Source organism: Pseudoalteromonas sp. GABNS16E (genome assembly GCF_028598715.1).
GTDB classification, from domain to species: Bacteria; Pseudomonadota; Gammaproteobacteria; order Enterobacterales; family Alteromonadaceae; genus Pseudoalteromonas; species Pseudoalteromonas atlantica.
In genome coordinates this window covers 1-99,668 of record NZ_JAQREZ010000011.1, presented here as the reverse complement: position 1 = coordinate 99,668, position 99,668 = coordinate 1, and the positions used below count along the sequence as shown (strand labels likewise).

General features: G+C 40.9%; 88 protein-coding genes, 2 tRNA genes and 1 pseudogene. 58 read left to right on the top strand and 33 right to left on the bottom strand.

Going from position 1 to position 99,668, the window contains the following annotated elements; all coding sequences use genetic code 11:
- Nucleotides 1-318 precede the first annotated feature (318 nt).
- The 3 genes from groL to PSI06_RS07035 all read right to left on the bottom strand — a co-directional run bounded on the left by groL (nt 319) and on the right by PSI06_RS07035 (nt 2,890).
- On the bottom strand, nt 319-1,968 hold the full coding sequence (gene groL / locus PSI06_RS07045; protein WP_004587677.1) for a chaperonin GroEL: 1,650 nt from the start codon (nt 1,966-1,968) through the stop codon (nt 319-321).
- 48 nt (nt 1,969-2,016) lie between these two features.
- Nucleotides 2,017-2,304, bottom strand: a complete 288-nt coding sequence (locus PSI06_RS07040) for a co-chaperone GroES (RefSeq protein ID WP_004587676.1) — start codon at nt 2,302-2,304, stop codon at nt 2,017-2,019.
- 109 nt (nt 2,305-2,413) lie between these two features.
- The gene (locus PSI06_RS07035) at nt 2,414-2,890 is read right to left on the bottom strand and encodes an FxsA family protein (protein WP_004587675.1); all 477 of its coding nucleotides are present in this window, start codon (nt 2,888-2,890) and stop codon (nt 2,414-2,416) included.
- Between the two features lie 188 nt (nt 2,891-3,078).
- Here PSI06_RS07035 and cutA point away from each other — a divergent pair, with 188 nt between their 5' ends.
- The 15 genes from cutA to PSI06_RS06960 all read left to right on the top strand — a co-directional run bounded on the left by cutA (nt 3,079) and on the right by PSI06_RS06960 (nt 18,779).
- On the top strand, nt 3,079-3,399 hold the full coding sequence (gene cutA, locus PSI06_RS07030; protein WP_029772613.1) for a divalent-cation tolerance protein CutA: 321 nt from the start codon (nt 3,079-3,081) through the stop codon (nt 3,397-3,399).
- Nucleotides 3,399-5,213 carry a protein-disulfide reductase DsbD gene (locus tag PSI06_RS07025; RefSeq protein WP_273603270.1) on the top strand — a complete coding sequence of 605 codons (1,815 nt, stop codon included), beginning with the start codon at nt 3,399-3,401 and terminating at the stop codon, nt 5,211-5,213. The genes cutA and PSI06_RS07025 overlap by 1 nt, the downstream gene beginning before the upstream one ends.
- Nucleotides 5,214-5,441: 228 nt before the next feature.
- Nucleotides 5,442-5,894, top strand: a complete 453-nt coding sequence (gene aroQ / locus PSI06_RS07020) for a type II 3-dehydroquinate dehydratase (protein ID WP_273603271.1) — start codon at nt 5,442-5,444, stop codon at nt 5,892-5,894.
- Between the two features lie 32 nt (nt 5,895-5,926).
- A complete protein-coding gene (gene accB, locus PSI06_RS07015) occupies nt 5,927-6,388 on the top strand; it encodes an acetyl-CoA carboxylase biotin carboxyl carrier protein (protein WP_004587671.1) in 462 nt (153 codons plus the stop codon).
- A gap of 25 nt (nt 6,389-6,413) precedes the next feature.
- Nucleotides 6,414-7,754, top strand: a complete 1,341-nt coding sequence (accC, locus tag PSI06_RS07010) for an acetyl-CoA carboxylase biotin carboxylase subunit (RefSeq protein WP_024031477.1) — start codon at nt 6,414-6,416, stop codon at nt 7,752-7,754.
- A gap of 125 nt (nt 7,755-7,879) precedes the next feature.
- Nucleotides 7,880-8,356: a tRNA (adenosine(37)-N6)-threonylcarbamoyltransferase complex ATPase subunit type 1 TsaE gene (gene tsaE / locus PSI06_RS07005; protein WP_004587669.1), complete on the top strand. Its 477-nt coding sequence runs from the start codon at nt 7,880-7,882 to the stop codon at nt 8,354-8,356.
- 170 nt (nt 8,357-8,526) lie between these two features.
- Nucleotides 8,527-9,870, top strand: coding sequence for an N-acetylmuramoyl-L-alanine amidase (locus PSI06_RS07000; protein WP_004587668.1), 1,344 nt, complete (start codon nt 8,527-8,529; stop codon nt 9,868-9,870).
- Nucleotides 9,871-9,904: 34 nt separating this feature from the next.
- Nucleotides 9,905-11,767, top strand: coding sequence for a DNA mismatch repair endonuclease MutL (mutL, locus tag PSI06_RS06995; protein WP_273603272.1), 1,863 nt, complete (start codon nt 9,905-9,907; stop codon nt 11,765-11,767).
- Nucleotides 11,768-11,777: 10 nt separating this feature from the next.
- Nucleotides 11,778-12,695 carry a tRNA (adenosine(37)-N6)-dimethylallyltransferase MiaA gene (gene miaA / locus PSI06_RS06990; protein ID WP_273603273.1) on the top strand — a complete coding sequence of 306 codons (918 nt, stop codon included), beginning with the start codon at nt 11,778-11,780 and terminating at the stop codon, nt 12,693-12,695.
- A gap of 77 nt (nt 12,696-12,772) precedes the next feature.
- The gene (gene hfq / locus PSI06_RS06985; RefSeq protein WP_004587665.1) at nt 12,773-13,036 is read left to right on the top strand and encodes an RNA chaperone Hfq; all 264 of its coding nucleotides are present in this window, start codon (nt 12,773-12,775) and stop codon (nt 13,034-13,036) included.
- Between the two features lie 15 nt (nt 13,037-13,051).
- Nucleotides 13,052-14,341: a ribosome rescue GTPase HflX gene (gene hflX / locus PSI06_RS06980; RefSeq protein WP_024031472.1), complete on the top strand. Its 1,290-nt coding sequence runs from the start codon at nt 13,052-13,054 to the stop codon at nt 14,339-14,341.
- Nucleotides 14,342-14,441: 100 nt separating this feature from the next.
- The gene (hflK, locus tag PSI06_RS06975) at nt 14,442-15,614 is read left to right on the top strand and encodes an FtsH protease activity modulator HflK (protein WP_004587663.1); all 1,173 of its coding nucleotides are present in this window, start codon (nt 14,442-14,444) and stop codon (nt 15,612-15,614) included.
- Between the two features lie 5 nt (nt 15,615-15,619).
- Nucleotides 15,620-16,498, top strand: coding sequence for a protease modulator HflC (gene hflC / locus PSI06_RS06970; protein ID WP_273603274.1), 879 nt, complete (start codon nt 15,620-15,622; stop codon nt 16,496-16,498).
- Nucleotides 16,499-16,714: 216 nt separating this feature from the next.
- On the top strand, nt 16,715-18,028 hold the full coding sequence (locus tag PSI06_RS06965) for an adenylosuccinate synthase (RefSeq protein WP_004587661.1): 1,314 nt from the start codon (nt 16,715-16,717) through the stop codon (nt 18,026-18,028).
- Nucleotides 18,029-18,140: 112 nt separating this feature from the next.
- Entirely contained in the window at nt 18,141-18,779 is a 639-nt protein-coding gene (locus tag PSI06_RS06960; RefSeq protein WP_248443967.1) for a tetratricopeptide repeat protein, read from the top strand.
- Nucleotides 18,780-18,860: 81 nt separating this feature from the next.
- On the opposite strand, the gene PSI06_RS06955 is transcribed toward PSI06_RS06960, so the two are convergent.
- A complete protein-coding gene (locus PSI06_RS06955) occupies nt 18,861-20,711 on the bottom strand; it encodes a cation:proton antiporter (RefSeq protein WP_024031470.1) in 1,851 nt (616 codons plus the stop codon).
- 851 nt (nt 20,712-21,562) lie between these two features.
- Here PSI06_RS06955 and proB point away from each other — a divergent pair.
- On the top strand, nt 21,563-22,669 hold the full coding sequence (gene proB, locus PSI06_RS06950; protein ID WP_004587658.1) for a glutamate 5-kinase: 1,107 nt from the start codon (nt 21,563-21,565) through the stop codon (nt 22,667-22,669).
- Nucleotides 22,666-23,913: a glutamate-5-semialdehyde dehydrogenase gene (locus PSI06_RS06945; protein WP_273603275.1), complete on the top strand. Its 1,248-nt coding sequence runs from the start codon at nt 22,666-22,668 to the stop codon at nt 23,911-23,913. Before proB ends, PSI06_RS06945 begins: the two co-directional genes overlap by 4 nt.
- Before the next feature lie 45 nt (nt 23,914-23,958).
- On the opposite strand, the gene PSI06_RS06940 is transcribed toward PSI06_RS06945, so the two are convergent.
- The 4 genes from PSI06_RS06940 to PSI06_RS06925 all read right to left on the bottom strand — a co-directional run bounded on the left by PSI06_RS06940 (nt 23,959) and on the right by PSI06_RS06925 (nt 30,952).
- Nucleotides 23,959-26,184, bottom strand: coding sequence for a two-component system response regulator (locus PSI06_RS06940; protein WP_273603276.1), 2,226 nt, complete (start codon nt 26,182-26,184; stop codon nt 23,959-23,961).
- Nucleotides 26,185-26,241: 57 nt separating this feature from the next.
- Nucleotides 26,242-29,460, bottom strand: a complete 3,219-nt coding sequence (locus PSI06_RS06935; RefSeq protein WP_273603277.1) for an ATP-binding protein — start codon at nt 29,458-29,460, stop codon at nt 26,242-26,244.
- Nucleotides 29,460-30,722, bottom strand: coding sequence for an ABC transporter substrate-binding protein (locus PSI06_RS06930; RefSeq protein ID WP_273603278.1), 1,263 nt, complete (start codon nt 30,720-30,722; stop codon nt 29,460-29,462). The genes PSI06_RS06935 and PSI06_RS06930 overlap by 1 nt, the downstream gene beginning before the upstream one ends.
- A 154-nt stretch (nt 30,723-30,876) precedes the next feature.
- Nucleotides 30,877-30,952 (bottom strand) — tRNA-Ala (locus PSI06_RS06925).
- Nucleotides 30,953-31,116: 164 nt separating this feature from the next.
- On the opposite strand from PSI06_RS06925, the gene PSI06_RS06920 reads away from it, so the two are divergent.
- Together PSI06_RS06920 and PSI06_RS06915 are read left to right on the top strand one after the other, a co-directional pair.
- Entirely contained in the window at nt 31,117-31,518 is a 402-nt protein-coding gene (locus PSI06_RS06920) for a hypothetical protein (RefSeq protein WP_273603279.1), read from the top strand.
- Between the two features lies 1 nt (nt 31,519).
- Nucleotides 31,520-32,020, top strand: coding sequence for a prolyl-tRNA synthetase associated domain-containing protein (locus PSI06_RS06915; RefSeq protein ID WP_004587652.1), 501 nt, complete (start codon nt 31,520-31,522; stop codon nt 32,018-32,020).
- On the opposite strand, the gene PSI06_RS06910 is transcribed toward PSI06_RS06915, so the two are convergent.
- Nucleotides 31,987-33,132, bottom strand: a complete 1,146-nt coding sequence (locus PSI06_RS06910) for an MFS transporter (protein ID WP_273603281.1) — start codon at nt 33,130-33,132, stop codon at nt 31,987-31,989. The two genes, PSI06_RS06915 and PSI06_RS06910, sit on opposite strands and share 34 nt — an antisense overlap.
- A gap of 199 nt (nt 33,133-33,331) precedes the next feature.
- Between PSI06_RS06910 and PSI06_RS06905 the strand changes: the two genes are divergently transcribed.
- The 4 genes from PSI06_RS06905 (at nt 33,332) to PSI06_RS06890 (ending at nt 36,490) form a co-directional block, all read left to right on the top strand.
- Complete coding sequence (locus tag PSI06_RS06905; protein ID WP_004587650.1) at nt 33,332-33,871, top strand: DUF2058 domain-containing protein; 540 nt, start codon at nt 33,332-33,334, stop codon at nt 33,869-33,871.
- Nucleotides 33,872-34,031: 160 nt separating this feature from the next.
- Entirely contained in the window at nt 34,032-34,355 is a 324-nt protein-coding gene (locus PSI06_RS06900; RefSeq protein ID WP_004587649.1) for a c-type cytochrome, read from the top strand.
- Nucleotides 34,356-34,521: 166 nt separating this feature from the next.
- Nucleotides 34,522-35,289 carry a class II aldolase/adducin family protein gene (locus tag PSI06_RS06895; RefSeq protein ID WP_024031462.1) on the top strand — a complete coding sequence of 256 codons (768 nt, stop codon included), beginning with the start codon at nt 34,522-34,524 and terminating at the stop codon, nt 35,287-35,289.
- A 25-nt stretch (nt 35,290-35,314) separates the two neighbouring features.
- Nucleotides 35,315-36,490: a mandelate racemase/muconate lactonizing enzyme family protein gene (locus tag PSI06_RS06890; RefSeq protein WP_004587647.1), complete on the top strand. Its 1,176-nt coding sequence runs from the start codon at nt 35,315-35,317 to the stop codon at nt 36,488-36,490.
- 139 nt (nt 36,491-36,629) lie between these two features.
- Here PSI06_RS06890 and PSI06_RS06885 read toward each other — a convergent pair whose 3' ends face one another.
- The 8 genes from PSI06_RS06885 to zapB all read right to left on the bottom strand — a co-directional run bounded on the left by PSI06_RS06885 (nt 36,630) and on the right by zapB (nt 42,342).
- Complete coding sequence (locus tag PSI06_RS06885; RefSeq protein WP_273603282.1) at nt 36,630-37,001, bottom strand: hypothetical protein; 372 nt, start codon at nt 36,999-37,001, stop codon at nt 36,630-36,632.
- A 46-nt stretch (nt 37,002-37,047) separates the two neighbouring features.
- The gene (locus PSI06_RS06880) at nt 37,048-37,890 is read right to left on the bottom strand and encodes an amidohydrolase family protein (RefSeq protein ID WP_273603283.1); all 843 of its coding nucleotides are present in this window, start codon (nt 37,888-37,890) and stop codon (nt 37,048-37,050) included.
- Nucleotides 37,891-37,900: 10 nt separating this feature from the next.
- Nucleotides 37,901-38,629: an SDR family NAD(P)-dependent oxidoreductase gene (locus PSI06_RS06875; RefSeq protein WP_273603284.1), complete on the bottom strand. Its 729-nt coding sequence runs from the start codon at nt 38,627-38,629 to the stop codon at nt 37,901-37,903.
- Between the two features lie 24 nt (nt 38,630-38,653).
- Complete coding sequence (locus PSI06_RS06870) at nt 38,654-39,142, bottom strand: FKBP-type peptidyl-prolyl cis-trans isomerase (RefSeq protein ID WP_024031457.1); 489 nt, start codon at nt 39,140-39,142, stop codon at nt 38,654-38,656.
- A gap of 67 nt (nt 39,143-39,209) precedes the next feature.
- Nucleotides 39,210-40,688, bottom strand: coding sequence for a LysM peptidoglycan-binding domain-containing protein (locus PSI06_RS06865; RefSeq protein WP_273603285.1), 1,479 nt, complete (start codon nt 40,686-40,688; stop codon nt 39,210-39,212).
- 36 nt (nt 40,689-40,724) lie between these two features.
- Nucleotides 40,725-41,747 (bottom strand): MBL fold metallo-hydrolase, encoded by a 1,023-nt coding sequence (locus PSI06_RS06860; RefSeq protein WP_273603286.1) that lies wholly within the window; start codon nt 41,745-41,747, stop codon nt 40,725-40,727.
- 62 nt (nt 41,748-41,809) lie between these two features.
- On the bottom strand, nt 41,810-42,112 hold the full coding sequence (locus tag PSI06_RS06855) for a cell division protein ZapA (RefSeq protein WP_004587640.1): 303 nt from the start codon (nt 42,110-42,112) through the stop codon (nt 41,810-41,812).
- Nucleotides 42,112-42,342 carry a cell division protein ZapB gene (gene zapB, locus PSI06_RS06850; RefSeq protein WP_024031454.1) on the bottom strand — a complete coding sequence of 77 codons (231 nt, stop codon included), beginning with the start codon at nt 42,340-42,342 and terminating at the stop codon, nt 42,112-42,114. Before zapB ends, PSI06_RS06855 begins: the two co-directional genes overlap by 1 nt.
- A gap of 238 nt (nt 42,343-42,580) precedes the next feature.
- Between zapB and PSI06_RS06845 the strand changes: the two genes are divergently transcribed.
- Nucleotides 42,581-43,420 (top strand): 23S rRNA (adenine(2030)-N(6))-methyltransferase RlmJ, encoded by an 840-nt coding sequence (locus tag PSI06_RS06845; RefSeq protein WP_055252599.1) that lies wholly within the window; start codon nt 42,581-42,583, stop codon nt 43,418-43,420.
- A gap of 43 nt (nt 43,421-43,463) precedes the next feature.
- On the opposite strand, the gene PSI06_RS06840 is transcribed toward PSI06_RS06845, so the two are convergent.
- The 3 genes from PSI06_RS06840 to PSI06_RS06830 form a co-directional block, all read right to left on the bottom strand.
- Nucleotides 43,464-44,279, bottom strand: coding sequence for an META domain-containing protein (locus PSI06_RS06840; protein WP_273603287.1), 816 nt, complete (start codon nt 44,277-44,279; stop codon nt 43,464-43,466).
- Between the two features lie 117 nt (nt 44,280-44,396).
- Complete coding sequence (locus tag PSI06_RS06835; RefSeq protein ID WP_273603288.1) at nt 44,397-44,963, bottom strand: PhnA domain-containing protein; 567 nt, start codon at nt 44,961-44,963, stop codon at nt 44,397-44,399.
- 69 nt (nt 44,964-45,032) lie between these two features.
- The gene (locus tag PSI06_RS06830; RefSeq protein ID WP_273603289.1) at nt 45,033-45,791 is read right to left on the bottom strand and encodes a substrate-binding periplasmic protein; all 759 of its coding nucleotides are present in this window, start codon (nt 45,789-45,791) and stop codon (nt 45,033-45,035) included.
- Between the two features lie 145 nt (nt 45,792-45,936).
- Here PSI06_RS06830 and PSI06_RS06825 point away from each other — a divergent pair, with 145 nt between their 5' ends.
- The 7 genes from PSI06_RS06825 (at nt 45,937) to PSI06_RS06795 (ending at nt 55,266) form a co-directional block, all read left to right on the top strand.
- Entirely contained in the window at nt 45,937-47,202 is a 1,266-nt protein-coding gene (locus tag PSI06_RS06825) for an EAL and HDOD domain-containing protein (RefSeq protein ID WP_273603290.1), read from the top strand.
- Between the two features lie 2 nt (nt 47,203-47,204).
- Nucleotides 47,205-47,813: a paraquat-inducible protein A gene (locus PSI06_RS06820; protein WP_273603291.1), complete on the top strand. Its 609-nt coding sequence runs from the start codon at nt 47,205-47,207 to the stop codon at nt 47,811-47,813.
- A 184-nt stretch (nt 47,814-47,997) separates the two neighbouring features.
- On the top strand, nt 47,998-48,273 hold the full coding sequence (locus PSI06_RS06815) for a hypothetical protein (protein WP_273603292.1): 276 nt from the start codon (nt 47,998-48,000) through the stop codon (nt 48,271-48,273).
- A 261-nt stretch (nt 48,274-48,534) separates the two neighbouring features.
- Entirely contained in the window at nt 48,535-49,857 is a 1,323-nt protein-coding gene (locus PSI06_RS06810) for a TolC family protein (protein ID WP_273603293.1), read from the top strand.
- Nucleotides 49,858-49,861: 4 nt separating this feature from the next.
- Nucleotides 49,862-51,397: an efflux RND transporter periplasmic adaptor subunit gene (locus PSI06_RS06805; protein WP_273603294.1), complete on the top strand. Its 1,536-nt coding sequence runs from the start codon at nt 49,862-49,864 to the stop codon at nt 51,395-51,397.
- Nucleotides 51,394-54,516, top strand: coding sequence for an efflux RND transporter permease subunit (locus tag PSI06_RS06800; RefSeq protein ID WP_273603295.1), 3,123 nt, complete (start codon nt 51,394-51,396; stop codon nt 54,514-54,516). The genes PSI06_RS06805 and PSI06_RS06800 overlap by 4 nt, the downstream gene beginning before the upstream one ends.
- Before the next feature lie 294 nt (nt 54,517-54,810).
- A complete protein-coding gene (locus PSI06_RS06795) occupies nt 54,811-55,266 on the top strand; it encodes a hypothetical protein (protein WP_004587628.1) in 456 nt (151 codons plus the stop codon).
- A gap of 193 nt (nt 55,267-55,459) precedes the next feature.
- On the opposite strand, the gene ppx is transcribed toward PSI06_RS06795, so the two are convergent.
- The 3 genes from ppx to PSI06_RS06780 all read right to left on the bottom strand — a co-directional run bounded on the left by ppx (nt 55,460) and on the right by PSI06_RS06780 (nt 59,712).
- Complete coding sequence (ppx, locus tag PSI06_RS06790; protein WP_273603296.1) at nt 55,460-56,947, bottom strand: exopolyphosphatase; 1,488 nt, start codon at nt 56,945-56,947, stop codon at nt 55,460-55,462.
- Nucleotides 56,940-59,027 carry a polyphosphate kinase 1 gene (gene ppk1 / locus PSI06_RS06785; RefSeq protein ID WP_004587626.1) on the bottom strand — a complete coding sequence of 696 codons (2,088 nt, stop codon included), beginning with the start codon at nt 59,025-59,027 and terminating at the stop codon, nt 56,940-56,942. Before ppk1 ends, ppx begins: the two co-directional genes overlap by 8 nt.
- A gap of 178 nt (nt 59,028-59,205) precedes the next feature.
- Nucleotides 59,206-59,712: a glycine cleavage system protein R gene (locus tag PSI06_RS06780; RefSeq protein WP_024031441.1), complete on the bottom strand. Its 507-nt coding sequence runs from the start codon at nt 59,710-59,712 to the stop codon at nt 59,206-59,208.
- Nucleotides 59,713-60,369: 657 nt separating this feature from the next.
- Between PSI06_RS06780 and PSI06_RS06775 the strand changes: the two genes are divergently transcribed.
- The 7 genes from PSI06_RS06775 (at nt 60,370) to PSI06_RS06745 (ending at nt 69,010) form a co-directional block, all read left to right on the top strand.
- Nucleotides 60,370-62,604 (top strand): ABC transporter permease subunit, encoded by a 2,235-nt coding sequence (locus PSI06_RS06775; protein WP_273603298.1) that lies wholly within the window; start codon nt 60,370-60,372, stop codon nt 62,602-62,604.
- Nucleotides 62,605-62,619: 15 nt separating this feature from the next.
- Nucleotides 62,620-64,269, top strand: a complete 1,650-nt coding sequence (gene pstA / locus PSI06_RS06770) for a phosphate ABC transporter permease PstA (RefSeq protein WP_138579517.1) — start codon at nt 62,620-62,622, stop codon at nt 64,267-64,269.
- A 26-nt stretch (nt 64,270-64,295) separates the two neighbouring features.
- Entirely contained in the window at nt 64,296-65,123 is an 828-nt protein-coding gene (gene pstB, locus PSI06_RS06765) for a phosphate ABC transporter ATP-binding protein PstB (protein WP_004587622.1), read from the top strand.
- 45 nt (nt 65,124-65,168) lie between these two features.
- Entirely contained in the window at nt 65,169-65,870 is a 702-nt protein-coding gene (gene phoU, locus PSI06_RS06760) for a phosphate signaling complex protein PhoU (RefSeq protein ID WP_004587621.1), read from the top strand.
- A 150-nt stretch (nt 65,871-66,020) separates the two neighbouring features.
- Complete coding sequence (locus tag PSI06_RS06755) at nt 66,021-66,698, top strand: TIGR00153 family protein (protein WP_004587620.1); 678 nt, start codon at nt 66,021-66,023, stop codon at nt 66,696-66,698.
- 40 nt (nt 66,699-66,738) lie between these two features.
- Complete coding sequence (locus PSI06_RS06750; protein WP_024031439.1) at nt 66,739-68,007, top strand: inorganic phosphate transporter; 1,269 nt, start codon at nt 66,739-66,741, stop codon at nt 68,005-68,007.
- 82 nt (nt 68,008-68,089) lie between these two features.
- A complete protein-coding gene (locus PSI06_RS06745) occupies nt 68,090-69,010 on the top strand; it encodes a hydrogen peroxide-inducible genes activator (RefSeq protein WP_004587618.1) in 921 nt (306 codons plus the stop codon).
- 118 nt (nt 69,011-69,128) lie between these two features.
- Here PSI06_RS06745 and PSI06_RS06740 read toward each other — a convergent pair whose 3' ends face one another.
- Both PSI06_RS06740 and PSI06_RS06735 read right to left on the bottom strand, forming a co-directional pair.
- Entirely contained in the window at nt 69,129-69,341 is a 213-nt protein-coding gene (locus PSI06_RS06740; protein WP_024031438.1) for a hypothetical protein, read from the bottom strand.
- 187 nt (nt 69,342-69,528) lie between these two features.
- Nucleotides 69,529-72,060: an EAL domain-containing protein gene (locus PSI06_RS06735; RefSeq protein ID WP_273603299.1), complete on the bottom strand. Its 2,532-nt coding sequence runs from the start codon at nt 72,058-72,060 to the stop codon at nt 69,529-69,531.
- Nucleotides 72,061-72,261: 201 nt separating this feature from the next.
- Here PSI06_RS06735 and queA point away from each other — a divergent pair, with 201 nt between their 5' ends.
- The 7 genes from queA (at nt 72,262) to PSI06_RS06700 (ending at nt 80,703) form a co-directional block, all read left to right on the top strand.
- On the top strand, nt 72,262-73,293 hold the full coding sequence (gene queA / locus PSI06_RS06730; protein WP_004587615.1) for a tRNA preQ1(34) S-adenosylmethionine ribosyltransferase-isomerase QueA: 1,032 nt from the start codon (nt 72,262-72,264) through the stop codon (nt 73,291-73,293).
- Between the two features lie 175 nt (nt 73,294-73,468).
- A complete protein-coding gene (gene tgt, locus PSI06_RS06725; RefSeq protein ID WP_004587614.1) occupies nt 73,469-74,593 on the top strand; it encodes a tRNA guanosine(34) transglycosylase Tgt in 1,125 nt (374 codons plus the stop codon).
- Between the two features lie 25 nt (nt 74,594-74,618).
- The gene (gene yajC / locus PSI06_RS06720; protein ID WP_004587613.1) at nt 74,619-74,954 is read left to right on the top strand and encodes a preprotein translocase subunit YajC; all 336 of its coding nucleotides are present in this window, start codon (nt 74,619-74,621) and stop codon (nt 74,952-74,954) included.
- Nucleotides 74,955-74,973: 19 nt separating this feature from the next.
- On the top strand, nt 74,974-76,833 hold the full coding sequence (secD, locus tag PSI06_RS06715; RefSeq protein WP_004587612.1) for a protein translocase subunit SecD: 1,860 nt from the start codon (nt 74,974-74,976) through the stop codon (nt 76,831-76,833).
- 9 nt (nt 76,834-76,842) lie between these two features.
- Nucleotides 76,843-77,790, top strand: coding sequence for a protein translocase subunit SecF (gene secF / locus PSI06_RS06710; RefSeq protein WP_273603300.1), 948 nt, complete (start codon nt 76,843-76,845; stop codon nt 77,788-77,790).
- A 296-nt stretch (nt 77,791-78,086) separates the two neighbouring features.
- Entirely contained in the window at nt 78,087-79,877 is a 1,791-nt protein-coding gene (locus PSI06_RS06705) for a GGDEF domain-containing protein (protein WP_054983266.1), read from the top strand.
- 16 nt (nt 79,878-79,893) lie between these two features.
- Entirely contained in the window at nt 79,894-80,703 is an 810-nt protein-coding gene (locus tag PSI06_RS06700) for a substrate-binding periplasmic protein (protein ID WP_004587609.1), read from the top strand.
- 53 nt (nt 80,704-80,756) lie between these two features.
- Here the strand turns inward: PSI06_RS06700 and suhB are convergent, their stop codons facing one another.
- Entirely contained in the window at nt 80,757-81,560 is an 804-nt protein-coding gene (gene suhB / locus PSI06_RS06695; RefSeq protein ID WP_273603301.1) for an inositol-1-monophosphatase, read from the bottom strand.
- A gap of 511 nt (nt 81,561-82,071) precedes the next feature.
- Here suhB and PSI06_RS06690 point away from each other — a divergent pair.
- Nucleotides 82,072-82,488: a VOC family protein gene (locus PSI06_RS06690; protein WP_004587607.1), complete on the top strand. Its 417-nt coding sequence runs from the start codon at nt 82,072-82,074 to the stop codon at nt 82,486-82,488.
- A gap of 68 nt (nt 82,489-82,556) precedes the next feature.
- On the opposite strand, the gene PSI06_RS06685 is transcribed toward PSI06_RS06690, so the two are convergent.
- Complete coding sequence (locus PSI06_RS06685) at nt 82,557-83,213, bottom strand: cell wall-active antibiotics response protein (RefSeq protein WP_264390658.1); 657 nt, start codon at nt 83,211-83,213, stop codon at nt 82,557-82,559.
- 317 nt (nt 83,214-83,530) lie between these two features.
- Between PSI06_RS06685 and PSI06_RS06680 the strand changes: the two genes are divergently transcribed.
- The 4 genes from PSI06_RS06680 to PSI06_RS06665 all read left to right on the top strand — a co-directional run bounded on the left by PSI06_RS06680 (nt 83,531) and on the right by PSI06_RS06665 (nt 85,898).
- Entirely contained in the window at nt 83,531-84,097 is a 567-nt protein-coding gene (locus tag PSI06_RS06680; RefSeq protein ID WP_004587605.1) for a BON domain-containing protein, read from the top strand.
- A gap of 65 nt (nt 84,098-84,162) precedes the next feature.
- Complete coding sequence (locus PSI06_RS06675) at nt 84,163-84,321, top strand: YqaE/Pmp3 family membrane protein (protein WP_004587604.1); 159 nt, start codon at nt 84,163-84,165, stop codon at nt 84,319-84,321.
- Nucleotides 84,322-84,590: 269 nt separating this feature from the next.
- Nucleotides 84,591-84,667 (top strand) — tRNA-Ile (locus tag PSI06_RS06670).
- Between the two features lie 265 nt (nt 84,668-84,932).
- On the top strand, nt 84,933-85,898 hold the full coding sequence (locus tag PSI06_RS06665) for an SAP domain-containing protein (RefSeq protein ID WP_273603302.1): 966 nt from the start codon (nt 84,933-84,935) through the stop codon (nt 85,896-85,898).
- A gap of 287 nt (nt 85,899-86,185) precedes the next feature.
- Here PSI06_RS06665 and PSI06_RS06660 read toward each other — a convergent pair whose 3' ends face one another.
- Entirely contained in the window at nt 86,186-87,007 is an 822-nt protein-coding gene (locus PSI06_RS06660; protein WP_273603303.1) for a DUF4437 domain-containing protein, read from the bottom strand.
- Nucleotides 87,008-87,151: 144 nt separating this feature from the next.
- Here PSI06_RS06660 and PSI06_RS06655 point away from each other — a divergent pair, with 144 nt between their 5' ends.
- The gene (locus PSI06_RS06655) at nt 87,152-88,105 is read left to right on the top strand and encodes a LysR family transcriptional regulator (protein ID WP_256851377.1); all 954 of its coding nucleotides are present in this window, start codon (nt 87,152-87,154) and stop codon (nt 88,103-88,105) included.
- 194 nt (nt 88,106-88,299) lie between these two features.
- Nucleotides 88,300-90,180: a methyl-accepting chemotaxis protein gene (locus PSI06_RS06650; protein ID WP_273603304.1), complete on the top strand. Its 1,881-nt coding sequence runs from the start codon at nt 88,300-88,302 to the stop codon at nt 90,178-90,180.
- Between the two features lie 109 nt (nt 90,181-90,289).
- Here the strand turns inward: PSI06_RS06650 and PSI06_RS06645 are convergent, their stop codons facing one another.
- Nucleotides 90,290-90,619 carry a 5-carboxymethyl-2-hydroxymuconate Delta-isomerase gene (locus PSI06_RS06645; protein WP_004588643.1) on the bottom strand — a complete coding sequence of 110 codons (330 nt, stop codon included), beginning with the start codon at nt 90,617-90,619 and terminating at the stop codon, nt 90,290-90,292.
- Between the two features lie 168 nt (nt 90,620-90,787).
- Between PSI06_RS06645 and PSI06_RS06640 the strand changes: the two genes are divergently transcribed.
- The 6 genes from PSI06_RS06640 (at nt 90,788) to PSI06_RS06615 (ending at nt 95,749) form a co-directional block, all read left to right on the top strand.
- Complete coding sequence (locus PSI06_RS06640; RefSeq protein WP_004588642.1) at nt 90,788-91,270, top strand: CreA family protein; 483 nt, start codon at nt 90,788-90,790, stop codon at nt 91,268-91,270.
- 9 nt (nt 91,271-91,279) lie between these two features.
- Nucleotides 91,280-92,053, top strand: coding sequence for a hypothetical protein (locus tag PSI06_RS06635; protein WP_273603305.1), 774 nt, complete (start codon nt 91,280-91,282; stop codon nt 92,051-92,053).
- 11 nt (nt 92,054-92,064) lie between these two features.
- A complete protein-coding gene (locus PSI06_RS06630) occupies nt 92,065-92,691 on the top strand; it encodes a LysE family translocator (protein ID WP_024031424.1) in 627 nt (208 codons plus the stop codon).
- Nucleotides 92,692-92,706: 15 nt separating this feature from the next.
- A complete protein-coding gene (locus PSI06_RS06625) occupies nt 92,707-93,201 on the top strand; it encodes a gamma-glutamylcyclotransferase family protein (RefSeq protein WP_004588639.1) in 495 nt (164 codons plus the stop codon).
- Between the two features lie 11 nt (nt 93,202-93,212).
- Entirely contained in the window at nt 93,213-94,754 is a 1,542-nt protein-coding gene (locus PSI06_RS06620) for a serine hydrolase (protein ID WP_273603306.1), read from the top strand.
- Between the two features lie 77 nt (nt 94,755-94,831).
- On the top strand, nt 94,832-95,749 hold the full coding sequence (locus PSI06_RS06615; protein ID WP_273603307.1) for a histone deacetylase family protein: 918 nt from the start codon (nt 94,832-94,834) through the stop codon (nt 95,747-95,749).
- Nucleotides 95,750-95,797: 48 nt separating this feature from the next.
- Here PSI06_RS06615 and PSI06_RS06610 read toward each other — a convergent pair whose 3' ends face one another.
- From PSI06_RS06610 to PSI06_RS06595, 4 genes and pseudogenes are all read right to left on the bottom strand, one after another.
- Nucleotides 95,798-96,091: a hypothetical protein gene (locus PSI06_RS06610; RefSeq protein ID WP_004588636.1), complete on the bottom strand. Its 294-nt coding sequence runs from the start codon at nt 96,089-96,091 to the stop codon at nt 95,798-95,800.
- Nucleotides 96,092-96,093: 2 nt separating this feature from the next.
- Nucleotides 96,094-96,903: a DUF2797 domain-containing protein gene (locus PSI06_RS06605; protein WP_055252638.1), complete on the bottom strand. Its 810-nt coding sequence runs from the start codon at nt 96,901-96,903 to the stop codon at nt 96,094-96,096.
- Nucleotides 96,904-96,931: 28 nt separating this feature from the next.
- On the bottom strand, nt 96,932-99,472 hold the full coding sequence (locus tag PSI06_RS06600) for an EAL domain-containing protein (RefSeq protein WP_273603308.1): 2,541 nt from the start codon (nt 99,470-99,472) through the stop codon (nt 96,932-96,934).
- 99 nt (nt 99,473-99,571) lie between these two features.
- A pseudogene (locus PSI06_RS06595) lies at nt 99,572-99,668 on the bottom strand (IS5/IS1182 family transposase); the annotation flags it as partial.

Below are 99,668 nucleotides of genomic sequence, written 5' to 3'. Positions count from 1 at the left end.
GGATCGGTAATTGAATTAAAGTGTTTCAGAAAAGTAGCGCTCATATTTTACGTGACCAAGGTGATTATTATGCCTTGATCTGATCACTACATATTCTATAAGTTCAATTTATAATGATCTTGCCGTGTGTTATAAGTGATACCAAAATAAAGAAGATGATTATTTCATTATTATTAAGCAAATCCTTTTACCTATAATCCAATAACTCATGGTATAGATGTGGAGATAAATTAAGCAATAACAATAGGCTCGTATTAAAAAGCAAAAACCCAGCCGAAGCTGGGTTTTTATATAAGCAAGGTGCTTAAAGGAGGATGATTACATCATGCCGCCCATGCCACCCATTCCGCCCATGCCACCCATATCAGGGGCACCAGCAGCTTCTTCTTTAGGGATTTCAGCAACCATTGCTTCGGTAGTGATCATTAGACCCGCAATCGAACCTGCAAATTGTAGTGCAGAGCGTGTTACTTTAGTTGGATCTAGGATACCCATTTCAAGCATGTCGTTGTATTCGCCAGAGGCTGCGTTGTAACCGTAGTTACCTTCGCCACCTTTAACAGCGTTTATTACTACTGACGCTTCGTCGCCTGCATTTGTTACGATTTGACGAAGTGGTGCTTCCATCGCACGAAGTGCAACTTTAATACCGTGGTTTTGGTCTTCGTTGTCGCCAAGTAGCTCAACTAGCTTGCTAGCAGCACGTACAAGAGCAACACCACCACCAGGTACTACGCCTTCTTCAACCGCTGCACGAGTTGCATGTAATGCATCTTCAACACGGTCTTTTTTCTCTTTCATTTCAATTTCAGTCGCTGCGCCTACTTTAATTACTGCAACACCGCCGGCAAGTTTAGCCATACGCTCTTGTAGTTTTTCTTTATCGTAGTCAGACGTTGCTTCTTCAATCTGTGCTTTAATTTGAGCAACACGGCCGTTAATGCCATCTTCTTCACCCGCACCATCAATGATAGTTGTATCATCTTTAGTGATTACTACACGCTTAGCAGTACCTAGGTCTTCGATAGTTGCTTTTTCAAGCTCTAAACCAATTTCTTCAGAGATAACAGTACCGCCAGTTAATACTGCGATATCTTGTAGCATTGCTTTACGACGGTCGCCAAAACCAGGGGCTTTAACTGCTGATACTTTAACAATACCGCGCATGTTGTTAACTACAAGCGTTGCAAGCGCTTCGCCTTCTAGGTCTTCAGCAATGATTAATAGTGGCTTGCTTGCTTTAGCAACGGCTTCTAATGTAGGTAGTAGCTCACGAATGTTAGATACTTTTTTATCTACAAGTAGAATGAACGGGTTGTCTAGCTCAACAGCGCCTTTTTCAGCGTTATTGATAAAGTACGGAGATAGGTAACCACGGTCAAACTGCATGCCTTCTACAACATCTAGTTCGTTCTCTAGTGATTGACCTTCTTCTACAGTAATAACACCTGTGTTACGGCCTACTTTTTCCATTGCTTGTGCAATGATGTCGCCAATTTCTTTATCAGAGTTAGCTGAAATAGTACCTACTTGTGCAATAGCTTTAGTATCAGCACATGGTACAGATAGCGCTTTAAGCTCTTCTACTGCAGCGATAATTGCTTTATCAATACCGCGCTTAAGATCCATTGGGTTCATACCCGCAGCAACCGCTTTAAGACCTTCGTTTACAATAGATTGCGCAAGTACAGTTGCGGTAGTAGTACCGTCACCCGCTGCATCATTTGCTTTAGATGCAACTTCTTTTACCATTTGTGCACCCATGTTTTCAAACTTGTCTTCAAGTTCGATTTCTTTTGCTACAGATACACCATCTTTAGTGATCACTGGAGAGCCAAATGATTTATCTAGTACTACGTTACGGCCTTTAGGACCTAAAGTCACTTTTACTGCGTTTGCTAGGATATTTACGCCTGTTAGCATTTTAGCGCGTGCGTCACCTGCAAAAAGTACTTCTTTTGCTGCCATCTTTAATTTCCTCTAAATTCTTAAATGTTTGTTAAACGAAAAGTAGGGTTAGCCTACAATGCCTAAAATGTTGTCTTCACGCATGATCAGGTACTCTTGACCTTCGATCTTTTCAGTTTTTTCAACATATGAGCCAAATAACACAGTGTCACCGGCTTTTACTTCTAAAGCTCTAACGTCACCGTTATCTAGAACGCGACCATTGCCAACAGCAATAACTTCTCCGCGAGTTGATTTTTCAGCTGCAGAGCCAGTTAATACAATACCGCCAGCAGACTTGGTTTCTTCTTCTAGACGCTTAACGATTACGCGATCTTGTAAAGGACGAATGTTCATTTTTTTAGTTCTCCTAACAGTTTCTGAACAGTACAGAAAAAAGCTTTTCTAATTTGCATTCATTAATGGGGGTAGAGTGTAAAATTCCAAGAGAAAAATCGATAAATTTTTAATCTTTTCTCTCATACTCGCCATCAATGGTAGTTGGTTTATTTACATGCTGTTGTTCTTGCTGCGAATGTGGGTGTTGTGTAAAGGCCGAAGAGCCTTGCTGTGCACCTGTGCTCATGCGTACCGTTGCCTGACTAGCAAGGCCTGCAGCAAGTTTATTGCGTATTGAGGGGGTTAATAATAGTAGGCCGAATACATCGGTCATAATGCCTGGGGTTAGCAATAAAACACCCGCAATGATCACGCAAATACCGGTAAATAATTCTTTAGCTGGCATTTGTCCTTGGGCCATTTGGCTTTGTGCATTTTGTAATGCACCCATACCTTGTTGTTTAACCATTCTGGCGCCCAAAATAGCCGTAACAATCACTAGGGCTATAGTCGCAAAACCACCAATTACATCGCTAACCTGTATTAGTAGCGCAATTTCGATGATAGGAATGATAATAAACAACACAAATAAAAATCTAAACATAGGGCTCTCTAAATAATGGCACTCAAAAGAGTGGATGAAATATAAGTGAGGGTGAAAGGGTCTATTTTCAAGGTTGAGCTTAAAGTGATTAATAATTGCTTAATATCTACAATTATTCATCGCCTACACATTACACTAGCTATCAGATACTATTGCATTAGTTCCCTATAAATTAGTAAAGGTTAATTATGACTACGCAATTTAAATTGATATTTACCACGTGCAAAGATGAGGCTGAAGCACGCACTTTAGCAAAAGCACTTGTAGCGCAAAAATTAGCGGCGTGTGTAAATATTTTACCAAATATGACCTCAGTTTATATGTGGGAAGGCGATGTTGCCCAAGAGATAGAAGCAAAGCTACTGATTAAAACAAAATCAGAAAAAATGAATGATGTTTTTGAAACCATCAAAAGTTTACACAGTTACGAAGTGCCCGAAATTCAAGTGGTTGATGTGGCCACTGGTAATTTGGCTTATTTTCATTGGATGGATGAGGTATTAAATTAATGCGGTTTTTCATTTTATTATTGGTTAGCTTGCTGGCGCTTCCGGCAAAGGCAAACACCAATAATGTGCTAGGTGATTTACTTGCCCCGCCACAGCAAACCTTTTTACCCGTAGACCAGGCGTTTGTATTTGATTTTGATCAGCAAGGTAGCACTTTATTTGTGGGATGGGATATAGCCCCTGACTATTACCTTTATAAAAAGAAAATAGAAATTATCGCCAAAGGCGCCAACATAAAGGTAGGCGATGCCGGTGCTGGCGAAATAATTGAAGACGAGTTTTTTGGCAAAACCGAAGTTTTTTTCAATAGTGTGAGTGTTATAAGTAAGCTCAGTAATGTTACAGAGGGTGCTGTTGTAAAGGTGCGCTATCAGGGCTGTGCCAAAGCAGGGCTGTGTTATCCGCCTGAGGTTATTAGTATTCCTTTAAGCGTTATTGCCTCAGAGCAAGCGCAAGGTAATAACTCATCTGCTGATGCCGCTGATACATTAAACGCATTAACTCCTTCTGTAGACTCAACACGTAGCCAAAGCAATACAACCACTCAAGATTTAAGTTTTACAGAGCGATTAGCAAGTCAAAGTTTAGTAACCAATTTACTCATATTTTTTGCTGTTGGGGTGGGGCTTGCGTTTACACCCTGTGTGTTCCCTATGTTTCCTATTTTATCGAGTTTAATTGCAGGGCAGCAAAACCTGTCTACTAAAAAAGCGTTTGCGTTGTCGTTTGTATATATACAAGGTATGGCGCTTACTTATGCTGCATTAGGATTAGTAGTGGCGGCCTTAGGCGGGCAAGTGCAGGGGTATTTACAACACCCTTATGTACTTATTAGTTTTAGTTTACTGTTTGTATTGCTCGCAATGTCGATGTTTGGCTGGTACGAAATTAAGTTACCCAGCGCCATGATGAGCAAGCTAACGCAAGTCAGTAATAACCAAAAAGGCGGCAATTACCTAGGTGTGTTTTTAATGGGGGTATTGTCGGGGTTAATTGCATCACCTTGTACCACAGCTCCGTTATCTGCTGCGCTATTATTTGTAGCGCAAAGTGGTGACTACCTTGTCGGTGGTTTAACCCTGTATGTATTAAGTTTAGGAATGGGCCTACCGCTTTTATTACTCGGTACTTCTGGTGGCAAATTGCTTCCTAAAGCAGGCGGTTGGATGGAGCAAGTTAAAACGTTATTTGGTTTTATTATGCTTGTTGTGCCACTTATTTTATTGGAGCGCATAATTAGCGCCGACATTATTTTACTTATGGCGGGTATTTTAGCACTGGCAACGGCTGTTTATTTACACTATTGGCAGAGTGCTCAGCCACAAAGCAAGCTTAAAACAGCGCTTTGGTTTAGTGCTACATTTTTAGTAGTTACTGGTTTTACATTAGCTAAAAACGTTATTTGGCCGCAGCAACAGGTTGAGCAGGTTAGTCAGCAAAGTAATGAGTTTAAACAAGTGGCTAATTTAACCGAGCTAAAAAACGCTGTTGCTGAAGCTAATCGGCAAGGCAAAATGGTGATGGTTGATTTATACGCCGATTGGTGTGTGGCATGTAAAGAGTTTGAGCATTACACATTTCCAGATGCCAAAGTACAGAGCGAGTTTAGTCACTATCAGTTAATTCAAATCGATTTAACGCAAAGTGATGACACCACCATTGAGCTAATGGAAGAGTTCACTGTGTTTGGTTTACCCAGTATTTTGTTTTTTAACACACAAGGGCAAGAGCTAAGTTCAGAGCGCGTTACAGGATTTTTAAACGCTGATGATTTTGCCACCCACCTAGCTGCAGTGCGCGCCAGCGCACAATAATAGTGCAATTTAGCCGCTTGGGCTTACCAAGTGGCTTGCCTTCAATTATGTCATATTTATTACACCTCCAGAGATTAGACCAGTATTTTGCTGCTATTTACATCGAACTGACTATAATAGCTGGCTAACGTGAGAATTTGTTGCAATTTTTGTTTTTTATACTTACTTTAGTGTACAAAATTAGCTCGCAACGGCTTAACTCATTACTTAGAGGATATATCGCGTATTATGGCTGCAAAATTTAAACTTTTAGTTATAAATGGTCCAAATTTAAACATGCTAGGAAAGCGTGAGCCAGAAAAGTACGGTTTGCACACTCTTGGTGAAATTATGAGCGAACTAACGACTGCCGCAGAGGGTCTAGATGTTCAGCTTACGCATTTTCAAAGTAATAGTGAGCAAGCCCTTATTGAAAGAATACACGATGCTTGGCAGGCAGTTGATTACATAATTATTAATCCTGCTGCATTTACGCATACTAGCGTCGCTTTACGTGATGCATTGTTAAGCGTTGATATTCCTTTTTTTGAGGTGCACTTAAGTAATGTGCATGCACGTGAAGCATTTCGTCATCATTCGTATTTTTCTGATGTGGCGCAAGGTGTGGTATGTGGATTAGGTGCAATGGGTTACCACGCAGCATTGAACGCTGCCGTGAGCCGGTTGCACAACTCGAATTAATTTAAACTAACAAACTTATAGGCGGGTCGTTCATGGATATTCGCAAGATCAAAAAGCTAATCGAATTAGTAGAAGAATCAGGTATTGCTGAGCTAGAAATCACTGAAGGTGAAGAATCAGTACGTATTAACCGTAACAACATGAGCGCAGGTCCTGCTTACGCTCAGTACGCACCACAGCAATTTGCTGCTCCAGCGCCTGCGGCACCAGCACAAGCTGCGCCAGCCGTTGAAGCTGATGCTACACCAGCAGCGCCTGCAGGCCATCAAGTTAAATCACCTATGGTTGGTTCATTTTACTCAGCAGCTTCTCCAGAAGCGCCAGCATACGTAGAAGTAGGTTCTCAAGTTAAAGTAGGTGATACTTTATGTATCGTTGAAGCAATGAAAATGATGAACCAAATTGAGTCAGATAAAGCGGGTACAGTTACAGCTATTTTAGTTGAAAATGGCGAACCAGTAGAATTTGATCAACCTCTATTCATCATTGAATAATTTAGTAACCTAAAGGCCAACTCTTATGTTAGATAAAGTAGTCATTGCAAACCGAGGTGAAATAGCACTTCGCGTATTGCGCGCCTGCAAAGAGCTTGGGATCAAAACGGTTGCTGTGCATTCAACGGCGGATCGCGATCTTAAGCACGTATTACTTGCAGATGAAACCATTTGTATCGGTAGACCTCCAGCCACTGAAAGTTACTTAGATATTCCGCGCATTATTGCGGCTGCTGAAGTAACAGACGCTGTAGCGATTCACCCAGGATATGGTTTTCTTTCAGAAAATGCAGATTTTGCTGACCAAGTTGAGCAAAGCGGTTTTGTATTTATTGGTCCAAAAGGCGACACTATTCGTCTTATGGGCGATAAAGTATCGGCAATCAATGCAATGCGCAAAGCCGGTGTACCATGTGTACCGGGTTCTGACGGTCCGGTATCGGATGACAAAGAACGCAACATGCAAATTGCAAAGCGCATTGGTTACCCGGTAATTATTAAAGCCGCTGGTGGCGGTGGTGGCCGTGGTATGCGTGTAGTACGTAGCGAAGCTGAATTAATTGATTCAATCGCACTTACTCAACAAGAAGCGAAACAGTTTTTTGGTAATAGCATGGTTTACATGGAAAAATTCCTTGAAAACCCTCGCCATATTGAAATTCAGGTACTTGCTGATGGACAAGGTAATGCTGTTCATTTAGGTGAGCGTGACTGTTCTATGCAACGTCGTCACCAAAAAGTAGTTGAAGAAGCGCCTGCTCCAGGTATAACGGCAGAAGTGCGTAAATTTATTGGTGAGCGCTGTACACGTGCATGTATCGAAATTGGTTACCGTGGTGCGGGTACGTTTGAGTTTTTATACGAAAACGGCGAATTTTACTTCATCGAAATGAACACCCGTATTCAAGTTGAGCACCCAGTGACTGAAATGGTAAGCGGTGTTGATTTAATTAAAGAACAGCTAAAAATTGCTGCTGGGCAACCGCTATCTTTCACGCAAGATGACGTTGTTATCCGCGGTCACGCAATTGAATGTCGTATTAACGCAGAAGACCCAGAAACGTTTATCCCGTCGCCGGGTAAAATTACACGTTTCCACCCTGCAGGTGGTTTAGGTATTCGTTGGGATAGCCATATTTATGCTGACTATACAGTACCTCCACATTACGATTCGATGATTGGTAAGCTTATTACTTACGGTGAAAACCGTGATGTGGCTATTGCCCGTGCTCGTAATGCGTTGAACGAATTAGTTATTGATGGCATCAAAACAAACACGCCATTACATAAGAAAATTCTTGCAGACGAAAACTTCCAAAGTGGTGGTACAAATATCCACTACCTTGAGAAAAAACTAGGGCTATAGAGCCCCAGTTAATTAAAACCGGCTTAGGCCGGTTTTTTTATGCCTAAAACGCCAATTTATCGCCTTCAAGAAATATTCTGGTATGATTAGCAAAGATGCGCTTTTAGTAAATTTTTGAGGTAACAATGACGCGTAGTTTTGAAGCTCACCTAAATGATGAAATAGCCACAGTAGCAATGGGTAACAAAGTGGCTGCTATTATAGAGCAAGGTGCAGTAATTTATTTACACGGTGATTTAGGCGCAGGTAAAACAACATTTACGCGTGGTGTAGTGCAAGGCTTTGGCCACACTGGTAAGGTAAAAAGCCCAACCTATACGTTGGTAGAGCCATACGAACTGACACGTGCTAATGTATATCATTTTGACCTATACCGGTTAGGCGATCCTGAAGAGCTTGAGTACATGGGTATAAGAGATTACTTTTCTGAGCAGGCTATTTGTATTGTTGAGTGGCCAGAAAAAGGGGGAGAATTTATACCTGTTCCCGATTTAGACATTACCTTAAGTTACGTTGGCGATGAGCGCAAAATTGTTATTAATAGTGCCAGCGAGCGCGGAATAGCAATTGTCGAAAAACTAACTAACCTAAACCCGAGTTAATATACTTACTAACACATTGAAATATAAAAGCATCAAAGTTACCTTTTTAGTTGGCGTACAAAATAGCAGCTTAAGGTAGATTTACTATCCAACGTTTAGGTTAATAAGCTAATAGCGGGTCAAGGCGCCCGCTCTCATAATAATAAATAGTTAAGGCAATGGTAGTTATAATGAATCGAGGTGTAGTTAAACTTTTTATTTGTTTCATAGTTTTCGCTGTGAGCTTACCGTTGTGGGCAAAAAATACCATAAATAGTGTACGCGTATGGCCCTCGCCAGATAGCACGCGGGTGGTATTTGATTTAGATGATAAGCCCGATTTTAGCTATTTTATGCTTAAAAACCCGAGTCGCTTAGTGGTCGACCTTGAAAACACCAAGGGGTTAAAAGTATTACCGAGTATTCCTTCTAAGCACAAAATTGTAAGCAAGCTGCGCTATTCAAAACCTAAAAATAAACAAAGTGTACGTTTTGTATTTGAGCTAACCGCGCCTATTAAGCCGGTTATTTTTGCGCTGGCACCTACTGGCCCGTACAAAAACAGGTTAGTTGTGGATTTATATAATAAAAGTGAACCTGCAGTAAGCTCTACACCTGCCCAAAAAGCAGCTAAAAAGCGCCAGTTAAGCCAAGAGCGAGACATTGTTATTGCAATTGATGCGGGCCATGGCGGAGAAGACCCTGGTTCTATTGGCCCCTCTGGTACGTATGAAAAAACCATTACCCTGCAAATAGCTAAACGTTTAGAGCGTATGATTGACGGCGAACGTGGCATGATTTCGCGCATGGTAAGAAGTGGCGACTACTTTGTTAAGCTTAATACCCGTACCAACCGAGCACGCCAGAAAAAAGCCGACTTTTTAGTGTCAATTCATGCTGATGCATTTACCAGCCCTGGGCCAAATGGTGCTTCGGTGTGGGTGTTATCGCTTGGTCGCGCTAATTCTGAGATTGGTAAATGGATAGAAGATAAAGAAAAACACTCAGAGCTTTTAGGTGGTGCAGCCGATGTAATTAAAGATGCTGCTAACGAAAAATACCTCGCGCAAGCGCTGCTCGATATGTCGATGGACCACTCAATGAAAACGGGGCTTAGTGTGGCCGAAGAAGTAGTAAAAGAGCTAAAAAAGGTCGCTAAATTACATAAAAAAGATCCACAACATGCAAGTCTTGCCGTATTAAAGTCGCCAGATATCCCTTCCATTTTGGTTGAGACAGGTTTTATTTCAAACCCCCGTGAAGAGCGCATGTTAAAAAGCGCTAATCATCAGGAACGCTTAGCTAAAGCGATGTTTACGTCTATAAAAAATTATTACTTAAAAAACCCACCTGATGATTCGTTATTTGCAAAGCTTAAATCGCAGTACCCAACTAAACATAAAGTTCGCCCAGGTGAATCGCTAAGTCTATTAGCGAGTCGGTATGGCGTATCGGTAGCCAAATTAAAGCAAGTTAATCAACTACGCTCAAACACCTTGTTTATAGGTCAAGAGCTGGACATACCGCAGAGTTGATGTTTATTAAACCTGTACACGTATTAGGGGCCTCATGAGTATTGAAATATTACCTGCACGATTAGCTAACCAAATAGCGGCAGGTGAAGTGGTTGAACGCCCGGCTTCAGTGGTTAAAGAACTGGTAGAAAATAGCTTAGATGCGGGCGCTACGCGTGTGCAAATAGACATAGAGCGGGGCGGTCACAAGCTTATTCGTATTCGTGATAATGGCTCAGGTATTGGCAAAAATGAGCTCACTTTAGCGCTTTCGCGCCATGCAACAAGTAAACTTAAATCACTCGATGATTTAGAAAATATTTGCTCTTTAGGCTTTAGAGGGGAAGCGCTTGCATCTATTAGTTCGGTATCGCGTTTAACGCTTAGCTCAAAGCCCAAAGCACAAGATGCCGCGTGGCAAGCGTTTGCACAGGGGCGCGATATGGACGTGCAAGTAAAGCCGGTAGCCCACCCAGATGGCACAACGATAGAAGTTAAAGATTTATTTTTTAACACCCCAGCAAGGCGCAAGTTTTTACGCACCGAAAAAACCGAATTTAGCCACATTGATGAGCTTATAAAGCGTATTGCACTGAGTCGTTTTGATGTGTCGATTACACTGACGCATAACCAAAAGGTGGTTAGGCAGTACCGTGCTAAAACCGATCCAAATCAAGCGATTACTCGGGTTGCGCAAGTTGCAGGTAAAGCCTTTGCTGAGCAAGGATTGCATATTCAATCTGGCGAAAGTGGTTTACAGCTACATGGCTGGGTATTGCCAGTGGGATCAGCTAATACCACGCAATATACATATGTAAATAATCGCATGATGCGCGATAAGCTAATTTTACATGCTATTCGTCAGGCGTTTGAAGAGGTAAGTGGAGCGCATGAACTCCCAGGTTTTGTTATTTATATTGATATTGACCCAAGGCAAGTGGATGTAAATGTTCATCCTGCAAAGCACGAGGTGCGTTTTCATCAAGGCCGGTTAGTGCACGACTTTATATTACAGGCGATTAAGCAAGTAGTTGTGCCTCTACAAGGCGAATTTGCAACTAATCAAGCGGCCATAGACGATTACCAATCCTCAGCGTTTATTGAGCAGCCAAGTCATGCGGCTAATAACCAGCCAGTTCAGCAGGGGTATGATTACCCTAAGTCACAGTTGCAGCCAATAGATTCACAAAACGGTGGTTTTACTAGTCGTGCCCCCTCTAATCGCGCAGGGTCAGGGAATGGCGCTGCGGGGTATGCTTCACCGTCTCAAAAACATGGTGCTAATCATCACGATGTAAATGCATTTTATCAAGGGGTGAGTGAGCAACAAGCCGCTCATTTTGAGCATAGTGTATTAGCGCAACCCGTTATTGATGAGAGCGCTGCACACGCATTAAAAAGTGTGCAGGTATTAAATGTAAATAAAGGCGTGTGTGTATTTACTCAGCAGCAGCAGTTATTTTGCTCACACTATAAGCATGCACTTGTTGATTACTGGCATGCACAAATAAAAGAGCTGGGTAATTTAGAGGGTAAAGCCTTGTTATTACCAGTAAGGGTTAACCTTGAAAAAGCTGACTGCGAACTAATAGCTCAGCAGCAATCGTGGTTTACTTTATTAGGCTTTGAGCTAGTTATTGAAAAACAGTTTGTGATGGTTAAAAAGCTACCCACGTGTTTATATCTACTTGAAGTATCAGCCGCGGTCGAGAGCTTGCTTGGCGCATGTAAAACACAGCTCAACGAGTTACAAGCGTGGCTCACATGGCAGCTTAGTTGTGTACCAGAACGCTTTTATGAAAGTAATGCATTTATTGAATTACAAATTAGCTTACAAAATAATCCGCAAACAATTGAACGTTTAAAAGAAAAAGCAGTTAAAATAGACCTAGAACACTATTTAACGCAATTAAATTAAGGTACCCGTGTTGAGCAATTTACCGGTCATATTTTTAATGGGCCCAACCGCAGCTGGTAAAACGGCGTTGGCAATTTCACTGTGTGAGCACTTAAATACAGAAATAATCAGCGTTGATTCAGCGTTAGTGTATAAAGGTATGGACATAGGTACGGCAAAGCCCGATGCAGAAGAACTTGCTCGTGCTCCGCATCATTTAATTGATTTACTCGATCCGAGCGAAACCTATTCGGTCGCCGATTTTAGACGTGATGCGATAAAAAAAATTGATGAATTCCATCAACAAGGTAAAGTACCAATATTAGTGGGTGGCACCATGATGTACTTTAAATCTTTAATTGATGGATTATCGCCACTGCCTGAAGCCTGCCCAGTAGTTAGAGCAGAGCTTGAAGCGCAAGCAAAACAATTTGGCTGGCCCCATTTACATCAAGAGCTGGGTAAAGTAGATCCGCAAGCGGCCGACAAGATAAGTGAAAATGATTCACAAAGAATAAATCGAGCTTTGGAAGTTTACCGTATTAGTGGTAAAACAATGACTGAATTGCAAAAGCAAAAGCAGCCAACGTTACCTTATACTTTTCATCAATTTGCGATTGCGCCTGATGATCGCAGTGAATTACATCAGCGAATTGAAAAAAGGTTTAAAATAATGATAGAACAGGGGTTTGAAAAAGAAGTTTCGACCCTATATCTACGTAAGGATTTACACCCCAATATGCCTTCTATTCGTTGTGTAGGTTATAGACAAATGTGGGATTATCTTGCGGGTGAAGTAGACCATGATGAGATGGTTTTTCGCGGCATTGCTGCAACGCGTCAACTGGCAAAACGTCAGCTAACGTGGTTACGGAGTTGGCCTGATGTTACATGGTTAACAACAGACGATGAAGAAAACTTGCATCGCGTAGTAAGTTCGCTAAGCTAGTAGTAGTTGCGAATTATTTAATTAAATAAGTTCAGCTACTTAAATTATAATAACACCTAGAACGAAGGAACAATAACATGGCAAAAGGCCAATCGTTACAAGACCCATTTTTGAATGCACTACGTCGTGAGCGCATTCCAGTATCAATCTTTTTGGTAAATGGCATAAAATTACAAGGTAAAATTCAGTCATTTGACCAATTTGTTATTTTACTTGAAAACACTGTAAACCAAATGGTGTATAAACACGCAATTTCAACAGTTGTACCTGCTCGTGCAGTCAACTTCCAAGGTGTTCAAGGGAGCGATGACACTGAAGAGCAAGAACCAGGAAATATTTAATTAGGAGCGTAATGCTTGTTTGACCGCTATGAATCCGGCGAACAGGCAGTCTTAGTTCATATCGACTTACCTAAAGATGGCGATCGTGAAGATCTTCATGAATTAGAGTTGTTGGTATCTTCTGCTGGTGTTAGTAGTTTGGCGGTTGTGCAAGGCAGCCGCCAAGCACCACATCCGAAACTATTCGTCGGTACCGGTAAAGCAGAAGAAATAGCTGAGATTGTCAAAATCCACAATGCAGATGTTGTCATCTTTAATCATCAATTAAGTCCGTCTCAAGAACGTAACTTAGAGCGCGTTTGCCAATGTCGTGTACTTGATAGAACAACACTTATTCTTGATATTTTTGCCCAAAGAGCCCGTACCCACGAAGGTAAGCTACAAGTAGAGCTTGCTCAGCTTAGGCATATGTCTACTCGATTAATCCGAGGGTGGACTCACCTTGAGCGCCAAAAAGGGGGAATAGGTTTACGAGGCCCAGGCGAAACACAGCTTGAAACCGATAGACGTTTATTGCGCGCGCGCATTAAAAATATTCGTGCCCGATTAGCCAAAGTGGCTGTACAACGCGAGCAGGGTAGACGTGCGCGTACGCGTAACGAAATTCCTACCGTGTCGCTTGTAGGGTATACCAATGCGGGTAAATCAACCCTGTTTAACCGTATAACAGACTCAGATGTATACGCAGCGGATCAGCTTTTTGCCACGCTTGACCCAACACTACGTAAACTTGATATAGGTGATGTTGGTTCGGTTATTTTGGCCGATACAGTGGGATTTATTCGCCACTTACCGCATGACTTAGTGGCAGCCTTTAAAGCAACACTAACAGAAACGCGTGAAGCCGACCTACAATTACATGTAATTGATGTGGCAGACCCGCGCAGACGCGAAAACATAGAGGAAGTACAGTCGGTTTTAAAAGAGATTGAAGCTGATGAAGTACCGCAATTATTAGTTTATAACAAAATTGATGCGCTTGATGATGTAAGCCCACGAATTGATCGGGATGACCAAGGACAGCCTATAAGAGTATGGTTATCTGCACAAACCGGCGAAGGGTGTGAGCTACTTAGCGAAGCAATAAGTGACCTGCTTGCTAAGAAAATGCTTAGTGGTACGTTATTACTTGCCCCTCAATATGGCCGGTTAAGAGCGTCTTTGTTTAGCTTAAGTGCAGTCCATGAAGAGCGCTTTGATGAACATGGTAACTGGTTGTTGGATGTACGTTTACCTATGGTTGAATGGAACCGATTAATTAAAGAGTTTGGTCCTGAAATTGAGGGTTTTATCAATCGCGATTAAAAATTGGCATATAAATGTCGGTTTTTGTATGAGAAACGCGGTAGATTTGATAGATTTAACACAATTTCCTAATTTATTTAGATAACAATGGAGTATAGCTATGGCCTGGAATGAACCGGGTAATAATGGCAATGACAAAGATCCGTGGAACAATAAAGGCGGACGTGATCAAGGCCCACCTGATTTAGACGAGGTGTTCCGTAAGTTTAGCAACAAGTTAGGCGGCATATTTGGCGGAAAAAAATCCGGCAATAATAGTGGCGGTGGACTTGGCGGAGCCGGTATTTCATTTATCCTCATTATCGCCGCAATTGTGTGGGCGTTAAGTGGTATTTATACGGTTAAAGAGGCCGAACGTGGTGTGGTACTGCAATTTGGTAAGTATGACCGTATTGCAGAGCCAGGCCTACGCTGGAAAATGACCTTTATTGAAACGGTTATTCCGGTAGATATTGAAGCTGTACGTTCATTATCTGCATCAGGGTTTATGCTAACGGAAGATGAAAACGTAGTAAGCGTTGAGTTTGAAGTGCAATACCGTGTTATTGACCCGTACCTTTACAAGTTTAGCGTAACTAATGCTGATAACAGCTTAGAAGAAGCGCTTGATAGCGCGTTACGTTACGTTGTTGGCCATGCAAAAATGGACCAAGTACTGACTAATGGCCGTGAAGTTGTTCGTCAAAATACGTGGGATGAGCTTAATAAAATCATCGAACCGTATAACTTAGGTTTAATTGTGACCGATGTGAACTTTAAAGATTCACGTCCACCAACTGAAGTAAAAGATGCATTTGATGACGCTATTGCCGCACAAGAAGATGAAGAGCGTTTCATCCGTGAAGCAGAAGCGTATGCACGTGAAATTGAACCGCGCGCGCGTGGTCAAGTAACACGTATGACGCAAGAAGCAGAAGGTTATCAAGAACGCATTACACTTGAAGCACAAGGTGAAGTGGCTCGTTTTGAAAAGCTATTACCTGAGTACCAAGCAGCTAAAGAAGTAACGCGCGAACGTTTATACATTGATGCTATGGAAGAGGTGCTTAGCAGCAGTTCTAAAGTCATTGTTGATGTTAAAGGCGGTAACAACATGATGTACTTACCACTTGATAAAATTATGGAAAAGCAAGGCACTGCAACACGTGTAGCTTTACCAAGCTCAAGTGATATTCAAGATTTACGCAATAAAGTAAACACATCACGAAATAGCACTGTGAATAGCGGTAATGACCGTTTTAACAGCGATCGCTTTAACAATAACGGGAGATAAGCGTAATGAAAAACTTTAGTTTAGTCATACTATTAGCTGCCATTATTATGTCTTTCTCTGCGGTATTTGTAGTACCAGAAGGGCAAAAAGCGATTGTGTTGCTATTTAGCAAAGTTGAAAAAGACAGTGAAGACAAAGCCGTTGTATACAGCCCAGGCCTTCACTTAAAAGTACCATTTTTTAGCCAAGTACGTCGTATTGATGCACGTATTCAAACGCTAGATGGCACGCCAGACCGCTTTGTAACAAGCGAGAAAAAAGACTTAATTGTTGATTCGTTTGTTAAATGGCGCGTAAACGACTTTAGCGCATTTTACCTTCGTGCTCGTGGTGATAAGCAATACGCTGAAACACTACTAAAGCAAAAAGTTAACAATGGTCTGCGTACTAACTTTGGTACGCGTACTATTCGCGAGATTGTATCGGGTGAGCGTAGTGAGCTAATGGAAGAGGCGTTAGTACAAGCTTCTGAAAGTGCGCGCGAGTTAGGTATTGAAGTACTTGACGTGCGTGTTAAGCAAATTAACTTACCACAAGAAGTGAGTAGCTCTATTTACCAACGTATGCGCGCTGAGCGTACTGCTGTTGCAAAAGAGCACCGCTCGGAAGGTCAAGAAAAAGCAGAAACTATTCGTGCTAATGTTGACCGCCGTGTAACGGTAATGCTTGCTGATGCAGAGCGTAATGCGCGCTCAGTACGTGGTCAAGGTGATGCAGAAGCTGCCGCTATTTATGCTAAAGCATACAACAAAGATCCAGAGTTCTTTGGCTTTGTTCGTTCTTTAGAGGCGTATAAAAAGACCTTTAAAGATAAACAAGATGTTATGGTACTTTCACCAGATAGTGACTTCTTTAAATATATGAAAGGCGCTGCAGCGCAATAAGCGATGTCTTAATCATTTAAAAAGTTATAAAGCCCCGCCTATGCGGGGCTTTTTGTTAAGCATAATTTAAAACTTTAAATTACTGTTATATATGTGGTTATTTAAAAAGTGTGATGGCCTAAAAAATACGCGCAGAAAAAATAAGCTGAACAGGGGTGATCTTTACTTCCGTTTTCTGGTAAAATCTCGTCCTAATTTTCTCGAAGTGAATTTACAATGGGTAAAAACGTTGTTGTATTAGGCACCCAATGGGGTGACGAAGGTAAGGGTAAGGTTGTTGATCTCCTTACAGACAAAGCATCTTTAGTAGTTCGATACCAAGGAGGCCACAATGCGGGTCATACTTTAGTTATTGACGGTGAAAAGACAGTTCTACACCTTATTCCATCGGGTGTATTACGTGACAATGTTAAATGTGTGATTGGTAATGGTGTGGTTTTATCGCCAGAAGCGCTAATGAAAGAAATTGGCATGTTAGAAGAGCGTGGCGTACCTGTACGTGAGCGTCTTTTAATTAGTGAAGCATGTCCGTTAATTCTGCCTTTCCATGTTGCATTAGATGTAGCTCGCGAAACTGCTCGCGGCGACAAGCCAATTGGTACAACTGGCCGTGGTATCGGTCCTGCGTACGAAGATAAAGTAGCCCGTCGCGGTTTACGCGTAGGTGACTTATTCAATCCAGAATTATTCGCAGCTAAACTAAAAGAAGTACTTGAATACCATAACTTCACTTTAGTTAACTACTACAAAGTAGATGCTGTTGATTTCCAAAAAACGTTTGATGATGCAATGGCTGTTGCAGACATCTTAAAAGCAATGGTTGTTGATGTAACTGAGCTTTTAGATCAAACACGTTTAGCGGGCGAACACATTTTATTTGAAGGTGCACAAGGTACATTACTTGATATCGATCACGGTACTTACCCTTATGTAACCTCTTCAAACACCACTGCTGGTGGCGTTGCGACTGGTGCTGGTTTTGGTCCATTAAACCTTGACTACGTGTTAGGTATTATTAAAGCGTACACTACACGTGTTGGTTCTGGTCCTTTCCCTACAGAGCTTTACGATGGCCTTGAAAAACAAGACCCAGTGGGTAAGCACTTAGGTGATAAAGGTCATGAGTTTGGCGCGACAACAGGTCGTTTACGCCGTACTGGTTGGTTAGATGCTGTAGCAATGCGCCGCGCAGTTCAAATCAACAGCATCTCTGGTTTTTGTTTAACTAAGTTAGATGTTTTAGATGGTTTAGAAACGCTTAAAATCTGTACTGGTTACCAGCTTGAAGATGGCACAGTGACTAATGTAACGCCATTAGCTGCTGAAGGTTACGAGAAAGTAACACCAGTATATGAAGAGATGCCAGGTTGGTCTGAAAACACAGTTGGTGTAACTAGCCTTGAAGGCTTACCAAAAGCTGCGATTGACTACATCAAGCGTATCGAAGAAATCACAGGTGTACCTGTTGATATTATTTCTACCGGCCCAGATCGTGTAGAAACAATGGTACTTCGCAACCCGTTTGCTTAATCACCATTCGTTTAAAAAAAAGCTGCTTTTTGCAGCTTTTTTTATGCCTAAAATTCACCTTGGAACGATCTTTGTATATTATTTGATAAGTTTTATTTTATACGTGGTAAACATGCGCCTATCTACCTGTAACACTTTTCTAGCGTCTTTGCTCACTCCGTTACTTTTATCTATAAGTAGCAATGTGTTAGCTGAAGAAACGCCCGCTGCGGTGCCGCTTTATACCGAACCGGAGCTGATTGCACTAATAAATAAAAATACACATTTGCAGCGTGTAAAGGCAGACGATTGCCAATTAGTACAAGATATAGAGGCAAGGGCCAATAAAATGGCGCTGCCATCTTACCAATTTTTATATGGCGATATGCTGGCATATAACGTGTGTGTTGAGCGCAATGTGGAATTAGGTGTGTACTACATGCGTAAAGCGGCTGAACAAGGCTTAGCGGCTGCGTTAGAGCAGCTTGGACGTTATTACGACACGGGTCGCTTAGTGCAGCAAGATAAAGCTATGGCCATTACCTACTTACGAGAGGCCTCAGCGCAAGGGAACTTAAAAGCACAGCTAAGGCTGGTTAAGCTTTTTAATGCAGGCTACGGAAGCCCACGTGACTTTGAAGATGCGTATCGCTGGTTATTCAATGCCATGGTGGCAGATAAAGCAACCCACAAAAAAATTGAGCGTGCGCTTAGCTTACTCGCTCAAAAAATGCCCGATAGTGTTGTTGCCCGCGCCCGATTGCCCATGTAAGTGCCGATAACGCACGCTATTTATATAAAATAAAAAAGCCCTAATATTTAATTAGGGCTTTTTTGCAATAACCAAAAGAGGTTAGCTCTCTTCTTTATTTTTTGTTTTAGCGGGGTCTTTTAAGACCGACATTTTTGGCGGCTGAAGTGCAAAGATACGCTCTCCCTCCTGCGGTGGCTTTTCCATATTACTGGTAAATGGGCGAAGCTTTACTGGCGTATCGTCGTCGTTGTCTTTATCACCTTTTAAAATAAACAACGGGATCGCTTCAGGGTTCATCTCTTGGTATTTTTCCCAATCAAATTCTTCTGAAATACGCGTCGCACTTACTTTACCGCCTTTAGCAATAATACTGCTTAGGCGAGCGTAAGAGCCATCTTCACCAAACAAAATTTGTCTAGATAGGAATGTTGCACTGTCTTTGTTCGCTTTAGCATGCGAGGTAGATGAGCGCAGTGAAAATACATTTTTTTCATTTAATAAATGAGAAAAATATTGTACACCAAGCGCATTATGGTGGCGGTTTGGTGAAAGTGCTAATACCGTTCTTATTGTTGTGAGCGGCAAGTAACGCTCAGCATGCTCTGATTGTGGGTTACCATAATAACAGGCAAGGCCGTCCATACGAGCCATTTTACAGTTCTCCCATGCGGGGTCTGATAGATGAACAGGAATGCTTTGCTCTTGTAAGCCTTTACCTATAGCGCGAGATACATGGTTTGCACCAATAATCAGTATGGTATTTGGAGAAGGTTGGCGCACGCCCAATAGCTTAGCAACAGGAATAGCGGTTAAGCTTTGCAATACCACAGTGATGATAATAACGGTAAATATTAACGGCACCATTTTTTCTGCATCAGCTACGCCAGCTTCCATCATACTTAGCGCAAATACCGAGCCAACAGCAGCTGCAACAATACCTCTAGGGGCTATCCACGATAGCACCAAGCGCGATTTCATTGGCAAGTCAGTACCAAAAGTAGATATGGCAATACACAATGGACGCGCTATAAATAACACCACTGCAAGGAATATAAATACGTCGCTGTCTAACATCATCAAGTCAGAAAGCTGTAGCCGTGCAGCAAGTAAAATAAACAGTGATGATATTAAAATCATCGATAAGTCTTCTTTAAACTCAAGTACAGAATCGATTTCTAAATCATTTTGGTTAGCAAGCCAAATACCAAATACGGTAACAGCTAATAATCCCGATTCGTGACTTAAGTGATTAGATACCGAAAAGCTAATAAGCACCAAGGCAAGTATGCCAAATTTATGTAGTTCAAACGGTAGCCATTCACGGCGCATAAGCTGTGTGGTGATCCAGCCCGCAACAACACCGATAGAAAGCCCTACGCCGACTGTTTTAACAAGTGCAACAATAGTGTGGCTAAGCACTTCTCCTTGGCCTACCAGCATGACTGCTTCAAATACAAGCACAGCAAAAAGAGCACCGATTGGGTCAATTACAATGCCTTCCCATCGTAATATACGGTCAATATCTTGTGTTGGGCGCATCGAATTAAGTAAAGGGGCGATTACCGTAGGCCCTGTTACTACTAGCACAGCGCCTAATACTGCAGCCACCCGCCAGTTAAGCTCAAGTAACCAATAGGCACTTAAGCTTATTACCACACAGGTGGTGATCATGCCGATAGAGCACAGGTTACGTACGACCTTACTTATGCCTTTTAATTCTCTAAAGTGCAAAGTAAGGGAGCCTTCAAATAAAATGACAGCAACGCTCAGTGACACAACAGGAAATAATAAATCACCCAGTAAAGCATCAGGGTCTAATACACCACTAAACGGCCCTAGCAATAAACCGGTAAGCAATAAGAACAAAATAGCGGGTACTTTAAACGCCCACGCTACCCATTGGGCAAGCACCGAACAAAGTGCGATACCGGCTATATAAATTGCTGACATAAATTAAGAATTCCTTATTTATCACAATGTGAAAAGTATAACTTTTGTTAAATATTAATACAGGGGTATACACGTGAAATGTTTAATTTGCTAATAAAATTTTAGCGCTTAATACAAAAATTGTAGGTTAAACTTATTGATTTATTTATAAAAATTGAATTAAAACTCAAAAGTAAATATAACCCCTTGATTTTAAATGATTAACCGCTTAGAAGTGAGGCGTAGCTCTACATTAGAGTGATTTTTAGCCTTGATCTTACCCCTTGAAATGTCGTATTATATTTAGAGTTCAAACAATTAGTCATCTAAATATGATTTTGCAAAATAACGGTATGTATTAATACTAGCGTCATATTTGCCCTGTAATAATAGATTTGTACGCTATTTTTACCATTAATTAGTAGCTATTGTATTATTGAATATCTTGGTATGGTTTTTTCAAACAAGTTTATTTAAGCAATTAAGTAAATAAATGTTTGAGTTGAACTATTACTTTCAATGTTTAGCTCCCATCGTGGCGGCTAAATCTCGGTCCTTAAGTCATCACCCTATCTGTTGGTGTATCTGACTTTAGAGGCTCTATGTATGTTGTTAACAAAAAGGCCGCACACAGCTTTTTACAGCGATACATAAACAACACTTTTTATTTTTATATTTAATAGACCTCCATTTAATTTGGTTGGTGCTGTTTCATGTCTTTACAAATCTAAAAGCAATTTTAGGTCGTGTATTTGCGTGCGTTTAAAAAGTGTATAAACAAACAACCTATTCGAAATTGCGTATTTTATACGCAATTACCTAGTTTTAGTTCACACTATGTGAATGCAGATAAAATGGAAAGTTGAGATTTTATGCAAAAGTTAAATTGGCGTCGTATTGTTTTAAAAGTAGGTAGTGCTCTAATTGCTCCAGATCAAGATGGGTGCCGTTCACGCTACTTATTAACCATTGCGCAATTTATTGTTCGCTGTCGTGCTCGTGGTATTGAAGTTATTTTAGTATCTTCAGGCTCAGTAGCTGCAGGCTCACACTTATTCCCATCTGACATTCCACGTTCAGTTGTGATGAAAAAAGCGATGGCAGCAGCAGGTCAAACTGAAATGATGGCCATGTGGGATCGCTTTTTCGATTTTCCATCAGCGCAATTATTATTAACCCATGGTGATTTACGTGACCGTGAGCGCTATGAAAGTATTCGCGAAACTATTTTTACTTTGTTAGAGCATGGTGTACTGCCTATCATTAACGAAAATGATGCTGTAACAACGGATGACTTAAAAGTAGGTGACAACGATAACTTATCAGCCATGGTAGCGGCGGCCGCTGATGCAGATGCATTAATGATTTTTTCTGATGTGGATGGGCTGTATGATAAAAACCCAAATTTGCACGACGATGCAGTTTTACTGCCTGAAATAAAATCAATTGATGAGTCTATTTATGCTATGGCAGGATGTGCTACAAGCTCTGTAGGAACCGGTGGCATGAAAACCAAAATTGAAGCTGCCGAAAAAGCAACGTCTCACGGTATTGCTACTTATATTATTAATGGCTTTAAAGAAGAAACCTTTAATAGATTATTGGCAGGTGACAACCCTGGTAGTGTTTTCCTTCCTTATGAAAAACCAATGCAAGAAGCTGTGCACTGGATGACGCATACAGCTAATGAGCAAGGTGAAGTAGTTGTAGATGGCTCGTTTGATGAGTCTCTTGAAGGTGAAAACGGTTGCATACGTGGCGACGAAATAATGGAAGTTCATGGTGAGTTTGCCATTGGCGATACCATTTTAGTTAGAAGCGAGGATGGCACACGTTTAGCAAAAGCCACCGCAAATTATAGTAGTTGCTTGTTAAGCTTTATTGCAGATAACGAGCAAAGTGAATTTAGCGAAAAAATGCAGGATTCTATTGGTCCTGTTATTTCAGAAAAAGATATCGCATTATTGGAGAAGTCATGAGTTTGATTACGGATATTTCACGCCAGGCAGCAAAAGCTGCAAACACACTTGCTTTACTCGACACCGAGACCAAAAACCAAGTGTTAACCGAAATGGCGGCAGCATTACGCGCAGAAAAAGCATTTATAATTAAAGAAAACGAAAGTGATTTAAGCGCAGCACGCGATAATAACTTAGCCGCTTCGATGATCGACCGCCTAACGCTTAACGAAGAGCGCATTGAAGCAATGGCAGAGGGTATTGAAGTTATTGTAAGTTTAGATGATCCAGTCGGTCAGCTACGCGACATTACAGAGCGCCCAAATGGCATTAAAATACGTAAAATGCGTGTGCCATTAGGTGTTGTATGTATGATTTACGAAGCGCGTCCTAATGTAACTGCGGATGCAGGCGCATTGTGTTTTAAATCGGGTAATGGTGTTATTTTACGCGGCGGTAAAGAAGCCCTTAAAAGCTCGCAAGCCATTGCGAGTGTAATGCACGGTGTACTTGAAAAACATAACTTACCTAAATCGCTGATCTCAGTTATTCCTGATCCAGACCGTGCATTGCTTATGGAACTAATGCAGCAACGCGAAAGTATTGATTTAATCATCCCTCGTGGTGGCGAAGGCTTAATTAACTTTGTTACAGAAAACAGTACTATTCCTGTTATTCAGCACTTTAAAGGGGTGTGTCATTTATATGTAGATAAAGATGCCGACTTAGAGGTTGCACTTAATTTACTATTAAATGGTAAAACACAGCGCACAGGCGTATGTAATGCGCTTGAAGGGCTAGTGGTTCACCAAGACGTTGCTGATGAATTTTTAAATTTATGTGCCGTTGTATTGCGCCAAGAAGGTGTGAAAATTAATGCAGATGAGCAAGCTGCAAAATACTTCGATAATGCTACAGTACTTGCTGATAATGAATTTGGTGAAGAATACTTAGATTTAGAAATTGCTATTCGTGTAGTACCAAGCTTTAGTGCTGCAGTGGAGCATATTGCTCAATTTGGTTCAAACCACACTGAGGTTATTTGTACTAAAAACGATACTGCGGCTGAGCTTTTCCAACGCAGTGTTGATGCATCGGTAGTAATGGTAAATGCATCATCACGTTTCTCAGATGGCTCGCAATTAGGGTTAGGTGCTGAAATTGGTATAGCTACAACTAAACTACATGCTTATGGTCCTATGGGGCTTGAGTCACTTACAACTGAAAAGTATTTAGTTAATGGCGAAGGCCAAGTACGTAAGTAATATACTCCACTTATAAAAAACGCCGATTGTTTAATCGGCGTTTTTTTATGCATTTTGCAAAGTATGGTTTAGTTTTTCTAACCAGCTTTCTAATGGCTCAGGCCGGTGCAGATGGTACCCTTGTAGGATAACCTCAGGGTACTCTTGTAATAAGTCAAAGTGCGATTGATTCTCGACTCCTTCCGCTACCACTTCTAATTGAAACAACCTGCCAAGGCTGACAATCATATCAATAATTAATTTATCGTTGTTATCAGTGGGGGCTTCAAGCACAAATGAGCGATCTATTTTTAGCTCATGAATAGGTAACTGTTTTAAGTAGGTTAAACTTGAGTAGCCCGTGCCAAAGTCATCTATTGATACACGTACGCCCAGCTTTTTAAGGTAGTGTACGGCTTCAATGGCCGCTTCCATGTGATTAAGTAACGTCCCCTCTATTATCTCAATGGTGAGTTGTTGAGGATTAATATCAACACTTTTAATTTGTTGGCTTATAAAGTTTAAAAATCGCGGTTCATGAAAATGTCGACCGCTTATATTTACCGAAATATTCAAACTTGGGTGGCTGTATTTAAGCTTGGTAAGTAAATTAAGTGCATTAGTTGTAACCCAGCAGTCTAACTCAAAAATAACATCAGATTCTTCAGCTATTGATATAAATTCACATGGGCTTATAAAGCCTTTTTGAGGGTGATTCCAGCGCAGCAGTATTTCTGCGCCTTTTAACGTTTGCTTACTATCAAATTGCGACTGTAAAAATATGGATAGCTCATTTTGAGGAATGGCTTTTCTTAAGTCTTGTTCAATTTCAAAACGTCGTTTAGCCTGCTCGCCAAATGTGGTATCAAAAAATGTAACTCTGTTTCCGCCTTTTTCTTTGGCTTTATAGCAGGCTGCTTCACAATTTCTGATTGTCTCAATAGCACTTTCCCATACATCGTCTCGCGGGAAAATATAAGTGCCTATACTAATTGTTAAGCTAACCTCTTGCCCATCAACGTCAAAAGGGCGGTTGACTGCGTTTAAAAGCTCTTGCGCTTTGTTTTCGGCGATTGATTGCGCACGTGTACGCCCAATTCCTTTATCTACGCTACATAAAGCAGCAAATTCATCACTGCCTAAGCGTGCAATAATATCTTTTTTATCTACATTGGCATGAATACGCTGAGCAAGCTCCTTTAAAATATTATCCCCTGCTAAAAGCCCTAAGCCATCATTAATAGAGTGGAAGCTGTCAATGTCGATAATATAAATATAGGCACATGTTTTATCGCTACTGCAATCTTGTAGTTGCTGTTCTAATTGCTTTAAAAAACCGTTACGGTTTGGCAGCTTAGTAAGCTCATCATGCCAAGTTAGGTAATCTATGCGCTCTTGCGTTACTTTTACGCTTGAAATATCACTAAAAACGCCAATGTAGTGAATGTTGGTATCTTGCTCGCTTTTTACCATGCTAAGTGTTAATAGCTCAGGGTATAGCTCGCCATTTTTTCTTCGTGTTACAAGTTCACCGCTCCAGTAGCCCGCTTCGTTAGCGTGCTTCCATACCTCATCAAAGCTAATACTTGGGTGATTATTTTGTTTGATCTCTTTTAAATCCATTTCCAACGATTCAGCTTCGCAATAGCCGGTAATTCTACAAAACGATGGATTAACAGCGATAATCTTGCCACCGCTATTAGTAATTACAACACCATCGGCGGTACTGGTAAGTGCCTGGTAAAATAACTTTTGCTTAGATGACAGCTGCTTTAGTTCTTCCTCGCGTTGGCTTAACTCTTTTGCAAGGGCTTCTATTTCGAGTAATTTGTCGTGTAAGTCAAAGTTTTTTTCGATAAGTCTGTCTAGCATGCCTTGTGCAGTAATGTGCGTACGTATGCGTGCTCTAACCAAAGCTAACTTGTAAGGTTTATGGATATAATCAATGGCACCCATTGCAAAGCCTTTCTCTTCAGACTCTACTTCAGTAAGTGCGGTGACAAAAATGATGGGAATGCCTTTGGTATTTTGCTTTGCTTTTAATCTTTTACATACTTCATAGCCATCCATGCCTGGCATCATAATATCGAGTAAAATTAAATCTGGGCGTGTGGATTCAACAAATACAAGCGCTTGTTCACCACTTGTTGAAATGCGTACATCGTAGTCTGCAAGTAGGCCCTCAACTAATACATGTAGGTTGCTAGGTTCATCATCAACAATGAGTATCAAAGGCTTTCGCGGTTGAGTTACTGCAGGTTGATTGCTGCCAGCGAGAAAGGTTGAATGCACACTAAATCCTTATTCTTTAATTACCCCTTAAAGTTAGTTTATAGTTGCCATAATTGTCTAGTTTTTATAGTTATTTCTGTATTTATCAATAAGTTTAATCACTAAAGCGTAGTTAAAGTTATCTATTGCCTCTTTTAGCTTGAATAATGGATGGGAATGATCGAATTTTTGAAGCGCAATTTCTCTAACTAATTTACTAGGAATAGGACGGGCAGATAACGCTAAAGAATAGATTTCATCAATTAATGTATCTGGATTTTGTCCAGAGCTCATAGCTTCTGGCTGATGATTATAGGAGTTTGTTACCAGTAGCTGTCTGACTGCATAAAGTGCTAAGGTCAATTGTTCATTAAAAACACTAAGATCGGTGCATGCGTTACTGCTCAGTTCTAACTCTGCTTTTTTAGCGCTTTGCTCTAGTAGCTCTAACCCTAGGGTGCCGGCTAAGCCTTTTAAGTTATGCATCGCTCTAGCTAATGTTTTATGCTCATTATTTTTCAAGTGCTTTACAGCTACCTCCATAAAGTGGCTGTAATCGGTATTAAACTTAGTGAATATTGAATTAATGAGTTCATTATTATCTTCAAGATTAGAGCGTGCTACATCGAGGTTTAATGTACTTAACGTATGGGTTTTTGTTAGATGCTTTTCTATGCTGTCACAAAGCAGACCAAATAATAACGGCTTGACTAAATAGTCATCCATGCCTGCTCGAATGGCGGCTTTCTTATCATTAGAAAATACAGCTGCAGTTACAGCAACAATAGGCGTTGTATATCCCCTTTGACGCAGTATTCGCGTCGCTTCTAGGCCATCCATCACTGGCATTTGAATATCCATAAAAATAATATCAATTGCGTTTTCTTCTACTTTAATGAGTGCTTCCTCGCCATTACTTGCAGAGATAACAGTCATATTCATTTTAGTTAATAGTGCTTCAAGAATCTCTTGGTTTACAGGGTTATCATCTACTGCAAGTGCGGTGTAACCGGTAAACTGTGGGTAAGACTCTCCTTCTTTAAGCTGTGTTGAGTCGGGTAATAATAAACGCATTAACTGAGAATCAGTGTGAGTATTACCTATTGTTATAATATCAATATGATCGCTATCGGGGGCTGCCTGCGGGTGCTCTTGATCGTTAATGAGTAAAATAAGCAGCAGTTTGTGTTTATTTTTTTGTTTTTGTAAGTACAGTTGCTGCAAAATAAAATTATCTTTTAGTTCTTTGTGTGACAACGTCATGATCACAATATTAAAAGGGTTACTCGGTTGAGACATTTTTGCAATTGCACGTAGCGGCTCTTGGGTAATTTCTGCAGTAATATCAGCGTTACTTAATAACTTAGTGAGTGATTTTATTTGCTCAGTATCGGGACTAATTAGTAAGGCATGCTTTTTAAGCGCTTCTTTGCTCGTCATTTTAAACGGTAGTGTAAAATAAAACTCACTCCCGACGTGGGGTGTGCTGCGTACTTGTATTTCGCCGCCTAGTAACTTGGTTAGTTGCTTACAAATAGTTAAACCTAATCCGGTGCCGCCATATTTACGTGTTGTACTGGAATCGCCTTGGTAGAACGAGTCAAAAATTGAGGCGGTTTGCTCTGGCGTCATGCCTATGCCTGTGTCTTTAATACCAAAGCGTAACTGTATTTGCTGCTCATCTTGTGTTGTGGCCTCAATTGTTACAGTTACTTCACCGCGCTCTGTAAATTTAATGGCATTACCTACACAGTTATTAATAATTTGACTCAAGTGCAGTGGATCGCCCATCAGCTCAAGCCCTGCATCAACATGCAATACAAAATTAAGGCGCAACCCTTTTTGTTTCGCATTTACCGAAAATAAATTTTTTACATTAGAAGCAACGGTATGCAAAGTAAAAGGGATTGATTCAAGCTTTACTTTGTCAGACTCAAGCTTTGAAAAATCGAGCACGTTATTAAGTATTTGCAGTAAGTTTTGAGCACTAGAAAACGCTTTATCTGCATAGTGTTTTTGTTTTGCTGGAAGAGCGCTGCTTTGTAATAGCTGCAGCATGCCTAAAATACCGTTCATTGGAGTGCGAAGCTCATGGCTCATATTAGCTACAAAGTCACCTTTCGCTTGGTTGGCATTTTTTGCTTGGGTGATGGCAAGTGTAAGCTCTTTATTCATTAATTCCATTTTAGAATTAAGCGCTTGGGTTTCTGCTAGTAGCTCTTTTGTTTGTTTGTTTTTTAAATACAGCGCATTAGCCGCGATAATAACCGAGTTAATTTCATTTTGATGATGCTCATCACTATTTAGTGTTACTTGCTTTTCATTGCTCATATCATTTAACAGCTTAGTTAATTTCGCAATGGGCTTAATGACAGAGTTAAATATAAAAAAGGTAATTACTATTATGATAACAGTGATCAGCGCGGCAAAAAGGTTGGCCATTTCGGTACTTTTTAATACGTGGTCTCTTAGCTGCTGCTCGGTCTGGGTGAGCTTTTGCTTCTCTACATCCCTAATTTTTTCGGCTAGGTAAAGCAGCTCGTTTTCTATTCCTGTTAAAACTACATTTATCGAAAACGTATAGCTGCGGGTTAAAATAACTAATTGGCTATAAGCTTGCTCAAGCTCGTCAGTATTATTAAGTAGGTTAACATTAGCGGTTTCAATACTCGCCAGTAGGGTATTTAAGTGTGCTAGGTTATCTTGCACATTTTGTGCTTCATCATAATTTGGCTTGTGTAAATAATTGGTTGTTGCTTGTTCTATATTGCTAATAGTTAAAAGGGTATTCACTATTTTATTTTGCTTGCTGGTTAGCGTGCTTTTTTTAAGCTCATTGAGTTGTGCTTTTAGCGCTTCAATAGGTTGTTTGAACTGTGTAATGTACAGCTGCTCTCGTTTGGTTCTGTTAACGACTACGCGATTAAATGTATCTTGGTAATTATTTAAGTACTCGTTAAGGCGCTTTATATTGTTTTGATAGTTTTCATCATACTCATTTAAATATGTACTTAGCGTATCTAAATCCCTTTTTGCAGCATTTAAGTGCATATTAAACTTTTCAATGGTATTGCTATTAGCATGATCTAGATAAGCAATGGCTTGGCTTTGTAAAGAAATCACATCGTTTTCTAAACGGGTAACAGATTCGCTTTGTAATAAAGCTTTGTGCTGCGCATTTTGCAGCTCAAAAAGTGATTTTTGCGAATAATTGAATAGGTAACTTTGCAAAATTAATAAAGTAATTAATACGCATAGGGCAATTATTATTTTTGATTTTATTGAACGGGTTATCATTATCTGCTTATTAACTCATACCATTTTTGCAAGCTGTAATCGTAAGTCGGCATAACGCTATTCCAAACAGCTACATTGCTTAAGCGTTTTAAATAGCTACCACCATTTCGCTGCTCGCCGGCTTTTACTGCGACTTGTTTTTGGGTGTTTAGTAAGTCAACCGTAGTGGGCTTGCCTAAGTACCAGTAATCCCATTCACTTGGTGAAAGCATTGCTTTTGAGCGTTGTGGGTTACTAATGTAATACCCTTGGCGAGCAATAAATGCGCCGGCCCACCCCGAAAGCCACCAGTTCATGTAATCGTATGCGGCATCTTTTTGGTTATTATTAACCTGTGACGATAAGCACATTACCCCATGCCAGCCACGGTAGCCCTCTTTTGGAGCGGCAAATCGCACGTTAACATTTTGACTATTGAGCGCGGCCACAGCGGGGGAAAACATACTTTCTATGTGCACGCGTTGGCTTTTCATAAATTCAACAGACTCTGGCACCGAGTTCCAATAACCTGCAAAATGCCCTTGGCGTTTATAGTCAATTAAAATACTAAATAAACGGTCAAGCTCGGAGCGAGTAATCGCACCAATATCTTTAAATGTTATTAACCCTTTGCTTTGTGCTGCCAAGGCAAGGTCAAATAAGCCAATTGTGGGTGCATTTACAATGCCTACTTTACCTCGGTGGGCATCATCAAGTAACCAGCCCCAACTTTCAGTTTCGTAGGCAATACCAGGTTTTATTTTGGCGGTGTTATAGCCAAAAGAGTCAACATTATGTACATAGGGCAAAAAGCTAATGTAATCGCTTTCGTTTGCGCTTAGTGTGCCGTCCTCTTGTACATTGAGTAATTTATAAGGAGCGTCGCCTGCACCTAATTTTGCATCGGGGGTGAGCTTCCCCGTCTTGGTTAGAGAATTTATTTCATTAAAGTAGGTTAGCCGTTTTTTTTCTATAGGCTGAATAGACCCCGCCCGCCAAAGTACATTAATACTGTTTGACCATTGCTCGTATAAATCAAATGAGCCAGGGTCCATGGAGGCTTTTTGTAATACGGCAGCACTACCTGCAGGGGAAAATTCTATATTTATGCCTAAATCAAGCATTGCTTGTTTACGAATGGCTTCTTGTAGCGTGACATGTGTTCCTAAGACTCTTAGGGTTACTTTTTTTCGGGCAAACACATATGGTACATGAGTAATTACACCCGCGGTTAAACCGATGACAGCGAGCTTTTTTAACGTGGTGCGTTTAGGGGTATCCATTGTTTAAGCCAAAAGTATGATTGCTACAGATGAGATAATTTATAGCCAACAAAGACTAAACAAACAAGGAATGGGCAAATATAAAAGTTATTGTGTAGAAGATAAAAGAATAATAAGACGATGAAAAATAGGAAGTAATAGAAGAGTAGGAAAGTGGTGGAGCTAAGCAGGATCGAACTGCTGACCTCCTGCGTGCAAGGCAGGCGCTCTCCCAGCTGAGCTATAGCCCCACATTCCTAAATTACATAGTTGTAATTACTTGGCTGCTGAGTTCCAAGCGGGGTGAACTTTAAATATTTTTATAAATTTGGTCAAGTATTTTTTAGCAATATTTAACTGTTATCGTTTATTTTTGATAGACTCGAGAAAAATACCTCGCGAAACGACAAAAATAATGAAAAAAAGTATCTTTATACTTGCTTTGCTACTTGCAGGGTGTGCAAGTAATGAAGCGCCTCCTTATGAAATAAATAACAAGCAGTTTTATGAGAACGTGGATGAGCAAGGTAACAAAATATTTGCTTATGTTGTATCGGTAAAGGCTGAGCATCGTAGTAACATAAACTTAAATAACGGCGGGCGAGGCGAAAAAAGACCGAGCCGCTCTGATGTAAAACGTTTCATAGAACAAGAACACTTCGAAGACTCTAGTGTGTTAAAACTTAAGCTTGAGGATGAAGCCGTCAGGTTTTTAAACGAAACCCTCAGTGAAAATAACTATTGTGAAAATAAACACGAAATTACACAAGTACTATGGCGTGACTTAAGTGTGCAGCTAAGAGGGCGTTGTTTGTAGTATGTTGGCCGATAAAGCAAAGCTTGCGCAGTTGTTAGCGCAATTAGGTATAAATTACGATGTAATAGAACACCCTGCGTTACATACCAGTTTAGATGCTGATGCATTTATGGTGGAGCGCCCAGGTACGCGACTTAAAAACTTGTTTTTGCGTGATAACGAGGGCAAAAAGCACTTTTTAGTAATTACCGCACACGACAAACAGCTCGATTTAAAAACCCTATCTAAGCAACAGGGGCTTTCTCGGTTGGGGTTTGCCTCTAGCGAGCGGTTAGCACGTTATTTAAAAGTGGCGCCCGGGTGTGTGTCTATGCTTGCTTTAGCAAACGATAAACAAAGCAATGTTACTTTGTGGCTTGATCAAGATATTTGGTTTAACGAGCTGTTTCATTGTCACCCGTTTGAAAACACCCAAACTTGGCTGCTTTCAAAAAATGATTTAAATACCTTTTTTGAGCATACAGGGCATCAGCCTCGGGTAATGTTTTTACCTTCTCGATAGCCTAAAGTGACTAAGACTAAACCAATAAAACACACACTCAGTAAGCAAAGCATAAATGCAGTTTGCCCTGAGTGTTGATAAACAATACCAGGCAATAACGAGCCCAGTGTCCCGCCACTATAATAAAACGATACATACCCGCCATTTGTTACACTTGCAGGCGCTTTGCTAATCTTGTTAACAAGCGGAGCAGCGCTTGAGTGTATAACAAACATAGCAGCACAAAATAACGTAAACGCGATTAAAAATACACTCAGTTGCTGGCTTATAAGTAATACAATGCTTAAGTTATACACGATAAAAACCGCAGCAAGTAAATGCCAAGCTGAAGGCACTTTTTTAGCAAGCCAAGGTGTTGCAATAGATGCTAAAGCACCGATTAAGTAGCCGCTGTACACTAAGCCAATATCGCGTGTGTTTGTAATTAAAAAGGTGTTTTGCAAAATAAACGGTAGGTAATTTAATAAGGCTGCAAAGCAAAAAAACATACAAAAAACGGCACCATACAATTTTAGTACTGCCGCATCTTTTAGCTGCTTAATATACGTTAACGGCGTAAGTGCTGACTGATTAGATACCACAAAGCCCGTGGGCTTTATACTGATAGCCAGGCCAATAAGCACAATCGAAATAACATAATAAAAACTTTGCCAATGCCATACATCACTAAATAAAGCGGCCAATACTCGGCCAAAGTAGCCCCCAGCTATGGTACTGCCTATGTATAAGGTCATATTTTTTTGTAAGGCATCTGCGCTGTAACGTATACCAATAAAGCTTGTCATCGCGGTGAGCGCGGCAGGTAAGATTAAGCCTTGTATAAAACGCACCAAAAGTAATAGCTCAAAACTTGGCGCTACTGTAAACAGTATGCAGCTCACTCCTAAAATAAACATAGCAATACGTAAAATAATAAGCGGGTTTTGCTTGGCTAAAAATAGCCCATAAACCAAAGGTGCAATTGCTAAAGGCAGCATGGTTACGCTCATTAAGCTGCCGGCAAGCGCTGGGGAGACGTTAAATTCGCTAGAAAATAAGCTCAATAAAGGCTGAGGCGCGTACAGCACAAAAAATATAAACACCGAGCAAATAAGTAAGTGAGCAAAACGCATTGTAGGGCTTAAAACATAAGCTGATAAGTTAGCCAAAGTATATGAAAAATGGCTTATATTTCATAGGTTAAATCATTAACAATTGCGCTAAATCAAAGTGTATATTCAGCCCTTTGCTAGATTAATGCTAATAGCACTGTTATTTGTACTCGTTGGTGATTAAAATAAACCTAATATAAGTTTTTAGTGGAACAAAGCCATGGGTTCATTACAAGACCAATTGCTGCAAGCAGGGTTAACAACATCGCACAAAGCTAAAGTTGCTAAGTCAGAAAAACGTAAGCAACAAAAAAAGCAAAAAAAAGGGGCTACCAGTAACCCAAGCGATCTGCAAAAGCACATACAGCAAACTAAATTAGAGCAGCAAAAAAAGGCTGAAGAACTTAACCAGTCGCGCCAAGAAGAGCTTAAGCAACGTGAGCAAGTTGCTCGTGTTAAGCAAATACTTGAGCACCATAACCAAGACTCTATCCGCGGTGAGCGTACCTTTAATTTTACTTACGATAACAAAGTAAAAGGGATAGACGTAAACGAGAAAACCCAAAAAGCGTTATCGGGTGGTCGTTTAGCTATTTGTGTACTGGAAGGGCAGTTTTACGTACTCGATGATGAGCCGGCGCGTAAAGTCGCAGAAGTTGATGAAAAGTACATTGTTTTTCATGTTGAACCTGAAAACAAACCAAAAGATGAAGACGACCCATATGCAGACTTTGAAGTACCAGATGATTTAGTATGGTAAGTGTCTGTTCAGTATTGTTTGCTAAAGTTAACAACAATGGCTGAAAACGTAGTCATGTTTGTTTGATCGCCTAACGTAAATTGATACGTATGCTTTTTACTAGATTGTTTACTACAATCAATAGACTATTTTCTAACCGTCAAAAAGAAGAGTGAATATAATGAGCAAGATGAAAGCACTAATAGTAGGCGCGGGTATTAGTTTAGCCGCAAGTTTTTCGTTTAACGCCGCCGCTGCTGATGGCGAAGCCCTTTACACCCAAAAAATGTGTCAAACATGTCACGGTGCAGAAGGTAAAGCACCTATTATGGGCGCATACCCTAAAATTAATGGTCAAAACAAAGACTATTTAGTGGCCCAAATGAAAGATATTAAATCGGGCGCGCGTAGCAATGGTATGACTGCCGCAATGAAAGCAATGGTTGCAACGGTAACGGACGAAGAGTTTGAAGCAATTGCTGACTACCTTTCAAAGGTAAAATAAAGCACCGCGTTTAAAAACGTATTATCGTTTTAAATTAAAGCGCAGCGTAAACAGCCACACAATTGTGTGGCTGTTTTGTTTGTGTTTGCTATAAAATTAATACTGCTTTAGACTTCTAAACATCTATTCGTACTTGAGTTGTTGTACGTATTTTAAAAGGCTGATTATGATTGATTTACCCCAACTAGATTTAAAAAATAAAGTGTCGGAGCAAGAGTGGCAATTGCGCGTAGATTTAGCAGCTTGCTACCGATTAGTAGAGCATTTTCGTTGGGGGGATTTAATATACACGCATTTATCGGCACGTTTACCTGGCACCGATCACTACCTTGTAAATGCGTTTGGCTTAACGTTTGACGAAGTAACTGCATCAAACCTGGTAAAGGTTGATTTGCACGGCAATATTATTGACGACACCCCCTTTAGCATTAACCCAGCAGGTTTTACTATTCATAGCGCAATTCACGAAGTGCGTGAAGATGCTCATTGTGTTATTCACTTACATACAAAAGAAACCATTGCCGTTGCTACACAAAAAAATGGCCTATTGCCACTAAGCCAATACTCTATGTTTTCGCTCCCTTCGCTGTCGTACCATGGCTATGAAGGGCTGGCTGTAAATGATGACGAGCGCAAAGTATTACAAGATGATTTAGGCAATACCAATCATATGCTATTGGTAAATCATGGTGGTTTAACCGTAGGTCCAACCGTAGGCGATGCCTTTATGCGTTTTTATGACTTGCAACGTGCCTGCGAAATTCAGCTTGCATTACAAGCCAGCTCACAAGAGGTTATTCCGGTGCCGCAGCCAATTATCGACAATATTTATAACCAAGCTAATGTGGTACACAGCGGCAGCACAGGTGGGCAATTAGCGTGGCCTGCCATGTTACGAAAAGCGTACCGACTTGATCCCAGTTTTGCACAATAGCCTGCGTGGCTAATAAGGAATTTTAATGAAAGTAAATCGCGTAGAAGTATTTGATATTCATTGCCCAGAGCGTCCAGCTTGGACGCCGGTTTTTGTACGTATTCATACCGATGAAGGTATTAGTGGTGTAGGTGAAGCTGGTTTAGCTTACGATTTAGGCCACAGCGCAGCAGCAGCAATGATAAAAGAAATGGCTGATGCTTTTTTAATTGGGCACGACCCATTTCAAACCGAAAAGTTATGGTCGCGTATGTTACGCGAAAGCTTTTGGGGTTTAGGTGGCGGCCCTGTTGTTTATGCAGCAATGAGTGCCATAGATACAGCACTTTGGGACATAAAAGGTAAAGCACTTGGTTTACCGGTATACCAATTACTGGGCGGCAAAGTAAACGATAAGCTGCGTACTTATGCATCGCAGCTACAGTTTGATTGGGACAGCGAATTTAAAGCGTTAGTACAACCGCAAGAATACGCAGAAGCGGCGTTAAAAGCGATTGGCGAAGGTTATGATGCAGTAAAAGTGGACCCTATCCAATACGATAAAGACGGCAATACGTATTACGACCGTACTAAAATAATTTCTCGTGGTGAAATGAAGCTATACCGTGCTCGTATGCAAGCTATACGTGAAGCAGTTGGTGATGAAGTGGATATTATTTTTGAGTGCCACAGCTTACCTGGCGCAACCTCTGCTATACAAATTGGTGAAATAGCCGAAGAGTTTGATTGCATGTACTACGAGGAGCCAGTTAACTACTTAAACCATTCTTTACATGCAAAAGTAGCAGATAAAGTGGCAGTGCCGATTGCAGGCGGTGAGCGTTTATACAACCGCTGGGGTGTGCGTCCTTATTTAGAAGATCAAAGCATTGATGTACTACAACCCGATATCGGTTTATGTGGTGGCTTTACTGAAACTAAAAAAGTATGTGACTACGCCGATATTTTTGATGTGCGTATTCAGGCGCATGTATGTGGCGGGCCAGTTGCAACAGCTGCATCGCTTCATTTAGAAACCGCTATTCCTAACTTTTTGATTCATGAGCATCATACATATGCCATTAAAAAGTGGAACCGAGAGCTGTGCTTACAAGATCCACAACCAAAAAATGGCTTTTTTGAAGTATCAGAAGAGCCTGGCTTAGGCATTGAATTAAATGATGAGATTGTTATGCGTTCGCAGCGTGTAGAAATTAAATAATTTAAGCTTTATTTAAAGAGCGTTATTTAAATACTAATGGTTAAAAGTAAAAGCCGGTAAGTGATAACTCACTTACTGGCTTTTTTATAGCTGTGTTTCTCTAATCCCTATGAGCAATACCATTTGAATAGTTAGTGGATTAATTGGCAAGATTAATAGTACACGTAACGCCTTTTATCTCAGCGGTGGCTTTACTATCAAGGTGGCGTATATAGCAGCGATTATTGTTTATCATTAACTCAAATTGATCGGGAAAGTTAAGCTGTTGGTTGGCCGTTATATCACTACGGTTTGTGTTTTTAAGAGTAAAGGTACTGGTGTGAATAAAGATATCGTCAGCAAGCGTTACGTTTTTTATATGCATTAAGCGCTCTATAACACGCTCTACCGCTTGGCTATTTGGCTCGGTAAGTAAGGCATGATGCAGCTTAGGAGTAGGCTGCGTGTTAGATGCGCAACCACTTAAAATAGTTAAAATGCCAAGGGCTGATATTTGCGAATGTAATGTCATAGTCATTGCCGCATTTACGTAAGTGGTTAAATTTAATATAGCTTAACTAGGGTATGTTATAAAAATGCTTAGCATTTGCGTAGCTAAGGTTGTGCCATATTTTATTTGTTTTACACAAAGCTTGATGGCTATGCCAAACATCATTATAGCTTGCGTTAATTTGGCAAACCGGAAAGTTACTCGCAAACATAATGCGCTGCTCGCCAAAGTACGAGAACATAGTTTCAAAACAATCTTGTTGCTGTTGTAAATTCAACGCTAAAAGCTCAAAACCCGAAAACTTAATCGCTATATTATTGTGCGCACTTAGCATGCGAATGCTTTGCTGCCAGTTATTAATATTATTAGGTAGGCCGCCATGGTTTATTATTATTTTTAGCTGAGGCAGCGCCTTAGCGTAACGAGCAAGCTGAGCAGCTATTGCGGTATTTTCAAGCTCAAACTGGGCTTCATAATACAGCCCTTGCTGGCAAAGGGATTGCAAATTACTAAAGCACTCTGGGTTTAATAATCGCTGTGCATCTGCGCCTTCGGTGATATCCCGTATGCCTATTAAATGGGGGTGGGCAAGGGTGTTTATTGCTTTTGCAAATTGCACCGGTGCGCAATCTAACTGAGCGTAACTAATGGCTTTAAAGGGAAGCTTTTTTAAATGTGCCGTTAGCCAATTAAGTTCGTTAATGGGGGCGTTGTTATCAAAACCTGCCTCTATATGTACTATACCGGCGAGGGTAAAGTCACTGCTCTCTAGTAGCTCTTTTTCGCTAATAGGTTGTTTTATTAACTCTAAATTTGGCCATGCTGGTGGGTTTTCGCCTTGCAGCCAGGTATATTGCCCCTCGGCAAGGTTAAAAAAATGCACGTGGGGGTCAATAATTTTCAGGCTCATCGGCATGTGCTCATTGTGTGGTATAGCCGCCATCAATATGTTGTAGGCTACCGGTTATAAAGCTTGCATCATCACTTGCTAAAAAGCTAACTAACGCGGCAACTTCATCAGCTTGTCCTAAGCGGTTTAGCGGTTGAAGGCTTGCTTCTTCTGCCACTATATCAGCCTTGTTAGCCCCACTTTTTTTACAATAAGCATCTATCGCGTTATGAAATAGAGGGGTTTCTATTGTCCCTGGGCATACCGCATTCGCGCGAATATTAAATTGGGCGTAATCAAGTGCTGTGGTTTTTGCCATAGAAGCAAGAGCATGTTTTGTCAGGTTGTAGGCAAACGAGTTAGGTTTACCAATTATTGCCTGATCTGAGGCTATTAAAATAATAGCGCCATTGTTTTGCGCTTTCATGCTTGGTAGTACACTTTGTACAGCCGCATAGGCCCCTTTAACGTTCAATGCAAATAACGCATCGAAAGTGTGCTCATCGGTATCCTCTATGCTAGCACTGAGGTGTTTACCAGCGTTAGAAACAAGTACATCTATGCGTGAGTTTTGTTTACAAATGGCCGTAATACAGGCTTTTACAGCACTAACATTACTCACATCGCATTGGTGAAAAACCCCCAGCTCGCTGTACTCAATATCCAGATTGTGCACCGTGTAGCCATTATCAATAAAGCGTTTTACAACCGCTAATCCAATGCCTTTTGTACCGCCTGTAACAATAGCAACCTTAGACATACTTGCTCCTAATTTAAGGTGTGATTAGTGAGAGTGACCGCAGCCGCCTTCAGCGTGAACATGGCCATGCGAAATCTCTTCACTGGTTGCTTCACGAACCGATACCACTTCTAAATCAAACGTTAGCGTTTTGCCTGCAAACGGGTGGTTTAAATCGCAATCTGCATTAAAGCGGCCTACTTTAACTAATGTTACCTGGTGTTGTCCTTGGTTTGAGTGCACCATCGCAGTCATACCTGGTTTCCACACTTTTACGTCACCTTGAAGGTGTTTAAGCGGAATACGCTGAATTAAATCGTCAACTCGCTCACCGTATGACTCGCTTGGCTCAAGTGTTACGCTAAACTTATCGCCTGCGGCTTTGCCTTCAAGGGCTTTTTCTAAGCCAGGAAGCATGCCTTCGCTGCCATGAATATAGCTAAGAGGCGCGTGGTTTACACTGCTTTCTAGTTGCTCGCCCGCTTCGCTTAATGTGTAATGAAATTCAACTGCTGAATTTTTGCTAATTTGCATGCTTGTCTCTTTAAGTTTTTGACTAAGTTAAAAGCCGATTTTACGCGAAATACCGAGCTTTATAAACTCAGCGTGGTTGAATAAGTGATTTTTGTAGATCTTGCAGTAAATCTTGTTTTTGCTGCGGCTGTTTGGGTTTTTCTGCCTGGGGAATAAATAGCGTTAATTGCGTGCCAGGCTTTAAAATGCTTGAGGCACTTAAGTTGTTCCATTTAGCTAAATCACTGTGCGGTACTTCGTAAAGCTGACTAATGCTCCACAAGCTATCGCCTTGTTTTACTTCATAGTCTATTTCAAGAGTAGGGATCACGACTTCTTGTGGCTCTAAATAAGGACTAATTTGATAATCTATAGTGAGCGATTTTGGGAGCGTTTTAGGCTGTCCAACCAGCAGTTTTTCACCTATGCCTATCATATTATTTTGTTTGCCATTGAGCTGCTTTAACGCGCTTACCGACATGCTGAAGCGTCTTGCAATGCTGTATAGCGTATCATTTTTTTTAACGATGTATTCGCCAGCAAAATTAGACTTAAAAAACTGACTTTTTAACAGTGCCTCTTGGCCGATAGGTAAAAGCAATGAGTGGGGGCCATTAGGTGAGCTTTGATTTTTTAAATAGCCCTGGTTAAGCGCGTGCAACTGTTTTGAGCCAACCCCAGAGAGCTTAGCGATGACCGAAAAATCAAACTGTTGGCCAACATTCATTTGCGTTGTTATTGGTTTATTAGCCAGTTTAGGACGCTTAAAGCCTTTTTGCGGGTGTTTAACTAAGTAGCTTAGCGCTAACAGTTTAGGTACGTAGTCGGCCGTTTCTTTTGGCAGCTTTAGAGAAAAGTAACCGGTACTTTTACCGCGTTTTTTATTTCGCTCAATGGCTCGTTTAACCCGCCCCTCACCACTATTATAAGCCGCTAGGGCGTGTAGCCAGTCGCCATCAAAGCGTTTGTGTAAATAGCTGAGGTATTCAAGTGCGGCATCGGTGGAGGCAAGTACATCTTGTCGGCCGTCATACCACTGATCGGATTTAATGCCAAAATGATGCGCTGTGGCGGCCACTAACTGCCAAACACCTACTGCTTGCTGCGATGAGGCAATGGTGGGTCTAAAATCACTTTCTACAAAGGGCAGTAAAGCCAGCTCCATAGGCAGGCGCTTTTGCTCAATTTTTTTTACGATATGATACAAATAAGGCGCGGCGCGTTTATTTACCGTGGGTAAATAGTTAGGCTGTTTTAAATACCAGTTAATACGCTTTTTTAAGGCGCGATTTTGATACACCGTAAAATGTAGGTTGTTGGCAATATGCACCCATAGGTTTTTAGCTTTGGCGGGGCGCTTTTTTACAATTGTTTTTTTTGCCTTTACCGGCGGCGCAGTATTGGCTTGCTGTAATTGTTTTGGCTGTACAGGCTCAAGCTCTATTTGGTTTTCGTAGCTTGGCTCAAAGTGAGTAAAAATTTGTGGTGCGTCTGTTTCGGGTTGTGTTTGTGTGCTGTTACAGCCATACAAAAAAATAATTACACAAATGACAAGCAATCCACGCATCTTCATCTCTTATCTACAATCCTTTATTTTACAACACTACTGCGCGTGCTCAATTAACTGGGCGCGCTTAAGCCCAGCCTGTAAAAATAACTGGCTCGACTTTGTATTTAACGCTTCTTGTTTATATGGTGCTAAAACATCCGCAGGGAAACTCTCAGTAAGTTGCTCAAGCGTTTGTTTTTTATTGTTTTTCACATGGGTTATTAAATTTGTTAAAAACAATAAAGGCTGCTTAAGTTGCGCTTTTTCAAGCGCCCCGCCGTGGCCGGGAAGTATTGTACGCAAATTAGGCTGATTAATATAGCGTTTGAGCAAGGCTTGCCAATTTTGTAACTGGCCGTGGCCTGGGTAGGGGAGCCAGTCAACAATATCGCCGCCTATTAGCAGCGTGCCGTTATTGGTACTAAGTGTTAAATCGCCATTTGTGTGGGCTTTTTCGGGTGTTATTTGTACCGAAAAGCTACCTAAATCAATACTTTGTTGCTCGCTGATTACGGTGCTAGGTGATTTTAAGTTATAGGTTTTCCAACGCAAAAAACGTTGTTTAGCTAAAGAGAGCTTTTCGCGCCACTGTGTTTGCTGTTGCTCGGGCAATGTGGCTAAGCGCTGATAGCTCAGCTCTATACTTTTTTCATAGCCTGCTAACTTATCATCGTAAGCTTGTTGGTATGCGGCAAAATTATCGGCTACCTGTTTATGTACTATTAGCTGCACTTTTGGGAAGGCATTTTGTAATACGGCCATGCCGAGTAAATGGTCATCATGAAAGTGGGTCGCAATTAAATAACAGAGCGGGGTTTTAAGGTGTTTTTTTAATTGTTTTGCCAGTGCTTCAACGGCTGCAAAGTTTCCGCTTGCATCAACCATGAGTGCGCATTGCTCGCCCTCTATGAGCACTTGGTTGGAATCGTAAAAACGTAGCTTATCTTGTTGTTTTAAAAATTGTACATTTTCGTTTATTTGCTGCCAAGTAACCGCTGCCTTACTAGAGTGAGAAAATAGGCTAAGGGTAATAAAAAGGGCGGGGATTACAGTTACTAAAAGGGGTTTTAATGTCATTGTGTGTCTCTGCGCAGCATTTATTTACCCTCATAATAAACAAAAAGCGCACGGGGCGCTTTTTATTTTTTTATTGGGTCACTCGCCAAGCATTGGCTGAGTTTATCAATGAGTTGATCTTGCTGCTGTTGCTCTACACTGGCATGCGTTTTAGCTTCTAGCAACTCATGGCTTAGTGTAAGTGCTGCTAAAAGTATCGCCTGTTGTTCGTTGCGAACTGATGAGCGTTGCTTTGTTTGCTCAACCAAGTCATTTAAATTTTGTGCTGCTGCTATTAATGCATCTTCTTGCCCAACCGGGCATGCAAACTGCTGCTCTTTACCTAGCAACTCAACTGTGACCCGCTGGTTTTGCAGCTCAGACATTAGCTTGCCTGTTGTGCGCTTTGTAGTTTATCAAGTAAGCCTGTTAACGTAGAGCTGGCATCTTTTTGCTTTTCTTCGTTTTCAAGGGCTTCTAGTTGTAAAATTTCGTTTTCGTCACTTAGTTTTGCATTTTGCTCTTTTAAGCTAGCAACATCTGTTTGTAATTGGTTGTTGCGCTCGATAAGCGAGTCAATCAGTTGTTCGAGTTGTTGAAGAGTTGTGTTGTTCATAAAGGCGCTCATATAACTGTAATTAATGTCATGCAAATGTAAAGCAAAGTGTGTTGTTTTGCCAGCATTTACGGTGGTTTTAGCACAATTTTATTGTTTATTAAGTGATAATTCAGGGTAGCGGCTTTTTTGTTCATAAATGGTTCACTTAACTGCTCGCAAAGCGGTGTATAGGTTGCCAAAATACAGAGCTTATGGTTCACTGCCGATATTAAATTGCGTATAGCGAAAATTAACAATGCTTAGTTACAGACACTCTTTTCATGCAGGTAACCCTGCCGATGTGCTTAAACATTTAGTACTTGCACAGGTACTTCAATATCAAACCATTAAAGATAAACCCCTCGATTATATTGATACCCACTCAGGTGCGGGATTTTTTGAGTTAAGTTCATCTGATGCCCAAAAAACACAAGAATACAAAGAGGGCATTGCTAAGCTTTGGCAACATAGCAGTAAACACGAAGCGCTAAACGATTATATTGCATTAATTAAATCGTTTAATGATGGGGATGAACTGGCGTTTTACCCCGGTTCGCCAAAAATTGCTGAGCATTACTTACGTCGTCAAGACAAAGGCTGGTTTTTTGAATTACACCCGCGCGATTTGCAGTTACTTGAGCAAAACATGCAAGGTAAGCGCTCTATTCGCGTACGTGGCGAAAACGGTTTTGCCGGATTAATAGGGCTACTTCCGCCAGCTTCACGCCGTGCATGTGTGCTTATTGACCCACCTTATGAGATTAAAGACGATTACGATACTGTAGTAAGCACACTAGTTAAGGCGCACCAGCGCTTTGCTACCGGCACATATATGATTTGGTATCCCGTTGTTGATAGAGAGCGAATCAATACAATGGAGCAAGGGCTGATTGAGTCGGGAATGCGTAATATTCAATTATTTGAGTTAGGCACGCAAGCGGATACTGACGTACACGGTATGACGGCATCAGGCATGATTGTTATTAACCCACCGTGGAAATTAAAACAAACTATGGACAGCATATTACCTGAGTTAGTTGAGCTTTTAAGTGAGCCTAGCGGGTTTTATAGAAGCGAGCAGTTAGTCGACGAATAACTGCCTGCCATTATGTAAAGTAAAAGCCCAGCTGGGCTTTTATTTAATTAAAATAAATCGCATTAAAGGTGGCAAGCGTGTTGCCACTGTTATCTTTTAATTCTAAAGACTCGCCTTCTATAGCCCACTTTTGCGTGTTATTGAGCATGTTTAACATAGCCGCTTCTTGCTCCATGCTTTGTGAGCACATTTTTTTTGTACTTGCCAATTGGCTAAACGAAATTGAATGTTGCTCTGTGCTATAGCTACCACTGACATTATTACACCCTAAAAAGCCGTTAACGCGGTTATCTTTATCAAATTGTATAAATGGCTCTTTTGTTCTTACACTGACTGTTTGCGCGTTAATTGTAACGGCTTTCCAGTATGTATTTGCAAGGGTAACATCGCTTTTAGGTGAGGCGACTTTTTCAAGCTCAATTTCGTGAAGAATCCCCGAGTTTGCATTTTTAAAAGGGTCGTACTGCATTGTGCTGGTATAAAGAACCTTGTCTTTATTAATGATTCTAGCGGTGAGGTTATAGCGATGTTTATCAACAATGTTGTTGTCATCATAAGCTAGCTCCACGGTATACGGCGGTGCTTTATTTATATCAATTACTTGTTGCGTAATTATTTCGGCTTTTACATCTGCTTTTGACACATCAGATAGCGTTACAATTAGTTGTGAGCCAGGGCGTGGCATACTGCGATCTTTATAGCTCACTTGCGTGGTTAAACCCATAACGCTTTTTTCTTGTACTGTGGATTGTGATTCGTCAGCTGGTTTCTCACAACCCGCTAATGTGAGTGCACTTAGGGCTAATAAACCTAAGCCAGTAAATGTACGTTTTTGAAACCTAAATTGCTGCTTTGCCATGCTTGCGCTCCTTATTCCTATATTGCTGGTAAGTGTAGGGGGGAGGAGCTTAATCATGGCTTAATTTTTTTAGGTACAAAAAAAGGCGCTAATGCGCCTTAATATAATGCTTTAACGCTATTTTTTTACAAACTTTGTTAAAATAACAATACGTTGGCCGTCTACTCGCCCTTCAATATGTTCAGGGTTATTTGTTAAGCCTATATTGCGTACTGCTGTGCCGCGTTTGGCGGTCAAGCTACTACCTTTAACGTCTAAGTCTTTAATTAAAGTAACCGTATCGCCAGCTTGTAGCACTACGCCGTTACTGTCTACGTGTTTTATATCGTCATCTTCAGCAAGGGCTTTTTTGGCCCAAGCAAGGGTGTCTTCTTCTAGGTAAATCATGTCGAGCGCATCTTGTGCCCAGCCATTATCAACAGCTAAGCGCGTTAGCATTCTGTAAGCCACTACTTGTACGGCAGGTGTTTGGCTCCACATGCTGTCGTTTAAACAGTGCCAATGTGTTGGGGTAAGCTCGCTGTTGTTTTCTATTTGATCTTTACAGGTTTGGCAGATGTAAATGCATTTGTCTGAATGGGTTTCGGTAACAGGAGGCACTTCGTAAACAGATAAATGTTCGGTTGCGCTGCATAATTCACACTGGTTATTACTGCGCTCGATTAAGGCTTTTTCAATACTCATAAGGCGTTCTTATATAGGAAGAGGTTTACATTTGGCCGTATTATACCCTAGCAAAGGTGGGCGGCGATACTAATCCCTTAAATTTTGTGCGGGTATTGGGTTAATGTATTTATCTTCTATGCGTTTTATGTAACCACTGCTATGTAAGTGGGCAAGGGCTTGGTTAATTTTAGGCAGTAACGCTTTGTGCTTAGCAAGTAAACGCACTCTTAAATAACCATGCGAATGCTGGGCGCCAAACTCAGTATTAATATTTAATTGTTTAGACCAATATGCTGCGGTATGAATACCCATAATAGCAACGTCAATACGCGCTTTAGATAATGCAATCATTAGCTCTTTTTCAGAGGGAAAATCGACGCGGTTAAATTTTGCATCATCATGGTAGTAGTAGCCAAGTACTGTACCAACCTCTTTAGAGTATAAACTTTGCTTAGTTTGATACTGCGCGACGTTATCAGGCAGCGCGACAATCATTTCGGTTGCGGGGATCAGCGGCTCTGAAAAAATATAGTAAGGATTATCTCGCTCGCTTTGCGCTAACCATTTTAAAGAAATTACATCAAAATCAATAAAGCCGTTTTCTAAATATTTGGTAATTCGCTTAGTGGGAAGCTCAACGTGATTGGCGGTAATATTTGCTTGCGCCATTAAAGCGGTGATTATTTCTGGCAAAATGCCGGGTTTTTCTGGGTTGCCGGTGTAAAAAGGGTAGTGACTACCTGACGCACTGACATTGTAATTTAGTTCTGGCTGGTTTTGCTGGGCATGAGCAAACGTAGCAAGATGCAAAATAAATAAGGGTAAAAACAACTTTAAAAAAAACAAATACGTAACCTTTGCTAAACTTTTAACCTTGAGCGTTATGTAATTTAACTCCGCTTGTAATGATTCTAGAATCTTCATAGCGGTTGAATTACAGTGTATAACCTAATTGTAATAAACAACGTCAAATTAGATAGGCTTTTATTAAGTGAATCCCACAAATATTCTACAGAACGGGCAAAAGATAACACAGTTTGTTGCAAGGCAACCTATTTTTGATGCGCAGCAGAATGTGTTTGCTTATGAGCTGCTTTATCGTGATTCAGCCCATAATGCATTTCCTGTGGGAACATCTGATGAGCAAGCAACCAGCCGTTTGTTTTTTAATACGCTGATGATGCTAGGGCCAGACAAACTTACAGCGCATCATTTAGCGTTTATTAACCTTTCTTCAGCCACTATTTTAGAAAACTTTCCTAAATTGTTAGTGCCACAAAATTGTGTGTTAGAAATCGTTGAGCGTACGAACAAAATAGCTGAGGTAACTCAGCGCGTGAAAGCGCTCAAGCAAGAGGGATACAAGTTTGCCCTAGATGATTACGATGGCGACGATAAATGGGCGCCATTACTTGCGCATGTAGATTACATTAAAATTGAAATGGACGATGTAATAATTAAAACCAATATGCGCATAAAAAAAATTAAACGTGCTAATCCGCATGCAAAAATTATTGTTGAGCGTATAGAAACTCATGCGCAATTTCACTCGTTAAAACAAGCCGGTTGCGATTTATTTCAGGGTTATTTTTTTGCCCGCCCAGAGATGATCACTTACAAAGATGTGGAGCCGGGTAAGGTGATTGTGTTTGATTTACTGCGCTTTACGGCAAAAGAATCTTTATGCTTTGATGAAATACAAAAACAAGTAGCCAGAGATGTGGCAATTACAGCGCGAGTATTGAAATTAGCGAATGCCCGCTCGGGCAGTACTAAATTAACCATTACCTCTATTTCGCAAGCGGTTGTGTATTTAGGAGAGGACAGCATAAGGCAACTGGTACGCGTGCTGGCGCTGAGCGAATTAGGCGCCGATAAACCCTCGGAACTCACAAAACTTGCCTTAACCAGAGCGCAGTTTATTGCGCTATTGCTAGGGCAAAACCACGCAGAACTGGTTGGTCAGGGCTACTTGGTTGGGTTGTTTTCTGTGATGGATGCAATTTTAGATACAGACCTTGAAGCGATTGTTAAAGAGTTTTCGCTAGATGAAAGTATTGCTCAGGCATTATTAAACAATGAGGGCATTTTAGGGCAAAGCCTTGCGCTTATTAGGGCGTTTGAACTAGATGAAATGGATAAAATAGCGGTGTTAATGCCGGCAATAAACAGTGATTTGCATATAGGTCATATTTTTAATTATGTTCTTGATGCACTGTTGTATAGTGACGAAATTATTGAGGCTATTGCAGAATAAATATGCGTAATTGGTTATCTATTTTAAGTATTGTGGTTGCATTAGGGCTGTTATTTCCTGGTGTTACCAAACCTGTATTATCGATTGAGGGCAACATTGATAAATCGCAACTCGCCAAAGCAGGTATAGAAATGCTGGCTGAGGAAGGCGATGGCCGTACTCGCAGTATGTTAATGATGCTCTCTAGTATGTTGGGACTTGATAAATTAGAGGGTGAAATAAACGCGTATAGCAAAACACAAAGCATTTGGGGAACCGTAAACGAGCTAGCTAATAATAATAATTTATTTGTAGCGGCGTTAGTTGGGTTGTTCTCTATTGTGATCCCAAACTTAAAATTACTGCTGCAATTACTGTATTGCTGCTTGTCGGCCAGCGCATTTAAAAATAAGTTAGGTGTGGTTATTTGCGCACTGAGCAAGTGGAGCATGGTGGATGTGTTTGTTATTGCGTTAATAGTGACTTATTTGGCAGGCAATGCACATGGCCAAAGTAGCGATTTACTAATTATGCATAGCACTTTTGGTGAGGGATTTTGGTATTTTAGTGCTTATTGTATTTTTGCTATTTTAGCGAGTAGCTTAATTAAACCGCCTAAAAAAGAAAATTAATTATTTGAGTTAGCTCAATAACTCAAATATTATTACTGGGTAATTTACTTAATAGGTTTTGTTTTGCAGCGTTTTTACTCAAATTTACTCGTTGTTGTGATGCTACTCACGTTTGTGGGGCAAGCCGTTGCGTCTGTAAATCAGCAGTGCGAAATGCCACATATGAGCCTATCAGCAGTGCGAAATGCCACATATGAGCCTATCAGCAAAGCATGCCACACATGTAATGAGCGAGAGTAAATTGCATACAGATATGATGGAAATGGATTGCTGCAGTGATGAAGCAGATGTTCAAAATGATTGTCATTGCCCAATAAATGGCTGTGGAAGCAGCTCTATTTTAACGTCCCCGGCCTTATTTACTGCTTTTTCGTTATCGAGTGAAAAAGTTACCCAGCTTAATAGCGGTATTTCCTCCCCCCCTAGTAATACTTTATATCGCCCTCCTATGTTTGCTTAAACGCAGGATAGGTGTGATACCAATCGACTTGATTATTTAGTATTTAGCGTGCCAAATAAAGCGTTAACAGCGTTATAAACCTCTCGTGTAGAGCAACTACATGTCGATATTTATGCTTTGTTATTACTCTATTTAACTGTCGCTATACATAACGACTAATTTAACACCATTGGTATAAGTGAAATTTAGCTATATTCGCTTAAAGCGCCTGTTCTGCTTGTTAATTTAAGATTTTATTTTTAATTTTAGATGGAGCAGGCAATGACCCGCACTGTAATTTTTAAAGCTGTATTACTGAGCGCCACCTTATTTGGTGCTGTATTTAATAGTGATGCCATAGCAAAAGCATCAACCCTTAATTTAACGGATGCCATAAACCTAGCGCTCAATAACGAGCCATGGCTGAGCGCCAGTGAACAAAAGCAAGCCGCCGCCACAGCGCAAAGTATTGCTGCAGGTACTCTACCAGACCCCGTATTAAGCATAGGTTTGCAAAGCGTACCCGTAGATGGCTTTGCGTTTGATCAAGAAAACATGACGCAGTTAAAACTGGGTATAAGCCAAAGCTTTAGCCGTGGTAATAGCCTAGCACTTAGCCAACAAGCAATAAAAGAAGAGGCACTTGAGCAGCCGTGGCTTAGGGCGCAGCGAAAGGCGCAAGTAAAAGCGAGGGTAATGGAGCTGTGGTTAAATGCCTACAGAGCACAGCAAAGTATTGCGTTAATTGAACAAGATAAAGCATTGTTTAGCCAGTTAATTGAAGTTACCGAAGCCAGTTACTCCAGTAGTTTAGGTAAAACCCGTCAGCAAGATATTATTCGCTCACAATTGGAGCTCACACGCCTTGAAGATAAACTGATTGTATTAGCGCAGCAGCTAGATGCCGCTAAACAAGGGTTAGCCCAGTGGTTACCACAGAGCATATTACGCCAACCATTAAGCCTAACTTTTACAGCGCCAGCCCCGCTTACCCAATTTAATAGCTTAGACTTTGATGAGCTCATTAAGTTACTTATGGCGCATCCCTCTATGGTGGCTATAGATCAACGTATAGCCGCTAAACGCACACAAGTGAGCCTTGCTAAACAAAGTTATAAGCCACAACTTGGCGTAAATATGGGTTATGGCTACCGCGCTGATAACCAAGCTGGTGAATCGCGTGCTGATTTGCTTTCGGTGGGGGTGAGTATTGATTTACCTTTATTTACCGACAACAGGCAAGATCAGCAAGTTAATGCGGCTATTGCTAATGCAGAGGCCATTAAAACCGACAAACGCGTGGCGCTACAAAGCTTAAAAGGACAGTACTTTAAAGAGGTTAGTCAACTTGAGCGAATTGAGCAGCGCAATACGCTTTATCAAAACACGTTAATACCGCAAATGTCGCAACAAGCTCAGGCTACTTTAAACGCGTATACCCGTGACGATGGCGACTTCTCTGATGTTATGCGCGCGCGTATTAGTGAGCTAAACGCCAAAATAGATGCCCTTAATATTCAAATAGACAAACACATAATTATTGCTCGCTTAAATTATTACGCAGCCAGTTTAGACTCGCTAGTAATGGCTGAGTTACAAGGATAAAACAATGAAAACTAACTTAAAATACCTTGTAGCGCTGCTTATTGGTGCCACGTTAATGTTTATTGCTAATCGCTGGTTGATTGATGACACTGAGCACTTAGCCACAACCGCTGATAATAAAAAAACGAAGCCGCTGTATTGGGTTGCTCCCATGGACAGTAATTATAGGCGCGATGAACCAGGACTATCACCAATGGGGATGGAGCTGGTGCCTGTATATGCAAACGCTGAAAACGACAGCCCAGGTACTATAAAAATATCCCCTGAAGTGGTTAATAACTTAGGCGTTAAAACCAGTAAAGTGCAACTGAAAACTCTACAAAGTGATATTCAAACAATCGGTTATGTGCAATATAATCAAGATCAGTTAACCCATATTCACCCCCGCGTAGAAGGGTGGATAGAAACCCTATTTGTAAAAGCGCAAGGGGAGCCCGTTAGTGCCGGTGAGCCTCTTTACACGCTTTACTCTCCTCAGCTTGTGAACGCACAAGAAGAATTTTTACTCGCAGTAAATAGAAAAAACAGCGTATTGATTCGTGCTGCTAAAGCGCGTTTAGAGTCGCTAAATGTGTCTGATGGCTTTATTGAGCGCTTAGAAAAAAATAAAAAAGTGATGCAAAACATTACATTTTACGCGCGCCAAAGTGGAGTGCTTGATGAGCTTAATATCCGAGAAGGTTTTTATGTTAAGCCAGGCACCTCAATGATGAGCATCGCTAAATTAGATCAAGTATGGGTAGAGGCAGAAGTATTTGAGCGCCAAGCAGCTTTAGTGAGCAAAGGGCTCCCCGTTACAATGACCCTTGATTACATTGAAGGTAAGCAGTGGGAGGGCGTAGTAGATTACATTTACCCAGCGCTGAATGCTCAAAATCGCACTTTACGTGTAAGGCTGCGTTTTGAAAATACCGCAGGGCTACTTAAGCCTAATATGTTTGCCCAAGTAAGTATTCACACACACAGTGACTCACCGCAATTAGTTATACCTAAGCAAGCGCTTATTCGTACAGGTGCACAAAACCGAGTAGTACTTGCCCTAGGCGATGGGCGTTTTAAATCGGTGGCGGTAAAAGTAGGGCAAATTAGCCAACATGAGGTGGCTATTTTATCGGGCATTACCAAAGAACACCGTGTTGTGACTGCTGCGCAGTTTTTAATAGACTCTGAATCGAGTAAAGACTCGGACTTTAAGCGTATGAGCGCACCAGAAATACCCGCCAAGAGCGACATGCCTAACATGGAAATGGACAAGGCTGAAGCGGTTCAAACAGCCACAGTAATGGGAACCATAAATAATATAAACGCAGCGCAGCGGGTTATTAATATTAGTAGAGAGGCTATCGCTAAATGGAACAGAGGTCCTGCTACTATGGACTTTATACTTGCTAAAGAGCTTGACATTAGTGCGCTTTCACCTGATCAGCAGGTTCATTTTACATTTAGCATTATTGAGGGTGAATTTGTAATAAGCAAAATTGCTGAGCACCCTACTGACAAAGGTGCAGCTCATCATTCAATGCATGGGGAGTCATTATGATAGCTGCTGTTATTCGCTGGTCGGTTGTTAATCGTTTTCTCGTCTTGTTACTGAGTATTATTGTATTTGGCGCGGGTATTTACAGTGTAAAACAGACACCCGTTGATGCGCTTCCGGATTTATCGGACGTACAGGTAATTGTTAAAACCAGCTACCCAGGCCAAGCACCCCAAGTAGTGCAAGACCAAGTTACCTTCCCGCTCACCACAGCAATGCTGTCTGTGCCTGGCGCTAAAACGGTGCGCGGTTTTTCGTTTTTTGGCGACTCGTATGTGTATATTATTTTTGATGAAAATACCGATATTTACTGGGCCCGAAGCCGCGTACAAGAGTATTTAAGTCAGGTAGAAAGCCGCTTGCCAGCAAGTGCAAAGGCACAACTTGGGCCCGATGCCACAGGAGTGGGGTGGGTTTATTTATATGCGTTAGTCGATAAAACAAATCAGCTCAATATTAGCCAACTTCGTAGCTTGCAAGATTGGTTTTTAAAATTTGAACTGCAAAGCGTTGAAGGTGTATCTGAGGTAGCCGCTGTAGGTGGCATGATAAAGCAGTACCAAGTGGTTGTAGACCCCGTTAAGTTACGTGCTTATGGCCTTCCTCTTAGTTTGATACAAACTGCAATTAGCCAAGGTAATCAAGAAACTGGCGCCTCAGTAATCGAAATGGCTGAAGCCGAATACATGGTAACCAGCACAGGTTATATTAAAAGTGTTGCCGACTTAGAAGCCATTCCATTAGGAATTAACGCCCAAGGAAGTGCATTACAATTACGAGATGTAGCGGATGTGCGCTTAGGTCCTCAAATGCGACGAGGCATTGCAGAGCTAAATGGCGAAGGCGAGGTTGCGGGTGGCATTGTGGTGATGCGTTATGGCGAAAACGCCCAAGAAACGATTTCTCGGGTAAAAGCAAAACTTGAGTCTTTAAAACAAGGGTTACCCGAAGGGGTTGAAATAATTCCGGTTTACGACCGCTCCACGTTAATAAAAAGCGCGGTTGATAACCTGAGCAGTAAATTGTTTGAAGAGCTCATTATTGTAGCCTTAGTGTGCGTGGTATTTTTATTTCATGTGCGCTCATCGCTGGTGGCGATTATTACCTTGCCTATGGGTATATTAATGGCTTTTATTGTGATGTATTGGCAAGGCGTAAACGCTAATATCATGTCGTTAGGCGGGATTGCTATTGCTATTGGCGCTATGACAGATGGTGCTATCGTAATGATAGAAAACATGCATAAACACATGGAAAAAACGCCACTGACTAAGCAAAACCGCTGGCAAATAGTGACTAAATCGGCCACCGAGGTAGGCCCTGCGTTATTTTTTAGTTTGCTCATTATTACTGTAAGTTTTATGCCTGTATTTATTTTAGAGGCGCAAGAAGGGCGCATGTTTGCCCCGCTTGCTTATACAAAAACGTATGCAATGGCAGCCTCTGCCGGCTTAGCTATAACCTTAGTGCCGGTGCTAATGGGCTACTTTATTCGGGGTAAGGTCATTTCAGAGCATAAAAACCCAGTTAATAGAGCCTTGGTTGCAGGGTATAAACCGCTGTTAGCCGTCGTACTTAAATATCCAAAAAGTACGTTATTTATTGCATTTATAGTGACGGTTATAGGCTTTTATCCGGTAAACAAAATAGGCAGTGAGTTTATTCCTTTGCTAGATGAAGGCGACTTAATGTATATGCCTACAACTTACCCTGGGCTCTCTATTGGTGAAGCGCGAAAAATTTTACAGCAAACAGACAAGCTCATAGCCTCTGTGCCTGAAGTAAAAACTGTATTTGGTAAAATAGGGCGCGCCGATACCGCTACCGACCCAGCACCACTGACAATGATTGAAACCTTTATTCAATTTAAGCCAAAATCACAGTGGCGAGAGGGCATGACGAAGCAGAAAATTAAAGCAGAGCTGGAAAGCTTAGTTACATTACCGGGCCTTACAAATGCGTGGGTTATGCCAATAAAAACGCGAATTGATATGCTTGCCACCGGTATTAAAACGCCTGTAGGTATTAAAATTGCGGGCCCAAGCTTGTTAGAAATTCAAAACATTGGGCAGCAAATTGAGCAATTGTTAAAAGATGTGCCCGGCACAGCCTCAGTGTATTCAGAGCGTGTAGCCACAGGGCGTTATATTAAAGTGGATATAAACCGCGAAAAAGCAGCACGGTATAATCTAAATATAGCCGACATACAACAGGTTGTAGCTACTGCAATTGGCGGCTCAAACGTGACTGAAACAATTGAAGGGCAACAGCGTTACCCGGTAAATTTACGCTACCCGCAGAGCTTTCGTGCTTCGCCTGAAGATTTAAAATTATTACCTATTATTACACCATCAGGCCAACATGTTGCACTTGGCGATGTTGCTAATGTATTTATTGAAGATGGCCCTACCGGCATTAAAAGCGAAAACGCGCGTTTAAATGGGTGGAGCTTAATTGATATTAAAGGCAGTGATATTGGCAGCTATGTAGCACAAGCTCAGCAAGTACTTGGCGATAACCTACAATTACCCGCTGGTTATTCAATTACTTGGGCAGGGCAGTACGAATACATGCAACGCGCAAAAGCAAAGCTTACTTATGTGATCCCGCTTACACTCGCGATTATTGTAATACTGCTATACCTTAATTTTAAATGCCTAAGCGAAGTACTTATTATTATTGCCACCCTTCCTTTGGCTATGGTGGGCGGCATTTGGCTAATGTACTTTGAAGCGTTTAACTTTTCGGTGGCAGTGGGTGTAGGGTTTATTGCATTGGCCGGTGTTGCCGTAGAAATAGGCGTCATAATGCTTGTATATTTAAACCAAGCTTATACAGAGCAGCGCCAGCAGTGCGAGCAAACTGGAACTGCATTTAACTTACAAGCGCTACAACACGCTATTATGCAAGGTGCAGGGCTAAGAGTGCGCCCCGTAATGATGACGGTGGCTACCATTATTGCTGGCTTATTACCCGTTTTATACGGCACCGGCACCGGTAGCGAAGTGATGAGCAGAATAGCTGCGCCGATGGTAGGCGGGATGCTAAGCGCAATTATACTTACGTTATTGGTTATACCTGCGGTGTATTTACTGTGGAAAAAGCAGCATATTAGTCAATAGGTGTTGTTCTTTGTGAGTTAAAACATTGCTGAATGTAGGGGCGGTTAAATCGCGGTGTACGGTTTGTACCCTCGTGAGCTTGATAGCTGCCCCTATTTCAGCACGCTCTAATAGCACACTGTGGGCAATACCCGTTTTATTGCCCTATAAAAATTACCCGTATTTTGTAACTTGTACCAAATAACCCGCCTAGCTGTTGTTTTTTTATTTTTAATGCATTGTTTTTAATTGAGTTTATGTTGGCACGGTTTACGCAACCTATACCTTATACAGTCAACTTAGTAAGGAATGCACATGCAAGTTAAAACAATTAAAGAAGTGTACGATTGGACCGTTTTATTTCACACACAAATGGCGGCAAATTTTTACAGCGTTAAGGAGTTACTTGATGAACGTAACGCGATGCTAGTGGACTATTATTTAGATTATGAAAAAAAGTTAGCTGAAGACTTAGTTGGCTTTAAAGCAATTACAGAGATCAACACCTTAGATACTTACAGCTACGAATACTTTGCAGACAACCCCGAGTTAATTACGTTTAACGATATTAGCAAAGACCAAGAATTTGATGAAAAGGTGATTCAAAACTACCTCTCTGAGCAGCACAAAAAAGTAATCGAACTTTACGAGTACTTATTAGAGCGCGCTGAGACAGAAAACGGTAAAGAAAAGCTCGAGCAAATTTTAGAGCTTGAAAAGCAAGGCGTTAAGCAAATGATGCAAAGCTCAAACCGCCATATGGATATGTAAACCTGATAAAATAACTCGGCTTTTATGTTTATAGGTAAAGCTTCAAACGCCCTTGGGTTTACCCGAGGGCGCTTTATTATGTGTGCTTTACATGGGGCGTAAGTAAAGCAGCAAGCTCACTTTAAAAAGCGCGCGCCGCAGTTACTTTACGTTAGAACAAACAATGTCACAGGCTTTTAATAGCCTTATAAAATTAAACGCACTCAAACTGAATCCCTGCTTTTTTAAGATAGAGCTGCTCTTGCTCTAGGTCTGCTTGTAGCAATGTATGCTCTTGCAAATAGCTGTTACTAAACTTAATAAATAACCCTAAGTTGCTTGCGCTTATTTCCATATCCGGCTTTAAGCTCACTTGGCGCTTTTGATTAAATAAAATGGCCAAGCGTAAAATAACAATCAGTTTAAGCACGTGCTTTTGAGAAATAGTTAAAAACTCAGGCAGCTCAGTCAGTTTAATTTTTTTACGATAAAAGCGTATAAGTGAGCTTAAAATAAGTTGCTCTTGCTGCGTAAAACCGGGTAATTGACTATTCGCCACTATATAAGCGCTGTGTTTGTTAATCCCCGATGAGTTAATTGATAAACCAATTTCGTGTAATTTTGCTGCCCACGTTAACAAAGCAATATCGTCGTTATTATCTAAATGCCATACATTTTTTAACTGTTTATAGAGCCAAATAGCCGTATCAGCAACACGCGCTGCATGCGCTTTATCAGCGGTGTAGCGCTCACTTAAATTATTAATGGTGTTTGAGCGAATATCTTTATCGGCCAGCTTTTGCTGCATTTCGTGCAGCAACCCTTCGCGCAACGAAAAATCGCTATAGGTCAGCTCTTTAATGGCAAACTCTGTAAATATCGCAATTAAAATTGCTAAACCACCACATATGCTTTGTTGGCGCTCGGGTGTAAGCCCTGCAATAGCTAAGTTATCAATATGTTTAGCACTAATAAATTGCTGTTTTAACGCGAGTAAATCGTCGTAAGTGATGTTAGGTTGTTGCGGATTTGTGGCGCTTATCATCGCTAAAATTGACTTTATAGTGCCCGAGGTGCCAATTACCGATTGCCAATTTTCGCTTACATAATTAGAAAAAATGGCTTCAAGCTCTTGCTCGGCTCTTATTTGCGCTTTGTTAAAGCGTTTGGCCGTTATTTTTCCATCGTTAAAAAACTGCTTTGTAAAGCTAACACAGCCCATATTACGGCTAGATAAAAGCTTATGCTTAAAATGTTTACCTATTATAAGCTCGGTACTGCCACCGCCAATATCGATCACTAAACGGTTTTCTTCATTATGAACATAATGCGCAACGCCTTGATAAATAAGGCGTGCTTCTTCTTGACCTGCGATTACATCAATATGAAAAGGAAACACTGCGCTAGCTTGGGCTAAAAAGGCGTTAATATTTTTAGCACGCCTAAAAGTGTAAGTGGCAGCTACCTTTACATTACTTGCGGGGAAATCATGTAAGGTTTTTGCAAATTGCTTTAGTACCACGAGGGCGCGGTCTATTGCAGCTTGGCTTAAGCGAAATTTATCATCTAGCCCATCGGCTAAATAAACGCGTTGTTTTTCTTTGTGCAAAATTTGCAAAGTGCCGTTTACTTCTCGGGCAACCACTAAATGAAAGCTGTTGGAGCCTAAATCAACTGCGGCTATTGAAGGGTGATCATTCATTATAATAAGTGTGTTCCCATTTTTTTAGATAATCGTAAATTGCTATCTGCGAGCGAATTTTTTTACGGTTACCCCTTCTTACATAAGCGTTTTTTTGCTCGCTATCAATAATGCGTGCTTTGGTGCGGTCTTTAAATTGTAGCTCTAATATATCAACTATAAGGCGTTTTAACTTAACATCCAAAATAGGAACGCCTACTTCAACACGATGATCTAGGTTACGTGTCATCCAATCAGCTGAAGATATAAATACTTTTTCATCGCCATTGTTACCAAATACCATTACGCGAGGATGCTCTAAAAAGCGATCAACAATACTAATTACCTTAATATTATCGCTAAGTTTAGGCACGCCAGGGATGAGCGAGCACATGCCACGTACAATAATTCTAATTTTAACGCCGATTTGACCAGCTAGGTAAAGCCTGTCTACCAGCTCTTTATCGACGAGGTTATTTATTTTTACCGTTATTTTGCCTGGTTTGTTGTTTTTAACATGGTCAATTTCGTTATTGATTAAATTAAGCAGCGTTTCACGGGCATTAATTGGCGAAAGCATTAAGTAGTCAAATTTGAACGGTTTATAACTGCTTTCTATAAATCTAAATACGCTGTCGCTTTCTTCACAAATACCAGTGTGGCGAGTAAATAGGCTAAAGTCAGTGTAAATTTTGGCTGTTTTTTCATGGAAATTACCTGTGCCAATATGAGCATATTTTACTATTTGGCCTTTTTCTTTACGGTGCACCACACATAATTTGCTGTGCACTTTTAGTGCGGGTATACCAAAAATTACTTTAATACCTGCACTGCTTAGCACCTTTGCCCATTCAATATTATTCTGCTCGTCAAAACGTGCTTTTAGCTCAACCATAACGGTCACTAATTTACCGTTTTGTGCGGCATTAATTAACGATGAAATCAGCCTAGATTTGCTCGCTACACGATAAATATTAACCTTTATTTGCGTAACCTTAGGGTCGAAGGCCGCTTGGCGCACATATTCAAGCACATGATTAAAAGTATGATAGGGGTAATACAGTAAAATATCTTGCTCGCTAATAGCGTCAAATACACTGGCATGTTTATTAAACGCACTACTTTGCAATGCTGGGAGGGGTTTGTTTTCTAAATATTGGCGCCCTACATTAGGAAACGATATAAAGTCTCTAAAATTACGATAACGCCCTCCGGGGATTAGCGCATCATGATGCGTGACACCGAGGCGCTTTTTCATCACTTTTAGCATGTTTTCAGGCATGGCTTGATCGTAAACCAACCTTACTGGCTCAGCATAAATACGTTGTTTTAACCCTTTGGACATTTTATCAAGTAAGCCAGCCTCTAGCTCGTCGTCTAGGTTGTACTCTGCATCGCGAGTTAATTTTATTGCATAACCGGCAATGCTTTTATAAGAAAAAAAGCTACTAAATACATCGTTTAAAAAGTAAGTGATGACATCATCAAGCATTACAATAGTTTTATGACGGCGGGTTTTTTCTGGAGGCAGGTTTATAAAGCGATCAACCCTGTCGGTGGGTACCTCAAGCATTGCGTAATAACTTTTTTCATCACTCATTTCTACAAACAAGTAGGTCATGGTGTCGTTTATATAGGTAGAGAAGTCTTTGTTCTCGTTTAGCAAAATAGGAGAGGTATGTTGCAGAACGTGATCATGAAAGTAATTTTTTAACCAGTTTAAATGAAACTCACTGAGCTCATCAGGGCGACTAACATGAATGTTATGATGGTTTAAGTCTGTTAATACCTGCTGATGTATGTGGTTAAATTTTTTACCTAACTGGAGTACTTTTTTTTGTATCTCACTAAGCAGTATTTCGTCTTCTTCAAAATTAGCATCGGGGAGTTTATTTAATAAAATTCGGCGCTTTACATCAGCAACACGTACTCTAAAAAATTCATCTAAATTATTAGAGAAAATGCCCAAAAAACGCATGCGCTCAATAATCGGGTTATTTTTATCTTTAGCCTCTTGTAGTACACGCTCGTTGAATGACAGCCAGCTTAATTCTTTTGCAAAATATTCAGTTGTTTGAGGGGGCTCTATATGGGCATTCATATCTATTCCGTTATCAGGATATGTTTCAAATTTAATTTGGGGCTGTGCGTGCGCTTATGAGGTTTACAATGTAAAAAGCGATAAAAGTAGTAATAATCAGCCCTTTTTATTCAAACATACGCCAGTTAGATGACATAAAAATGACTACCATGTCATTTTTATGTCAACGGCGTTTGGGCTATGCCTCTTCAATATCTACAATTAAATCACTGGTAATCGATTCAAGTGCATCAATAACTTCTTCTTTATTCATACCACTGGGTAAGGTGACTGTAGCTACGGCACTAAAAATAGGCACTCCCCAATTTGGCGCACTTTGTTGCCTTGAGTTTAAGTGAGTAATGCTAGCGCCTTTGTGGCGTATTACACTTGCCAGCTCCTGCACAATGCCCGGGCGGTCATTGCCAGTAATGACAAAATTTATTTGCTCTTTGCTACTTGGCTCTACTTCTGTGTTGCCAGTTTCAATCCGTACGTCGAGTTTAGGTAAGGCATTTAATGCGTTTTGCAATGCTTCAAAGTGCTCTTGCGCTACTTCTACCTGAATAATACCTGCAAAGTGGCCTAGTAAGTGGCTTAAATTACTGCTCAGCCAGTTACCCTTATTTTGCAAGATAACCGATGAAATACTTTCTACTAATCCGGGCCGGTCTTGCCCTAAAATGGTGATCACCAACTGCTTCATAAATAGCTCTCTCTAAGCCTGAAAATGTAAATGCGTAGGCATTAAGTGTTTATAACGTTTCTATCATTGTAGTGGGTAATAAAAACCCATAAAAAACTAATTGTTTATTATTACTTATTTGTGTCTTTATCGTTGAATTTTTTAACTTTAGCGCTGCGGTCTGGTTTCGTTATACATAGATTTAGTATTGTCTGCGTTAAATTGTTTGTCCAATAAAAGCACAAATTAGTTCCCATAAGAAGATAAACTCACACTGAATTTATTAACAATTTTATAGCACTTTTGATAATAAGTGTCATTTATGAACCATAACATTTATTTTTTTCATGCTTTGAGCGCTATGCACTTTATTTAACCATAAAAGTGTTAACAACTAATGCGCCATAAAAGCATAAATTTAGTCATCTCCAGCAGGGCAGTAAAACGCGTTATTAAATAGCTAAATAGGCAATAATTTAGGGCATTTATATTAAATATTTCCCCTTTTTTGTATCGATTTATGTTGTGGCATATCAGTGAGTAACAATTAAGCAAGGGCTGTTATTAGAAAAAAGGACTGATTTTAAAGCGTTTAGGCGGGTATTTATTACATCTGTAACATTACTGTCATCTTGATGAAATATAATTTGCGCAACGACAGAATTAAAGGGTGTTTTGATGACTTCCAATCCGAATAAGCCGACTTTAAATACGGATCGAAGCCGTCTATTTAAAGACCGGTTTGCAAAGTGGGGTATTTCCGCAGGCGGAGTAATGGTATTAATAGCATTGTTATTAATATTCTTTTACCTTCTTTATGTAGTACAACCAATTTTTGAATCAGCAAAAGTAGAAAAACGTAACAGTTTTAACGTTGCTAATGCTGAACAAATTGTGGGCTTAGGTGTTGAGGAGCAAACTGAGGTTGCTTTTTTACTCTCTCAGCAAGGAAAGGTAGATTTTTATAGTGTGCAAGATGGCAGCTTTGGTAAAAAGCTTAAAACATTAAGCGCCGAGCTACCTAGTGATGCATCAAGCTTTGCAAACAGTGCGCCGTTTCAGGGGCATTATGCGTTTGGTTTAGAAAATGGCTCAGTGGTGCTGGTAGCACCTAAGTTTTTAGTTACTTTTCCTAACAACGAAAGAAAGCTAACGCCACGTTTAGATTACCCACTTGGCAAAATGGCATTAGAAGTTGACGAGCAAGGTGCTGCCATTAAGCGTTTTGCATTTAGTCATTACGAAGATAAAACAGCCGTGGTTGCTTTAACCGAAGACAAACGCGTTTTATTTAGCAGCTTTGTTGCTGAAGAAAACATGTTTACCGGTGAAGTAGAATGGGTAGTTGAGCGCACTGAGCTTAATATTGAAGGCCGTGTTGATGAGCTTTTAATTTCGCCAGACACCACCCGCACATTTGTACGTTCTGCAAATCAAATTTATGTGTACGACACACGCTACCCAAGCGAAGTAGAGCAAATTCAGCTGCTTTCGGCTAACGAAGAAAGTGCTAACTTAGTGTCTGCGCAGCTACTTGCTGGTGCTAACTCACTCATGCTTGCAAACGATAACGGTGAAGTATCGCAGTGGTTTGAAGTCAATACAGACAGCGGCCGTGAGTATCAAAAAATTCGCTCGTTTGAAACAACTAAACAAAGCAAGCTGAACATTTTTACCGAGTTTTATCGTCGAACTTTCTTCACTACAAGCAGTAACGGTGAGTTAGGTGTGTATTACACCACTAGTGAGGCAAAACTTTGGCAAGGTAAAGTAAGTGATGGCGAGATTAAAAACTTTACTATAGCTCCGCGCTCAAATGCCGCCCTTATTTTAGCCGATAACCAACTAACCGTATTAGAAATTCATAATGAGCACCCAGAGGTTACCTGGTCTGCACTTTGGCAAGAAGTGTGGTACGAAGGTTACCCTGAGCCTGGTTATATTTGGCAATCTACATCGGCAAGTGATGACTTTGAGTCTAAATTTTCTTTGGTTCCTATTTCGTTTGGTACGTTAAAAGCAGCGCTTTACGCTATGCTATTTGCAGTACCCATTGCGCTTTCAGCCGCTATTTACACCGCTTACTTTATGTCGAGCGAGCTGCGTAAAGTGGTAAAGCCAACGGTAGAAATTATGGAAGCCCTCCCGACTGTAATATTAGGCTTTTTAGCAGGCCTGTGGTTAGCGCCACTTATAGAAGAGCACCTACCTGCTATTGTCGGCTTACTGATTTTATTACCGTTAGGTGTGCTAGCAACAGCACTAGGTTGGACTAAGTTACCAGCGAGTATTCGCCATAAAATCCCTGAAGGGTCGCACTCTATTTTACTTATTCCGGTTGTATTATTTATAGGCTGGGTATCGTTTGCAATGAGCGAAACCGTAGAGCTTTGGATGTTTGACGGAAATGTACGTCAGTACCTAACTAACGAGCTGGGTATGACGTTTGACCAACGTAACTCTTTAGTGGTGGGGATTGCGATGGGCTTTGCCGTTATTCCTACTATATTCTCGATTGCAGAAGATGCCGTATTTAGTGTTCCTAAACATTTATCAAATGGCTCACTAGCACTTGGTGCTACGCAGTGGCAAACGCTAGTACGTGTTGTACTACTTACAGCAAGCCCAGGTATTTTCTCTGCTGTAATGATGGGACTTGGCCGTGCAGTAGGCGAAACCATGATTGTATTAATGGCAACAGGTAATACGCCAATTATGGATTGGAGTATTTTCCAAGGTATGCGTACGCTTGCAGCAAACATTGCGGTAGAAATGCCTGAATCAGAAGTAGGCAGCTCGCACTATAGAATATTATTCTTAGCAGCATTTGTACTATTCATATTCACCTTTATTTTCAACACAGTGGCTGAGTTTGTTCGTCAGCAACTGCGTGAAAAATACAGCTCAATGTAAGTGGAGAGACACGACATGGTAAAGCAGTGGTTTAAGTCTGGTTCTCCTTGGATTTGGATGACAGGTGGTGCGGTAAGCATCAGCTTAATTTCAGTTCTCGGTTTATTAGCAATGATAGCTTGGAAGGGATTAAGCTTTTTCTGGCCATCAGAGGTAGTTCAATTTGAGCTAGAAGGGTCTATTTCAAAACAAACCATAATTGGTGAAGTTTACGACCGAGAACTTGTGCCTACAGCGCGTTTAGCTGCAACAGGTATTGATGTATCAGATTTTAATAAAGACGAAGTTGAGCGTTTACTTATAAAAACAGGTAACCGCGAATATGTAGATTTAGATTTTCGTTGGATATTAGAAACCGATATTACTGAGCAAAGTACACCGGCTACGCTTGCTGTATTTGAGCGCAGTAAAAACGGTAACTTTTATGGCTACATAGAAGGTGTAATTAAAGATGGAAAGCCGGTTACTAGCGATAAAATCGAAACCTTACATGAGCTAGTAGAGCGTGCGGTTGATTTAAACGACGAAGCGCTTGATTTACAAAATGGCGACATTGGTCATATCAACTACGAATTAGAGCGTCTTCGCTTACAAGAAAAAGCGTACCTACTTGATGATGAACTAACCGATGAGCGTGTTGCTGAGCTTGCTCAAGCCCGTGCCGAGTTACGTAACGAATACGCAGTACTTGAAAAAGAGTTATTTGCACTGCGTAAAAAAGCCAAACGTGACCAAGTTTTAGTTAAGGACATGCGTGGTGAAGTAGTCACCATTCCACTGTATCAAGTGCTTGATGTTTGGTTGCCTAACGACATGGGCTTTTTCTCAAAATTAGGTCATTACTTTGTGCAACTGGGTAAGTTTGTATCAGACGACCCACGTGAAGCAAACACCGAAGGCGGCGTATTCCCTGCTATATTTGGTACAGTATTTATGGTTATGCTGATGGCCGTTATTGTGACCCCATTTGGTGTTGTTGCTGCAATTTACTTACATGAATACGCAGCTAAAAATGCAGTAACTAAGATGATTCGTATTGCGGTAATTAACCTTGCCGGTGTACCGTCTATTGTTTACGGTGTATTTGGCTTAGGCTTTTTTGTTTACATGTTAGGTGGTAGCCTTGACCAACTGTTTTACCCAGAAGCTGCGCCTACGCCAGTATTTGGCACGCCGGGTGTTATGTGGTCTGCGCTTACATTAGCTATTCTTACATTACCGGTTGTTATTGTATCAACCGAGGAAGGTTTATCGCGTATTCCTAGTACAGTGCGTGATGGTTCATTAGCGCTTGGTGCAACCAAAGTTGAAACCTTATGGCGTATTATTATTCCTATGGCAAGCCCAGCAATTATGACAGGTTTAATACTTGCTGTTGCTCGAGCGGCCGGTGAAGTTGCGCCGTTAATGCTCGTAGGTGTGGTAAAAATGGCCCCTACGTTACCACTTGATGGCAACTTCCCTTATTTTCACTTAGATAGAAAGTTCATGCACTTAGGCTTTCATATTTATGATGTGGGCTTTCAAAGCCCGAATGTTGAAGCGGCACGCCCGCTGGTATACGCAACGGCCTTCTTATTAGTGTCGGTGATTATTACCCTCAACATAACAGCGATAGGCATACGTAACCATTTACGTGAAAAATTCAGATCGCTTGAACACTAATTAGTAAAGAATTATAGGTAACAAACATGATTACAGTCGCTCCACAAGTAAACCAAGCTAACAAAAGCTTGAAGTTAGACTTAGAAAACTTAACTGATGACCAAAAAGCGTTAGAGATTAAGGACCTTGATCTTTACTATGGTGAAAAGCAAGCGCTTAGCAAAGTAAATATGAATATCCCGAAAGGCCAAGTTACGGCGTTTATCGGCCCGTCGGGTTGTGGTAAATCAACGCTATTGCGTTGTATTAACCGCATGAACGATTTAGTTGATGTGTGTCGTATTGAAGGTGAAATATTACTTCACGGCCAAAACATTTACGATAAAAGTGTAGATGTAGCCGCGCTTCGTCGTAACGTGGGTATGGTGTTTCAGCGTCCTAACCCATTTCCTAAATCAATTTATGAAAATGTGGTTTATGGCCTACGCTTACAAGGTATTAAAGAAAAGCGTAAGCTAGATGAAGTGGTAGAACAATCACTTCGCGGTGCGGCTTTATGGGATGAAGTAAAAGACAGATTACACGATAGTGCATTTGGTCTATCGGGTGGTCAGCAACAGCGTTTAGTTATTGCCCGTTCAATTGCGATTGAACCTGAAGTACTATTACTTGATGAACCAACATCGGCACTTGACCCAATTTCTACTTTGGTTATTGAAGAGCTAATTAACGATTTAAAGAACAAATTTACCGTTGTTATTGTGACACATAACATGCAACAAGCAGCGCGTGTATCTGATCAAACGGCCTTTATGTACATGGGCGAGTTGATTGAATACTCAGACACAAATACCTTATTTACAACGCCAAGCAAAAAGAAAACGGAAGACTACATTACAGGCCGTTACGGCTAGTCATATACGTTTTAGTGTTGTAAACGAATTTAAGAGAAGGTAATTATGGAACATAATATAAATAAGCATATTTCTGGGCGCTTTAACCAAGAGCTAGAAAATGTTCGTAACCATGTACTTAACATGGGTGGCCTAGTTGAGCAGCAGCTAAGCAGTGCATTAGATGCAGTAAGTCGCAATGATGCTGAACTGGCACAAAAAGTACGCCAGAACGATTACAAAGTAAATGCGATGGAAGTTAGCATTGATGATGAATGTACGCGTATTATTGCTCGTCGTCAGCCTGCAGCGAGCGATTTACGCTTAGTAATAGCCATTGCAAAAACGATTGCCGATTTAGAGCGCATTGGCGATGAAGCAGAGCGCATTGCTAAAGTTGCACTTGATTCATTTACTAAAGATCAGCAAGATTTATTAGTGAATATTGAAAACATGGGTCGCCAAGTTTTAAAAATGCTACACGATGTACTTGATGCGTTTGCGCGTATGGATGTACAACGCGCCTTTGAAGTACATAAAGAAGATGCAAAAGTTGACCGTGAATATGAAGCAATCACGCGTCAAATTATGACTTACATGATGGAAGACCCACGCTCAATTCCTAAAATTATGGATTTAGTGTGGTCTGTACGTTCATTAGAGCGTATTGGCGACCGTTGCCAAAATATTGCGGAATACATTATTTATTTTGTAAACGGCAAAGATATTCGTCATACATCTCAAGAAGATATAGAAAAATCGTTGTAGGTTTTTATCTATCATTCTTTTTTATTAAAGCGGCTTAGTGCCGCTTTATGCATTGTTAGCCATGATGAAATAATAAAAAGCGTTCACAATCGCGGCTAATACTGTAAAATTCATGCTGCAAAGCATATCAATTTGATTAAAGGGTCAGTTATGCCTACAAACGCGTTTTTAGGAGTATTTGCAAAATCTCCTATCAAACCAATGGAAGAACACATCAAGAAGGTTCATCAAGCAAGTAAAGCCTTGATACCTTTTTTTAATCACGTATTTAAAGAAGAGTGGCAGCAAGCAGAAGAGCTTCGCTTAACTATTCGTAATTTAGAGCGTGAAGCTGATGATATGAAAAGAGATATACGCTTACAATTACCGCGTGGTTTATTCATGCCGGTAGAGCGTACAGATCTGCTCGAACTCGTAACTCAACAAGATAAAATAGCAAATAAGGCTAAAGACATTGCAGGGCGCGTAATTGGCCGTGAAATGACAATTCCTAGCGCTATGCAAGCAGACTTTTTAGCTTATCTAACACGTTGTGTTGATGCGACTAAACAAGCATCAAAAGCAATTAATGAGTTAGAAGAATTGTTAGAAACGGGCTTTAAAGGTCGCGAGGTGACTTTAGTAGAAAAAATGCTCGTAGAATTGGATGCCATAGAACAAGACACGGATGAAATGCAAATTAAAGTACGCCGCCAACTACGCGATGTAGAAAGCGAGCTAAACCCAATTGATGTTATGTTTTTATACAAAATAATTGAATGGGTTGGCGAACTTGCAGATATTGCAGAGCGCGTAGGATCACGTCTTGAGCTGATGCTAGCTCGTTAATTTATAAAAATCAGTTCAAACGAAAGATTAAGGTTACACAATGGATATCATTGCATCTTACGGCACGGTATTAGTTTTAATTGCCGCAGCAGTCGGCTTTTTTATGGCTTATGGTATTGGCGCGAACGACGTTGCTAATGCGATGGGTACTTCGGTAGGTTCAAAAGCGTTAACAATTAAACAAGCAATTATTATTGCTATGATTTTTGAATTTGCTGGTGCTTACTTAGCAGGTGGTGAGGTTACATCAACAATCCGTAAAGGTATTATTGATGCTGCGCCTTTTGCTGCTCTCCCTGATTTAATGGTTTTAGGTATGATCTCTGCACTTTTTGCAGCGGGTACTTGGCTATTAATTGCCTCATTTTTAGGTTGGCCTGTTTCAACAACTCACTCAATTATTGGTGCAATCATTGGTTTTGCATTAGTTGCAGTGGGTACAGAGGCTATTCAATGGAATAAAGTAGGTGGTATTGTAGGTAGCTGGATTATTACACCTGCTATTTCGGGCTTTATTGCTTACTTAATCTTTATGAGTGCGCAAAAGCTTATTTTTGATACTGATGCACCACTTAAAAACGCAAAACGTTTTGTACCTTTGTACATGGGTTTAGCGGGCTTTATTATGGCGCTAGTAACAATCAAAAAAGGCTTAAAGCATATAGGTATTAACCTAGGCGCTACTGAAGGTTATTTAATTGCAATAGCGATTGCTGTGATTGTAGCTATTATTGGTAAAATTGCGATTTCACGTTTAAATATCGACCCTAAAGCCGATAAACAAATGCAATTTAATAACGTAGAAAAAGTATTTGCGGTATTAATGGTATTAACAGCGTGTTGTATGGCGTTTGCGCATGGCTCAAACGATGTAGCGAATGCAATTGGGCCACTTGCTGCGGTTGTGAACATTGTTGAAAGCAACGGTGAAATTGCTAAAAAAGCGGCTATTGCTTGGTGGATTTTACCACTAGGTGGTTTTGGTATTGTTGCCGGTCTTGCTATTTTAGGTAAAAAGGTAATTAAAACGATAGGTGAAGGTATTACTCACTTAACGCCTAGCCGTGGCTTTGCTGCCGAATTAGCTGCTGCGTCTACCGTTGTTATTGCATCAGGTACAGGTATGCCAATTTCTACTACACAAACCTTAGTTGGTGCGGTATTAGGTGTAGGTATGGCACGTGGTATTGCTGCACTTAACATGGGTGTTATCAGAAACATTGTAGTTTCTTGGGTAATTACATTGCCAGTTGGCGCTGCCCTTGCTATTGTTATTTTCTACGTACTAAGAACCGCGTTTGGGGTTTAACAAAAAAGTACTCAAAGACTTTTAGCTTGAAAAGATCTCAACGCCCTAGGTGTTGGGGTCTTTTTATTTGTGGAAAGAAAAAATGACCAACCTACCAAGTATTAAACAGCTACAGTATTTATTAGCTGTACATCAGCACCAGCATTTTGGCCGTGCAGCAAGTGCGTGCTTTATTGGGCAATCTACTTTAAGCAGTGCAATTCAAAACCTTGAAGAAACACTCGGTTGTCAGCTAATTGAGCGAGAAAATCGCAGCCTTATGTTTACCAGTATTGGTGAAGAGGTCGTTGAGCGCTCTCGTAAAATTATTAACGATACAATTAGTTTAAAAGAGCTAACCAAAAGCTTTTTAACGCCACTCAGTGGTAAGTTAGTGGTAGGGGTTATACCCACTATCGCCAGCTTTATAGCGGCGCCTTTGTATCACTTCTGTAAGCAAACCTTTTGTGATTTAGAGTTGGTACTTGTTGAAGATACCAGCGACAAGTTATTAGATAAGCTTGAACACGGCCATATTGATTTAGCCTTATTAGCCTTACCGTACCAAACGGAGAAGTTTCATACTCAAGTATTGGCTAAAGATCACTTTAGTTTAGTGCACCATAAAGATTACAGCCCTGCTAAAGGCGTTGAAGACTTTAACTTGCTACCCGATGCTAGTGTGTTTTTATTAGAGCGAGAGCATTGTATGACGGGGCATGCATTGAGTGCGTGTCATCTAAACCGCTCAAGCTGTATTAACCCTTTTGAAGCTGCAAGCTTACATACCTTATTAAGCATGGTAGAGCATCAGTTAGGGGTTACATTTTTACCGCAAATGGCGATTAATGCGGGCATTCTTAAAGATAAAAACATGATAGCAACCCCATCGCAAGGCGATGCCTACAGAGATATAGGCATACTGTGGCGTAAAACCACAGGAAGAATTCGCGACTTTAAGTTATTCAGCCAGCAGCTAGAAGTGTTTTTGGCTCGCCAATGTAGTTTAGACTTTGAGAGTTAAGCCTATTTACCTTAAGGTTAAAGTGCAGCAGTAATATGTTGCTTTTGGTAAACAAGGTTTGTGCAGTGTGGTTATTGGCCACTATTAAGCATTCGCGTAGCATAAACAAAACAGCAGCCTACAAGGGCTGCTGTTTGCTATGTGTTTGGCTTTCAAAGGGTTCGAGTTCGGGTAGGAAAAGCAAGTAAATCCAAACCACTACATTAAAATAAGGGAGTAGGCCTAAAGTAGCAAATACGCCTACTGGGTAGCCCTTTAGCTGCGCGTACCGATAGCACTGATACGCAATTACACAATGTATTACGAGAAGTAAAATAATCAACTGCGCCATACCTTCCTCCTTAAACCTGACAAGCTTTAACCTCTATGTAATTGCTAGTCATGTATGCTTATAGGTAATGTCATGTTTTTATTGTTAAATCATCAAAATAACAAGACATTTGCTAAGTGGTACGTAAAGTATAGGCAATAAGTGCAATAATGATAGTAATAAAATGCTTAAAACTGTTTAAAAATGTTTAGCTGGCGCTAGTGTGTTGTTGGATAAAAGGTTTCTTCTGGTAAATAATTTTAAGCGTCGATTGTACTTTTTCTACAGGCACAGGACGGGCAATAAAATAGCCTTGTCCGTAGTCAACACCAATCTCTTTTAGTGCAAAAAATATCTCTTCGCTTTCTACGTACTCTGCCACAGAGCGCTTATCAAGGGAGCGGCTTATATCGTTAATGGCCTTAACCAGTGCTAAGTCAATGGGGTCGTTAATCATGTCGCGTACAAACGAGCCATCTATTTTTACATGCTGTGCAGGTAACTGTTTTAAATAGTTAAATGTACTAAAGCCTGTACCAAAATCATCAATAGAAAAATGACAGCCTAAACTGTTTAGCTTTTCTATCATTTTGCGGGTGGCTTTTAAATTGTTAACTGAGGCTGACTCGGTAATTTCAAAAATAATACGCGAAGGCGGTACGTGGTATTTTTCTAGGCTCGATTCTATATGTGGCACTAAGCGCTCATCTAAAAACGACTGAGCAGAAAGGTTAATAGCCACTTGGTTTAAATCTGGGTGTTCAGCCACGCTAGCAATGGCATTGCGAATAACACATTGGTCCATTAAAAAGGTGTCGTTTAGCAGCTCAAGAGAGGGAATAAATTGATTAGGGAAAATAAGTTTATCGTCTACTTTTAAACGCAGTAACGCTTCAAAATAAGCCACTTTATTGGCTTTAAAGTCCCATATTGGCTGATAGTGCAGCTCTACGTTATCTTGCTGAAGTGCTTGTCGAATCTCATGCCCCCACTCAAGCCCGGTTTGCAAGGTGTTATTTTGCGCATCTTCTTTTGAGTAGCAGTGCACTAGGTTACGGCCTAAACTTTTAGCAATATATAAGGCTATATCGGCTTGCTTGAGGCACTCACTCGGGTCGCAATTTTTAGCCGTTATTTGCGTTAAGCCAACAGAGCAGCTAATTGAATACACTTGGTCTTCAGATTTAAACTCGTGCTGTTCAATCGCGCTACAAATACTTTCTGCAATTAGGTGAGCGTCAAGCAGCTGCGTATTTTTTAAAATAACAGCAAATTCGTCACCGCCTATTCTACACACTAAATGCTTAGCGCTAATGTTTGCTTCAAATAATTGAGCTACATCTTTTAGTACAATGTCGCCTTGTTGGTGGCCTTTGCTGTCGTTAATTATTTTAAAATGATCTAAATCGATGTAAATAAGCGCGTGCTCTACATCACCATAGGTGTGCTTGGTTTGGCATATTTTATTGAGTTGTTGATCAAAATAATAACGATTATGTAAACCTGTTAGCGTATCGTGCAGGGCTAAGTGGCGCAGCTTTAATTCAGCTTGTTTACGCTCGTGTATGTTGTCGATTGTGGCAGTAATGGTGGCATTATTACGGCTGTTTTTTATTAGCTGTAAGCGGCATTCCACCCAAATCTGATTGCCATTTTTATGATTAAGTTGAATCTCGACTTGCTGCTGGTGCATGCCGCCATTAAGAATATCGTTAATGGTCGTATTTAGTTTTACTTGGCACTCATCAGAGCAATAATCGATTAATGATTTTTGCAAAGACGATTTAACCCCAAAGCCACTTAGTGTTTCCCAAGCAGGATTGATAAAGCGAATTTTACCTTGTTGGTCGAGCTCTAAAACCACCGTATTTAAATGCAGCAAAATGCGTTGGTGCGCTGAAAAAAGCTCTTTGTAGCGTACTTCGCTAATACTTAACTGTTCAACCTTTTGGGCAAACTCAGCATAACTAACCATAAAGTCTTCACGGCGCGCAGCATGGTCACATACTTTATTTAAAAACGACGGGTCATATGGCGCTCTTATAAAGTCGGTAACGCCGGATAGCAGCAGCTGCTCTGCATAGTCGGCATCGTTATTATCAATAATAGTTACAATGGCTTGTTTAGGGTTATGTTGCAGTATTTCTTCAACTAAAACACTTGAAGTATCTGCGCGCGACGCGGTTGCATCAAGCAGTACAATGGCAAATTGTTGTTGGTTGTAAGCGTTTAAAGCACTTTGGCTTGAGGTGACATGGGTAATGGCAAAATTGAGCTTAAGTTGCTCCGCTATTTCATCGGCTTTTTGCGCTATTGGCTCAAGCAAGAGTAAATTAAGGCGGCTGCTTTTTTCTAAATGCGTAGACAGAACATTGGCCAGCACCTGCGGCAGCATATCTTGGTGCTCAAAAGGCAGTACGGCATCTATGCCATAACTACGAGCGGTGGTTTCTGCTATACGCTCACAATAAATAGGGGGAATAAGTAAAATAGGGGTGTTTTTAGGTGTTTTAAGTAAGCCTGAGCGGATCATGCGAGAAAAACGCCAACCATCTATTTTCCCCACGCTTAAGCCTGTAATAATCATGTTTACTGGCTGCTTTTTTAACAGAGTGAGTGCATCTAGGCTATCTGCGGCTTCAATAAATTCAAATACGTTTAAGTACTCTAAAGTGGCGCGTATAGTGCGGCGTTCTTCGCTACTTGCGTTTAGAATGAGCAACTTCAGCTTATCTGCCACTTTTTTATAACCCCAAAACTAAACCATCATTATTAAGGACAGTAAGAATAATGATATTTACCAATAAGAACAAGATTATTTAAAGTAGTTACTCAAATGTATCTAAAATAGGGCGAATCCTCTCAACTGTGGTAGATATCTTGAGCTTAGCCGAGGATAGATATACACTTGGCGCGATTTTAATGATGTGGAATACCGACTATGCGCGTGGCTGACTTTAGCTTTGACTTACCTGATGAATTAATTGCTCGTTTTCCTAAACAAGACAGAACCAGCAGCCGTTTACTAACCCTAGATGGCCCAACTGGCAATGTTGAACACAAAGTGTTTAGCGACCTACTTGATTTAGTAAACGAAGGTGACTTATTAGTATTTAATAATACCCGCGTTATTCCTGCTCGTATGTTTGGCCAAAAAGCCTCTGGAGGTAAGGTCGAAGTACTTGTAGAGCGTGTAGTTGATGAACACCGCGTACTTGCCCATGTAAGAGCAAGTAAGTCGTTAAAGCCTGGTAACGAAGTTATTTTAGAAGGCAAAGCAAAAGCGACAATGATTGCGCGTCACGATACGTTATTTGAGCTTGAATTTGATCGTAGCCAAAATGTACTCGATATTCTAAACGACATTGGTCACATGCCTTTACCTCCTTACATTGACCGCCCAGACACCGAAGCTGACCGCGAGCGTTATCAAACCGTTTATGGCGAAAAGCCCGGTGCAGTAGCAGCGCCTACAGCAGGGCTGCATTTTGACGATAAGTTAATGGCGGCACTAAAACAAAAAGGCGTAAACATGGCGTTTGTTACGCTACATGTTGGCGCAGGTACGTTTCAGCCGGTGCGTGTAGAAAGCGTAGATGAGCATGTAATGCACTCTGAATACATTGAAGTACCTGATGAGGTGGTTCACGCTGTTGCTAATACAAAAGCTAACGGTGGGCGTGTTATAGCTGTGGGAACTACTTCTGTACGCTCGTTGGAGTCGGCAGCAAAAGTACACGGCGGTAAATTAGAGAGCTATTTTGGCGATACCGATATTTTTATTTTTCCGGGTTATCAGTTTAATGTAGTTGATGCCATGGTGACTAACTTTCACTTGCCTGAATCAACCCTCATAATGCTAGTAAGTGCCTTTAGCGGCCAAGATAACATTATGGGCGCGTACAACACGGCTATAGAACAAAAGTACCGCTTTTTTAGCTACGGCGATGCGATGTTTTTAACACGTAAATAAGCACGTTTTTATCCGGTACCGTTTTTAAAAGCCCAGCTCGCACGCTGGGTTTTTATTTGCCTGCGCTAATACGCAGTGAATTTAGCGCAGCTAATAGTAATAACGGGGCAAAAAGGGTAGAATCGAGCGGTTAAATTATAGCTTGTTGGACTGTTTTTCCGACATTGAGGATGATATGAAATTTGAATTAGACCGCACCGACGGAAAAGCGCGCCGCGGCCGCTTGATTTTTGACCGTGGTGTAATAGAAACGCCTGCATTTATGCCAGTAGGTACTTACGGTACTGTTAAGGGCATGACCCCAGATGAAGTTAAAGCCACAGGGGCACAAATTTGTTTGGGTAACACCTTTCATTTAATGCTACGTCCAGGTACTGAAATCATTAAACAACACGGTGATTTACACGACTTTATGAATTGGGACTTTCCAATTTTAACCGACTCAGGTGGTTTCCAAGTATTTAGCCTTGGTGCTATGCGTAAAATTACCGAAGAAGGCGTGTTGTTCCAATCGCCGGTAAATGGTGACCAAATTATGATGTCGCCTGAAAAATCAATGGAAGTACAGCGTGATTTAGGCTCAGATATCGTCATGATTTTTGACGAATGTACGCCATACCCTGCCACCGAAAAAGAAGCAAAAGACTCAATGGAGCTATCGCTTCGTTGGGCTAAGCGCTCTAAAGAAGGCCACGGCGATAACCCATCAGCCTTATTTGGTATTATTCAAGGTGGTATGTACCCAGAGTTACGTGCACAATCACAAAAAGGCCTAGAAGAAATTGGCTTTGATGGTTACGCATTAGGCGGCCTATCGGTTGGTGAGCCTAAAAACGAAATGATGAATATTCTTGATCATTGTGCGTACAAAATGCCAGAAGACAAACCGCGCTACTTAATGGGTGTAGGTAAACCTGAAGACTTAGTTGAGTCTGTACGCCGTGGTATTGACATGTTTGACTGTGTAATGCCTACCCGTAATGCACGTAATGGTCATTTATTTATTACCACAGGTACAATTAAAATTCGTAACGCAGTACATAAAACAGACACTGGCCCACTTGATCCTGAGTGTGATTGTCATACCTGTAAAAATTATTCGCGTGCTTATTTGCATCACCTTGATAAATGTAACGAAATTTTAGGCGCACGACTAAACACAATTCATAACTTACGTTACTATCAGCGTGTTATGGAAGGCCTACGCAATGCAATTAGCGAAGGTAAACTAGAAGAATTTGTTAGTGATTTTTATGCTCGCCGTGGCCAAGACGTGCCAGAGCTTGCAGATATAAATTAAAATTTAAAAATATAGAGGAAGTATTATGAGTTTATTTATTTCAAACGCACACGCCGCTGCTGGTCAACCTGCTGCAAGTGGTGGCTGGGAAATGCTAATTATGTTAGCTATTTTCGGTTTAGTTTTTTACTTTTTAATTTACCGCCCACAAGCTAAGCGTGTTAAAGAGCACAAAAGCCTTATGAGCGCGATGGCTAAAGGTGATGAAGTACTTACCCAAGGCGGTTTAGTAGGTAAAATAGTTAAAATTACTGAAGATAAAGATTTCATCGTGATTTCTTTAAATGAGCAAGCTGAAGTAACAGTACAAAAATCGGCAGTATCTGCTGTATTGCCTAAAGGCACAATGAAGTCACTATAAAAATAAAAAGGACATGCCTGTGTTAAACAAGTTTCCAATTTGGAAGTATTTACTTGTTTTAGCTGTGGTAGCCATTGGCCTTTTATATGCTTCTCCAAACTTGTATGGCCGCGATCCGGCCATACAGGTTTCGGGGGCAAAAGGCGCAGATGTCGATCTCAGTGTAGTAGACAAAGTAAACGCAACCCTCAAACAACATAATGTAACAGCTAAGTCTACCGTGCTTGAAGGCGGCCAAGTATTAGTACGTTTTAAAAATGTTGAAGAACAGCTAAAAGCGCAAGACTTACTGCGTAATTCTCTTAGCGACGATTATATCTCTGCTATTAATATGGCACCTGCGCAACCTGCATGGTTAAAATCATTGGGTGGTAACCCTATGAAGCTAGGTCTTGATTTAAGTGGTGGTGTTCACTTCACCATGGAAATCGACATGGCAACCGCGGTAGATAATCAGCTAGAGCAAATGGAACAAGATTTTCGTAGCGACCTACGCGAAGAAAAACTTCGTTACCGTAGTGTTCGCCGCGTAGCGGGCTCTGAGCGTATGCGTGTAGAAATGCGTACAGAAGAAGATAAAGAAGCGGCTGAACGCTTTTTAGCATCGCGCTACCCACTAAACGTATACATTGATGATAGCAGTAACGATCGCGCATTTTTTGCTACTATGAGTGAGCAAAAGCTTAAAGAAATACGTGACTACGCTATTAAGCAAAACGAAACCATTATTCGTAATCGTATTAACCAAATTGGTGTTGCAGAGCCTAACGTACAGCGCCAAGGTGCTGAGCGCATTATTGTGCAACTACCAGGTGTACAAGATACAGCACGCGCTAAAGAAATTTTAGGTGCAACGGCCACGCTTGAATTTCGTGAAGTAGACGAAAACGCAGACCCAAGTGCAGCTGCTCAAGGGCGTATTCCTGCGGGCACAGAAATGATCATGAGCCGTGATGGCTACCCTGTGGTACTTAAAAAACGTGTCATTCTTGAAGGTAGCCATATCACTGGTGCGCAATCAGGAAACGACGAATACCAGCGCCCACAAGTAAGCATTACCTTAGATAGCAAAGGCGGGGCAAAAATGAATGCCTTTACCAAGCGTGCTATTGGTAAGCGCATGGCAACGGTATTTATTGAATACAAGCCATCGGGTAAAAAAGATGCTGACGGTAAAGCACTTCCACCTATTAAGGTAGAAGAGGTTATTAACGTTGCGACTATTCAGGCTCGTCTTGACCGCTCATTCCGTATTACAGGTATTGATAACCCAGCCGAAGCCCACAACTTAAGCTTACTATTACGCGCCGGTGCATTAGTAGCGCCAATTCAAATTGTTGAAGAGCGCACAGTAGGCCCAAGCTTAGGTCAAGAAAACATTGAAGCTGGTATGACAGCGGTAGCCCTTGGCTTTGCGTTTGTACTTGCCTTTATGCTTATTTACTACAAAGGGTTTGGTTTAGTTGCCAACATTGCACTAGCAGCTAACTTAGTGCTTATTGTAGGTGTAATGTCGTTAATTCCAGGCGCCACATTAACGCTGCCAGGTATTGCCGGTATTGTATTAACAGTGGGTATGGCGGTTGATGCTAACGTACTTATTTTTGAGCGTATTCGTGAAGAGCTGGCCGATGGCCGTAGCCCTCAGCAAGCCGTTCATTTTGGTTACGATAGCGCCTTTAGTACTATTTTTGATGCCAATATTACCACCTTAATTGCTGCGGTTATTTTATTTGCAGTAGGCACTGGCCCTATTGCAGGTTTTGCCGTAACACTCGCAATTGGTATTTTAACTTCAATGTTTACAGCCATAGTTGGTACCCGTGCGGTAATTAACTTATTTATTGGTGGTAAGCGCATTGATAAACTTTCAATTTAAGGAGCGGACATGCAAATTTTAAGTTTGGGTGGTAAAACCCTACGTTTCATGTCACTTCGTAAAGTGGCAATGGGTTTTTCTACGCTATTAATTTTAGCGTCGTTTGCCTCAATTTTTATCAAAGGTTTAAACTTTGGTTTAGATTTTACTGGCGGTACCGCTGTAGAGGTTGGTTTTTCGCAACCTGCAGATTTGAAAAAAGTACGCTCAGTATTAGCTGAAAACGGGTTTGCCGATGCTTCAGTGCAGCTGTTTGGTTCTAGCCAAGATATTTTGGTTCGTTTAGCGCCGCGTGGCAGTGAAGTAAAAGCCGAAGTTATTGGTAACCAAGTTATTACTGCCTTGAAGCAAGCTGATGAGAGCGTAGTAATGCGCCGCATTGAGTTTGTAGGCCCAAGCGTAGGGGAAGACTTAAAAGAGCAGGGTGGCCTTGCCATGTTAACTGCGCTTATTTGTATTTTGATTTACGTGGCATTTCGCTTTGAGTGGCGTTTTGCTGTGGGCGCGGTAGGTGCACTACTACACGATGTAATTATTACAGTGGGTTTGTTTTCTGTATTAGGGTTAGAGTTTGACTTAACTATTTTAGCGGCAATATTGGCGGTAATTGGTTACTCACTTAACGATACTATTGTTGTATCTGACCGTATTCGTGAAAACTTCCGTAAAGTACGCATAGACGACACTATCGAAATTATCGACATGTCGTTAACGCAAACACTTAACCGTACACTTGTAACGTCAATCACCACTATTTTGGTATTGATTGCGCTATTTATGTGGGGCGGACAAACCATTCATGGCTTTGCTACAGCCCTGTTATTTGGTGTGTTCATTGGTACTTATTCTTCAGTTTACGTTGCAAGCTCGGTAGCTATTACCATGGGCGTAAGTAAAGAAGATTTAATACCAGAGGTAATTGAAAAAGAAGGCGCAGACCTAGACGCATTGCCGTAATAGAGTTAACGCTAAATAAAACCGCTCAATTGAGCGGTTTTTTATTGCGCGCGGTTTTATAGAGCTTGGTTGCCTTTAAGGCTGAACTTAAAGCCTTGAGCCGGTTATATAACTAGGCCATTACAATAACGTATGAATAGTTAACAGTATATTAGGCTATAAACTTAGCGCTTAGATTGTACCGCCCCTAAATTGAGCAAATTTAATCCTGAATAGTCAATAGCCGCTAATGCCATAAAATTGTCATACAGGCTTGCTACTTTAATGCCCCTATTAAACGACAATCAGGTTTTGCAGTGACGATGCAGCGCAAAGTACTAGAGTACATTTTAAGTAACGGTGAAATAACCACGTTATTTCAGCCTATTTTTGATATAGCTAATCAAACAATTATAGGTTACGAAGCGCTAAGTCGAGGGCCTAAAAACAGCCCTTTGGAAATGCCTAACCGACTGTTTGAAGCGGCCAGTGAACACGCTTTAATTTCAGAGCTTGAGCTATTATGCCGCTCAAAAGCAATTGAAAACTTTGTAAAGCTTAATCTAAACGGTAAGTTATTTTTAAATGTAAGCCCTAAAACCTTGCTCGACCCTTGCCACCCAAAAGGTGAAACCTTGCACTTAATAGAGCAGTTTGGTTTAGCAGCAAACCGCGTGGTGATTGAGGTAACAGAGCAAGAAAAGGTCGACGATGGTTTTTTATTATTAAAAACAATTGCACACTACCGCGAGCTGGGTTTTACCATTGCCATTGACGATTTAGGTGCTGGTTACTCGGGCTTAAAACAGTGGTCTGAACTATGCCCCGACTTTGTAAAAATCGACCGTTACTTTATTGATCATTGCGATGAAAGCGAAGTTAAAAAAGAGTTTTTAAAATCGATTACGGTACTAGCAAAAGCAACAAACACCGCAGTAATAGCCGAAGGCATAGAAAGAGTAGAAGAGCTTGCCTATGTTGAAAGCTTAGGCATAGCAAACGTACAAGGTTTTTTACTGGAAAAACCAAACTCAAATCCAAGCCTTGATTACAGCTCAGAGCAATTACAAGCATTAAACTTTAAACAGCCAAGCAATACGTTTGATCAATCAATGGCGATTGGCTGGCTTGCTGTTACACAAGAAGCAATAGACAGCGAAACCCGTTGTAAAGACGCCCACAAGCTATTCGAAAAAGACAAAGCTGTGATGAGCCTAGCGGTTTTAAATAAAGCCGGCCAGCCGGTTGGGCTACTGCATAAAGATCAGCTCACTGAGGTGTTTGCTGCGCCCTATGGCCATGCACTTTACGACAAGTGCCCCGTAACCGACTTTATGGATAAACAACCTTTAGTGGTGGATGAAAACCAACTTCTTGATACCGTGAGTCAGCAAATTACAGAGCAAGACTTTGATATTCGCCGCCATATTGTGATCACCCGAAACAAACGTTACCTAGGGCTTGCCCCATTGCGTGATATTTTAAAGCACATAACAGAAGAAAAAATTCGTCACGCCCAGCATGCTAACCCACTCACCATGCTCCCTGGTAATGTAGCGATTAATGAGGCAATAGAGCAAAGGTTACGCTCACAAAGTGCGTTTTCGCTTGCCTATATAGATCTTAATCACTTTAAGCAGTTCAATGATTTATACGGCTATGCCAGTGGCGATAGTGTGATTAAATTATTGGCAGATGTAACCGTGCAAGCATGCGAAAACAGTGCTAACTTTGTAGGGCATATAGGTGGTGATGACTTTATGGTTGTGTTTGACCAATCAGATGCTGTGTATATTTGTAATACCATAATTGAGCAGTTTGAACTGCAATCACGCACTTTTTTTACGCCTGAGCACATTAAGAGCAAAGGTTACTGGGCTACAAATCGTGAGGGAGAAAAGCAATTTGTACCTTTACTTACGTTATCAATTGGCCTTGTGGAGCCCGACTTACAAGAATGTAAAAACAGCCATCAAGTTGCAGCACTTGCAACAGATGCTAAAAAAGAGGCTAAGCGATATCGCCATAGTTATTTGTTTATTTGTAAGCGCAGAAAGCCTGCGCCTGCCGTAGTGCGCTTAGCACCAGAGAATAAACAGGTGGTATAAAAAATAGGTAATTATTATGTTGCCATTAAAAGTAGTTGTTGGTGGGTTTGCTTTATTTGCGGTTAGTTTTTTTGTGCAAGGGGTAGAGATTGTTAATGTTGCTCAAAAGCAAAGTGTGCAAAATGCCCGTGAAGAATACCTAAGTGAGCTATTAACACGAGCCCTAGAGCGGGCTAATTACCCTGTAGACATAAAAATGCAGCCAGTGAGCTTACAGCAACAGCGTGACCTGATTGAGCTAGATAAAACAGAGTTAGATGTTTATTGGAGCATGAGCAGCCCAGAACGAGAGGCACGGGCAATAGCCGTTAAAGTCCCGCTATTTAAAGGCTTTATAGGCAAGCGCGTTTTATTAACCAGTAAAAAAAATGTCGAAAAATTTAAAGGCATTACCACTTTAGCGCAATTAAGTGAGCTCTCGGCAGTGCAAGGGCATGATTGGCCAGATACAAAAATAATGGCCTATAACGGCTTACATGTAAGGCCGCTGAGTAACTATCAAGCTATGTTTACGCTCACTAGCCGGGGCAGAATCGATTACTTTCCTCGCTCATTTATCGAAGTTAATTCTGAGCTTGTTGCCAATGCGCAGAGTAACTTAGTTATTGTGCCTAATTTATTTATTAGTTATCCCACCGGTATTTATTATTTTGTTGTAAGTAGTAAGCCAGCTTTAGCGCAAGCCATAGAGCTTGGGTTGCAAAACATGCAAAACAGCGGAGAGTTTGATGCGTTATTTGATGAGTATTTTGCAAAAGACATAAACTCTCTCCCTTTCACAAAAGGTTATACCACGGAGCTAAAGCTCGATAACCCTTACTTTTAAAACAAAAAAGGAGCCATAGGCTCCTTTTTTATAATAGGGTTACATGCACTTTATTAGCGAAGTAACGCTTCAGGTAATACAGGGCGAATTTCACGGATAATTGCTTGCGTAAGCTTAGGTGCACCACAAATAATGTTACCGCTATTGTTGTAGTTAACGCCACCTGAAAAATCAACAACCATGCCGCCAGCTTCTTTTACAAGTAACTCGCCTGCTGCTGTGTCCCATGGTTTTAAACCAATTTCAAAAAAGCCATCAACACGGCCCGCAGCTACATATGCCATATCTAGCGCTGCAGAACCTGCACGACGAATATCAGCAGTTTGTGTAAACAATGCTTTAAACGCGTCTGTGTATGCATCTAAGTGGTGTTTTTGTTTGAAAGGGAAGCCTGTTGCTAAAATTGAACCAGCTAATTCTACGGTTTTAGTAACGCGTAAACGCTTGCTGTTTAGCTGTGCGCCTTGACCACGAGATGCAGTGAAAAGCTCACCACGAATTGGATCGTAAATTACAGCTTGGTCTAAACGACCTTTTACTTTAAGTGCGATAGAAACCGCGAAATGAGGGATACCCTTGATGAAGTTAGTTGTGCCATCAAGCGGGTCAACAATCCATTGGTAATCTGCATCTTTGCCTTTGTGCTCACCTAGTTCTTCACCAACAATGCAGTGATCAGGGTAAGATTTTAAAATTGTATCACGAATTACGGCTTCGGCTTCTTTATCAATGTTAGTCACTAAGTCGTTAGTGCCTTTTTGTTGAATTTCAACTTTTGATAAATCTTCACTTGCGCGAAGTAAAATTTTGCCTGCGTTGCGCGCAGCGCGAACCGCAATGTTTAACATTGGATGCATGGTATTACCTTTGGGTTGTAAAAGAACGTTTATATATTTAAGCCGGCGTATTTTAGCGACTTTTGCCATAAAGTAAACAATAAACCCTAAATACTTTTGTGCGTTTTTTGTACGGCCTTGAAATGCATGTAAATTTATTCGTATCTAAGACATGTTGGCGTGTATGGATTGAAATTTGTTCAACCAAAGGGCAACTTAATCACAGCCATGAAGCAAAGCTTCCGCGTCCTGCTCACGCCCCTTACCTACATCCATGTAGGCAAAGCTTCTGCGTCCTGCTCACGCCCCTTACCTACATCCATGTAGGCAAAGCTTCTGCGTCCTGCTCACACCCCTTACCTACATCCATGTAGGCAAAGCTTCCGCGTCCTGCTAACAAACATACTGTTGTAAAAATTAATCTTACAAGGGCAGTACACGCCAATAATACTAAAAAGTAAAAAAAGTGCTTTACCTAAAGTTAACTTGAGGTTTTATCTTGTGTTTAAGCAATCAACTAGGGTAAATAATAATGAAATTAGAACACGTACATTTAGTAGTAAACGATATAAATGCCATGCTTAAATTTTACCAAGCAGCCTTTCCTTATTGGTCTATTAGAAGTGAAGGGCATAACACCTGGTATGGCAAACCTAAGCGCTGGGTACATTTTGGCGACGATAATCACTACATTGCTATAAGCGATAATGGCGAGCATAAAAACAGAGATTTGGCAGGGCATCAAGTCGGGCTGGCTCACTTTGCTTACGTTACAAACAACCTAGACGCTGTTATACAGCGCTTAAAACACGCCGGATTTAGCATTGATAAAGAGGGCGCAGAAAACCCATTTAGAAAAAACGTATATTACTTAGACCCAGCAGGGTTCGAGGTTGAGTTTGTGCAGTATATGAGTGACATTCCAAGCGAGCGTAATAACGACTTATAAAATAGGCATAAATAACGGTGTAGAAAAGCGCATAATATGGCTTTTCTACCCATTTGTTTTTACCCGTATTATTTATTACTCACCCCAAGCTGGGCCTTTAAATCATTAGCAAAACTCACAAATTTTTCTTTAATGGTGCGTTTAACTTTTACCTCCACCGAACCTAAAACTGTTTTACCTTCTAGGTTAATTGTGGGGCCTTGGCGCTTATTAAGCGACACCGTTTTGTTTTCAAAACTACCTAATATACAAAACATTTTAGAAACTACATTAACGTGCTCTGGTACGTAAATTTCTTCGCTGCCAAAAATACAATTTACATGCACGGTAACATGTTGGTGGGCAAAAATAGCATCAGTAAAATCTAAAACAATCGACCCCATATAGTTTTGAATGTAAATATCTTTAGGCACCACCCATTGGCCGCTACGCTCGCTTGAGCCTAAAATGCTTCGCAGTGTTAAGTTTTCTTCATCCGCTTGTTGGGCGCTGTAGTTAGGGGCAAATTGCGTTTGCTTTTGAGCACTGTACTGGGTATCTGTAGTAAGGGTTAAATCCTCTACTAAATTAAGTAACGCGATATTATCGATTGCTTCCATTGCACTGTCTAAGCGCCTTTCAAAGGCTTCAGCTGAAATAACGCCATGGCTGTAGTTATAAATAAGTTGGTCTATCACTTGTTCGCGAACTTGCTCTATTGGGCGGTCTTCAATTTTTACAGACATGGGAATAATCCTTTTTATATGAGTTACCACTTTACATAGCAAGTGCTGTACCAAAACTTAACTATTTATATATCAATGGCTTATTATTTTTATAGCGCCGCTTAATTTATTATATTAACGATAGATTAACCAAAACAGCAATATAATCGTTATTTTCACCACTTAAGAAAGTTTTACCTAATAGCCTGTAAATGTTTACTCGGAGGTATTTTTATTTATACCCAATGAAATAGCTAACTCCATGAATTTAAAGTGTTAATAAAGTTGGCCTAAAGCTCGCATACATAAAAGTGTCTTTAATCAAAAGGAGAAAGATTATGAAAACATTCAACAAATCTATGATTGCGGCTTTAGTTCTAGGTACTACAGCTATGGGTGCTCAAGCGGGCACTTGGGAAAATGAAAGTAAAGATGCTTGGATTGATGGTAAGGCAGAAACAGTGCTTCTTATGAACACTAATCTAAACAACTTTGACATTAACACTGATGTAAAAAATGGCAAGGTAGTACTTACAGGTAAAGTAAACAGCGACCTTGATAAAGAGCTAGCTGAAGAACTTGTAATTAGCCTAGATGGCGTATCTGATGTAGAAAACAACCTAACTGTTGTGAAAAACATGGATATGGACGACAAAGATCGTGACACTATGGATGATGACGATAACGACTTAACTGACGCTAAAATCACCACAGTAATTACTACACGTTTCTTATTTGACTCAGAAGTTGACGGTACAGATATCGACGTTGATACCGACAACGGTATAGTAAAACTTAAAGGTTCTGTTGAAACAGAAGCTGAAAAGCAGTTAGCAGTAAAAATTGCTAAAAATGCTGAAGATGTTCGTGACGTAGTAGATGAACTAACTATTGTTGCTGAATAATACACTATACTAAAAAGCCCAGCTTAGCTGGGCTTTTTGCTTGTCATTTTTAAAGGAGCTATATCATGGATATCATTCGTATAATACTGTCGATTTTATTACCGCCACTGGGTGTATTTTTACAAGTTGGTTTAGGTATGCATTTTTGGCTAAATATTTTACTAACTTTACTGGGTTACTTCCCTGGTTTAATTCACGCTATCTACATTATTGCTAAAAAATAATGTGTGGTGTGTTCAATGTGAGCCGGCCACTTTTTTATAGTTATTAAAATTGTAAAAAAGCGGCTTACATACTTCTGCGTTTATTTTTCTGTTATTTCCTGCCTATTCGCATGCAAAAAGATTACTATTTAAGCAGTCAGCTTACTGATTGTTAAAATAAAGGTTTTTGCTAGTGACAAGCCTTAAAAAACTTTTTATACTGCAACCCGCTTTAGTCGCTCAGTGGCTAAACGCTTCAAAAATTAACTACCTTGTAGTTATACAAAGTTGGCCCCTTAGCTCAGTTGGTTAGAGCACACGACTCATAATCGTTAGGTCCCCAGTTCGAGTCTGGGAGGGGCCACCACTTTCCAAAGCTTTCAAAGTAAATACCTACTAACCGAAATTACCCTGTGCTACCTCTGTGCTACTTTTAGTTTCGCGGAAAACACCTCTATATTTTTGAACTGATTAATCCCTCACTTTTAACTGAGTTCCACTTCTAATCAGAAAAGCTTGTTGCTATATGATCGGATATTGTTTTGCTTGATAATATTCAACATTCAGGTAAACCGTTCCCACATTAAGTAAATGCTATAATATTCATCGTTCTGAGCAATAGGAAGCGAATTATGGACACTAATGAATACTATTTTCTAAAGAGCTTTTTAAAGCCCAAAAGCTTATTGAAAATGTTGAGCATGAGAGATTGGACTAGTTACTTAGGCTGTGATGCAAAGCTTGCTTTAAATAAATTTGAAAAAGAAGGGGTTTTACAGTCAGCTAGTACACAGGATGTTGTCACAGCGGCTCACTCTGCTCCAGAGTTAAAAAAGATTTCTCAAAACCTCAACCTACCAACTTCTGGTACAAAACCTGTTTTAGTTTGTAGAATTTTGGAAGTAGAACCAAATTATTTTAATGGCAATTCATTAGAGCATGATTTCTTTGTTTGTTCCTGTGAGGGGGCGAAACAAATTGAAGCTAAAGGAAAAATCATCAAAAATGAGATGAGTACTGCAGTTGAGCTATCAGTAAATGAAGCTCTAAATAGAAACTTTGAATGTGCTTTTGAGCCAGTCAGAAAATATCAACTGAGTTTACCATTTCCATCAGGCTTAGGAGTTGATTGGTCTAACTTTGGTGGTCCAAGAGAAATTTTTATAATTAATAGTATTCTTGATGATTGGCCACTCATCCTTTCTGAGATACAGCCTGATTTAAAGCCTCTAGTGCGTCAAGGAGCAATTTGTATGTTTCTTTGGGGACTGAAGCTGGATGGTGAACTAAGAAAGAAATTAGCTAGCAATGGTACTCACTTGGGCCCTGATGACGTATGTCGTATGATGTTATTCTTTGCACAAAACAAGTTTCGTATATTTGATGCTAAATCAAAATCTGAAGAGCTTGGTATGCCGTATATAATGAAAATTCTACGATTCGAAGGAGATTTTTGCTCTGCTTGCAAAAAACATAGAGTTGGGGATTATAGTCTCAGCGAAGTGCCGGAAATTCCGTTAGCAGACTGTCGGTGCAAAGGTGGTTGTACCATATCGCTATCGGAGGCTCTTGATATAAACAAAGTCACTACAATATGAAAGATCTCGAAGCTGAATTAATGTGTAGTAGCTTCTATTTAACCCTGCTGCGTGGGCTATTTGTGTAGGTAAATTATTTTTCTAGTTTGATGTTCACTGATTGCGTGAGCTTGGCTGGAGTGTAGGCACGAGACTTTTCGATTACCTCTTTTTCGTATTTTTTAACACTCAGTGTTTCTTTTATGCTTGTATTTTAATATCGAAAGGCGATGGCTGGATTTGCATATAAAGATTTAAATAGGTGAATAAGTAGCCTCTAGCAATGGCTTGCTAGAGGCTTTAACCAATTAATTTACTAGGTACTTACTGTTAGTACGAATGTAAATAGTGGCTGTTTTGTCGCTAGTGTTCTCAATCGTGTGGGTAAAGTTACCGGTTGATTCTACATAGCTGCCTGCGCTTAGGTTTTGCGCTTTATCTTGCTCGCTTGAGCTGTACTCAACGGCGCCGGCTATAACAACAGCACGAAATTCGCTTGCATCTGTTTTTATTTCACCTTTAAAGCCGGCAGGAAGTTTAATCATTGAGCCGTTCATATCGGCTGTACTTCCCCAAAGGTAGGCGGTTTGCACGCCTTGGGCGTTAATGTCGTTTAAATCGCTGCTGTTTAGCCATACCATGTTGTCTGCATGTAGGTTTAACGGGCGCTCACCATTATCAAACTGGGCATTAGTTGGTTTAACTAAGTACGGCCCTGAGTCGATTTCTAAGTAAATTAAGTTTGTTTCAGCATTGGCTGCTGTGGTGTGGTTTTCACCTGCAGGTTGTGTCCAAAACGAACCCGCTGGCATCCACATCTTTTCAGCTGTTGGGTCGTCATTATGCATTTGCCCTTCAATAACGATACCGCGGTAGGTAATGTTGTGAATGTGCGGCGGAGATTCAAAGCCTTTTTTAAAGCGTACTAACATGCCTGTTGCAGTGTCGGTTGTGCGGTTTCCCCATAAATCTGCAGCGCCAGGGCTTTTATCACCACGTAGCGGGTTTAAGTAACCCCAGTCAATATTGCTTGCAGCAACAACTTGTGATGTGCTTTGCTCTGCAGAGGCTGGCGTTGATATAAGTGTTGCAACCAGTGCAAGAGTTGATGCGTTTAGTAAAAATTTCATTTAAAAGCTCCGTTAAGTTGGTATAGCGCTATAGTACGGCTTAAAATTCAGTCAATAAATGGGCATAAGTTAAATACACTTTCGCAAAAACGTGGATAATAACGCTATAGTTGCGCATGCTGGTTTATGCAATAAGAGGGTTTGATGAAAATAGCTGATTTACAAGTATTACTCAAAGTGGCTGAGCTGCAATCAATTACAGCTGCTGCAAATCAATTAGATATGAGCTCATCGGCTGCAAGTGTCTCATTAAAGCGAATAGAGCAGGCGCTTGGGGCACAAATATTTGTACGCACAACAAGGCAAATTCGCCTCACGCCCGAAGGGGAACGGTATTTACCTCTGTGTCAGCAGGCTCTCGATTTATTGCAACAAGGGCAAGTGCTTATTCATGAGGAACAGCAATCTATTAGTGGTGAAGTGCGAATAGCAGTGTCATCGGAAATGGGGCGCAACCTTATGCGGGTATTACTAAATAATATTATGGATAAACACAGTGAAGTGACGCTGCGCTTACAAGCAAGCGACAGCCGCGCTGATTTTTACCGTGATGGAATTGATGTTGCGCTGCGCGCCTTAACTAAAGAGGCCGCACAGGAGCTAAATTTATACGGCTTTAAAATTTGTAACATAGCACACGTGCTATGCGCCTCGCCAGATTACATTAAAAAGCACGGTGAGCCGTTAACGCCAGATGACCTACTGAATCATAATGCCCTTTTATATAAGCTCTACGAGGTAGTGCATGATGGGTGGGAGCTGTATAACGATAACCAAAAATACAAGGTTAAAATGAGCAGCGACCGCGCCGTTAACGATGGCGATATAGTAAGGCGTTGGTGTGTTGATGGCACCGGGATAGCCAAAAAATCGGCCATTGATGTAGCTGAAGATTTATTAGCGGGCAGACTAAAAAGGTTAATGCCCGATTACAAAATCCCCCTCACTGAAATGTGGTTAGTACTGCCTAGCCGCCAGCTTATAACGCCTGCCATTAGGCTTATTCGTGACGAGTTAAAACACACTATTAGCCAATTAAGAAAAAACCTGATTGCGCAAGGGATAATTAACGAGCAAGAGTGGCCCGATTCACCCTAGTGCACCTTACGCGAGGTTAGTGTTGCTAGCCTTGCGCCTTTAAAATTTAATTCGCTTTCCTGTGGTGGATTAAATTAAAATACACGCTCTTCTTTTATGTTCTATTTTCTAATTATTGAGCTTATTGCTCAGCCGATCCTATATTTATTCTAAGCAAGTGTTTGTTAAGTCCTTTATCCATTTACAGGTATCGTATGTTACTTAAACAAAAAGTTTATATTAGTCTTACTTTGGCTATTGTTGTGCCGTTAGCGGTTTCTACATTTTTATTTTCAAATAGTATTCAAAATCATACCGATGAAAAGCTCGCAAAGGTTGATTTACCCACCGCACTGAGTGAAGTAAAAAGCAAAATTGAACTCGAACTTGCCACTCCTATAATTGTTGCCAAAGAAATTGCGCAAAACAGCTTTGTTAAACAGTGGCTAAGTAACGGTGAGAGTGAGCAAGCAAGAGCCGATTATATTAATTATTTAGCCAGTATTAAAAAAGATAACAACGCAGTTATTGCTTATATAATTTCCAAAAATACCAACAACTATTACACCGATATTGGCATATCTAGACAGATAGATAGAAGCGAAGATGTATGGTTTGATCAGTTTTTATCTTCTAACAGACCCTTTGAAATAGCACTGGATATAGATAAAACCACAAATAGCATGGTGGTTTTTATTAACTATGCACTGCAAATTAACGGTGAGCGTACCGCCATTACCGGCATGGGGCGCTCGCTCGATTCTATGATCAACTTAATTAACGAATACCGTATTGGCGAAGCCGGTGTGGTGTATTTGGTCTCTGATGAAGGTGAGGTAATGCTTCACAGTGACAGAAGTAAAATGGGTCAAAAAATTAATATTAACGATATTAAAAATGGCGCCATTATTAGTAAAACAATGGCAGGTGAAGATTATGTTGTGTCGAGTACGTCTATTGAGTCATTAGGTTGGCATTTAGTGGCAGAAGTGCCCGAGCAGCAGTTATACGGGCCAATAAATAGTGCCATTAATAGCAATTTATTATTTGGTGTGATCATCGCCATTATAGGCTTTGCCTTGGCCAGAGTTTTAGTGTCGCAAATATTTAAACCCATTGAAAACATAACTGCTGCAGTGAGCGCGTTAACTAAAAAAGATGGCGATTTAACAGTAAGGCTGCCTACTAACGATAACAACGAAATATCAGAGCTTGCCGCTAACTTTAATTTATTTTTAGAGCAGTTACATGGCATGTTTAAGCAAGTGTCGGACTCAGCAAACCACGTTAAAAGCATTTCAGAAAATGTGTTAGTACAAGTGCAGGGTGCGGCTAACTTGGCCGAGGTACAATCATCTAGCACGCAAACGGTGGCGGCAGCCGTTAACGAAATGGAAGTAACCGTACAAGACATTTCAAACAGTGCCAGTAACGCCTCTGACATTGCGACTTCAACAGAAGAAGCGACTCATAAAGGAGTAGAGTTTGTAAATAGCACGATAAAGCAAATGGAGCAGCTAGAAAACGCCATGGCTACCTCGGTTGCCTCGGTAACTGAGCTTTCAGGTGAGATAAAGTCAATTACGCAGGTGCTTGATGTTATTAAAGCAATATCGGAGCAAACTAACTTACTGGCACTCAATGCTGCCATAGAAGCTGCGCGGGCAGGTGAACACGGCCGTGGTTTTGCCGTTGTAGCCGATGAAGTAAGAACCCTTGCTATGCGTACTGCAGAGTCGACCGAGCAAATTAACGAAATGATAGACACGTTAAATTCTAAGGCTTCAAGTACGGTGTCGGCTATAGAGCTTGGCAGTAAAAATACCCTAGAAAACGCCGAACGTTTAAAAGTAACAGGGAGTACCTTAACGGGTATATCTCAAGAAATTGTTACGCTAAGTGAGCTAAATAGCTCAGTGGCTACAGCCACCCGCGAGCAAACGTTGGCTACCTCAGAAATTAGTCAAAATGTGGTGATGATTTCTGATTCTGCTGAGCAAACAAAACAAAATATGAAAACCTCAGAGCAGCTATGCAATGGGCTAAATGAAGAGTCGAATATATTAAAAGACTTACTGGGTAAGTTTACACTCTAAAAAGTGACAACATTAAGCTAAAAAACGCGTTGTAACTTAGTTAATCTAAGCTTTGGTTAAGAGGTTTATTATCCAAAGCTTAGGTTAAAAAAACGCGTTTTTAAAAGGGTTAATTTTTACGGTAAATTTCGTGTTGAATGTCGTAAATATTAACGCTTAAGCTGTCAGAATCTCGGCAATAAGTTTTTAAGCACTCAAGCAAGCTCTCGCTTAACATTTGTTTTTGTTCAATAGAGCGCCCGGCCATGATATGCGCCGCAATATGAATAAACCCTTCTTTTCCTTCACCTAGCTGGTATTGCTGATAAGCAATGGCGCGGGTTTTAATGGTTTCTAAGTCAAACAAACCACTTTGAAAAGTCGCGTTGTGCACTTTTTCAACAAGTACTTGCGGTAATACAGGAAGATCTTCAGAGTGTTCAATAATAATGTGCGGCATTTACGCGTTTCCTATTATGATTTACTACGTGGGCGTACGTATAATTGTACCAAAGCCTGAACTGTGCGCTAACCCCTCAATGGCCTAAATTTAGTTGTATTAATTTTTGATGGTAGTATAAAAACAGTCACGTGAACCTTCGCTTATAAAGCAAAATTAAGGATTAATATGAAATTACCACACCGCTTTAAACGTTTAGCTGTGCTATTAAGTGCAGTGGTTACCTTAAGTGCCTGCTCAGATGATGTTGCATCGGTGAGCTTAGGGCTGTTTACTACTAAAGATGTAGTGGTAAATTCCCAGCAAGACCCACTAGTAAAAGGGGTTACGTGCCATATTAGCCATATTGAGGCCGACTTAGATTTTTCAGATCCCTCTGATATGTCTATTGCGTGTCGTCAAACTGGGCCAATTACAGCCGATATGTTACAAGCAATAGATCGCAGTAAGTCGGGCGAAGTGGTGTTTAAGTCATCAAAAAGTATTTTATTTAAATCGCTAAAAGTGCGCCGTATTTACGATGCACAAAACCGCACATTACTGTACTTATCGTACTCGACTAAAGAGTCGAGCGGCAGCCACCACCACGCACTTTCAACTGTGCCTTTATACAATACACAAGCTTGGAACTGGGCACTTGAACAAAAATAAGAGCACACTATGTTAGCGTTATTTAAATCAAAGCCGCTGCTAGAACAAGCCGAGCAGCAGTGGCTAATTGATACCTTTATTTGGGCGGTAGAGCACTTTGATGCCGCATTTTTTACCAAGCACACGCAAATAATATTGCCAACGGTGGCGCATTTTCCTGATTCGGTATCGAGTATTGAGGAAATGGCCACTAAGGTATTTGTACGAGTACGTAATTACGCAGGTATGAGTGCGTGGCCAATACAATTAGTTGCGCCACAACAGTTACAGCCGCAAGTATTTCCGCATTTTGAATTTGCTGAACACTTACGCGGAGAGCAAAGCCAACTTATTGTACCGCCAAGCCACACGATTAATATCTCGTTTAATCCTAATCAAATTAATCAGCCGCAAGATTTAGTGGCCAGCTTTGCCGGCACGCTGGCTACTGTATTAATTCATCATGTTGGGGTGTTACCGCCAGGCGGTAAAGACTACTTGCCACAAGCGGCAGATGCGCTGGCCTGTTTTTTAGGGTTTGGGGTAATGATGAGCAACACTGTGTATCAATTTAAAGGCGGGTGTGGCTCGTGCTATAACCCTTATGCTAATCGTGAAGCGAAACTAAGCGAAACCCATACCGTATTTATGCACGCGCTGATCAGTTATTTTAAAAACGATCGTGACTCTAAAAAACATTTAAAGCCACATTTGCGCAGCCAATTTAAAAAAGCCCAAAAAGAGATCAAAGCATTAGTTGATAACTCTGCTAATCCGCTATTGCTTGCCTATGCACCAACTTAAACCGGATACTTGTGAACTACTTAGACGAATTTTTACTGATTGCCATCGCCCACTTTTTTGCAGTAGCCAGCCCAGGCCCCGACTTTGCCGTGGTGCTCAAACAAAGTATACAGCAGGGCAGGCGTAACGCCCTATGGACAAGCGCTGGCGTGGGCGCTGCTATTTTATTACACGTAGGATATTGCGTATTAGGGGTAGCCCTAATTTTAACGCAATCGCCTAATTTATTTATGGCATTAAAGTATGTTGCGGGGGCGTATTTAGCCTATTTAGGTGTACAAGCATTAAGGGCTGCCAAACCACCGGTAAATAAAACAGACAACATAGAAAACAAAACTACCCCACAAGAAAGCGTATGGCATGCATTTAGGCGCGGCTTTTTAACCAACGCGCTTAATCCTAAAGCCACTCTCTTTTTTATGTCGTTATTTACCTTAGTTATTAGTGTAACTACACCAACTAGCGTGCAGGTTGTGTATGGGGTTTATATGGCTCTGGCAACGTGGGTGTGGTTTTCTATGCTTTCTTTAGTGTTGTCAAAACCCAGTGTACGGGCGTTTTTTCAAAAAAGCGGCTATTGGTTTGACCGGGGTATAGGTGTTATTTTAATTGCTTTAGCCATTCGTGTAGTAATTTAACCCTAGGGAGAAGTCATGCCTATTTATAATTTTTCGTTTGGATCGAATATGTCCTCTAACCGCTTGCTTGCGCGTTTACCAAAAGCAAAGCGAGTCGGCACGGCTGTACTAAAAGGCTACGAGCTTACGTTTAATATGCTATTTAAAGATGGCTCGGGCAAGTGCAGTATTCAAAAAAGTGATGACAAAAACGCCTTGGTATATGGCGTGGTGTATGAACTTGATGAAGCCGAAAAAGCAATTTTAGACACCATAGAGGGCCCAGGCTACGACTGCGTGGCTATTAAGCCCACTTTGTTAAATGGTGAGCAAATAGAGGCCCATTGCTATATTGCAAACACTCACGATAACGATGTACTGCCATACGACTGGTATATTCAGCACGTTCATCGCGGTGCACTTGAGGCGGGCGTACCAAAAGAATACAGTGATGCAATACTTAATCGGCCGCATAAGCCCGATACAAATAAAGAGCGTGCTGATATTGAATTTGCAGTGCATCAAAAATAATAAGGATAACCATGAAACACACCAAATTAGCCAGTTTAGCGTTGCTTGCCAGTGCCACTTTTAATAGTTGGGCACAAATTAATACCACGGACTTAGAAGAGGTTATTAACACCTCAATGGCACGCTTTGACGTACCGGGTATGGCGGTAGCGGTTGTGCAAGACGATAAAGTTGTATTTGCTAAAGGGTTTGGGACAAGCAACCTCAATACAAATGCAAAAGTGAACAAAGACACACTTTTTGGTATTGCCTCAAACACAAAAGCGTTTACCAGTGCAGCGCTGGCTAAGTTGGTTGATGAAGGTAAGTTAAGCTGGGATGACAGGGTAATTGACCACTTACCTGAGTTTAGGTTGTACGACTCATACGTGACTCGCGAAATGCGTGTTCGTGATTTATTAAGCCATCGCAGTGGCTTAGGGCTTGGGCAGGGCGATTTAATGATTTGGCCAAGTACTGATAAATCTATAGAGGATATTTTAGCCGGCCTACAGTATTTAAAGCCAGCCAGCAGCTTTCGCAGCCAGTATGCCTATAACAACTTAATGTTTGTAACCGCAGGCGAAGTGGTGGCACGTGTATCAGGAATGAGCTGGAATGATTACATCGAAAAAAATATATTACAGCCTTTGCACATGGATAACTCGCGCGCGGGCTTTTCGCGTATTCCAAAAAGCAATAAAAACTGGGCAATTGGCCACATACCAATGGATGGCAAGCTCAATCCTTTTTTTGTTAACTACCTAGAAGATTTTAGAGGCGCAGGGGCTATTGCATCAAGCGTAAACGATATGAGCCAATGGTTACTAACGCAGTTAGCTGGCGGAAAAATGCCAAGCGGCGAGCAACTATTTAGTGAAAAACAGCAAGCGCAAATGTGGCACCCGCATATTACCTCTATGGCTTCTAAAAGTGCGTATGAGGCCTATCATCAGCAATTTAGAGGGTATGGGCTAGGTTGGAGTATTGAAGATTACCACGGCTTTAAAAAGCTAGGCCACGGCGGGGGCATTTTAGGTATGGTGTCGCAAGTCACATTATTGCCTGAGAAAAAACTTGGCATTGTTATTTTATCTAATCAGCAAGCATTTAGTGCACTTTCGGCAGTAACCCACGAAGTGCTTGAAGATGCCCTTGAACTTGAAGATAAAGACTGGGTTGAAGAGTTGGCTAAAAAACATTTTGCGAGTAAACAAAAAGCCTACGCCAATGCAAAACCCGACACCCCAGCAGATTACCAGCCACAGTTACCTAATATAAATTACACCGGCACGTTACATGACGATTGGTACGGCGATGTAATTATTGAGCAACTAGATGGCAAACTACGTATTGATTTTACCCATACCAAACGCTTAAAAGGCACGCTTGAGCATTACACGGGTAATACGTTTATTGTTAAGTGGGATGAAAAGCTACTCGAGGCCGATGCGTTTATTCGTTTTGATATGGGCGCAAACAACCGTGTTAATAGCGCAAATATGCGCGCGGTATCAACAGCGGTAACAGACTTTAGTTTTGATTTTAGAAACCTTAATTTAAAAGCTAAGTAGTGATGCTATACACCAAAGTCGCAAAGCCACCGTAAGGTGGCTTTGTTATATTAAGCACTCACATTAAAGGAGCGTTTATGCGTACTGCAGTTATTTCACATCCTCATTGCCGTAAACATAAAATGATTGACGATCATCCTGAGTGCCCAGAGCGCCTAGACGCTATTGCAGATAGACTTTTGGCAAGTGGGGTAGATATTGGCTTAACGCATCTACAAGCGCCTAAAGCGCAGCGTGAGCATTACTTATTAGCCCATGATGAGTCATTAGTTAACCTTGTGGAGCGCTTAGTTCCTGAGCAGGGGCTACATAACCTTGATGGCGACACCTGGCTTTGCCCTGATTCGTTTAAAGCGATAGAGCGCGCCGTAGGAGCAGGGTTGTTGGCTGTAGATGAAATACTCGCAGATAAACTCGATGCGGCGTTTTGCGCTGTACGTCCGCCCGGGCATCATGCCAATGCATACGCTTCATCTGGGTTTTGTGTATTTAATAATTTAGCTATAGCGGTTAAGTATGCCCAAAGTAAAGGCATTAAACGTATAGCAATTGCTGATTTTGACGTACACCATGGTAATGGCACCCAAGACATATTTATAAACGATGAAAACGTATTACTTTGTTCGCTATTTCAATATCCATTTTACCCAAACACGGCCGTAGAAAATAACAGCCACATAGTTAACTCCCCTTTGCCAATTGCCAGTAGTGGCGATGATTTAAAAGAAGTGTTTAATACCCAATGGTTGCCAAAATTAAAAGCCTTTAAGCCAGAGCTGCTATTTATTAGTGCAGGGTTTGATGCCCACCTAGAAGATGACATGGCAAGTTTAAAGTTTGTAGAAGATGACTACAGCTGGCTTACAGAGCAATTATGCGACGTTGCAAAAGAGAGTGGCTGCAAAGGTGTTATATCTTACCTTGAAGGGGGCTATGCGCTATCAGCATTAGGAAGAAGTGCTGTAGCGCATATAAAAGTGCTTAGTGAGTACTAATACCAATCCGCAATAATACTTAATTAAGCGAATTGGTATAACTAAGGGTTATAAACCTAGTAAATCAAACGCCTGCTTGGTATTAAGGGTTTTAATTTTGCCAAGGCAGCATTGCCCTTCATTTAATAAATAAGTGGTGACCAGTTGCGCTAGCTGCTCCTGTGAAAGAGGGGCGCATGCAGCGCCTTGCAGGTCAACGTACTCACCTTGCTTGTTCAACACGCGCACATTACTAAGCTCACTTTGCGTAACGCTGTGCAAACACGCTTCTTGTTCTTGTTTATCGTGCGCTATTTCAAGCTCATTATAAACAATTAATAACTGTGGAAAGCTGTTTAGCATAGTTACCCTACTGTTACCTCGTATGAGGTAAATTTACGCACATTAATAACGCCAGTATCAAAAATTAAGTACTGACCTTTTATACCTTGCAGCACGCCGCTCACTACTGGGTTTTTATCAAAATTAAACGAGCTAATTTTAGTGGGGTACTCTGTTACCGGAAAGTTTAAATCAACCACGTCTTCATCAAGTTGCTCTATGGCTGTGGCACCAAATAACTCGCTTAGCTCGTTTAATTTATCGCTAATTTGCGGGATCAGCTCTGCCGCGGCGGCTTTAAGGTCAATGGCTTCGTTTTGGCCCTTTAGCATGTTACGCCAATTGGTTTTATCGGCAATAAACTCGGCCAATGCCACCTCAACTAAGCCTGATTGCAAACGTGTTTGCACTTTAAAAATAGGCAGTGCTTGAGTGGCGCCTTGATCAACCCAACGTGTCGGTATTTGTGTATGGCGAGTAATGCCTACTTTAAGCCCAGAGGTATTGGCTAAATACACATAATGCGGGATCATGCAGTTTTCTTCGCCCCATTGCGGCTCGCGACAGGTGCCTTTATCGTAATGGCAGGTTTCTGGTTTCATAATGCACATATCGCAGCTGGCAAGCTTGCGCATGCACACAAAACAGTGGCCTTGCGAGTAACTCTTTTTGGTTTTTTTGCCACAGTTTGAGCATAAAATGGTACCGCTAAACGTCAGCGTTAACTCTTTACCAATGAGTGCGTTTAGGTCGACTAGGTTGTCGCCCACAGGAAGATGATATTGAACCGGCTCTGTTAAGCTCGATTTTAATTTACGCAAAGTGCCTTGCATCTTTACTTGGCCCCTAAAGATGTTGATATTAAAACGTGGAGTTTAACATCTTTAAACTGTATTGGCTTTTTAAGAAATACAAATAGTCATCTAGGGGAAGTGGCTTAGCGTATAGGTAACCTTGCGCTCTGTCGGCGCCCATTTCTTTTAATAAGTGATGTACATCTTGGGTTTCTATGCCTTCCATGGTTATAGATAGCCCTAGGTTATGTGCCATATCTATAGCGGTTTGCACAATCACTTTATTGGCGGTGTTATTTGTTAAATCAAATACAAACGATTTATCTACTTTGAGCTCCGTAAAGCGGTAATTAACCAAATAACTTAGCGATGAATAGCCAGTGCCAAAGTCATCAAGGACCACGCGCACCCCTAAATCAGAAAGCTCATTAACCAATGAAATAAGCGCTTCGTGGCTTTCGACTAATGCTGACTCCGTTAATTCAAACTTAAGAAGCTGTGCCGGAACTTGGTATTTTATAAGGACGTTTTCGACTTTTTCGGCTAGGTTTTTAATCGACAGATTTTTAGCACTTAAATTTACGCTAATTGGGTGATCGTTATAGCCTTGCTCGGTTAGTTTGAGGATATCCTTACAGGCTTGCTCAATAACCCATAAGGTAAGCTCGTTAATAATACCTGTGTGCTCAGCAAGGGTGATCAGCTCTTCTATCGATACGCCTTTAAAAGCCGGGTCGGGCCAACGTAGCAGCGCTTCGGCGCCACATACTTGATTAAAGTTCAACCCTATTTGAGGCTGATAATACAACGCTAGTTGGTTGTCTTTAATTGCTTTTTGTAATTTAGCGGCCAATGCCACATCCATTAATATATTACTGCCGTTAGAAGCGCTTACCACTAAATCGTTATTACTTTTAGCTTTTTTAAGTGCCAAGTAACCCCGTTTCGTCCAGTATTCAAAGTCGTCACTGTGGGCTGCGCTACTAATCCCTATGTTATAGGTAAGTTGTAAGTTTAAACCTTGAATTTCGTATTGCTTGGGCAGGCTATTTATAACTTTAATTAAGGCCCCTTCAAGTGACTCCTGGTTTTGGTTTTTAGTAGATATGCAGGCAAATACCCCGCTGCCTAAGTCGGCTAAGCGGGGGCTATTATTAAAATCTGTATCGAGATTGGTAAATTCGCGCTCATGGCTAAGCTCTAACTCTATTTGTTTAGCCACGCGCTTTATTAAAGTGTAGCCCTGCGATGGGGTAATAATGGTATTGAGCGAGTTAAAATGGCGAATTTTAATTAAACACAAGGTGGTATTTCGCCCCTGTGCTTGTAAGCTCATAAACGCTTGTTTTAATTTGGCACTGTTAAGTAATTTAGTTTGCTGTGTATGTGTAGCATGATAAAGCGCACGCTCGCGCTGGTAGCGCACTCTATCGGCAAGTGCCATAGCCATTAAAATAACTTCACACAATATAGCCACTAAAAACGCGTGACGAATCGCAAAGCTATAATCCAAATAGCCTGTTAACTCTAATGGCTGTATTGCCGCGCCAACAATGAGGGGAACCCACGAAAAAACGTAAAACTTCGCCCACCTAAAGCCCGTGCGTAGTTTGTTATAAATTAAAATAACACACGTAATATATAACAAGCTTAATACACAAAAAAAGATGGGAGCTGCAATGTACTCGGGTATAAATAAAGTGGTGATTGATAATAAAAATATTAAAATAAGTAGCGCTTTACTCATTTTATAGCGCCAGCATTTGTCCTTGTGGTAGCGCAAAAACATGGTGCAAAAGGCGAGCGTAAAAAAGGCCATTGCGTAGTTTGAAAAAATCACTTTTTCGTGTAAGTACAATTGCCACTCTAGGGGCCACAAGTAAAAGCCAAAGCCCATTACAATGCCCATTAAACACAGCGCACTAATTATATAGCCTATATAAACTAAATAAACGCGGTCTTTAATCCCAAAATAAAGCACTAAATTATACAGGGCAGCCATTAATAACACGCCGGCAAATATGCCCCAAATTCCGGTTTGCGAGCGAACTAAATCAACAAATTCTTTATGGCGGTACAAATTAACCGGGGTTTTGCTGATCCCCGTCGTATCTAATTTTATGGCTAAGCGCTCTGTTGTTTTACTCTCAAGTGCAAAACGTATATGCGGTACGCTATATTGAAAAAGCGTGAGGGACTTTACTTTATCACCTAATTTATAGCTTTCTATAAGCTCATTTCTTTTGTTTAACCGATACACGCTTAGGTGATCAACCATCGGGTTATCGAAATGGGCAACAATGTCTTGAGCATCTAAACTTTTATTTTCAAGGGCTATAAATAGCCAATAGTTTTGCTGCTTAAAGCTCCACTGAATATCGGTTAACGGCTGGTGGGTGATTAGCTCGGGATTTAAAATAATATCGTTGAGTGTGTGAGATTTACTTTCATCTATGTAGTAGGCAAAGTCTAAATATACAGGCGTGGTTTTATCGATGGTATAGCGAGTCGGCACAACCAGGTTAGAAGCGAGTGTGCTAATAATATAAAATATGAAAATCAGTATGGCTATGGCCGCGGCATGATAACGTAAAGTTTTCGTTTCCAACGTTGTATACTTGTAATAACTCTTTTAATTAGTGTAGCACTAAAAAAGCGCATATAAACTGCGCTTTTTTAGGGGCTGTTGATCTTTGTAGTACATATATCAATCAGCCCACATTGGTAGCCACATCATAGTAAATGCTAAAGCGAGCATTGAATGATAATTTCGTTCAAGCTTTTCATACCGCGTGGCTATCCCT

Bases quoted from the DNA above. Each gene is read 5' to 3' on its own strand.
- groL (WP_004587677.1), bottom strand. From the start codon at position 1,968: ATGGCAGCAAAAGAAGTACTTTTTGCAGGTGACGCACGCGCTAAAATG.
- PSI06_RS07040 (WP_004587676.1), bottom strand. From the start codon at position 2,304: ATGAACATTCGTCCTTTACAAGATCGCGTAATCGTTAAGCGTCTAGAA.
- PSI06_RS07035 (WP_004587675.1), bottom strand. From the start codon at position 2,890: ATGTTTAGATTTTTATTTGTGTTGTTTATTATCATTCCTATCATCGAA.
- cutA (WP_029772613.1), top strand. From the start codon at position 3,079: ATGACTACGCAATTTAAATTGATATTTACCACGTGCAAAGATGAGGCT.
- PSI06_RS07025 (WP_273603270.1), top strand. From the start codon at position 3,399: ATGCGGTTTTTCATTTTATTATTGGTTAGCTTGCTGGCGCTTCCGGCA.
- aroQ (WP_273603271.1), top strand. From the start codon at position 5,442: ATGGCTGCAAAATTTAAACTTTTAGTTATAAATGGTCCAAATTTAAAC.
- accB (WP_004587671.1), top strand. From the start codon at position 5,927: ATGGATATTCGCAAGATCAAAAAGCTAATCGAATTAGTAGAAGAATCA.
- accC (WP_024031477.1), top strand. From the start codon at position 6,414: ATGTTAGATAAAGTAGTCATTGCAAACCGAGGTGAAATAGCACTTCGC.
- tsaE (WP_004587669.1), top strand. From the start codon at position 7,880: ATGACGCGTAGTTTTGAAGCTCACCTAAATGATGAAATAGCCACAGTA.
- PSI06_RS07000 (WP_004587668.1), top strand. From the start codon at position 8,527: ATGAATCGAGGTGTAGTTAAACTTTTTATTTGTTTCATAGTTTTCGCT.
- mutL (WP_273603272.1), top strand. From the start codon at position 9,905: ATGAGTATTGAAATATTACCTGCACGATTAGCTAACCAAATAGCGGCA.
- hfq (WP_004587665.1), top strand. From the start codon at position 12,773: ATGGCAAAAGGCCAATCGTTACAAGACCCATTTTTGAATGCACTACGT.
- hflK (WP_004587663.1), top strand. From the start codon at position 14,442: ATGGCCTGGAATGAACCGGGTAATAATGGCAATGACAAAGATCCGTGG.
- hflC (WP_273603274.1), top strand. From the start codon at position 15,620: ATGAAAAACTTTAGTTTAGTCATACTATTAGCTGCCATTATTATGTCT.
- PSI06_RS06965 (WP_004587661.1), top strand. From the start codon at position 16,715: ATGGGTAAAAACGTTGTTGTATTAGGCACCCAATGGGGTGACGAAGGT.
- PSI06_RS06960 (WP_248443967.1), top strand. From the start codon at position 18,141: ATGCGCCTATCTACCTGTAACACTTTTCTAGCGTCTTTGCTCACTCCG.
- PSI06_RS06955 (WP_024031470.1), bottom strand. From the start codon at position 20,711: ATGTCAGCAATTTATATAGCCGGTATCGCACTTTGTTCGGTGCTTGCC.
- proB (WP_004587658.1), top strand. From the start codon at position 21,563: ATGCAAAAGTTAAATTGGCGTCGTATTGTTTTAAAAGTAGGTAGTGCT.
- PSI06_RS06945 (WP_273603275.1), top strand. From the start codon at position 22,666: ATGAGTTTGATTACGGATATTTCACGCCAGGCAGCAAAAGCTGCAAAC.
- PSI06_RS06935 (WP_273603277.1), bottom strand. From the start codon at position 29,460: ATGATAACCCGTTCAATAAAATCAAAAATAATAATTGCCCTATGCGTA.
- PSI06_RS06930 (WP_273603278.1), bottom strand. From the start codon at position 30,722: ATGGATACCCCTAAACGCACCACGTTAAAAAAGCTCGCTGTCATCGGT.
- PSI06_RS06920 (WP_273603279.1), top strand. From the start codon at position 31,117: ATGAAAAAAAGTATCTTTATACTTGCTTTGCTACTTGCAGGGTGTGCA.
- PSI06_RS06915 (WP_004587652.1), top strand. From the start codon at position 31,520: ATGTTGGCCGATAAAGCAAAGCTTGCGCAGTTGTTAGCGCAATTAGGT.
- PSI06_RS06910 (WP_273603281.1), bottom strand. From the start codon at position 33,132: ATGCGTTTTGCTCACTTACTTATTTGCTCGGTGTTTATATTTTTTGTG.
- PSI06_RS06905 (WP_004587650.1), top strand. From the start codon at position 33,332: ATGGGTTCATTACAAGACCAATTGCTGCAAGCAGGGTTAACAACATCG.
- PSI06_RS06900 (WP_004587649.1), top strand. From the start codon at position 34,032: ATGAGCAAGATGAAAGCACTAATAGTAGGCGCGGGTATTAGTTTAGCC.
- PSI06_RS06895 (WP_024031462.1), top strand. From the start codon at position 34,522: ATGATTGATTTACCCCAACTAGATTTAAAAAATAAAGTGTCGGAGCAA.
- PSI06_RS06890 (WP_004587647.1), top strand. From the start codon at position 35,315: ATGAAAGTAAATCGCGTAGAAGTATTTGATATTCATTGCCCAGAGCGT.
- PSI06_RS06885 (WP_273603282.1), bottom strand. From the start codon at position 37,001: ATGACATTACATTCGCAAATATCAGCCCTTGGCATTTTAACTATTTTA.
- PSI06_RS06880 (WP_273603283.1), bottom strand. From the start codon at position 37,890: ATGAGCCTGAAAATTATTGACCCCCACGTGCATTTTTTTAACCTTGCC.
- PSI06_RS06875 (WP_273603284.1), bottom strand. From the start codon at position 38,629: ATGTCTAAGGTTGCTATTGTTACAGGCGGTACAAAAGGCATTGGATTA.
- PSI06_RS06870 (WP_024031457.1), bottom strand. From the start codon at position 39,142: ATGCAAATTAGCAAAAATTCAGCAGTTGAATTTCATTACACATTAAGC.
- PSI06_RS06865 (WP_273603285.1), bottom strand. From the start codon at position 40,688: ATGCGTGGATTGCTTGTCATTTGTGTAATTATTTTTTTGTATGGCTGT.
- PSI06_RS06860 (WP_273603286.1), bottom strand. From the start codon at position 41,747: ATGACATTAAAACCCCTTTTAGTAACTGTAATCCCCGCCCTTTTTATT.
- PSI06_RS06855 (WP_004587640.1), bottom strand. From the start codon at position 42,112: ATGTCTGAGCTGCAAAACCAGCGGGTCACAGTTGAGTTGCTAGGTAAA.
- zapB (WP_024031454.1), bottom strand. From the start codon at position 42,342: ATGAACAACACAACTCTTCAACAACTCGAACAACTGATTGACTCGCTT.
- PSI06_RS06845 (WP_055252599.1), top strand. From the start codon at position 42,581: ATGCTTAGTTACAGACACTCTTTTCATGCAGGTAACCCTGCCGATGTG.
- PSI06_RS06840 (WP_273603287.1), bottom strand. From the start codon at position 44,279: ATGGCAAAGCAGCAATTTAGGTTTCAAAAACGTACATTTACTGGCTTA.
- PSI06_RS06835 (WP_273603288.1), bottom strand. From the start codon at position 44,963: ATGAGTATTGAAAAAGCCTTAATCGAGCGCAGTAATAACCAGTGTGAA.
- PSI06_RS06820 (WP_273603291.1), top strand. From the start codon at position 47,205: ATGCGTAATTGGTTATCTATTTTAAGTATTGTGGTTGCATTAGGGCTG.
- PSI06_RS06815 (WP_273603292.1), top strand. From the start codon at position 47,998: ATGCCACATATGAGCCTATCAGCAAAGCATGCCACACATGTAATGAGC.
- PSI06_RS06810 (WP_273603293.1), top strand. From the start codon at position 48,535: ATGACCCGCACTGTAATTTTTAAAGCTGTATTACTGAGCGCCACCTTA.
- PSI06_RS06805 (WP_273603294.1), top strand. From the start codon at position 49,862: ATGAAAACTAACTTAAAATACCTTGTAGCGCTGCTTATTGGTGCCACG.
- PSI06_RS06800 (WP_273603295.1), top strand. From the start codon at position 51,394: ATGATAGCTGCTGTTATTCGCTGGTCGGTTGTTAATCGTTTTCTCGTC.
- PSI06_RS06795 (WP_004587628.1), top strand. From the start codon at position 54,811: ATGCAAGTTAAAACAATTAAAGAAGTGTACGATTGGACCGTTTTATTT.
- ppx (WP_273603296.1), bottom strand. From the start codon at position 56,947: ATGAATGATCACCCTTCAATAGCCGCAGTTGATTTAGGCTCCAACAGC.
- ppk1 (WP_004587626.1), bottom strand. From the start codon at position 59,027: ATGAATGCCCATATAGAGCCCCCTCAAACAACTGAATATTTTGCAAAA.
- PSI06_RS06780 (WP_024031441.1), bottom strand. From the start codon at position 59,712: ATGAAGCAGTTGGTGATCACCATTTTAGGGCAAGACCGGCCCGGATTA.
- PSI06_RS06775 (WP_273603298.1), top strand. From the start codon at position 60,370: ATGACTTCCAATCCGAATAAGCCGACTTTAAATACGGATCGAAGCCGT.
- pstA (WP_138579517.1), top strand. From the start codon at position 62,620: ATGGTAAAGCAGTGGTTTAAGTCTGGTTCTCCTTGGATTTGGATGACA.
- pstB (WP_004587622.1), top strand. From the start codon at position 64,296: ATGATTACAGTCGCTCCACAAGTAAACCAAGCTAACAAAAGCTTGAAG.
- phoU (WP_004587621.1), top strand. From the start codon at position 65,169: ATGGAACATAATATAAATAAGCATATTTCTGGGCGCTTTAACCAAGAG.
- PSI06_RS06755 (WP_004587620.1), top strand. From the start codon at position 66,021: ATGCCTACAAACGCGTTTTTAGGAGTATTTGCAAAATCTCCTATCAAA.
- PSI06_RS06750 (WP_024031439.1), top strand. From the start codon at position 66,739: ATGGATATCATTGCATCTTACGGCACGGTATTAGTTTTAATTGCCGCA.
- PSI06_RS06745 (WP_004587618.1), top strand. From the start codon at position 68,090: ATGACCAACCTACCAAGTATTAAACAGCTACAGTATTTATTAGCTGTA.
- PSI06_RS06740 (WP_024031438.1), bottom strand. From the start codon at position 69,341: ATGGCGCAGTTGATTATTTTACTTCTCGTAATACATTGTGTAATTGCG.
- queA (WP_004587615.1), top strand. From the start codon at position 72,262: ATGCGCGTGGCTGACTTTAGCTTTGACTTACCTGATGAATTAATTGCT.
- tgt (WP_004587614.1), top strand. From the start codon at position 73,469: ATGAAATTTGAATTAGACCGCACCGACGGAAAAGCGCGCCGCGGCCGC.
- yajC (WP_004587613.1), top strand. From the start codon at position 74,619: ATGAGTTTATTTATTTCAAACGCACACGCCGCTGCTGGTCAACCTGCT.
- secF (WP_273603300.1), top strand. From the start codon at position 76,843: ATGCAAATTTTAAGTTTGGGTGGTAAAACCCTACGTTTCATGTCACTT.
- PSI06_RS06700 (WP_004587609.1), top strand. From the start codon at position 79,894: ATGTTGCCATTAAAAGTAGTTGTTGGTGGGTTTGCTTTATTTGCGGTT.
- suhB (WP_273603301.1), bottom strand. From the start codon at position 81,560: ATGCATCCAATGTTAAACATTGCGGTTCGCGCTGCGCGCAACGCAGGC.
- PSI06_RS06690 (WP_004587607.1), top strand. From the start codon at position 82,072: ATGAAATTAGAACACGTACATTTAGTAGTAAACGATATAAATGCCATG.
- PSI06_RS06685 (WP_264390658.1), bottom strand. From the start codon at position 83,213: ATGTCTGTAAAAATTGAAGACCGCCCAATAGAGCAAGTTCGCGAACAA.
- PSI06_RS06680 (WP_004587605.1), top strand. From the start codon at position 83,531: ATGAAAACATTCAACAAATCTATGATTGCGGCTTTAGTTCTAGGTACT.
- PSI06_RS06675 (WP_004587604.1), top strand. From the start codon at position 84,163: ATGGATATCATTCGTATAATACTGTCGATTTTATTACCGCCACTGGGT.
- PSI06_RS06665 (WP_273603302.1), top strand. From the start codon at position 84,933: ATGGACACTAATGAATACTATTTTCTAAAGAGCTTTTTAAAGCCCAAA.
- PSI06_RS06660 (WP_273603303.1), bottom strand. From the start codon at position 87,007: ATGAAATTTTTACTAAACGCATCAACTCTTGCACTGGTTGCAACACTT.
- PSI06_RS06655 (WP_256851377.1), top strand. From the start codon at position 87,152: ATGAAAATAGCTGATTTACAAGTATTACTCAAAGTGGCTGAGCTGCAA.
- PSI06_RS06650 (WP_273603304.1), top strand. From the start codon at position 88,300: ATGTTACTTAAACAAAAAGTTTATATTAGTCTTACTTTGGCTATTGTT.
- PSI06_RS06645 (WP_004588643.1), bottom strand. From the start codon at position 90,619: ATGCCGCACATTATTATTGAACACTCTGAAGATCTTCCTGTATTACCG.
- PSI06_RS06640 (WP_004588642.1), top strand. From the start codon at position 90,788: ATGAAATTACCACACCGCTTTAAACGTTTAGCTGTGCTATTAAGTGCA.
- PSI06_RS06635 (WP_273603305.1), top strand. From the start codon at position 91,280: ATGTTAGCGTTATTTAAATCAAAGCCGCTGCTAGAACAAGCCGAGCAG.
- PSI06_RS06625 (WP_004588639.1), top strand. From the start codon at position 92,707: ATGCCTATTTATAATTTTTCGTTTGGATCGAATATGTCCTCTAACCGC.
- PSI06_RS06620 (WP_273603306.1), top strand. From the start codon at position 93,213: ATGAAACACACCAAATTAGCCAGTTTAGCGTTGCTTGCCAGTGCCACT.
- PSI06_RS06615 (WP_273603307.1), top strand. From the start codon at position 94,832: ATGCGTACTGCAGTTATTTCACATCCTCATTGCCGTAAACATAAAATG.
- PSI06_RS06610 (WP_004588636.1), bottom strand. From the start codon at position 96,091: ATGCTAAACAGCTTTCCACAGTTATTAATTGTTTATAATGAGCTTGAA.
- PSI06_RS06605 (WP_055252638.1), bottom strand. From the start codon at position 96,903: ATGCAAGGCACTTTGCGTAAATTAAAATCGAGCTTAACAGAGCCGGTT.